The organism is Limnohabitans sp., assembly GCF_031539175.1.
In the GTDB taxonomy this organism is placed as follows: Bacteria; Pseudomonadota; Gammaproteobacteria; order Burkholderiales; family Burkholderiaceae_C; genus Limnohabitans.
The window spans coordinates 1-93,823 of record NZ_JAVKLQ010000002.1 but is presented as its reverse complement, the minus strand read 5'-3'; the positions used below and the strand labels follow the sequence as shown (position 1 = coordinate 93,823).

At 57.8% G+C, this 93,823-nt stretch carries 90 protein-coding genes and 1 pseudogene; 52 read left to right on the top strand and 39 right to left on the bottom strand.

Features of this window, described 5'->3' with window-relative positions; all coding sequences use genetic code 11:
* Positions 1–208: 208 nt before the first annotated feature.
* From maiA to RMS95_RS00715, 7 genes are all read right to left on the bottom strand, one after another.
* Positions 209–850, bottom strand: coding sequence for a maleylacetoacetate isomerase (gene maiA, locus RMS95_RS00745; protein ID WP_310642773.1), 642 nt, complete (start codon positions 848–850; stop codon positions 209–211).
* Between the two features lie 7 nt (positions 851–857).
* Positions 858–1,571 (bottom strand): fumarylacetoacetate hydrolase family protein, encoded by a 714-nt coding sequence (locus RMS95_RS00740; RefSeq protein ID WP_310642772.1) that lies wholly within the window; start codon positions 1,569–1,571, stop codon positions 858–860.
* 77 nt (positions 1,572–1,648) lie between these two features.
* Positions 1,649–2,686, bottom strand: coding sequence for a cupin domain-containing protein (locus RMS95_RS00735; protein WP_310642771.1), 1,038 nt, complete (start codon positions 2,684–2,686; stop codon positions 1,649–1,651).
* A gap of 14 nt (positions 2,687–2,700) precedes the next feature.
* Entirely contained in the window at positions 2,701–3,909 is a 1,209-nt protein-coding gene (locus tag RMS95_RS00730; RefSeq protein ID WP_310642770.1) for a 3-hydroxybenzoate 6-monooxygenase, read from the bottom strand.
* A gap of 139 nt (positions 3,910–4,048) precedes the next feature.
* Positions 4,049–5,251 carry an MFS transporter gene (locus tag RMS95_RS00725; RefSeq protein ID WP_310642769.1) on the bottom strand — a complete coding sequence of 401 codons (1,203 nt, stop codon included), beginning with the start codon at positions 5,249–5,251 and terminating at the stop codon, positions 4,049–4,051.
* A gap of 12 nt (positions 5,252–5,263) precedes the next feature.
* Positions 5,264–6,364, bottom strand: coding sequence for a chorismate synthase (gene aroC, locus RMS95_RS00720; RefSeq protein ID WP_310642768.1), 1,101 nt, complete (start codon positions 6,362–6,364; stop codon positions 5,264–5,266).
* Positions 6,365–6,408: 44 nt separating this feature from the next.
* Complete coding sequence (locus tag RMS95_RS00715) at positions 6,409–6,867, bottom strand: CBS domain-containing protein (protein WP_310642767.1); 459 nt, start codon at positions 6,865–6,867, stop codon at positions 6,409–6,411.
* 77 nt (positions 6,868–6,944) lie between these two features.
* Between RMS95_RS00715 and RMS95_RS00710 the strand changes: the two genes are divergently transcribed.
* Both RMS95_RS00710 and RMS95_RS00705 read left to right on the top strand, forming a co-directional pair.
* Positions 6,945–8,282, top strand: coding sequence for an O-acetylhomoserine aminocarboxypropyltransferase (locus RMS95_RS00710; RefSeq protein WP_310642766.1), 1,338 nt, complete (start codon positions 6,945–6,947; stop codon positions 8,280–8,282).
* 12 nt (positions 8,283–8,294) lie between these two features.
* On the top strand, positions 8,295–9,134 hold the full coding sequence (locus RMS95_RS00705) for an alpha/beta hydrolase (protein ID WP_310642765.1): 840 nt from the start codon (positions 8,295–8,297) through the stop codon (positions 9,132–9,134).
* A gap of 3 nt (positions 9,135–9,137) precedes the next feature.
* Here the strand turns inward: RMS95_RS00705 and RMS95_RS00700 are convergent, their stop codons facing one another.
* Entirely contained in the window at positions 9,138–10,358 is a 1,221-nt protein-coding gene (locus tag RMS95_RS00700; protein WP_310642764.1) for a YihY family inner membrane protein, read from the bottom strand.
* A 22-nt stretch (positions 10,359–10,380) separates the two neighbouring features.
* Here RMS95_RS00700 and RMS95_RS00695 point away from each other — a divergent pair, with 22 nt between their 5' ends.
* Positions 10,381–10,812 (top strand): DUF2069 domain-containing protein, encoded by a 432-nt coding sequence (locus RMS95_RS00695; RefSeq protein WP_310642763.1) that lies wholly within the window; start codon positions 10,381–10,383, stop codon positions 10,810–10,812.
* Positions 10,813–10,824: 12 nt separating this feature from the next.
* On the top strand, positions 10,825–12,258 hold the full coding sequence (locus RMS95_RS00690) for an FAD-binding oxidoreductase (protein ID WP_310642762.1): 1,434 nt from the start codon (positions 10,825–10,827) through the stop codon (positions 12,256–12,258).
* Here RMS95_RS00690 and RMS95_RS00685 read toward each other — a convergent pair.
* On the bottom strand, positions 12,233–12,910 hold the full coding sequence (locus RMS95_RS00685) for a response regulator (protein ID WP_310642761.1): 678 nt from the start codon (positions 12,908–12,910) through the stop codon (positions 12,233–12,235). The genes RMS95_RS00690 and RMS95_RS00685 overlap by 26 nt on opposite strands.
* Positions 12,911–12,930: 20 nt before the next feature.
* Complete coding sequence (locus RMS95_RS00680) at positions 12,931–13,869, bottom strand: helix-turn-helix transcriptional regulator (protein WP_310642760.1); 939 nt, start codon at positions 13,867–13,869, stop codon at positions 12,931–12,933.
* 175 nt (positions 13,870–14,044) lie between these two features.
* Between RMS95_RS00680 and RMS95_RS00675 the strand changes: the two genes are divergently transcribed.
* The 4 genes from RMS95_RS00675 to xth are packed head-to-tail and all read left to right on the top strand — an operon-like array spanning position 14,045 to position 16,754.
* Entirely contained in the window at positions 14,045–14,872 is an 828-nt protein-coding gene (locus RMS95_RS00675) for a thymidylate synthase (RefSeq protein ID WP_310642759.1), read from the top strand.
* A gap of 14 nt (positions 14,873–14,886) precedes the next feature.
* Positions 14,887–15,387 carry a dihydrofolate reductase gene (locus RMS95_RS00670; protein ID WP_310642758.1) on the top strand — a complete coding sequence of 167 codons (501 nt, stop codon included), beginning with the start codon at positions 14,887–14,889 and terminating at the stop codon, positions 15,385–15,387.
* Between the two features lie 9 nt (positions 15,388–15,396).
* A complete protein-coding gene (locus RMS95_RS00665; protein ID WP_310642757.1) occupies positions 15,397–15,972 on the top strand; it encodes a DUF4337 domain-containing protein in 576 nt (191 codons plus the stop codon).
* Positions 15,973–15,989: 17 nt separating this feature from the next.
* On the top strand, positions 15,990–16,754 hold the full coding sequence (xth, locus tag RMS95_RS00660; RefSeq protein ID WP_310642756.1) for an exodeoxyribonuclease III: 765 nt from the start codon (positions 15,990–15,992) through the stop codon (positions 16,752–16,754).
* A 36-nt stretch (positions 16,755–16,790) separates the two neighbouring features.
* Here the strand turns inward: xth and ntrC are convergent, their stop codons facing one another.
* The 9 genes from ntrC to RMS95_RS00615 form a co-directional block, all read right to left on the bottom strand.
* Positions 16,791–18,338: a nitrogen regulation protein NR(I) gene (gene ntrC / locus RMS95_RS00655; protein ID WP_310642755.1), complete on the bottom strand. Its 1,548-nt coding sequence runs from the start codon at positions 18,336–18,338 to the stop codon at positions 16,791–16,793.
* A 48-nt stretch (positions 18,339–18,386) separates the two neighbouring features.
* On the bottom strand, positions 18,387–19,439 hold the full coding sequence (gene glnL / locus RMS95_RS00650; protein WP_310642754.1) for a nitrogen regulation protein NR(II): 1,053 nt from the start codon (positions 19,437–19,439) through the stop codon (positions 18,387–18,389).
* On the bottom strand, positions 19,436–19,996 hold the full coding sequence (locus tag RMS95_RS00645) for a hypothetical protein (RefSeq protein WP_310642753.1): 561 nt from the start codon (positions 19,994–19,996) through the stop codon (positions 19,436–19,438). The genes glnL and RMS95_RS00645 overlap by 4 nt, the downstream gene beginning before the upstream one ends.
* A gap of 86 nt (positions 19,997–20,082) precedes the next feature.
* On the bottom strand, positions 20,083–21,498 hold the full coding sequence (gene glnA, locus RMS95_RS00640; protein WP_310642752.1) for a type I glutamate--ammonia ligase: 1,416 nt from the start codon (positions 21,496–21,498) through the stop codon (positions 20,083–20,085).
* A 237-nt stretch (positions 21,499–21,735) separates the two neighbouring features.
* Positions 21,736–22,587 (bottom strand): molybdopterin-binding protein, encoded by an 852-nt coding sequence (locus RMS95_RS00635; RefSeq protein WP_310642751.1) that lies wholly within the window; start codon positions 22,585–22,587, stop codon positions 21,736–21,738.
* Positions 22,556–23,434 carry an EI24 domain-containing protein gene (locus RMS95_RS00630; protein WP_310642750.1) on the bottom strand — a complete coding sequence of 293 codons (879 nt, stop codon included), beginning with the start codon at positions 23,432–23,434 and terminating at the stop codon, positions 22,556–22,558. Before RMS95_RS00630 ends, RMS95_RS00635 begins: the two co-directional genes overlap by 32 nt.
* 22 nt (positions 23,435–23,456) lie before the next feature.
* Complete coding sequence (locus tag RMS95_RS00625) at positions 23,457–24,437, bottom strand: sterol desaturase family protein (RefSeq protein ID WP_310642749.1); 981 nt, start codon at positions 24,435–24,437, stop codon at positions 23,457–23,459.
* Complete coding sequence (locus RMS95_RS00620) at positions 24,425–25,210, bottom strand: polysaccharide deacetylase family protein (protein WP_310642775.1); 786 nt, start codon at positions 25,208–25,210, stop codon at positions 24,425–24,427. The genes RMS95_RS00625 and RMS95_RS00620 overlap by 13 nt, the downstream gene beginning before the upstream one ends.
* Before the next feature lie 35 nt (positions 25,211–25,245).
* Positions 25,246–26,220 (bottom strand): YncE family protein, encoded by a 975-nt coding sequence (locus tag RMS95_RS00615; RefSeq protein WP_405023343.1) that lies wholly within the window; start codon positions 26,218–26,220, stop codon positions 25,246–25,248.
* An 88-nt stretch (positions 26,221–26,308) separates the two neighbouring features.
* Between RMS95_RS00615 and RMS95_RS00610 the strand changes: the two genes are divergently transcribed.
* Positions 26,309–27,106 carry an alpha/beta hydrolase gene (locus RMS95_RS00610; protein ID WP_310642748.1) on the top strand — a complete coding sequence of 266 codons (798 nt, stop codon included), beginning with the start codon at positions 26,309–26,311 and terminating at the stop codon, positions 27,104–27,106.
* 8 nt (positions 27,107–27,114) lie between these two features.
* Here the strand turns inward: RMS95_RS00610 and RMS95_RS00605 are convergent, their stop codons facing one another.
* Positions 27,115–27,870 carry a 16S rRNA pseudouridine(516) synthase gene (locus RMS95_RS00605; RefSeq protein WP_310642747.1) on the bottom strand — a complete coding sequence of 252 codons (756 nt, stop codon included), beginning with the start codon at positions 27,868–27,870 and terminating at the stop codon, positions 27,115–27,117.
* A 112-nt stretch (positions 27,871–27,982) separates the two neighbouring features.
* Between RMS95_RS00605 and RMS95_RS00600 the strand changes: the two genes are divergently transcribed.
* From RMS95_RS00600 to RMS95_RS00575, 6 genes are read left to right on the top strand one after another with little or no spacing between them, the layout of a single operon-like run.
* Positions 27,983–29,179, top strand: a complete 1,197-nt coding sequence (locus RMS95_RS00600) for a substrate-binding domain-containing protein (RefSeq protein WP_310642746.1) — start codon at positions 27,983–27,985, stop codon at positions 29,177–29,179.
* Positions 29,179–29,949, top strand: a complete 771-nt coding sequence (locus tag RMS95_RS00595) for an ABC transporter ATP-binding protein (protein WP_310642745.1) — start codon at positions 29,179–29,181, stop codon at positions 29,947–29,949. The genes RMS95_RS00600 and RMS95_RS00595 overlap by 1 nt, the downstream gene beginning before the upstream one ends.
* Before the next feature lie 8 nt (positions 29,950–29,957).
* On the top strand, positions 29,958–30,689 hold the full coding sequence (locus RMS95_RS00590; protein WP_310642744.1) for an ABC transporter ATP-binding protein: 732 nt from the start codon (positions 29,958–29,960) through the stop codon (positions 30,687–30,689).
* The gene (locus tag RMS95_RS00585; RefSeq protein ID WP_310642743.1) at positions 30,686–31,669 is read left to right on the top strand and encodes a branched-chain amino acid ABC transporter permease; all 984 of its coding nucleotides are present in this window, start codon (positions 30,686–30,688) and stop codon (positions 31,667–31,669) included. Before RMS95_RS00590 ends, RMS95_RS00585 begins: the two co-directional genes overlap by 4 nt.
* Before the next feature lie 12 nt (positions 31,670–31,681).
* Complete coding sequence (locus RMS95_RS00580) at positions 31,682–32,755, top strand: branched-chain amino acid ABC transporter permease (protein ID WP_310642742.1); 1,074 nt, start codon at positions 31,682–31,684, stop codon at positions 32,753–32,755.
* Positions 32,756–32,757: 2 nt separating this feature from the next.
* Positions 32,758–33,627, top strand: coding sequence for an alpha/beta hydrolase (locus RMS95_RS00575; RefSeq protein WP_310642741.1), 870 nt, complete (start codon positions 32,758–32,760; stop codon positions 33,625–33,627).
* A gap of 70 nt (positions 33,628–33,697) precedes the next feature.
* On the opposite strand, the gene RMS95_RS00570 is transcribed toward RMS95_RS00575, so the two are convergent.
* Positions 33,698–35,359, bottom strand: a complete 1,662-nt coding sequence (locus tag RMS95_RS00570) for an L-lactate permease (protein WP_310642740.1) — start codon at positions 35,357–35,359, stop codon at positions 33,698–33,700.
* Positions 35,360–35,523: 164 nt separating this feature from the next.
* On the opposite strand from RMS95_RS00570, the gene RMS95_RS00565 reads away from it, so the two are divergent.
* Positions 35,524–36,288, top strand: coding sequence for an FCD domain-containing protein (locus tag RMS95_RS00565; protein WP_310642739.1), 765 nt, complete (start codon positions 35,524–35,526; stop codon positions 36,286–36,288).
* Here RMS95_RS00565 and RMS95_RS00560 read toward each other — a convergent pair.
* Positions 36,285–36,941 (bottom strand): glutathione S-transferase, encoded by a 657-nt coding sequence (locus tag RMS95_RS00560; RefSeq protein ID WP_310642738.1) that lies wholly within the window; start codon positions 36,939–36,941, stop codon positions 36,285–36,287. The two genes, RMS95_RS00565 and RMS95_RS00560, sit on opposite strands and share 4 nt — an antisense overlap.
* Positions 36,934–37,401: a MarR family transcriptional regulator gene (locus RMS95_RS00555; RefSeq protein WP_310642737.1), complete on the bottom strand. Its 468-nt coding sequence runs from the start codon at positions 37,399–37,401 to the stop codon at positions 36,934–36,936. The genes RMS95_RS00560 and RMS95_RS00555 overlap by 8 nt, the downstream gene beginning before the upstream one ends.
* A 95-nt stretch (positions 37,402–37,496) precedes the next feature.
* Here RMS95_RS00555 and RMS95_RS00550 point away from each other — a divergent pair, with 95 nt between their 5' ends.
* From RMS95_RS00550 to RMS95_RS00535, 4 genes are read left to right on the top strand one after another with little or no spacing between them, the layout of a single operon-like run.
* Positions 37,497–38,723 carry a flavin-dependent oxidoreductase gene (locus RMS95_RS00550; RefSeq protein ID WP_310642736.1) on the top strand — a complete coding sequence of 409 codons (1,227 nt, stop codon included), beginning with the start codon at positions 37,497–37,499 and terminating at the stop codon, positions 38,721–38,723.
* Between the two features lie 22 nt (positions 38,724–38,745).
* Positions 38,746–39,531: a fumarylacetoacetate hydrolase family protein gene (locus RMS95_RS00545; RefSeq protein WP_310642735.1), complete on the top strand. Its 786-nt coding sequence runs from the start codon at positions 38,746–38,748 to the stop codon at positions 39,529–39,531.
* A gap of 4 nt (positions 39,532–39,535) precedes the next feature.
* The gene (locus RMS95_RS00540) at positions 39,536–40,606 is read left to right on the top strand and encodes an amidohydrolase family protein (protein WP_310642734.1); all 1,071 of its coding nucleotides are present in this window, start codon (positions 39,536–39,538) and stop codon (positions 40,604–40,606) included.
* Complete coding sequence (locus tag RMS95_RS00535) at positions 40,606–41,589, top strand: tripartite tricarboxylate transporter substrate binding protein (RefSeq protein WP_310642733.1); 984 nt, start codon at positions 40,606–40,608, stop codon at positions 41,587–41,589. Before RMS95_RS00540 ends, RMS95_RS00535 begins: the two co-directional genes overlap by 1 nt.
* 2 nt (positions 41,590–41,591) lie before the next feature.
* Here the strand turns inward: RMS95_RS00535 and RMS95_RS00530 are convergent, their stop codons facing one another.
* Both RMS95_RS00530 and RMS95_RS00525 read right to left on the bottom strand, forming a co-directional pair.
* Positions 41,592–42,245, bottom strand: coding sequence for a trimeric intracellular cation channel family protein (locus RMS95_RS00530; protein ID WP_310642732.1), 654 nt, complete (start codon positions 42,243–42,245; stop codon positions 41,592–41,594).
* A 9-nt stretch (positions 42,246–42,254) separates the two neighbouring features.
* A complete protein-coding gene (locus RMS95_RS00525; RefSeq protein WP_310642731.1) occupies positions 42,255–43,019 on the bottom strand; it encodes an ABC transporter substrate-binding protein in 765 nt (254 codons plus the stop codon).
* A gap of 197 nt (positions 43,020–43,216) precedes the next feature.
* On the opposite strand from RMS95_RS00525, the gene queE reads away from it, so the two are divergent.
* From queE to RMS95_RS00510, 3 genes are all read left to right on the top strand, one after another.
* Positions 43,217–43,852 (top strand): 7-carboxy-7-deazaguanine synthase, encoded by a 636-nt coding sequence (gene queE / locus RMS95_RS00520; RefSeq protein WP_310642730.1) that lies wholly within the window; start codon positions 43,217–43,219, stop codon positions 43,850–43,852.
* The gene (locus RMS95_RS00515; protein ID WP_310642729.1) at positions 43,849–44,217 is read left to right on the top strand and encodes a 6-carboxytetrahydropterin synthase; all 369 of its coding nucleotides are present in this window, start codon (positions 43,849–43,851) and stop codon (positions 44,215–44,217) included. Before queE ends, RMS95_RS00515 begins: the two co-directional genes overlap by 4 nt.
* Positions 44,218–44,318: 101 nt before the next feature.
* Complete coding sequence (locus tag RMS95_RS00510) at positions 44,319–45,572, top strand: Hsp70 family protein (RefSeq protein ID WP_310642728.1); 1,254 nt, start codon at positions 44,319–44,321, stop codon at positions 45,570–45,572.
* Between the two features lie 15 nt (positions 45,573–45,587).
* On the opposite strand, the gene RMS95_RS00505 is transcribed toward RMS95_RS00510, so the two are convergent.
* From RMS95_RS00505 to RMS95_RS00495, 3 genes are read right to left on the bottom strand one after another with little or no spacing between them, the layout of a single operon-like run.
* The gene (locus tag RMS95_RS00505) at positions 45,588–46,898 is read right to left on the bottom strand and encodes a TRAP transporter large permease subunit (protein WP_310642727.1); all 1,311 of its coding nucleotides are present in this window, start codon (positions 46,896–46,898) and stop codon (positions 45,588–45,590) included.
* A 23-nt stretch (positions 46,899–46,921) separates the two neighbouring features.
* The gene (locus tag RMS95_RS00500; protein ID WP_310642726.1) at positions 46,922–47,455 is read right to left on the bottom strand and encodes a TRAP transporter small permease; all 534 of its coding nucleotides are present in this window, start codon (positions 47,453–47,455) and stop codon (positions 46,922–46,924) included.
* Positions 47,455–48,456, bottom strand: coding sequence for a TRAP transporter substrate-binding protein (locus tag RMS95_RS00495; RefSeq protein ID WP_310642725.1), 1,002 nt, complete (start codon positions 48,454–48,456; stop codon positions 47,455–47,457). Before RMS95_RS00495 ends, RMS95_RS00500 begins: the two co-directional genes overlap by 1 nt.
* Before the next feature lie 144 nt (positions 48,457–48,600).
* On the opposite strand from RMS95_RS00495, the gene RMS95_RS00490 reads away from it, so the two are divergent.
* From RMS95_RS00490 to RMS95_RS00470, 5 genes are all read left to right on the top strand, one after another.
* Positions 48,601–49,134 carry a winged helix DNA-binding protein gene (locus tag RMS95_RS00490; RefSeq protein WP_310642724.1) on the top strand — a complete coding sequence of 178 codons (534 nt, stop codon included), beginning with the start codon at positions 48,601–48,603 and terminating at the stop codon, positions 49,132–49,134.
* A 13-nt stretch (positions 49,135–49,147) separates the two neighbouring features.
* Positions 49,148–52,792 carry a hydantoinase B/oxoprolinase family protein gene (locus RMS95_RS00485; protein WP_310642723.1) on the top strand — a complete coding sequence of 1,215 codons (3,645 nt, stop codon included), beginning with the start codon at positions 49,148–49,150 and terminating at the stop codon, positions 52,790–52,792.
* A gap of 52 nt (positions 52,793–52,844) precedes the next feature.
* Entirely contained in the window at positions 52,845–53,933 is a 1,089-nt protein-coding gene (locus RMS95_RS00480) for an alkene reductase (protein ID WP_310642722.1), read from the top strand.
* Positions 53,934–53,995: 62 nt separating this feature from the next.
* A complete protein-coding gene (locus tag RMS95_RS00475; protein WP_310642721.1) occupies positions 53,996–54,265 on the top strand; it encodes a type II toxin-antitoxin system RelE/ParE family toxin in 270 nt (89 codons plus the stop codon).
* A 35-nt stretch (positions 54,266–54,300) separates the two neighbouring features.
* Positions 54,301–54,606 (top strand): HigA family addiction module antitoxin, encoded by a 306-nt coding sequence (locus RMS95_RS00470; protein WP_310642720.1) that lies wholly within the window; start codon positions 54,301–54,303, stop codon positions 54,604–54,606.
* 134 nt (positions 54,607–54,740) lie between these two features.
* Here the strand turns inward: RMS95_RS00470 and RMS95_RS00465 are convergent, their stop codons facing one another.
* The gene (locus RMS95_RS00465) at positions 54,741–55,145 is read right to left on the bottom strand and encodes a transcriptional regulator (protein ID WP_310642719.1); all 405 of its coding nucleotides are present in this window, start codon (positions 55,143–55,145) and stop codon (positions 54,741–54,743) included.
* A gap of 102 nt (positions 55,146–55,247) precedes the next feature.
* On the opposite strand from RMS95_RS00465, the gene RMS95_RS00460 reads away from it, so the two are divergent.
* Positions 55,248–57,248, top strand: a complete 2,001-nt coding sequence (locus RMS95_RS00460) for a site-specific DNA-methyltransferase (protein ID WP_310642718.1) — start codon at positions 55,248–55,250, stop codon at positions 57,246–57,248.
* Entirely contained in the window at positions 57,245–60,214 is a 2,970-nt protein-coding gene (locus tag RMS95_RS00455) for a DEAD/DEAH box helicase family protein (protein ID WP_310642717.1), read from the top strand. Before RMS95_RS00460 ends, RMS95_RS00455 begins: the two co-directional genes overlap by 4 nt.
* Positions 60,215–60,224: 10 nt before the next feature.
* Here the strand turns inward: RMS95_RS00455 and RMS95_RS00450 are convergent, their stop codons facing one another.
* The 5 genes from RMS95_RS00450 to RMS95_RS00430 all read right to left on the bottom strand — a co-directional run bounded on the left by RMS95_RS00450 (position 60,225) and on the right by RMS95_RS00430 (position 64,466).
* The gene (locus tag RMS95_RS00450; protein ID WP_310642716.1) at positions 60,225–60,506 is read right to left on the bottom strand and encodes a type II toxin-antitoxin system RelE/ParE family toxin; all 282 of its coding nucleotides are present in this window, start codon (positions 60,504–60,506) and stop codon (positions 60,225–60,227) included.
* Positions 60,503–60,745, bottom strand: coding sequence for a ParD-like family protein (locus RMS95_RS00445; protein ID WP_310642715.1), 243 nt, complete (start codon positions 60,743–60,745; stop codon positions 60,503–60,505). Before RMS95_RS00445 ends, RMS95_RS00450 begins: the two co-directional genes overlap by 4 nt.
* 133 nt (positions 60,746–60,878) lie before the next feature.
* A complete protein-coding gene (gene plsY / locus RMS95_RS00440; RefSeq protein WP_310642714.1) occupies positions 60,879–61,541 on the bottom strand; it encodes a glycerol-3-phosphate 1-O-acyltransferase PlsY in 663 nt (220 codons plus the stop codon).
* Positions 61,542–61,553: 12 nt separating this feature from the next.
* The gene (locus tag RMS95_RS00435) at positions 61,554–62,630 is read right to left on the bottom strand and encodes an aldo/keto reductase (protein ID WP_310642713.1); all 1,077 of its coding nucleotides are present in this window, start codon (positions 62,628–62,630) and stop codon (positions 61,554–61,556) included.
* Between the two features lie 42 nt (positions 62,631–62,672).
* Entirely contained in the window at positions 62,673–64,466 is a 1,794-nt protein-coding gene (locus RMS95_RS00430) for an AMP-binding protein (protein WP_310642712.1), read from the bottom strand.
* A 25-nt stretch (positions 64,467–64,491) separates the two neighbouring features.
* Between RMS95_RS00430 and RMS95_RS00425 the strand changes: the two genes are divergently transcribed.
* The 7 genes from RMS95_RS00425 to RMS95_RS00395 all read left to right on the top strand — a co-directional run bounded on the left by RMS95_RS00425 (position 64,492) and on the right by RMS95_RS00395 (position 72,294).
* Positions 64,492–65,394 (top strand): alpha/beta hydrolase, encoded by a 903-nt coding sequence (locus tag RMS95_RS00425; protein WP_310642711.1) that lies wholly within the window; start codon positions 64,492–64,494, stop codon positions 65,392–65,394.
* A 92-nt stretch (positions 65,395–65,486) separates the two neighbouring features.
* Complete coding sequence (locus tag RMS95_RS00420; RefSeq protein ID WP_310642710.1) at positions 65,487–66,014, top strand: outer membrane beta-barrel protein; 528 nt, start codon at positions 65,487–65,489, stop codon at positions 66,012–66,014.
* A gap of 52 nt (positions 66,015–66,066) precedes the next feature.
* Positions 66,067–66,654, top strand: coding sequence for a hypothetical protein (locus RMS95_RS00415; protein ID WP_310642709.1), 588 nt, complete (start codon positions 66,067–66,069; stop codon positions 66,652–66,654).
* A gap of 126 nt (positions 66,655–66,780) precedes the next feature.
* Positions 66,781–67,308, top strand: a complete 528-nt coding sequence (locus RMS95_RS00410) for an ABC transporter ATP-binding protein (RefSeq protein ID WP_310642708.1) — start codon at positions 66,781–66,783, stop codon at positions 67,306–67,308.
* Between the two features lie 48 nt (positions 67,309–67,356).
* Positions 67,357–68,461, top strand: a protein-coding gene (gene prfB / locus RMS95_RS00405) for a peptide chain release factor 2 (protein ID WP_310642707.1) whose coding sequence is annotated in 2 segments (ribosomal slippage) — positions 67,357–67,437 and positions 67,439–68,461 — 1,104 coding nt in all. Because the reading frame shifts where the segments join, the coding sequence is not laid out codon by codon here.
* A 46-nt stretch (positions 68,462–68,507) separates the two neighbouring features.
* Positions 68,508–71,270, top strand: a complete 2,763-nt coding sequence (gene pepN / locus RMS95_RS00400) for an aminopeptidase N (RefSeq protein WP_310642706.1) — start codon at positions 68,508–68,510, stop codon at positions 71,268–71,270.
* A 10-nt stretch (positions 71,271–71,280) separates the two neighbouring features.
* Positions 71,281–72,294 carry a class 1 fructose-bisphosphatase gene (locus RMS95_RS00395; RefSeq protein ID WP_310642705.1) on the top strand — a complete coding sequence of 338 codons (1,014 nt, stop codon included), beginning with the start codon at positions 71,281–71,283 and terminating at the stop codon, positions 72,292–72,294.
* Between the two features lie 63 nt (positions 72,295–72,357).
* On the opposite strand, the gene RMS95_RS00390 is transcribed toward RMS95_RS00395, so the two are convergent.
* The gene (locus RMS95_RS00390; protein WP_310642704.1) at positions 72,358–73,278 is read right to left on the bottom strand and encodes a LysR family transcriptional regulator; all 921 of its coding nucleotides are present in this window, start codon (positions 73,276–73,278) and stop codon (positions 72,358–72,360) included.
* A gap of 109 nt (positions 73,279–73,387) precedes the next feature.
* On the opposite strand from RMS95_RS00390, the gene RMS95_RS00385 reads away from it, so the two are divergent.
* The 11 genes and pseudogenes from RMS95_RS00385 to RMS95_RS00340 all read left to right on the top strand — a co-directional run bounded on the left by RMS95_RS00385 (position 73,388) and on the right by RMS95_RS00340 (position 83,657).
* Positions 73,388–75,535 carry a xanthine dehydrogenase family protein molybdopterin-binding subunit gene (locus tag RMS95_RS00385; RefSeq protein ID WP_310642703.1) on the top strand — a complete coding sequence of 716 codons (2,148 nt, stop codon included), beginning with the start codon at positions 73,388–73,390 and terminating at the stop codon, positions 75,533–75,535.
* Complete coding sequence (locus tag RMS95_RS00380) at positions 75,532–76,512, top strand: dihydrodipicolinate synthase family protein (RefSeq protein WP_310642702.1); 981 nt, start codon at positions 75,532–75,534, stop codon at positions 76,510–76,512. Before RMS95_RS00385 ends, RMS95_RS00380 begins: the two co-directional genes overlap by 4 nt.
* Positions 76,513–76,536: 24 nt before the next feature.
* Positions 76,537–77,025, top strand: coding sequence for a 2Fe-2S iron-sulfur cluster-binding protein (locus tag RMS95_RS00375; protein ID WP_310642701.1), 489 nt, complete (start codon positions 76,537–76,539; stop codon positions 77,023–77,025).
* Positions 77,022–77,810: pseudogene (locus tag RMS95_RS15800) on the top strand (FAD binding domain-containing protein); the annotation flags it as partial. The gene RMS95_RS00375 and the pseudogene RMS95_RS15800, both read left to right, overlap by 4 nt.
* Before the next feature lie 21 nt (positions 77,811–77,831).
* A complete protein-coding gene (locus RMS95_RS15795) occupies positions 77,832–78,446 on the top strand; it encodes a CoxG family protein (RefSeq protein ID WP_405023342.1) in 615 nt (204 codons plus the stop codon).
* 5 nt (positions 78,447–78,451) lie between these two features.
* Complete coding sequence (locus tag RMS95_RS00365; protein WP_310642699.1) at positions 78,452–79,054, top strand: 3-hydroxyanthranilate 3,4-dioxygenase; 603 nt, start codon at positions 78,452–78,454, stop codon at positions 79,052–79,054.
* 28 nt (positions 79,055–79,082) lie between these two features.
* A complete protein-coding gene (locus RMS95_RS00360; RefSeq protein ID WP_310642698.1) occupies positions 79,083–80,258 on the top strand; it encodes an ABC transporter substrate-binding protein in 1,176 nt (391 codons plus the stop codon).
* A 67-nt stretch (positions 80,259–80,325) separates the two neighbouring features.
* Positions 80,326–81,252, top strand: a complete 927-nt coding sequence (locus RMS95_RS00355) for a branched-chain amino acid ABC transporter permease (RefSeq protein ID WP_310642697.1) — start codon at positions 80,326–80,328, stop codon at positions 81,250–81,252.
* On the top strand, positions 81,249–82,190 hold the full coding sequence (locus tag RMS95_RS00350; RefSeq protein WP_310642696.1) for a branched-chain amino acid ABC transporter permease: 942 nt from the start codon (positions 81,249–81,251) through the stop codon (positions 82,188–82,190). Before RMS95_RS00355 ends, RMS95_RS00350 begins: the two co-directional genes overlap by 4 nt.
* A gap of 1 nt (position 82,191) precedes the next feature.
* Positions 82,192–82,947 carry an ABC transporter ATP-binding protein gene (locus tag RMS95_RS00345; RefSeq protein ID WP_310642695.1) on the top strand — a complete coding sequence of 252 codons (756 nt, stop codon included), beginning with the start codon at positions 82,192–82,194 and terminating at the stop codon, positions 82,945–82,947.
* On the top strand, positions 82,944–83,657 hold the full coding sequence (locus tag RMS95_RS00340; RefSeq protein WP_310642694.1) for an ABC transporter ATP-binding protein: 714 nt from the start codon (positions 82,944–82,946) through the stop codon (positions 83,655–83,657). Before RMS95_RS00345 ends, RMS95_RS00340 begins: the two co-directional genes overlap by 4 nt.
* A 44-nt stretch (positions 83,658–83,701) precedes the next feature.
* Here RMS95_RS00340 and RMS95_RS00335 read toward each other — a convergent pair whose 3' ends face one another.
* Genes RMS95_RS00335 through RMS95_RS00325 form a run of 3 tightly spaced genes read right to left on the bottom strand, consistent with a single transcriptional unit; the run spans position 83,702 to position 89,136 of the window.
* Positions 83,702–84,502: an aspartate dehydrogenase gene (locus tag RMS95_RS00335; protein WP_310642693.1), complete on the bottom strand. Its 801-nt coding sequence runs from the start codon at positions 84,500–84,502 to the stop codon at positions 83,702–83,704.
* Positions 84,503–84,516: 14 nt separating this feature from the next.
* Entirely contained in the window at positions 84,517–87,411 is a 2,895-nt protein-coding gene (gene fdhF / locus RMS95_RS00330; RefSeq protein ID WP_310642692.1) for a formate dehydrogenase subunit alpha, read from the bottom strand.
* Positions 87,412–89,136 (bottom strand): NADH-ubiquinone oxidoreductase-F iron-sulfur binding region domain-containing protein, encoded by a 1,725-nt coding sequence (locus RMS95_RS00325; protein ID WP_310642691.1) that lies wholly within the window; start codon positions 89,134–89,136, stop codon positions 87,412–87,414.
* Positions 89,137–89,232: 96 nt separating this feature from the next.
* Here RMS95_RS00325 and RMS95_RS00320 point away from each other — a divergent pair, with 96 nt between their 5' ends.
* Complete coding sequence (locus tag RMS95_RS00320; protein ID WP_310642690.1) at positions 89,233–89,964, top strand: class I SAM-dependent methyltransferase; 732 nt, start codon at positions 89,233–89,235, stop codon at positions 89,962–89,964.
* On the opposite strand, the gene RMS95_RS00315 is transcribed toward RMS95_RS00320, so the two are convergent.
* Positions 89,948–91,249: a hemolysin family protein gene (locus RMS95_RS00315; protein WP_310642689.1), complete on the bottom strand. Its 1,302-nt coding sequence runs from the start codon at positions 91,247–91,249 to the stop codon at positions 89,948–89,950. The two genes, RMS95_RS00320 and RMS95_RS00315, sit on opposite strands and share 17 nt — an antisense overlap.
* 41 nt (positions 91,250–91,290) lie before the next feature.
* Between RMS95_RS00315 and RMS95_RS00310 the strand changes: the two genes are divergently transcribed.
* From RMS95_RS00310 to RMS95_RS00300, 3 genes are all read left to right on the top strand, one after another.
* Complete coding sequence (locus RMS95_RS00310; protein ID WP_310642688.1) at positions 91,291–92,148, top strand: symmetrical bis(5'-nucleosyl)-tetraphosphatase; 858 nt, start codon at positions 91,291–91,293, stop codon at positions 92,146–92,148.
* 120 nt (positions 92,149–92,268) lie between these two features.
* Entirely contained in the window at positions 92,269–92,640 is a 372-nt protein-coding gene (locus RMS95_RS00305) for a type IIL restriction-modification enzyme MmeI (protein WP_310642687.1), read from the top strand.
* 156 nt (positions 92,641–92,796) lie between these two features.
* Positions 92,797–93,294 carry a super-infection exclusion protein B gene (locus RMS95_RS00300; protein WP_310642686.1) on the top strand — a complete coding sequence of 166 codons (498 nt, stop codon included), beginning with the start codon at positions 92,797–92,799 and terminating at the stop codon, positions 93,292–93,294.
* The last annotated feature ends 529 nt before the right edge of the window (positions 93,295–93,823 follow it).

Genomic DNA, 93,823 nt, shown 5'->3' with positions numbered 1-93,823 from the left:
TTGGTATCGTTCTTCTCGGCTGAGGTGCTTGTACATTGGGCAATTTCGATTTGGCGGTTAAAGCGGCCATGATGCTCTCGCATCCTCAGCCACCTATAACCAGTTCATCTTTGTTGCACTTCGTCCTTGAATCCGCCTTTCAAAAGTTAGGTGAAAGTCGGGGGGAAGAAACGTAGAAAAATCGCGTCAGCCTTGCCTGCTGCAGCGATCAAGCCGCGTCGGGTTGCTGCATAGGCGCAGCTTTTTGGAAGGCTTCCAGTTGCATGCACGCGGCCTCTACAGCCGCGATGCAGGGCCATTGGCTCAGGTCGACCTTGAAGCGGCGCGAGCTCTCGATTTGGGGAATCAAGTACACGTCGGCCAAGGTGGGCGTGTTGCCAAAGCAAAAGGCTCCGCGTCGGGTGTCTGCGGCCAACAAGGCTTCGATGGCATTGAAGCCGTCGGTGATCCAGGTGGCGCACCATGCGTTGATGGCGTCTTCGTTGGCGCCGAACTGCTTGCGCAGAGTTTCCAAAATGCGACGGTTGTTGATCGGGTGAATGTCGCAGCCGACGATGGCGGCCAAAGCGCGCACATGGGCGCGCTCGTCCGCCCCTGCAGGCAAAAGTGCGGGCGTGGGGTACTTCTCTTCCAGCCATTCGATGATGGCGGGTGACTGAATCAGCACTTGCTGATCGCTCACCTCCAAGGCAGGCACCAAGCCTTGCGGGTTCAACGATTTGAAGGCTTCTTTCAAATGCTCTTCCACACGCAAATCAACGGCGATGTAGTCGGTGCTCAGCCCTTTGAGGTTGAGCGCGATGCGCAAACGGTGCGAGGTACCGCTGCGGAAAAAGTTGTAGAGCTTCATGGTCGTATCACTCCGCAGCGCCGATGGTCAAGGCCACTTCAGCCACGCCTTCCACACGGCCGGTGATTTTGTCGCCGGGCAACACGGCGCCCACGCCTTCAGGTGTGCCGGTGTAGATCAGGTCACCCGGCTGCAGGTGGTAGTAAGTCGACAGGTCAGCGATGATTTCGCGGATGTTCCAGATCAGCTTGTCTACATCGGACGACTGTTTGGTGGCACCGTTGACCTCGAGAGCAATGGTGCCGTGCTCAATCACCACGCCAGGCATGGGCACGATCTCTGTGCACACAGAACCTTGCTCGATGTCCTTGCCGGTATCCCAAGGGCGACCTTTGTCGCGGGCCACCAATTGCAGGTCGCGGCGGGTCATGTCCAGGCCTGCGGCATAGCCGTAAACCAGCTCATGGGCTTGGTCTTCGCTCACGCGAAAACCTTCTTTGCCAATGGCCAGCACCAGTTCCATCTCGAAGTGGTAGTTGCTGGTGCGGGGCGGGTAGGCCACCACGGCAACATGGTCCACGCCGCTGTCCACCAGCGTCTGAGGTGACTTGGTGAAATAGAAGGCTTGCTCCACGCTTTTGTCGACGGGGCGACCCATTTCAACGGCGTGCGCATGGTAGTTGCGGCCCACGCAAAAGATGCGGTTGATGGGGAAGCGCTCGGTCTTGCCACGGATGGCAAGGGACTGAACGGCGGGAGGTGTGAAGAGGTAAGAAGTCATGGGGGGGTCCAGATTACAAAAACAGGTTCACGCAGAGGCCTTGGGGCCACTGCGTGAAAGAAACAAGGTCAAAAAAATCAGCCGCGGTTCTCGTACACACCCAGCTTGCGGTGCAGTGGCGATTCGTCAGCGATGAATACGAAGGCGGGCTGGCTGGCGTTCAGGTTGGTCAGCGTCACGACCTCGTAGCCCGGCGCGCAACAGGTGTCGGCCTCGGCCAGCGTGAAGGTGCTGGCCACGATGTTCGCTTGCACAGCGCCTTCGATGACATGGAACACCTGCGCGGGCGAGCGTGCAGGCAAGCGCAGCGTCTGGCCGGGGCGCAACATCAGGGCGTAAAAGCCCAAAATGTTTTCTGCATCGCCACCGGTTTCGGGGTTGGTGTAAGTGACTTGCACTTGCTCCAAAGCTGCGTTGTCAGCCGCCAGCGATTCGAGCGCGGCTTTGGCGTCTTTCCAAGCGTAGCGCAGCATGGGGTAAGCCTTCTTGCTACGCTCGAACACATGGCTGGGCACCACGCCGCCACGGGCGTATTGCTTGTCGCCCTGACCGGGCACCACGGTCTGGCGGTCGCCGTTGATGTGGTAGCTGGCCTCCATGTAATAGACCAGCGGCAAGTCCAGTACATCCAGCCAGATGACGGGTTCGGTCCCGTCGTGGCCATGCTCGTGCCACAGACCGGTGGGCGTGAGGATCAAATCGCCGCGGCTCATGGGGCATTTTTCGCCGTCCACCGTGGTCCAGGCACCTTCGCCCTCGACCACCATGCGCACGGCGTTGGGGGTGTGGCGGTGGCTGGGCGCCCACTCGCCGGGCATGAGCAGTTGCATGCCCAAATACATGGCCGCGCTGGCCTGCATTTTTTCGAGGCCATGCCCGGGGTTGGCCAACACCAGCACGCGGCGCTCGGCTTTTTCAATCGGGGTCAGCTCGCCCGCTTTGAGCAGCAGGGGCTTGATGTCTTTGTAAGCCCAGCAGGTGGGTTGGGTTTGGCGCGTGGGCACCTTGGGGGGCAGCACGCCGCGCAGGCTGGGCCACAGGGGCACCAGGTTCAGGTTGCGCAGGTCCTGCACATAGTCTTTGGGCAGGTCTTCGAGTCGTCCGAGTTCTTGCATGGGGTCTCCTTTGTTTAATGGCCTGCCGCTGACAAGCAATTGCTGACATTCCAACCGTAGAGCCATTCCATCGCATCGTAAAAACGCTCTGGACTGCGGCCGCGCCACAAGTCGTTGCGCACCAAACGCTCCACACCTTTGGCATGGTACAGGCGGCCCATCTCACGGCCCGACAACACGATGCGCGCAGTGCGCGACACGCGGGCGCGTTGGTACAAATCGAACGCTTTGACAAAATCGTTGTTCGTCACGCGCAGCGCTTCGCCCAAGGTGACTGCGTCTTCAATGGCCATGCAAGCGCCTTGCGCCATGTATTGCGTGGTGGGGTGAGCGGCGTCGCCCAACAAGGTGGCGCGACCAAACGACCACTGACCAATCGGCTCGCGGTCAGCGGTGGCCCAGCGTTTCCATGTTTTGGGCAAATCAATGAGCTGACGTGCCTTGGGGCAAATGCCTTGAAAGTAGCTTTGCACTTCTTCTTTGCTGCCGTCCGTCACGCCCCACTCTTCTTGCTGGCGGCTGTGGAAGGTAACCACCACGTTGTATTGCTCACCGCCACGCAAGGGGTAATGCACCAAGTGGCAATTGGGGCCGACCCAAATACTGGCCGCGTTCCATTGCAGGTTTTCTGGAAAATCTTTTTTCTCGACCACGGCTCGGTACACCACATGGCCTGTGATGCGCGCAGGGTCGTTCACGTACTTGGCACGCACCACCGACTTCACGCCATCCGCGCCAATCAAGGCGATGCCTTGGTGGGTGTTGCCGTGCTGGTCGGTCACGGTGACGGTGGTGTCGGTTTGCTCAATCTGCGCCACGCGGGTGGATGTGACAAATTCGACCTTGCCTGTTTCTTGCGCTCCTTCGAGCAACGACTTGTGCACATCCACACGGTGAATCACCGCATAAGGGTTGCCAAAGCGCTTGATGAATGCCTCGCCCGTGGGAATCTTGCCCACTTGGTACTCGTCAATTGCATCGTGCATCACCATGTAATCGGTGTAGACCGCGCGGCTGCGGGCCTTCTCGCCCACGCCCAAAGCGTCAAATGCGTGAAACGCATTGGGGCCCAGTTGAATGCCTGCGCCAATTTCACCAATCTCCGGCGCCTGCTCCAACACCTTGACGTGAAAGCCCTGACGCGTCAGCGCCAACGCTGCAGCCAAGCCGCCAATACCGCCGCCGGCAATCAACACCGGCAGGTTTTGTGTGTTCTCACTCATGGTCTACCTTTTGAAAAGTATGGATATATTCAGTATGCTGATGTTTATTTTAAACACAGACTCTGAATTAACGTCTAGGGAGAACCCTAGGTACCCAAAAAGAACATTAACGGCGGGGAAATCACAGACGTCCTGTCGCTCAACCACGCGCATTCAAACGCATGCACCGCCAAGCACACAAACAAGCCAGCACAGACGTCACGATGGACAGGCCATAAACCGCTGACAGCCCAAACGCATCACTGAGCGCACCGCCACCCAGCGCGCCCAACACCCCAGGCACGCCGTACCCAATAGAGGCATACAGCGCTTGGCCCCTACCGCGCAAACGCCCTGGGAAATGGTGCGACAACAAGGCAATGCACACGGTGTGCTGAGTGGCAAAGGTCAACGCGTGCAGAACTTGCGCCAACAACAAAGCCAGCAACCAACCCGCCGCCCAAGTCGTCAACCCCATGCGCAACACCATGGCTGCAGCGCAGACCAAAAGCCATGTCGACAAACTCAGCCGCGGCAACCAACGGCTTTGGGTAAAGAACCACACAATCTCTGCCGCCACGGACACGGCCCAGAGCACGCCAATCATGGTTTTGCTATAACCCAATTCATCCAGGTACAGCGAGAAAAACACGTAAATACCAATGTGCGACAACACATGGAAAAACACGGTGGCAAAAAACCACTGCACCTTGGGCTGCAACAAAACATCCCAGACCGGTGGACGTGCCTCATCCTGATGCATAGCTTCGCGGTGATTGGGCAGCCACCACACGCTCGCATTGAGCAACAACAATGAGCCCACCGCCCAAAGGGGAAAACTCTGCATGCCCACACGCTCAAACCAAGCGCCCGCGACAAACACGGTGACCAAAAAACCAAGGGAGCCCCACAGCCGAACGCGCCCGTAGCGACGTGCGTCAAAGCCCTCGCCACTGCTGACCAAATGGGCCAAAGCCGCTTCGCTCATGGGCATCATGGCGCTGGTGTGAACAAACATCAGCAACAACACAAAAGCCAACCAGCCCACGCCCCCCTTGACCAACAGGCCACACGAACACAGCAGCGCCGCCCCTGCACAAAAGCGCAGCAACTTCACACGCTCCCCCGTGTGGTCGCTCAGCCAGCCCCAGCCATAAGGCGCTAACACACGGGTGGCGGCCTGCACCGCCGTGAGCAAACCAATGACCGTGATGGAAAAACCCAGCTCTTTGAGCCAAAGCGGCAGATACGGGTTGAAAAACCCGATGTGCGCAAAGTAGCTGGCAGACAGCGCAGCGAAAGGGAAAAGCTGAAAACGAGAAAGCGCGTTGCTAGAACGCGCTTGAGAGGCAGAAGTGCTCAAAACGGACCGTGGTTAGGCGCCAACATGGCCAGGAATAGCAGGCATCGCCACCTGCACATCGCCGCATTGGGCACGGTGACGCAAGGCGTGGTCCATCACCACCAAAGCCAGCAAAGCTTCGGCAATGGGCGTTGCACGAATGCCCACGCAAGGGTCGTGACGGCCCTTGGTCACCACCTCCGTGGGTTGGCTGTTTTGGTCAATTGACTCACGGGGGCTCAAGATCGAGCTGGTGGGCTTGATGGCAATGCTCACCTCCAAATCTTGACCGGTGCTGATACCGCCCAACACGCCGCCGGCGTTGTTGGTCAGAAAGCCTTGTGCGGTCAACGAGTCCCCGTGCGTGGTGCCACGCTGGGCCACGCTGGCAAAACCCGCACCAATCTCCACGCCTTTGACCGCATTCAGGCCCATCATCGCGTAGGCAATGTCGGCGTCGAGCTTGTCGTACAAAGGCTGACCCAATCCCACAGGCATGCCCGAAGCAACCACGCGAATGCGCGCACCACACGAGTCGCCCGCTTTGCGCAGGCTGTCCATGTAATCTTCAAACGCTTGCACATCGGCGCAAGGGGCGTAGAACGGGTTGTGGCCCACATGGTCCCAGCTCTCAAAGGGAATGGGCATTTCGCCGAGCTGCGTCATGCAACCGTAGAACGTGGTGCCGAACTTTTCTTTCAGCCACTTCTTCGCCACAGCGCCAGCAGCCACTGTGGGCGCGGTCAAACGAGCGGAAGAGCGGCCACCACCGCGTGGATCGCGGATGCCGAATTTTTGAAAATAGGTGTAGTCCGCATGACCGGGGCGGAACGTTTGCAAAATGTTGCCGTAATCTTTGCTGCGCTGGTCGGTGTTTTGGATGAGCAGCGCTATCGGGGTACCGGTGGTTTTGCCCTCGTACACGCCCGACAAGATTTGCACTTGATCGGGTTCGTTGCGTTGCGTCACGTGTCGGCTGGTGCCGGGGCGACGGCGATCAAGTTCGACCTGAATGTCAGCCTCGCACAGCGACATGCCCGGAGGGCAGCCGTCAATCACGCAGCCAATGGCTGGGCCGTGGGATTCACCAAAGTTGGTGACGGTGAAAAGGGTTCCGAAGGTATTGCCGCTCATGGGGTGAGATTATCCCTGAGCGGCGCGTCGTTCTTTCGCCCGACTCAGGCTTTCTCTTCTTCTGTCCCGCTTGGCCAGTCTTTGATGTAGGCCTTGAGCATTTGGTTTTCGAAGTTTTGGCTGTCCACCACCGACTTGGCCACGTCGTAAAAACTGATCACGCCCTGCAATTGGCGGTTACCAATGACGGGCATGTAGCGGGCGTGGCTCTCAAGCATCATGCGGCGCACTTCGTCGAGTTCGGTGTCGGGAGAGCACGTCAAGGGGTGGTCGTCCATCGCGCTGCGCACGGTGGAGTCACCAATGACGCCGCCACGGCGGTGCAAAGCCTGAATCACTTCGCGGAAGGTCAGCAAACCGACCAAGTCACCGTGCTCCATCACCAAAAGCGAACCCATGTCTTTCTCGGCCATGGTGGCCACCGCACTGGCTAGGGGCTCCATCGGGTCGATGGTGAACAAAGTTCCGCCGCCTTTGACGCGCAGGATATCGCTGACTTTCATGGTTTATCTCCTCGGGTGGGGATTGAAATATAGCCCACAATGGCTGTGCAAAAACTGACAAATCCCCCGAGGAAACCATGCCTGGCTACACCGATCCAAGTTTTGACACGCTCGCCCTGCATGCAGGCGCCGCGCCCGACCCCACCACCGGCGCACGCGCGGTGCCGATTCACTTGACCACCTCATTCGTGTTTGAGTCCAGCGACCACGCCGCCGCGTTGTTCAACTTGGAGCGTGCAGGCCATGTGTACAGCCGCATCAGCAACCCCACCAACGCGGTGCTGGAGCAACGCGTGGCCGCACTCGAGGGTGGCATTGGCGCGATCAGCACGGCCAGCGGCCAAGCCGCCTTGCACCTCACCATTGCCACGCTGATGGGCGCAGGCTCACACATTGTGGCTAGCACCGCCTTGTATGGCGGCTCGCACAATTTGCTGCACTACACGCTGAGCCGCTTTGGAATTGAAACCACCTTTGTCAAACCCGACGACATCGACGGTTGGCGTGCGGCTGTGCGACCCAACACCAAACTGTTCTTTGGCGAAACCGTGGGCAACCCCGGCTTGGACGTGCTCGACATTCCGACCATTTCGGCCATCGCCCACGACGCAGGTGTGCCGCTGCTGGTCGACTCCACCCTGACCTCGCCCTACTTGATCAAACCTTTCGAGTTGGGCGCCGATTTGGTTTACCACTCGGCCACCAAGTTCTTGAGCGGCCACGGCACAGTCATTGGCGGTATCGTGGTGGACGGTGGCAGCTTCGATTGGGAAAAGAGCGGCAAATTCCCTGAGCTCACCCAACACTACGAAGGCTTTCACAACATGGTGTTCAGTGAAGAAAGCACCATCGGCGCCTTCTTGCTGCGCGCCCGCCGCGAGGGCCTGCGCGACTTTGGCGCCTGCCTGAGCCCGCACAGCGCATGGCTGATTTTGCAAGGCATCGAAACCCTGCCCCTGCGCATGGAGCGCCACATGGCGAACACCGAAAAAGTGGTGCAGTTCTTAGCCAGCCATCCGATGGTCAGTCGCGTGGGCCACCCGCTGATGGAGGGCCACCCCAGCCACGCCTTGGCTGAAAAGCTGCTGCGCTTTGGCGCACGCGGCGCCGGTTCGGTCTTCAGCTTTGACTTGAAAGGCAGCCGCGCGCAAGGCGTGGCCTTCATCGAAGCCTTGAAACTGTTCAGCCACCTCGCCAACGTGGGCGACTGCCGCAGCTTGGTCATTCACCCCGCCAGCACCACCCACTTCCGCATGAGCGACGAGGCCTTGGCGGGCGCAGGCATTGGCCCTGGCACCATCCGTTTGTCCATTGGCTTGGAAGACCCCGCCGATTTGATCGACGATCTCAAACGTGCACTCAAGGCCGCCGAAAAAGCGGGCGATGCAGCCACGCGTCAAGCCCCCCAAGCCTAAGGAGACACGCGCATGAAATTCACCCTTCAAACGTCCACAGGCCAACCCTACGAAGCCTATGCCTACACCGGTGGCAAAGCCTTTGATGCCACCAAACCCACCCTCGTGTTCATCCACGGCGTGCTGAACGACCACAGCGTGTGGATTTTGCAAAGCCGCTACCTCGCCCACCATGGCTTCAACGTCTTGGCGGTCGATCTGCCCGGCCATTGCCGCAGCGGTGGCGACGCGCCATCGACAGTCGAAGAGGCCTCGCAATTCATCGAAGACTTGCTCGACGCTGCGGGCGTTGAAAAAGCGGCGTTGGTGGGCCACAGCTGGGGCTCGTTGATCGCACTGGAAACGGCCGCGCGCTTGAAAGACCGCATCACCCACTTGGCATTGGTGGGCACAGCCTTCCCGATGAAGGTGTCCCCGGCCCTGATTGACGCCTCGCTCAACGCGCCCATGAAAGCGCTGCACATGGTGAATGTGTTTTCGCGCTCGACCTTGGCCGCGCCGCCCTCAGCGCTGGGCCCCGGCACATGGGTGTACGGTGCATCGATGGCGCTGGGCCGTCGCGTGCTGGCCAGCAACACGTCGGTCAATGTGTTTCACCGCGGCTTTGTGGCCTGCGACAGCTACGCCAACGGCTTAGCGGCGATGGATGCCGTGACGTGCCCCATTCTGTTTTTACTGGGCGCTACCGACCAGATGACCACGCCCAAAGCGGCGAAGCCATTGATCGAGCAAGCCAAGGCAGGCGGCAAAACATACAGCGTGGTCAATGTGCCCATGGGGCACCACCAAATGAGCGAGTCGCCCGAGGAAACGTTGCAGGCACTGACAGCGTTTTTGGGCGTGACGGTTTAAACCTCAGAGCACATCCCGCAAACGTAAATCTTGCCAACGCATCCACAGCCCCTCGGACTCGGGGCTGCGCACCAACAGCAACCGCTCCATCAAGGGCGATAGCAAGGTTTGGTGCGGGTCAGCCAGCATGACGTAGCGGGCTTCTTTGAGGTGGGTTTGTTGGGCATCGACTTGTTCGCTCAAGCGGGCAATCCAATCCAGATGGACCAAGGTGGCCAGCACTTCTTCGAGTTGCAAAGGATCCAAATGCAAGTCCGCACACAGGGTGCTGAGGCTGGCACCATGCTCGTCGCGGTTGCGGGCCAGTTGCAAGCGTTGCAACACCTCCAGCGCCAGCTGAAACCGCCAACCCACGCTGCGTCCATCGCGAGAAATACCGTCTAACAAACTCGGTAAATTGGCGACCAGCACCGCGCCCAACAAGACAATGGTCCACGCCAAATACATCCAGACCAACAAAATCGGCACCGTTGCAAACGCGCCGTACACCACCGAATAGGTGGGCATTTGGCCAAAGTAGTAGGCCAGCACTTTGCGTGCAATTTCAGTCGCAGCGGCCACCCACACACCACCCACCAGCGCATGACGCCAATGCACTTGGGTATAGGGCACATAGCGATACATCGCGCTCACGCTCCACGCCAACAACAAAAACTCCAGCGTACTCAGCAACCAGCGCATATTGCCCGTCATATCGGGTGCAAAGCCCCGAGAAATCGCCACAAACTGAGACATGAGCACCAAACTCACCCCCATCAACAGCGGCCCCAGCGTGATGGCGGTCCAGTACAACAACAAGCTTTGCGCAAACGGGCGACGTTTGCGCACACGCCAAATCGCATTGAGCGTGCGGTCGATGGTCAACACCAAGGTGACGGCAGACAAAAACAGCGCGGTCACACCCGCGACGCCTAAGCGGCTGGCCTTGCTGGCAAATTGGCTCAAATAGCCCAATACTTGACGCGAAATGTTGTCGGGCACAAAGCTCTCAACCAAGCGTTTTTGCAACACCGTTTGAAAGTCGCTGAAGATCGGAAATGCCGTGAACACCGCCAACGTCACCGCCAACAAAGGCACCAGCGCAATGGTGGTGGTGAAGGTCAAGCTGCCTGCGGTTTGCCCCAAGCGGTCCTCACGAAAGCGCTGGCGCAGCACGCGTGCGGTATTACGCCAAGGGAATCGGGCCAGTCGGTCAAGGAAGCTTTGCAGTTGCGGGACAATCATGGGCTGAATCATGCCATCGTCTATGCACACCTATACCCAACCCTCTGCAGAAATTACCCCGCGTCACGTCACGCTCACCCGAGGGCTGGCCGTGGGCAGCTTGTTGGGGCTGATCGTGCTCGGTTTGGCTTGGGAGCTCTGGCTCGCACCGCTTCGCCCCGGCGGCACCCTGTTGGCGCTCAAAGTGTTGCCACTGTGCTTCCCCCTGACTGGCTTGCTGAAAAACCGCATGTACACCTACCGTTGGCTCAGCCTGATGATTTGGTTGTATTTCACCGAAGGCGTGGTCCGCGCTTGGGGCGATACCGCGCCCAGCAACTATTGCGCCCTGCTTGAAGTGCTGCTCTGCGTGGTGCTGTTTGTGGCTTGCGCCATGCATGTGCGCTTGCGCATTCGCCACGCCAAAAACAACCCAGCGCCAGAGGACACCGCTAGCGTGTCAGCCACTGTCTAATCCCGAGGTTTTATGACTCACACTGCCCCCACCGCCCTCCCTGATTTGCTCATCGCTTTGTGCTCCGCATTAGGCGATGCCCATGTGTTGACGGAAGGCGATTTGTCCTCTTACGAGCAAGACTGGCGCAAACGGGTGCGTGGCAAAGCCTTGGCCGTGGTTCGCCCTGGCAACACGCAAGAGGTCGCCGCGGTGGTCAAAGCCTGCGCCAAAGCGGGCGTGAGCGTGGTGCCGCAAGGGGGCAACACAGGCTTGGTGGTGGGCTCGATCCCCGATACATCGGGCACACAGGTGCTCCTGAGTTTGCAGCGCATGAATGCCGTGCGCGCCATCGACGCCGACAACCTCACCCTCACGGTCGAAGCCGGTTGTGTGTTGCAAAACGTGCAACAAGCCGCTGAGCAAGCGGGCTTTTTGTTCCCCTTGAGCCTGGGCTCTGAAGGCAGTTGCACCATTGGCGGCAACTTGGCTACCAACGCGGGCGGCACACAGGTGGTGCGTTATGGCAACACGCGTGAGCTGTGCTTGGGCCTCGAGGTGGTCACCGCCCAAGGCGACATCATGCACACCTTGAGTGGCCTGCGCAAAGACAACACGGGCTATGACCTGCGTAATTTGATGATCGGCAGCGAGGGCACGCTGGGTATCATCACCTCCGCCACCATGAAGCTTTATCCGCTGCCAGCGGTCAGCCTGACGGCGTGGGCGGCTGTGCCATCGGTCGAACACGCCGTCAAATTGCTGGGGCTGGCCCATCAACACCTAGGCGCCGGTCTGACCGGTTTCGAAATGATGGGCCAATTCGCCCTCAGCTTGGTCGACAAACATTACCCACAACTGCGCGTGCCTTTGTGGCAAGACACGCCCTATTGCGTGTTGCTGGAAAACTCAGATACCGAGTCGGAAGAACACGCTCGCAGCCGTTTTGAGCATTTGCTCGAGCTGGCTTTTGAAGACGGCTGCGTCACCGACGCTGTCGTCGCCGAGAGTTTGTCGCAAGCCCGCAATTTGTGGCACATCCGCGAAAGCATCACCTTGGCACAGGCGGAGGAAGGCTTGAACATCAAGCACGATATTTCGCTGCCCGTGTCTGCCATCCCTTCTTTTGTGGCGAATACCGATGCGCTGCTGAAGCGAGAGATTGAAGGCGTTCGCATCGTGAATTTTGGCCATTTGGGCGATGGCAATTTGCACTACAACGTGCAGTCACCCCAAGGCAGCGACAACAAACTGTTCTTGCAAACCCAAGAAGACCGCGTGAACACGCTGGTGTACGACGCCGTCAAAGCCTTAGGGGGCTCCATCTCTGCCGAGCATGGCGTGGGCAGTTTGAAAGTGGACACGCTGCCCGATTACAAAGACCCCGTGGCACTGACGCTGATGCGCCAAGTCAAGCAGGCCTTAGACCCACAGGGTTTGCTCAATCCGGGTCGTGTGGTGCGTTGATTTCGGTATACAGCTCGGACGTCAACTCAACGCCTTCGAGCAGCTTGATCAAATCGGGTAGCGTTTCAACGCCTAATTTGTTCATCACACGTGCACGATGCAGCTTCACAGTAGCCGCAGCACCACCATCTAACTCCGCAATGTGTTGGTTGGTGTAGCCACGCACGATCCAGCTGCACACTTCAAACTCGCGGGCCGTCAAGCACTTGAGCAACGCCTTCACTTTGTCTACGTGGTGGTCTTGTTTGTGGGTGTTCACCGCCTGCTGCATGGCACTTTGCAAGGTATCTAGCAAAACCTGTGGGGTGAAAGGTTTGAGCAAAAATTCCACCGCACCTTGCTTCATGGCACGAATGATTTCTTCCGAACGGCTGTCACCACTGGCAAACACAATCGGCACCGATGGCGCGATCTGCTGAAGGTGTGCTTGCAAATCGACGCCCAAAGTGCCGGGCATGCGCATGTCCAGCAAAATCACGCAGGGCTTGGGCAACTCAGGGGCCTGCAAGAAAAGATCAGCACTCTCATACACGCTCACGTGGTAACCAGCACGCGTCAGCAGCGTAGACAGACTGCGGCGAATCGAAGCATCGTCATCAATGACGACGACATGGCCAAGAAATGAGGAAGCTTGAAAAGACAAATGAGGCATGGCCTAGATCATGCCAAAAATCAAGGGGTGAGCGATTTTTCAACCAACACTATTTTTTGAACGACACCCTCAGGCAAGCTCGCGCGCCAACCTTGAAAGTAAATTTGAACCTGCGCCAAACTGGTACCCGATATCTGCCAAGGTGATGTGCCATAAACACTACGCCCTTCTCCCGCCTTCAGCTGCACGGTGTTGGCTTGTTTGTTGCCATCGACCACGCACAACGTCGTGTCGGCTGGACTGACCAAATAAACAAATTTACCCTCTTTTTTGGGCGTCGCTGGTGATACTTCAGGACCGGGATCGCTAGAAAACGCACAAGCGCCAAAAGCGCGAGTCGCAACAACGGTTGCGTCGGATGCGTTTTTCATCACGTCGGAGGCAACAGCCAAATTCGCAGATGCCACCGTCACATGGGAAGCAACCACCGCTGGCTTGGCAAGCGATGCGCGAACCGGTTCATTCTTCATCAGTGGCGACGCAGCTGAGGCCAAAGCCATTGAGGCATCACCTTCGCTGGGATAGACCATCAGCAAACCGCCTAATGTCACCAGAAAAGCCAAAGTCGCCAGCACGACCTGTTTGCGAATCACCCAACCGCCGCCGCTTGCCGGCCCTTTCCAATCGTCCACAGATTGGGTGCTCAGATCGGCAATGTGGTTCAAACTCTCATTCACAGGCGCAAGCACCGCAGACGTCATGACGTCATTTGCTTCAGACGCAGGGAACGCAACTGGCGGCGGCGCACCCAAAATCATCAATGCCCGTTTGTAAGCTTGACGCTTAATCGCTGGGGAGTAAAACAAGTCATGGCTTCCCAGCTCCAAAGACTTGACTTGTGCAACAGACAAACAAGCAATGCGTGCCAGCTGAACAACGTCCATGCCCACCTGACCACGTAATTGCTGCAAGTACGTGGGGTCACACGTTTCATAAACATTCGGCTGTGTTTCAGGCATGGCTTGAAATATGTTGAGAATTAGGAGCAGATTGATTTGTTTGCGCAACTTCAAATGTCTGATAAGCGTCACTCACAGTCAATACGCCAACTAGCTTATAGTACTTTAATATTAACTTCAAGTTAATTAAAGCGCTTAAACTTAAACAGCTTTTTTTTCAGTGATTACCCCCCCTATGCGCCCCATTCGCCGCCAATACGAAGACTTCATGCAACACGTCGATACGCACGGCGTGGCCAAGACAGACCGCACCGGCACAGGCACGAAAAGCGTCTTTGGCTACCAAATGCGTTTCGACTTGAATGAGGGATTCCCGCTGGTGACCACCAAAAAAGTTCACCTCCGCTCGATCATTCAAGAATTGCTCTGGTTTTTAACGGGCTCGAGCAACAACAACTGGCTCAAGGAACGCGGCGTCAGCATTTGGGACGAATGGGCGCGTGAAAACGGCGACTTAGGCCCCGTCTACGGCGTGCAATGGCGCAGCTGGCCGACCCCTGATGGTGGCCATATCGACCAAATTGCAGACGTTATCCAAACGCTCAAAACCAACCCCGACTCGCGTCGAATCATCGTCAGCGCGTGGAACGTGGCCGAACTCAACCAAATGGCGCTGATGCCTTGCCATGCTTTTTTCCAGTTCTATGTCGCTCCCGCCCAAAACCGAGGCGAACGCGGCCGCTTAAGCTGCCAGCTGTACCAGCGCAGCGCCGACATTTTCTTGGGCGTACCCTTCAACATTGCCAGCTACGCTTTACTCACTCACATGGTGGCCCAGCAATGTGACTTGGATGTAGGCGACTTCATTTGGACAGGCGGTGATTGCCACATTTACAGCAATCACCACGAACAAGTGGCCCTGCAACTCAGCCGCGCCCCCTTCGCCTACCCCACACTGAACATCAAGCGCAAACCCGACTCCATCTTTGGCTATGAATACGAAGACTTCGAAGTCCTCGACTACCAATGCCACGGTGCCATCAAAGCGCCTGTGGCCGTTTAAACCCAAGGCCATCCATGCGTTTGAACTTGATATTTGCGTGCGCACGCAAGGGCGTCATTGGACTGAACAACACACTGCCGTGGCATTTGCCTGAAGACTTGGCGCATTTCAAAAAGACCACTTTAGGACAGCCCGTCATCATGGGGCGTAAAACTTGGGAATCATTGCCCCCAAAATTTCGGCCATTACCGGGCCGCACCAACATCGTTGTGACACGCCAAACCGATTGGCAAGCGCCGGGTGCACATGTCGCCCATAGCATGGCGCAAGCCTTGGCGGTATGCAGCACCGAAGCCGAGGTGTGGGTGATAGGTGGTGCCGAGGTGTACGCCCAAGCGCTGCCGTTGGCCCAACGCGCAGTCATCACGGAAATTGATGCCCATTTTGAAGGGGATGCCTTCGCGCCCACCTTTGATGCCAGTTGGCAAGAAACTGCACGCGAGTCACACACCGCAGCCAATGGCTTGGCCTACAGCTTCGTCACTCTCGCGCGCACGAACCCAAACACCCCCTAGGAGATTTAAATGTCTGATCACGGCTTCCACGTCCACGGCCCCCACGACCACGAACTCGAGCACGCTGCCCAAGGGCATGGCGATGGCTTCACCAACAAAATCGCCATGTTCACCGCCATCATCGCCACCGTTGGGGCCATTTCTGGCTACATGGGCGGTGCGACCCAAGCCAACGCGGGTTTGTACAAAAACAATGCGGCCATCAAAAAGACCGAAGCGTCTAACCAGTGGAACTACTACCAAGCCAAAAGCAGCAAGCAAAACTTGAGTGAATTGGCGATCGACCTAGCCCCCGCCGCCAAGCAAGACTTCTACGCGGAAGAAATCAAGCGCTACAAAGCTGAAAAGGCAGACATCAAAGCCAAGGCCGAAGCGCTAGAAACCGAATCCAGCGACTGGGACCACGCCTCTGACGAACAAATGCACCAGCACCACCGCTGGGCCCAAGCTACCACCTTGCTGCAAGTCGCCATTGCCTTGGCCGCCATTGCTTTGCTCACCCGCAAACGCTGGTTGCAATTCGCCATGTTTGGGGCGGGCGCCGTGGGCGTGAGCGTTGGCGTGTTGGCCTTCATGCACATTTGATGACCTGCGCTTCCTCTATGCAACTCGCCACCTGGAACGTCAACTCCCTCACTGTGCGCTTGCCCCAAGTGCTCGACTGGCTCGCAGCCAACCCTGTCGACGCCTTGGTGCTGCAAGAAACCAAAACCACCGACGACAAGTTCCCCAAAGAAGCCATCGAAGCTGCTGGCTACAAAGTGGCCTTTTTCGGACAAAAAACCTACAACGGGGTGGCCCTGCTCTCGCGCAGCGACGCCACGGAGGTGGTGAAGAACATCCCCGGTTTTGACGACGACATGGCCCGCGTTATCGCAGGAACAGTCGACGGAGTGCGCGTGATCGGTGCCTATTTTCCGAACGGACAAGCCCCCGACAGCGACAAATTTGTTTACAAAATGCGCTGGCTAGAAGCCTTGAACGATTGGGTCCGCGAAGAGCTCAAACAACACCCCAAACTCGTATTAATGGGCGACTTCAACATCACCGTGGACGACCGCGATGTGTGGGACCCCATTGGTTTGAAAGACACCATCCATTGCACCGTGGCTGAGCGCGAGCACTTTCAAGCACTGATTACGTCGGGCATGCACGATGCCTACCGTTTGTTTGACCAACCCGAAAAAACCTACAGCTGGTGGGATTACCGCGAGTTCGCCTTCCGACGCAACCGCGGCCTGCGCATTGACCACATCTTGGTCAGCGAAGCCCTGAAGCCCGCCGTACAAGCCTGCGTGATCGACAAAGCCCCACGCAAAAATGAGCGTCCCAGCGACCACGCGCCGGTCATCGTGACACTCAGCTAAATCCCCAAGCGAGCCGCGACTCGCTTGAGGACCTAGTCAATCATCGAGACCTAATTCTTGAATTTTTCGGGTGATGGTGTTGCGGCCAATGCCCAATTTCTGGGCAGCCTCTATACGACGTCCACGCGTGTTCACCAACGCAGTTTGAATCAACCGCGCCTCGAACCGATTCACCAACACATCCCACACATCCGTACGCCCTGCCACGAGCAAGCTCATGGCTTCAGCTTCCAAGCCTTGCTCCCAATCGGCACCCGGCATGTTCAACACCACAGGGGCGGTAGATCCGCTGTCCGATGCACTTGAAACAGGCGCCAAAGGCTTGGGCAACTCGGCTGTTGCGGGACTGTTGTGGCTCATCGCGACCGCTGCCGTGTCCTGTCCCACATGCACCGCGACGTCAACCCCCTCACCTTGCACTTCAGGCGGCAAATCTTTGGGCTCGATCACCTGCGCGGGCGCCATCACGGTCAACCAGTGGCAAATGTTCTCTAACTGACGCACGTTGCCGGGAAAGTTGAACTGGTTCAACACGTTCTGCGCCAAATCGGAGATACGTTTGGACTCCACGCCCAATTGTTGTGCACTCTGCTGCAAAAAGTGGCGCGTCAGCGCTGGGATGTCTTCACGGCGCTCACGCAAAGCGGGCAATCGCAAGCGAATGACGTTCAGGCGGTGAAACAAATCTTCACGAAACACGCCATCTTTGACGCGTTTTTCCAAATCTTGATGGGTCGCGGCAATCACACGTACATTGGCTTTGATGGCGCTGTGGCCGCCGACACGGTAGTAATTGCCATCGCTCAAAACGCGCAACAAACGGGTTTGCAAGTCAAACGGCATGTCGCCGATTTCATCCAAAAACAAGGTGCCGCCTTCGGCTTGTTCGAAGCGGCCACGGCGTGTGGTTTGGGCGCCGGTGAATGCACCACGTTCGTGCCCAAACAATTCGCTTTCCAGCAAATCTTTCGGAATGGCTGCCGTGTTGATAGCGACAAACGGACCTTTGTTGCCCGCATCGCCGCGTGGCGAGTGCTTGTGCAGGGCACGGGCAACCAGTTCTTTGCCGGAGCCGCTTTCGCCCGTGATCATCACCGTGACATTGCTCTGGCTCAATCGGCCAATGGCGCGAAACACATCTTGCATCGCGGGCGCTTGGCCCAGCATTTCAGGGGTGGCGTCTTGCAACTCAATTTGGGCTTGCTCGCGTTGACTTTCGTCCACCGCACGGCGGATCAACTCCACGGCTTTGGGCAGGTCAAAGGGCTTGGGCAAATACTCAAAGGCACCGCCTTGAAAGGCAGAAACAGCACTGTCTAAGTCTGAAAACGCCGTCATGATGATGACGGGCAAAGCAGGCAAACGCTCTTTGACTTTGCCCAACAAATCTAGCCCCGACCCGCCCGGCATGCGGATGTCGCTGACCAAGACTTGCGGGCCTTCGTCGGGCCCTGCAGCATCGAGTGCTTGCAACACTTCGCGTGGGTTGGTGAAGCTGCGCGTGGGCATGTTCTCGCGCAGCAGCGCCTTCTCCAGCACGAAGCGAATTGACTGGTCGTCATCCACAATCCAAATCGGTTTCATGTCAGCGCTACTTTCTCAAAATTCATCAATGGGCCGTGGGTCTGGCGTTCAGGGTAGCGGGATCAAGATTTTGAAATCTGTACGTCCCACCACGCTGTCGCACTCAATCAGACCGTGGTGCTGTTGCACAAAAGTTTGTGCCAAATTCAGCCCCAAGCCTGATCCGCCATCTCGTCCAGAAACCAAGGGAAAGAACAACCTGTCCTTGATTTCTTCCGGAATGCCGGGCCCGTTGTCTATCACATGCAATTCCAGTGCCAACCGGTAGCGTTGTTTGCTGAAAGTGACTTGTCGGTTGATGCGGGTGCGCAAAACGATCTCAGCATCGCCGGTGGCAACACGCTCCACCAAGGCTTGGGCTGCGTTGTGAACGATGTTGAGCACCGCTTGAATCAGCTGTTCGCGGTCCCCACGCAACTCGGGGATGGACGTGTCATAGTCGCGAACCACCCGCAAGCCTTTGGGGAACTCGGCCAAGATCAAACTGCGCACACGCTCGCACACCTCGTGGATGTTGACATCACCCACCACGTGCGGGCGACGGTGCGGTGCCAGCAAACGGTCGACCAACACCTGCAAGCGGTCGGCTTCGTGAATGATGACTTGGGTGTATTCAATCAAATCGCGGCTTTCGACTTCCATTTGCAGCAACTGCGCCGCGCCACGAATGCCGCCCAAAGGATTTTTGATTTCGTGGGCGAGGTTGCGAATCAGCTCTTTGTTGGCTTGGGCTTGGTCGATCAGGCGTTCTTCACGGTCTTGGCGAGTTTGTTGCTCCAAAGGCAACAACTCCACGAGCACTTCATCGGCACGATCACTGGGCGCCACGATGACGTGCACGGGCAGTGGGTCTTGGTTCGGACGGCGCAAATGCGCGTCGTAACGCAAGGCGGCAAAGGCGTTGGTTTGCGCGCCCTGCAATGCGTTCTCTAAGGCCTGTGTTTCGGTGAAGTAAGACGACAGCGGCGTGCCTTCGATGTTGCGACGTGACAGCCCCATCACGTCTTCGAGTGCGGCGTTGGCGAACACCACCACGCCATCAATTCGCACAATGGCGACGAGGGTGGCGAGCAGATCAAACATGTGTGAAGTAGGTGTCATGGTGGGGTGGTTCCAACTGGGGTAACAGGCAAGCGCGCCAGTTCACGCTGCAGACCAGCCACATCGGCTTCGCTGCGTTGCAAGGCGATGCGCAACTGGGTCACACGCTCTTGGTATTTTTGGGGTTGTCGCTGTTCATCGGCCTGACGCTCAGGCTCACCGTTGTTCCACAAACGAAGCAGTTCGGCATGACGCGCTTGGGCTTTTTGCAGCTCCGTTTGCAACAGCACGCTGGCTTGGACATCGCGCTGGCGTTGCGCTTGAGATTCGACTTTATAGGCGCTTGCGGTTGCGGTAGTCGATGGGGCGACGGTTGAGCCGATGGCGGTGGGTGTCACAGAGGTCTGCACTTGCGTGCCTTCAATCACGGTGACATTGCCACCCGTCAAAGGTTTGCAATTTTGATGGGGGATCGGTTGATTGGTATACACATTGCCGCAACGAAACACGCGCGGCGACTCGGCCAGCGCGACTTGGACCGCGCACAGGGCCACCACAAAGCCCAAACGCAGACTCACACATCTGAGCAACCAACGGCGCAATGCAATACAGGTCATGTCAGCCCAAATTGAAAAACAGTCACGATTGAAACAAAAAAGGACGGCTCGCGCCGTCCTTTTCGTGTGTCTACCGTTGTAACGAATTACAGCGAGTAGTACATGTCGTATTCGACAGGAGACACTTCCACGCGGCTGCGGGTCACTTCTTGCATCTTCAATTCGATGTAAGAGTCGATCCACGAGTCGGTGAACACGCCGCCTTTGGTCAAGAAGGCGCGGTCTGCGTTCAATGCGTCCAAAGCTTGGTCCAAGCTAGAACACACGGTTGGCACCAACTTGTCTTCCTCTGGAGGGAGGTGGTACAAGTCTTTGGTCGCTGCTTCGCCTGGGTGGATCTTGTTCTCGATACCGTCCAAACCAGCCATCAACAAGGCTGCGAAGCCGAGGTAAGGGTTGCACAATGGATCTGGGAAACGAGCTTCCACACGGCGGCCCTTGTCGCTGGCGACGTTAGGGATACGGATCGAAGCAGAGCGGTTCTTGGCCGAGTAAGCCAATTTCACAGGAGCTTCGAAGTGAGGCACCAAACGCTTGTAGCTGTTGGTACCTGGGTTGGTGATGGCGTTCAAAGCACGGGCGTGCTTGATGATGCCGCCGATGTAGTACAGGGCCAGGTCAGACAAACCAGCGTAGCCAGTGCCTGCGAACAAGTTCTTGCCGTCTTTCCAGATGGACTGGTGAACGTGCATGCCAGAACCGTTGTCGCCAGCGTAAGGCTTGGGCATGAATGTGGCAGTTTTGCCATAAGCGTTGGCCACGTTGTGGATCACGTACTTTTGCAGCAATGTCCAGTCAGCACGCTCAACCAAGGTTGAGAAGCGTGTACCGATTTCACATTGACCCGCGCCAGCCACTTCGTGGTGGTGCACTTCGACAGGGATACCCACGGACTCGAGCAACAACGACATTTCGCTGCGCATGTCGTGTGTGCTGTCGACGGGAGGCACTGGGAAATAGCCGCCTTTGACGCGGTTACGGTGACCACGGTTGCCACCTTCGATTTTCTCGCCGCTGTTCCAAGGGGCTTCGTATTCGTTGATGGCGTAGAACGTGTTGTTCGGCTCCGTGCTCCAACGCACTTCGTCGAACAAGAAGAACTCTGGCTCTGGACCGAAGTAGGCGGTATCGCCGATGCCAGACTGCTTGAGGAAAGACTCAGCGCGCTTGGCGATCGAACGTGGATCACGCTCGTAGGCTTTGCCGTCTGTGGGTTCGATCACGTCGCAGATCAAGACCAAGGTAACTTCTTCAAAGAAAGGGTCGATGATGGCGCTGTTGGGATCAGGCATCAACAACATGTCAGAGGCTTCAATGCCTTTCCAACCTGCGATAGAAGAACCGTCAAACGCTTGACCTTCTTCGAACTTGCTTTCGTCAAACTGCGACACGGGCGCAGTGATGTGCTGCCACTTGCCACGGGTGTCGGTGAAACGGAAGTCCACGAATTTAACTTCGTTCTCTTTCACCATTTTGATTACGTCTGCGACGGTCTTGGCCATCAAGTTCTCCTGCTAGGGTAGGTTGGGTTAAAAAGTGTTTCGAGGTTTGGGAATGCAGTTTCTGTGCCAAGTTATAGATAACTCGACCGACACATGCACGCCCCCATGAAGTCGCTTATTTTGCACTGAGTTCGCGCAGACTCAGGCACAAGTCAACAGTTTGGCGCACAAAAAGCAGCAAACAAAATGCACCTTACTGGTGCAAATCGAAAAATAATGCACCAAAACAAAGCAACCTCAGGGGCGCACCAATTCTGGGCCTAATTGAACGCCAAAGGGTTGCAAGCCTGCCAACAAGGCTGGATAAGCCAGCGCCACTTGCGCCGGTGCCCCCTTAACGCCCAATTCAATGTGGCGGCCATGCACAGGGTGATCCACGCTCGGCAAACTGAACACCTTGATGCCCGCATGCTCGCGCTCCAAGGTTTCCATCAATGGCGTCAACGTAGCTTCCATAGAGCCGTACACGACCACTGATTTTTCAATCCACGCTTCATGTTGGAACAAATGGGCGTAATAAGTGTCCAACACCCACGCCATCATGGGCCAAGCCATGACCGGAAAGCCCGGTACAAAGTGCACCGTGCCGCCACCTTGGCCATGGCAGGTGAACCCCGGAATCTTGTTGTACGGATTGGGAATGATGCTCGCCCCTTTGGGGAACACACCCATGTTCAGGCGATGCACGTTGTCCGCGCGATCAGGCTCGTAAGGGATGCCCTGCTCTTTGGCCGTGTCTTGCATGCGCTCGCGAATCAAGGCTTCGGCTTGGGGGTGCAACTCAAGGTCCACGCCCAAAGCACGGGCCGCACATTGGCGGGTGTGGTCGTCCGGCGTGGCGCCAATGCCACCGCACGAAAACACGATGCTGTGACTCTCAAACGCTCTGGCCAAGGTGCGGGTGATGCGTTCGGGCGAGTCGCCCACGTAATCGGCCCACTCGAGCGTGAGGCCGCGTGCAGACAACAACTCAATGGCTTTGGGCATGTGCTTGTCGGCACGCTTGCCAGACAAGATTTCATCACCGACGATGATCAGACCAAATTCGGGGCGCGTGTCAGACGACAGGGGGTATGGCGTGTGGTTCATCCTGCAATGCTAGCGCGGGCAGCGGTTCGGAGGCGCCGACCACCACAAAGTCCGACTCCGCCCTCAGACTTTCCAACGCCGCCAAGCTGTAGTGGGTGAACCACAAGGATGTGAAAGCGAAGACCAAGGCATAAATCCAAATGGCCAAAGGCACCAGCACCACAAAAGCGGCCGCAAAAAAAGCCCCCGACGCCCACACCATGCTGGGCAAAGCCCCCATGTAGCCCGTCAGCACCCCCATCAACAGCAACCATCCACGATGGCGGCGGCCAATCGTGAGGCGCTCTTCACGGCTGGCGTGCGCCAGCAATGCGTCGTACACCATGACGCGATAACTCAACCAGCCCCAAATCAAGGGAGGCACCACAAACATCAGAGGTGGCACAACCCACAAAGGCAAGGAAATCAGCATAGCCAGCATCGCGGCCAAGGTGTAGCCAAGGGTCCACATCAAGCTGCTGAGCATCGTGCCGCCTTGTTTGCGTGACAGATGCTGAAAGCGGCGATCCACCACCAGATTCACCAAGGCCGGCGACATCATCAAAGACACGGCCAACAACGAGACGATCACCAGCACAGGCGTGATGGCAAAAATAATCACCAACTGAACCATCACACTCTGCAAGCCGCCTGCGCCACGCGCTTGCAGCCAATCCATCATGCTTTGCAGCATTTGCCATGAGTCCAACATGCCGCGCACCCAGTCTTGGGTGGGCTGCCAGTAAAAGTACCCCAAGCTCAACGTCAGCGCCAACAACATGACCAAGGGCAGCAAAGACAGCAGCATCACGCGCGGCATCAGGCAATAAGCCAGAGCGCGCCAGAAAGAATCTAAAAACAATCGCATTGGAAAAGCATAACCGAGGCGGTCAGTTTCCGGTGTTGCCTTTCAAAACAGCCAGCAACCGTGACAACCCTAGGCGCTGCTGAGCCCAAAAGCCATCACCGTAATCCACGCCTTGTTCCACTTGATCACGAATGCCCGTCGCCTCAAAACGCTCTGAGAAATCGGCGGTGCCAAACAACATATCCCACCATGGCAAGAGCACGCCAAAGTTGTGCCCTCCCAAAACCACCTTCGCGTTTTGCTGGGTTTCATGCCCCAAACCAATGGCGTGGTGAAGCCTGTGAAAGCGCGGGCTGACCCACAAACGCTCGCCCCATTTGCCAAAGCTCACGCGCAAGTTGGCGTGCTGGAAGTTCTCGCTCAGCTGCGTGAGGGCCACCACCGCCACAAACTGACTGGGCGCAATGCCCACCACCTGCGCCACCAGCACCCACACCACAGCACTGATGAGGTCGTCCAACAAGTGGTTGCGGTTGTCGGTCCACTGCGTCATGTGGCGCTGCGAGTGATGTACGGCATGCAGCGCCCACCACCAATGCCACTGGTGCTGAGCGCGGTGCAGCCAGTAATTCAAAAAGTCAAAAGCCAGCCAATAGATCAAAAAGCTGGCCCACGGGCCATCGGTCACGCCGGGCCACAGGCTGTCTAAATGGAAAGAGCCCACGCCTTGGGTGCGCAGCAAGCCCATCCAGTCGTCCAACACGGGCTCGACGGTGAAAAACAAGGCGATGCGAAACAGCCCCAAACGATGAATCATGGTGTAAATCACATCGGTGCGCACCGCACTGGCTGGGGCTTCAGCCTCTGCAGGACGCCAGCGTTGCAGGGGGCCGATCACCGCCACCATGACGGCGATTTGCAACAAGCCCACCAGCAACCAACCCGTGCCATCGAACAAATCTTCTAAGCGGTTGCCCAGCCCCAGTGCAAATGCCAAGGGCTGCATCACACCTTCGTACAAAGCGGCTTGTGCGGCGGCGAAAAGATCGGTCAGCGTGTCCATGTCTTGAATTGTGGATGCGAAGGCAAGGTCGCAAAACAAAACCCTTTGGCTTTGAGGCCTTCAATCAGCGGCTCCAACACCGCAGGCGCCCATGGGTCTTGGCGTGACCAAATGCCCAAATGCGCCATCAAAATATCGCCAGATCGCACCTTGTTCAGCGCGCGCTGCAACAACATCGCATTGGGGTACTTGTCGCTGGGCAACTCATCGCCCAAGAAGCCTGCATCCGCCCAGCCCACATGCGCGAAGCCGCATTGCTTGGCTGCGGCCAGCAACGAAGGGGATGTTTTACCGCCAGGCGCACGGAACAAAGGCAACGGGGTTTGGCCCGTCAACTGTTGCAAACGGGTGTTGGCGCGTTGCAATTCAGCGCAATAGCGCTGGCTGTTCCAAATCTCTGTTTTGCCCTTGTTGGGGCCCGCGCTGGGACGCATCTGCCAAGTGCCATGCCCAGCATCCGCGCGCCAATACACATGGTCAAAAGTGTGCGAGGCAAACGCATGGCCTTCAGCGCCACGCGCACGCCACCAGCTGGCCCAATGCTCGCCCAAAGTACCGTCGCCCTCTTGTGTGGGCTCGTTGGCCGCAAAAAAAGTGACTTTGACATTCTGGCGCTGCAACACCTCAGCAATCAAAGGCGCCACGCCCATGTGACCGGTGTCAAACGTGAGGTAAAGCGGTTTGTTGCAAGGCGCGGCGGCGTGGGCGGTCGCACTGGCCGAGATCAAAACGGCCCAAAACCCCGACAGCCCATGGCGCACACAACTGGGCATGCCATGGCGCGAGGCTTGGTTAAAAAACATGCGGTTTAAAAGCGTTTGGCGTGGTCCAAGGTCCAAATGCCGTGGGGCGATTTGCCCACGTTCACTTGGCGCAACAACTGGCCGTTGCTCAGGTCAATCACGCTGACTTTTTTGATCCAACGCGAGGACACCAGCAGCAGCTTGCCGTCTGCCGTCACTTCCATGCAGTCTGGACCGCCTGGTGCTTTGAACTGCGCCACCGAGGTCAGCGTGGTGTAGTCGATCTTGTTGATGGTGTTGGCGACACGGTTGCCCACGAACACATGGCGGCCATCGCCCAAAGCGCGGAAGGCATGAGCACCTTGGCCGGTTGGAATGGTTTTGACCAACTTCGCTTGTGGGCCGGTGACGTCATACACCTCCACATGGTCGTCGCCTGTCAGCCCCACCAGCAGGTGTTTGTCATCGGGCGTGCCAAACACGTCGGCGGGCATTTGGCCGGTTTTGACGCGCCATTTGAGGGTTTGGGTGGCCAAATCCACCGCGACCAACTCATTGCTGTCTTGCATGGTGGCGTAGGCCGTGGTGCTTTTGGTGTCAATCCAAATGTGGCTGGGCGTTTTGCCCGACGGGATGCGCTTGGCCAAGGTCAGTTCTTTGCCGTCCCAGCGGTAAATATCGATGTGGTTGAGGCGGTTGGCCACCGTCACAAACCACTTCATATCCGGCGAAAAACGCAGCTGATACGGGTCCAAAGTGCCGCGAATCATGTGCTGAACTTGCGCAGTACGGGGGTCGATGAAGGTGAGCGAGTCGCTGCCCGCATTGGCCACGATGACCGATTTTTCGTCCGGCGTGAGGTAGAGGTGATGCGGCTCTTTGCCCGTGGCGATGCGTTGGGTTTCTTTCCAAGTGGTGGGGTCAATCACGCTGACGTTCGCGTCTTGTGAATTGAGCACAAAAATTGGGTTGGCTGCCTGTGCTGAAAAGCAAGCCAAAACCAGTGCGGCCGCGAGGGCCTGCGTCACGCGTTGAAACAAAATCACGGGGGAAACACCTTTGAAAAACGTGTCTCAAGTGTAACGAGCGCGCCTGCAGCAATCGCCGACACCGCCTTAATATGTCCGCATGAATTTGATGCAACTCAAAGATTCACGCCTCGAAGTGGTGCGTATCCCTGCGCCGCCAGAGGCCAAGACCCGCCCAGATCGCGCCCCATTGGTGTTTTTGCACGAAGGCTTGGGCTCGGTCGCCATGTGGCACACCCGTGATGGTTTTTGGCCTGAACAGGTCTGCCAAGCCACAGGACGTGCGGGCGTGGTGTTTTCAAGACGCGGCTATGGCCAATCGGAAGACATGGCCGATGTGCGCGGCGCCAACGCACTGACGCCCGACTACATGCACCACGAAGCTTGGCATGTGCTGCCTGAACTGTTAGCAGCACTGCACATTCAAGCGCCCGTCTTGCTGGGCCACTCTGACGGCGGCACCATCGCTTTGCTGCACGCCGCACGCCACGCCTTGAGCGCCTGCATCGTCATGGCGCCGCATGTGAAGGTGGAAGCGGTGTCCATCACCGCCATTGAAGCCGCGCGCGACGCGTATGTGAACGGCAACCTGCGCGAACGCTTGGCCAAATTTCACAAGCATGTGGAGACGGCGTTTTGGCAATGGAACGACGTGTGGCTGTCGCCAGCGTTTCAAAGTTTTGACATTCGGGCTGAATGCCAAGGCATCCGCTGCCCCGTGTTGGCCCTGCAAGGCGTGGACGATGCTTACGGCACCTTGGCGCAAATTGAAGACATCGCGCCACAGTTCGCCTCTGTGAGCAGACACGCCCTGCCCGCCTGTGGCCATTCACCGCACCGCGATCAGCCAGCGCAGACGCTGGCCTTGATCACCGATTTTTTACGCGACCTGGCCTGAAGGCGAGATCAAGCGGACGTCAAACTGTTGGTCGCCAACAGCTTCAGCTCATCCTCAGAAATCCAACGCCACTTGCCCGGTGCCAAATCAGCCGGCAAAGGCATAGCACCGATTTGCGAGCGATGCAAACCCACCACCTTGTTGCCCACCGCCGCCAACATGCGTTTGACTTGGTGGTACTTGCCCTCGGTCAACGTCAAGCGCATGTGGTGTTCGGCCACGGCTTCGCAGGCGGCGGCTTTGACGGGCTTGGGCGAATCGTCCAACACCACGCCCTCGAGCAAACGCTGCACTTGCTTGGCGTCCACCGGATCATCGGTGGTCACTTCGTACACCTTGGGCACGTGGTGACGGGGTGAACTCATGCGGTGAATCAAGGGGCCGTCGTCGGTCAGCACCAGCATGCCCGTGGTGTCTTGGTCCAAGCGGCCCACTGCTTGGACGCCCTGCACCGCGCTTTTTTGTGGCCGTTGACGCAAGGCTGGCGGCAGCAAGGTGTAGAGGCTGGGCCAAGCCGAGGGCTTGTGCGAGCACTCGTAGCCCGCAGGCTTGTGTAGCAGCACATATGCCTTCTCGTGATAGGGCCAAACGATGCCCTGCACCACGTACATGAGGCCCTCTTTCACGGCCACGTCTTCGAGGTGGTTGTCGCAGTCAACGAGGCCTTGGCCTAAATCGACCTGCACATGGCCCTGCTGAATCAAACCCGCGCAAATACGGCGCGTACCAAAGCCTTGGGAGTACAAAATTTCTTGCAATTGCATCCTGTAATCGTAAACGCTGTCGTTTGCGTGAACATCGCGTCACAGAACCGCCCCAATCGATCCCTACAATGAATTTCGAGTTTGCCTTACCCATGCCCCAAGGAGTCACACCATGAAACGCCGCCCATTGCTTGCTTTCACCGCCTTCACCTCACTGGCCGCTGCCTTGTGCGCGCCGACGGCATGGGCACAAAATCAAGAAATTCGTATTGCCCACGTCTACAGCAAAACCGGCCCGCTAGAGGCCTATGGCAAACAAACGGCCACCGGCTTCATGATGGGCTTGGACTACGCCACAGGCGGCAGCATGACCATCGCAGGCAAAAAACTGGTGGTGATTGAAAAGGATGACCAAGGCAAACCCGATTTGGGCAAATCGCTCTTGGCCACCGCGTATTCCGACGACAAGGCCGATTTGGCCGTGGGACCTACCTCTTCTGGCGTGGCATTGGCCATGTTGCCGGTGGCTGAAGAGTACAAAAAAATCCTGATCGTTGAACCCGCTGTCGCCGACTCCATCACCGGCGAAAAATGGAACAAATACATCTTCCGCACAGGCCGCAACTCCAGCCAAGATGCCATTGCCAACGCGGTGGCGATGGACAAAACTGGCGTCACCATCGCCACCCTCGCCCAAGACTATGCGTTTGGCCGTGACGGGGTGAAGGCGTTCAAAGACGCCATCAAAAAAGCCAAAGTCGTGCACGAGGAGTATTTGCCCACCAACACCACCGACTTCACCGCAGGCGCTCAGCGTTTGATTGATCGACTGAAAGATCAACCGGGCCGCAAAGTCATCTTCATCATCTGGGCGGGCGCTGGCAACCCCTTCAAAATTGCTGACCTCGACTTGAAGCGCTACGGCATCGAAATCGCCACGGGTGGCAACATCCTGCCCGCCATGGCCAGCTACAAAAACTTCCCTGGCATGGAGGGGGCGACGTATTACTACTTCGGCATCCCCAAAAATGCCACCAACGACGCCATGGTGGCGCGCCATTACAACCAGTTCAAAACACCGCCTGATTTCTTCACGGCAGGCGGGTTTTCTGCCGCCATGGCCGTGGTCACCGCTCTGAAAAACAGCAATGGCGATGCACGCGCCAACACCTTGATCAAAACCATGGAAGGCATGAACTTTGAAACCCCCAAGGGAAAAATGACCTTCCGCGCCGCCGACCACCAAGCCATGCAGAGCATGTACCACTTCAAAATCAAAGTGGACCCTGCGTTCAACTGGGGCGTGCCTGAGTTGGTGCACGAAATCCGCGCCGAAGAAATGCAAGTGCCTGTTCGCAACAAGCGCTGATGCTGCAAACCCACGGTCTGACCATTCGCTTTGGCGGCCATACGGCCGTCAACGCGGTCTCGTGCAGCTTTGCACCGGGCACGCTCACCGCCATCGTGGGGCCCAACGGCGCAGGCAAAACCACCTACTTCAACCTGATCTCCGGTCAACTCAAGGCCAACGAAGGCCGTGTGGTGCTGAACGGCCAAGATCTCTCGGGCTTGAGCGCTTCGGCCCGCACCCATGCGGGCTTGGGCCGTGCTTTTCAACTGACCAACCTGTTCCCCAACCTGAGTGTGCTGGAAAACGTGCGTTTGGCCGTGCAGGCCACCCGCGCTGGCCCGCACCGCCAGGGCTTAAACCTGTGGAGCATCTGGAGCGACCACACCGCGCTGACCGAGCGCGCCCAAGCCCTGCTGCACGAGGTGTCGCTGAACGACAAAGCCCACGCCCCTGTGGCCAGCTTGCCGCATGGCGACCAACGCAAGTTAGAAGTGGCGCTGTTGATGGCGTTGGAACCCCAAGTCTTCATGTTTGACGAACCCACAGCAGGCATGAGCGCCGATGAAGCGCCCGTCATCTTGAACTTGATTCGCCGTTTGAAAGCGGACAAAACCAAAACCATCCTGTTGGTCGAGCACAAGATGGACGTGGTGCGCGAACTGGCCGACCGCATCATCGTGCTGCACAACGGCCAGTTGGTCGCCGATGGCGAGCCCGCCGACGTGATCGCCTCGCCCATCGTGCAAGAAGCCTATTTGGGCTCACGTGCACCCAACACCACGGTCTAAAACACCTCATGCCCCACACCACGCCAATGCTCACGCTCACCGACGTGCACACCCACATCGGGGCATATCACATCTTGCATGGCGTGAATTTGACGGTGCCGCGTGGCCAACTCACCATGCTGCTAGGCCGCAACGGCGCGGGCAAAACAACCACACTGCGCACCATCATGGGCCTGTGGCACGCGTCGCAGGGCCGCATCACGCTGGATGGCCAAGACATCAGCGCCAGCCACACCCCCGACATCGCTCAACAAGGCGTGGCGTATGTGCCCGAAAACATGGGCATTTTCGCGGACCTCACGGTGCAAGAAAACATGCTGCTGGCAGCGCGTCAAGCGCGACGGGCGCAAGACTTGGATGCCCAGCGCTTGGCGTGGATTTACAAACTCTTCCCCGCGGTGGAGAAGTTTTGGCATCACCCCGCGGGCAAACTCTCGGGCGGACAAAAACAAATGCTGGCGGTGGCGCGCGCCATCGTCGAGCCCCGCCAGTTGCTGATCGTGGACGAGCCCAGCAAGGGCTTGGCACCCGCCATCATTGACAACATGATTGACGCGTTTGCGCAACTTAAGGCCAGCGGTGTGACCTTGCTGCTGGTCGAGCAAAACCTGAGCTTTGCCCAACGCTTGGGCGACCAAGTCGCGGTGATGGACAACGGCCGTGTGGTGCACGCCGGCACCATGCAAGCGCTGAGCGACAACACCGACTTACAACACCAACTCCTAGGCTTGGCCCTATGAAGCAGCCCGAACTCGACCTGAAACCCTTGCTGCTGGTGCCACTGCTGGCCTTGATCGCGCTGCCCTTGATCGGTTCCCCGTCGAGCTGGCTGACCCTGACCGTGGCGGGCTTGGCCATGGGCATGATCATTTTTGTGATCGCCTCAGGCTTGACACTGGTGTTTGGTTTGATGGACGTGCTCAACTTTGGTCATGGGGTGTTCATCGCACTGGGCGCGTTTGTCGCCACCAGCGTGATGGGCGCCATGAGCAACTGGACGCAGTCGGCCAATGTGTGGCTCAACCTCGCCGCCGTGCTACCCGCCATGCTGGTCGCGATGGCCGTCGCAGCCGCCGTGGGTTTGGCTTTTGAACGCTTCATCGTGCAGCCGGTGTACGGCCAGCACTTGAAACAAATCTTGATCACCATGGGCGGCATGATCATGGGGGAAGAGCTGATCAAGGTGATCTGGGGACCGCAGCAAATTCCGCTGCCGCTGCCTGAAGGTTTTCGCGGCGCATGGGTGATCGGTGACGCCGCCATTGAAAAGTACCGCATGTTTGCCGTCGTCATTGGCTTGATGGTGTTTGCAGGCTTGGCATGGTTGCTCAACCGCACCAAGGTGGGCTTGCTGATTCGAGCTGGGGTGCAAGACCGCGAGATGGTGGAATCATTGGGCTATCGCATTCAGCGTCTGTTTGTGGGCGTGTTCGTGATGGGCAGCGCACTCGCGGGCTTAGGCGGTGTGTTGTGGGGGATGTACCAGCAAAGCGTGGTGCCGCAAATGGGCGCGCAAGTGAATGTGCTGATCTTCATCGTCATCATCATGGGTGGCTTGGGCTCCACTTTGGGCGCTTTGATTGGTGCCTTGTTGGTGGGCTTGATGGCCAACTACACCGGTTTTTTGTTTCCCAAGTTGGCCTTGTTCTCCAACATCGCCTTGATGGTGGCCGTGCTGCTGTGGCGCCCACAAGGCGTGTACCCCATCACCAACCGCTAACGAAAGTTCCTCATGTTGACCCGATGGCTGTCTGCTGACTTTCCCCGAAGCCGTGTGCTGGCGGCGCTGTTGATCGGCTTGCTGTTGGCCTTGGCCTTCTCACCCTTTTTATTTCCAGGCGTCAAAGCCCTGAACGTAGCGGCCAAGGTGCTGGTGTTTGTGGTGCTGGTGGCCAGCTTTGATTTGCTGTTGGGCTACACCGGCATTGTGAGCTTTGCCCACACCCTATTTTTTGGCATTGGCGCCTATGGGCTGGCCATCTCGCTCACCCACTTCGGGCCCACATGGACCGGTTTGTGGGCAGGCTTGGCCTGCGCCTTGGCCTTGAGTGCACTGCTGGCCTTGGCCATTGGGTTGTTCTCGCTCAGGGTTCGGGCCATCTTCTTTGCCATGATCACGTTGGCTGTCGCGGCAGCTTTTCAAACCTTGGCCTCACAACTGTCCGACTTCACAGGCGGCGAAGACGGCTTGACCTTCAATGTCCCAGCGTTGCTGTCGCCCAGCACTGAGTTTTTAGAAGACCCATTTTTAGGGGTGAGCATCGATGGGCGTTTGCTCTGCTACTACGTGCTGTTTGTGGTGGCGCTGTTGGCCTTGCTGTCGCTGCTGCGCATCGTCAACTCACCCTTTGGTCGCGTGCTGCAAGCCATCCGAGAAAACGAATTTCGCGCTGAAGCCATTGGCTACCGCGTGGTGGTGTACCGCACGCTCTCCAGCGTGATCTCGGCTTTGTATGCGTGTGTGGCAGGCGCCATGCTGGCACTTTGGCTGCGCTACAACGGCCCCGACACGTCGCTGTCTTTCGAAGTCATGATGGACGTGCTGCTGATCGTGGTGATCGGCGGCATGGGCAGCATGTACGGCGCGGCCATTGGCTCCGCCTTGTTCATGGTGGCGCAAAGTTATTTGCAAGACCTGCTGCGCGTGGCCCACGATGCCGCCAGCCAATGGCCGCTGGCACAAGACATGAGCTACGTGGTCGCCCTGCTCTCACCCGACCGCTGGCTGCTGTGGCTGGGCTTGTTGTTTGTGCTGGCTGTGTACCACTTCCCGACCGGCATCACGGGCCGTTTAAGAAAGTCTTGACCATGAAACCCTCCTCGCATTACCTCAACTGCGGCGGCTTTAACCTGCACTACACCGCATGGGGCGACCCATCGCTGCCTGCGGTCATCGCTTGGCACGGCTTGGCCCGCACAGGACGCGACTTTGATGCCTTGGCCGAACAGCTCTGCGGTCGATACCATGTGATCTGCCCAGACACGATTGGCCGTGGTTTGAGTCAATGGAGCCGAGCCCCTCAAGACGATTACAGTTTTGCCACCTATGCCCGCACGGCGCTGGGTTTGATGGATGGCTTGGGCCTCGACCAAGCCCATTGGATCGGCACATCCATGGGCGGCGCCCTGGGTTTGGTCTGCGCGGCAGCGTTTGAACTGCCGGCCTTCCAAGGCCGCATTCGCAGCCTGCTGCTCAACGACATGGCGCCTGAAATTTCAAGCTTGGCGGTCGAGCGGATCAAAGCCTACGCAGGCAATCCACCGGCTTTTGACACCGTGCCTGAACTCGAAGCATTTTTCCGCCAAGCCTATGCGCCGTTTGGCTTTCACACCGACGCGCAGTGGACGCATTTGGCTGAAACCTCGACCCGCCGCTTGCCCGATGGTCGCGTGACGCCCCATTACGACCCAGCCATTACCCAGCAGTTTTTTCGCGAAAAACCCGAGTACCCACTGTGGAACGAATACGACGCCCTGACCATCCCCGTGATGGTCATGCGCGGCGCCAACTCCGACTTGGTACTGCCCCCCACACTCGAAGCCATGCACACACGCGGCCCTGGCGCCAAAGGTTTGCTGCGTCTTGAGGAGATTGAGGGTTGCGGCCATGCGCCTGCTTTGAACATGCCAGCGCAATGGCAATTGGTACAAGGCTTTTTGCAAGGCGTTGGCGCATAAAAAAACCGCTGCTCTGAGAACAGCGGTTTGTCGTTGGAGGCTGGGGCAGTTGCCCCAACCATCAGGGTGATCAGCCCACCACCATCAAGTGGAACGGCCACACGTACGCTTGCAGCGTCACGTACAAGCCCACCAAGCAAGCCAGTGCGATCGAGTGGAAGAACACGTAGCGCAAGATGTCGCCTTCGTGGTTGAACCAACGTGTCGCGGTAGACGCCACCACGATGGACTGCGCGTCAATCATCTTGCCCATCACACCACCCGAGCTGTTGGCGGCGCCCATCAAGTTGGCGCTGAGGCCCAATTGCTCAGCGGCCACTTTTTGCATGCCACCAAACAACACGTTCGATGCGGTGTCAGACCCCGTCATAGCCACACCAATCCAGCCCATCAAAGTGCCGAAGAAGGGATAGAACACGCCGGTGTTGGCAAACGCCAAACCGAGGGTCGTGTCAGTGCCAGAAAAGCGTGTCAGCGTGCCCAAGCCCAACATCAACACAATGGTCAACAACGAATAACGCACCAACCAAAACGTGCGCACATAAGAGCGCACGATTTCTGCGGGCTTGTACTTCATCACCAAAGCGCCAACGATGGCCGCGACAAAAATACCTGTGCCTGTGGCAGACAACAAGCCCAACGTGTACACCGCACCTTCTTTGGTGGGGTTAGGCACCACCGGTGGCATCTTCTCCACCAAATTGTGCAGACCTTCGATCGGGAACGCAGGTGCCCAAATGCTGTTGAAGTAAGACTTCACGGCTGGCAAACCCCAGATGAACACGAACACAGACAAGATCACCCAAGGCGTCCAAGCACGCACCAGCTCGGCACGCGAATGCTTCACCACAGCCACAGCGGGTTTAGCGTCACCACCGTCGGTTTCGTGGCCTTTGAGCGAAGGCGAGGTCCAAATGGTTTTAGGCTGCCATACGCGCAAGAACGACACCAACGACACCATCGACACAATGGCAGCAATGATGTCCACCAGCTCTGGGCCAATGAAGTTAGACACCAGGTACTGAGGAATCGCGAACGACAAACCGGTCACCAAAATGGCGGGCCAAATTTCCATCATCGCTTTGCGACCGGCAAACGCCCAGATCAACCAGAACGGCACGAGCAGCGAGAAAAATGGCAATTGACGGCCGATCATGGCGGTCACTTCCATCAGGTCGTAACCGTGGACTTTGGCCAGCGTGATCACGGGCGTGCCCAAAGCGCCAAACGCCACAGGCGCGGTGTTGGCGATCAAGCTCAAACCCGAAGCGGCCAACGGCGAGAAGCCCAAGCCAATCAAGATGCCTGCGGTCACAGCCACGGGCGTGCCAAAACCAGCCGCACCTTCAAAGAACGCGCCAAAACAAAACGCGATCAGCAACAACTGCAAACGGCGGTCATCGGTGATGCCCGACAACGAGTCTTGCAACACTTTGAAGCTGCCGTTTTGTTCCGCCAACTGTTGCAAAAAGATGATGTTCAGCACAATCCAGCCGATGGGCAACAAACCCGTGAAACCGCCGTACATCGCAGCCTTGCTGGCCATCTCGACGGGCATGCCGTAAGCCACGATGGCCACCAGCAAAGCCGCCACCAAACCCATGCCTGCAGCAATGTGCGCTTTGATGTGCATGAATCCAAGCGCCACCAACATCACAACGACAGGAATCGCGGCCAACAAAGTGGACAACACCATGTTGTTAAACGGGTCATAGACCTGTTGCCAAACCATATTTTTCTCCTTCAAAAATTAAACCAAATTGGACCTACCAGTTGACCATAAAGCCATAAACACGACCTTGCATTGAGGTAGGTATTTACCCTAATAAATGCGCCATATAGGACGCAACAGCACGCATTTGCATCAATAATTGGTCAGACCACTTTGATCCACACATGAACCGCATTCAACCCTCGGCCATACGATTGGTCGACTCCGTCGTCACCGAACTCGAAAATCAGATCCTGGATGGCGCGCTACGGCCAGGCGACCGCATCCCCTCCGAACGCAAGCTTGCAGAAGATTTCGGCATCTCTCGTCAGTCCATCCGTGAAGCCATTCAAAAGTTGGTCGCGAAAGGCATGCTGGTCACGCGCCATGGCGGCGGCACGACCGTGACCGATCGACTCGATGCGCCGTTTGTCGATCCTTGGTATGACTTGGTCAAAGACCATCCCATGCTGCCGCGAGACGTTTTGGAATTTCGGGAGATGTTGGACGGTCAGGCCGTTCAATTGGCGGCAGAACGGGCCACCGATCTAGACATAGAACGCCTCAATCAAGCCTTCACGAGGCTAGATACAGCTTTTGGCACCAACGATCTCGATGAATGCATTGAGGCGGACGTTGCCTTTCATCAAACCATTGCCGAAGCATCGCACAATGTGCTGATCGGCCACTTGACATCGAGCCTGTTGCGCGTGATTCACGACCACGTTTCCAACAACCTCAAACACTTGCAATCAACCCCCAAAGAATGGGCGCGCTTGCGCAAGCAACACCGCACCATATGGATGGCGATCAAGGACAAAAAACCGACGCAAGCCAACATCGCGGTCAAAGCACACAGCGAATTTGTACGAGAAATTTTGGTCAACAGCGCGCTGGACGAATCTCGGCGTTTGAGTGCGTTGCGTCGCGTCAACAGCAACGCGCCTTAAGCCTCACGCGGCAGCCACAGTGGCAGCTTGAGCATCACCTCCGCAAAGGCCTCTGAATTCTCAAATGCTGTGAGCCATTGCGACAGCTGCGACCATGGCTGCGCATCAAACCACGCACGATCGGTACGTGCAAACTGGCGCACAAAGGGGGCCACGCAGGCATCGAGCAAACCCCAGTGCGCGCCCGACAAATAGGCATGCGATTGCGCATGGGTATGCAAGTTTGCGCGCAGCTGAGCCTCCCAACACATCAAGATCTCGGCACCTGAAGCGCGGTGCTGCAAGCCGTTCTCCAGATCAAAACGCTGCGGGTACTTGTAACGATCCAAATGAGCTTTGAACTCGCCATCGTTCAAAGCAATGCCCACATCGGCCAACGTTTTCGCCTCGGGCGACATGGGCAGCCAACCCTGTGGGTCGTGTTGCTTCAAAGCCCAATGCATGATGTCCAAGCTTTGCGCCAACACCTCACCCGAGGGCAAGCACAACACCGGCACCGTGCCTTTGGGTGACGCCGCCAGCATGGCGGCAGGTTTGGCTTTCAGCGCCACCTCGCGGTGCTCGTAGACCAGCCCGCTGATGCGCAAGGCCAAGCGTGCGCGCATGGCGTAAGGGCAACGGCGAAACGAATAAAGAACAGGCAGATCAGCCATGCTGCAAAGGCACAAAGGTGGCCCGCGCTTGCTCCCCCAAACTGTCGGTCAAGGTTTGCAACAGTCCGATCAACTGCTTGCGTTGCGCCTCATTCAAAGGCGCCATCAATTGCTCATAGGCGGCATGCACAGGCGCCTCTGCCTTTTTGAGCAAGCGCTTGCCGGCTGCGGTGAGCTGAACCGCCATCTGACGACGGCTGCTCGCCGACACCTCACGCGCGACAAGGCCGCGCTCTTCTAAGCCACGCAAGACGCGCAACACCGTCACCTTGTCAAACGCCAAGGCACGGGCCAAACGGCTTTGGTCAATTCCGGGCTCGCTGGCCAACACGGTCATGGCACCGTATTGCGCTTGCGTCAAACCCACACCGGCACAGGCATTTTCAAACACCGCGGCAGAAATTTGGTGGGTCCGCCTGAGCAAGAAGCCAGGGCGTTGGTACATGTTGGTCAAGTTCATGAATTCGGGTTTCTATGGGTACGCAGCGATGAGGCCGCCAACAATAATCGTTTGCATGCTAACAAACCAAATCACCCCATGAATCGGGATAAACGATGACAGCCAAAAAAGTAGCCATTATTGGCGGAGGCATTGCAGGCTTAGGTCTCGCCTTGGGTTTGCACGAACGCGGCATTGCGTGTGATGTGTACGAGAGCGTACCCGAGGTCAAAGAAATGGGCGTGGGCATCACCCTGCTGCCCCACGCCACCAAAGAGCTGGCCGCCTTGGGCGTGTTGCCCCAGCTCGAAGCGGTGGCCATCGAAAACTTGGAGAGCGTGTTTTACAACCGCTATGGCCAATACATTTACAAAGAATTGCGAGGCCGTCACGACGGCTACGCCACGCCAGAGCTCGGCATTCACCGGGGCAAATTGCACCGCATCTTGTTTGAAGAAGTGGTCAAGCGCTTGGGCACTGCACATGTGCACACCGGCCACCGCTGCATGCGTGTGGACCAAACCGAACAACTCGCCACCGTGACGTTTGAACTGGCCGAGGGCGGCACACGCCAAGTGCAAGCCGATGTGGCTGTGGCGTGTGATGGCGTGAACTCCACGGTGCGCAAGCAATTCTTCCCCGACGACAAGGTGTGCTTTGCGGGCATCAACACCTGGCGCGGTGTGACCGTGCACAAGCCCATCTTGACGGGCAAGAGCTACATGCGCGTGGGCTCCATCGACACCGGCAAGATGGTGATTTACCCCATCGTCGACAACGTCGACGGGCAAGGCAACCAGCTCATCAATTGGATGGCCGAAATTCAGCGTCCAGACACCAAGATGAATGACTGGAACAAACCTGGCAACGCCAACGATTGCATCGACATCTTCAAGGACTGGAAATTTCCGTGGCTGGATGTCCCCAACTTGATCTTGTCCGCCGAACGTGTGTTCGAGTACCCCATGGTCGACAAAGACGCGCTGCCGCAATGGAGCTTTGGTCGCGTCACGCTGATGGGCGACGCCGCTCACCCCATGTACCCGCGCGGCTCCAATGGCTCCGCACAAGGCCTCATCGATGCACGCACCTTGGCCGACTTGTTGAGCAAACACACCGACGTGGTGGCGGCCTTGCAGCAGTACCAAGACTTGCGCCTGCCCACCACCGCCAAGATTGTGCAAACCAACCGCACCGTGCCGCCCGACGCCATCATCATGAAGGCCGATGCACTCAGCGGTGGTCAGCCGTTTGGCCACATCGACGATCTGATCAGCCAAGCTGAGCTGCGCCAAATTTCTGACAACTACAAACAAGTGGCGGGCTTCGCCGCCAAGTCTTAACACATCGCAAGGAGACAACCCCATGGACCGTCGTCACTTTTTCCAAAACTCCGCCTTGGTCACCACCGGTGCCTTGGTGGGCTGCGCCACACCTGGCTTTGCAGCAGGCGCCCCCAAAACACCGTTTGCCGTGCCTGCCACCTACATTCCCATCGTGGGTTCGGACGAGATGTTTCCCATCCGTCGCATTTACTGCATTGGCCGCAACTACGCCGCGCACGCCCGCGAGATGGGTTCTGACCCCACACGCGAGCCGCCGTTCTTTTTCCAAAAGCCCACCGACGCCATTCAGTACGTCGCGGCAGGCACTGTGGCCAACCACCCCTACCCCACGTTGACCAAAAACTACCACTACGAAGCCGAGTTGGTGGCGGTTCTGGGCAAGGGCGGACGCAACATCTCTGTCGACAAAGCTTTGGACTTGGTTTACGGCTACACGCTGGGCCTCGACATGACACGCCGCGATTTACAACGCGGCATGGGCGACCAAAAGAAGCCTTGGGAAATTGGCAAAAGTTTTGACCAATCTGCCCCCATCGGCGCGGTGCACAAAGTGGCGCAGACCGGCCACTTCACCCAAGGTGACATTTGGCTCAAGGTCAATGGTCAAGTGAAGCAAAAGGCAGATCTGAAACAAATGATTTGGTCAGTGGCTGAACAAATTGCCCAACTCTCCGAAGCCTTTGAGTTGTTCCCCGGCGACATCATTTACTCGGGCACACCTGAAAACGTGGGCCCCGTGGTGCGTGGCGATGTGATTGAAATGCACATCGATGGTCTGCCTAATTTGAGCGTGAAGATTGTTTAAACCTATGTCACTTCCCAACACCCAACGCCCAGGCCAAGCGCCATATTTGCGCATCGCCACCGAAGAGGCGTTTTGTCCCAGCGAGATGCTGGACATTTACCGCAACATCTTGGCGCAACCCCATGTCGACCCCGGCTTCAAAAGCCTGATGGGGTTTTACATGAGCAGCCCCAGTGAACGCGCCCAACACATCATGCGCTGCTTGACCGACCTTGACCAAGTGCGCCTCGGTCACATGGACGATGCAGGCATCGACATGCAAATCATTGCGCTCACCTCCCCCGGCGTGCAATGCATGGACACGGCCACAGCCGTGTCGTTCGCCAAGTTTGCCAACGACGAATTGGCCGAGGGCGTACGACGCCATCCGACGCGCTTTGCCGGCATGATCGCCATCGCGCCACAAGACCCAGCGGCAGCTGCCCAAGAGATTGAGCGCGGTGTGAACAAGTTGGGCATGAACTCGGTCATCATCAACTCGCACACCCACGGCGAGTATTTGTCAGACCCCAAGTTTTGGGAAATCTTTGAAGCGGCACAGGCGCACGACACGCCCATTTACCTGCACCCCAACACGCCGCCCGCCAACATGATCCAGCCGTTCTTGGAATCGGGTTTGGATGGCGCCGTTTACGGCTTCGGGGTGGAAACCAGCTTGCACGCTTTGAAGCTCATCACCTCTGGTGTGTTTGACCGCTTTCCGAAGTTGCAAGTGATCTTGGGCCACATGGGTGAAGCGCTGCCCTTCTGGGCCTACCGCTTGGACTACATGCACGCCGCCACCGTGCGATCCAACCGCTACGAGAGTGTCAAACCCTTGAAGCGCAAGCCCAGCGACTACTTGCGTGACAACTTTCACATCACCTGCAGCGGCATGGCTTGGCACAAGGCCATTGCCTTCACGCAAGACGTGGTGGGCGAAGACCGCGTGCTTTATGCGATGGACTACCCCTACCAATACGCCATCGACGAAGTCCATGCGCTGGACGGCATGGACATGAACCCCACCGCCAAGAAAAAGTTTTACCAAAGCAATGCCGAAGCGTTGTTCAAAATCCCAACAAGGAACGCCTGATGCAAGCCTTGATTCAACGCATGCCGCTTCACCGCCGTTTAGCCCTGTGCTGCGCCAGTCTCGTGCTGGCCTGCAGTGCCATGGCGCAAACCAACAACAGCCCCATCAAAATCATCGTGCCCTTCACGCCCGGCACCGGCATGGACACCATCGCTCGTACGGTGCAAGCGCAATTGGCTGAAAAAATGGGGCAAACCGTGGTGGTGCAAAACATGCCCGGCGCCAGCGGCAACATTGGCGCAGACTTTGTAGCCAAGGCTGCACCGGACGGCAACACCATTTTGATGGGCGCCAACACCATGTTGATTGCCTCGCAGCTCTACAAAAACGCGTCGTTCAACCCCACCAAAGACTTCGCCCCTGTGTCGATGTCGGCCTATGGCACATTGATGATGGTGGCCAACCCCAAGACGGGCATCAAGTCGGTGAAAGACTTGGTGGCCTTGTCGCAGGCCAAGCCCGGCTTTGTGTCGTTTGGTTCGCCGGGTGTGGGCACACCACACCACATGGCGATGGAGTTGTTCAAGCTCGAAACCAAGGCGTTCATGCTGCATGTGCCCTACCGTGGCACGGCCGGTTACACGCAAGACCTCTTGGCCGGTGAATTGATGGTCGGTTTTTTGCCTGTGCATGTGGCGCAAGGCTTTGTGAAGTCGGGCAAGCTCAACGCGCTGGCGGTGGGCAGTACCAAGCGTCACCCAGTGGCGGCTGATGTGCCCACCTTTCAAGAGCTGGGCTACAAAGAAATTGACGTCGACCTTTGGTACGCCTTTTTCGTCCCCGCCAAAACACCTGCAGCAACGGTGAACAAGCTCAACACCGAGTTCGCCAGCATCTTGCAGCAGCCGCAAGTGAAAGAAATTTTGGGTAAAGCAGGCTTAGATGCCAGCTCTTCTACACCCGAAGAATTGGGCGCCATCGTGGCCAGAGACTACCCGCGCTGGGGCCGTGTGATTCAGCTCAAAGGCATCGTGGCTGAATAAACTCAATCGTCCCCGTCCAACTTCCAACTCGGCAAACGCCATTCAAAGTGCAGCGCGGCCAAACGTAACAGTGTGGCAGTGGCCGCGCCCAAGGTGACCACCCAATCGGGATCAAACCCCAACCACTGCAACACCACCACGATCCAGCCGCCAGCAAACGCGCAGACGGCGTAAGGGTGGTGGTCGTGAAAAGCGGTGGGGATTTCGTTGCACACAATGTCGCGCAGCACACCACCAAAGGTGGCGGTGATCACGCCCATCAGCACCGAGATCAACGCTGGCATGTGCAGCCCCAAGGCAATTTGGGTGCCTGTCGCAGCAAACAAACCTAGACCCAAAGCGTCCGGCCATTGCATGGATCGTTGCGTGGGCCGGAAGTGTTTGGCCCGCATCAGCCACATAGCGGCCATGCAAAGCAAAAGAATCGACCACACATACCAAGACTGCTCAATCCAAAACAGCGGCCGTCGATCGAGCAGCACATCACGCAAGGTGCCGCCACCAAACGCGGCAACACCAGCCACCACACACACGCCCACAGCATCGAGTTTTTTACGTGCGGCCTCCATCACGCCCGACAAGGCAAACGCCACCGTTGCCACGAATTCGATGCTGGTGTGCACCCCCGTCGCGGCAGGCAAGATCAATCCCTCCATGTCACAGCCTTAAAAATGAGGCGATGCAGGCGCCACGGCCGCACCCTCGATGTGGTGGTTTTTCAGTGCTTGTGCGACGAACCCGCTGGCCTTCATCTCTTCCACGTACTGACTCAAATACCGTGCGGCATCGTCGCCACGGCTTTTAGGCAAGCCCATGGCTTGCGAAATAACCATGAAGCGACCGGGCAACAAACGCACATTCGGCACGCGCTGGGCATCGGCTTCGAGCTGCTGCTTGACGCCTGCTGCGACATCGGCACCTTGGGCCACAAAAAAATCTACCACCGTGGGCGACGTGGGGCTGCGCAACAGCTGCGCGTGCTTGAGTTCACGGCTCAAATACAAGTCGTAAGCACTGCCTTTGCCCACCACCACGGTGTGCTTCGCTTGATCCACCTCGTCGTTGTGCGTCAGGGGTGAGCTTTGTTTCACCAAATAACTGCCCTCGATCAGCACATAAGGCGGGGTGAAGGCAATGGCGTGTCCACGCAAGGGGTCGATGGCAAAAAAGCCAATATCGGCCTGCTCGGTGCTCACCGCATCGACCGACTTGCCCGCGGCATCAAACACCACCAGCTGCAAAGGCACACCCAGCCGTTGGGCCAAGCCCGTGGCCAAGTCAACAGACACCCCCACGGGCAAACCGGTGGTGGCATCTTTTCGCGCCAAGATGGGATTGCCTAAGTTGATGGCCGCACGCAGCACCCCCGTGGGGGCAAAGTGCTGAATCATTTGGGCTGGGGCGCTCGCCGCGCCCAACACGCTCAACATGAGTATGCAAGCTTGGCGCTTGCAGCCTTGAAGAAATGAGAGACGGGCGAGGCTTCGCATGAGGGCGACCTTTGACTTGGGAGGTAGGGGTACGAATTGAATGTCATAACGCCCAATCGTGCCCCAAAAACCTGTCTGCCAACGTACACGGGCGACATCTTTCAAGCCCGCCCCTCACTTGCTGCGAAAATAGCGGTATGACATACAGCGTGAAAGAAATCTTCTACACCTTGCAAGGCGAAGGGGCGAACGCGGGGCAACCTGCTGTGTTTTGCCGTTTTGCGGGCTGCAATTTGTGGACCGGCCGTGAAGAAGACCGAGCCAGCGCCGTTTGCCAGTTCTGCGACACCGACTTTGTGGGCACTGACGGCACCGCCGGCGGCAAGTTTGAAACGGCCCAAGCCTTAGCCAACACCATCCTCAGCTTTTGGCCTGCCCACGACAGCCAACACCGCTTTGTGGTGCTCACGGGTGGCGAGCCCTTGCTGCAAGTGGACGCCGCCTTGGTCGAAGCCTTGCACGCCTTGCACTTCACCATTGCGGTGGAAACCAACGGCACCGTGCTACCGCCTGCAGGCATTGACTGGTTGTGCGTCAGCCCCAAAGCAGGCAGCAAACAAGTGGTGACCTCGGGCCAAGAACTCAAGCTGGTCTACCCACAAGCCACCGCACGGCCAGAGCAGTTCGCCGCGCTGGATTTTGAAAACTTTTACCTCCAACCCATGGACGGCCCGCTGGCGTCATCCAACACCGCTGACGCCGTCGCCTATTGCCAAAACCACCCGCAATGGCGCTTGAGCGTGCAAACCCATAAGTTGATCGGCATCCGATGAAATTTGAACTCAGCCAACGCTTTTACTTTGAAGCTGCCCACACCCTGCGTCGCAAGATCGATGCCGAAGGCAGCTTGCGCATCCATGGCCACACCTACCACGTCGAAGTGACGATTGCGGGCATGCCCGACCCCGAGTCCGGCATGATGATGGACCTCGTCTTCTTGCGCCAAGAAGTCGAAAAAGCCCGCCTCACGCTAGACCACCGCTTCCTCGACGAAGTTGAGGGCATTGGCCCCGCCACCTTAGAAAACCTGTGTCTTTTCTTGCACAAGCAACTCAAAGACAGCCTGCCCAACTTGGCCTGCATCACCATTGAGCGCCCCGCCAGTGGCGACAAATGCAGCCTCAAACTCAGCGACTGACGGGCAGCGGCGAGTCCGCGCCTTCTTCTCTTTTTTCACACCTCTGACGTCACCCCGCTCACCTTGAAGCGGGATGGCTCCATGCTTTTTCTTTTCCAGTTATGACCACTTCCCGCCAAGGCACCCTCGGCATTGACTTTGGCACGTCCAACTCGGCCGTGTCGTGGGCCAGCCCCCAAGGCACTGCGCGCCTCATCCCCTTAGAGGGGGACGCTTTGGCCATGCCCACCGCCGTGTTCTACAACGCCGAAGACGGCACCACCCACTTTGGCCGTGAAGCCATTGGCCTGTACCTCGAAGGCACAGAGGGCCGATTGATGCGCTCGCTCAAAAGTTTGCTGGGCAGCCCGTTGTTGATGGAAACCACCCTCATCCACAACACCCAAGTGAGCTTTCAAGACATCGTGGCCACCTTTCTCGCCACGCTGCGCGACCGCGCTACACGCACGCTGGGCTTTGCCCCCCAACGCGTGGTCATGGGCCGCCCCGTGCACTTTGTCGACGACGATGCCGCGCGCGACGCACAAGCCGAACAATCGCTGCGCGAAGCCGCGCAAGCCGTGGGCTTTGACGAGGTCTCGTTTCAACTCGAACCCATCGCCGCAGCGCTGGACTACGAGCGTCGCCTGACCCGCGAAAGCACGGTGCTGGTGGTTGACTTGGGCGGCGGCACCTCGGACTTCACGGTGGTGCGTTTAGGGCCAGACCGCATCGCGCGCCCCGACCGCGCCCAAGACATCTTGGCCACCACCGGCGTGCACATTGGCGGTACCGACTTCGACCAAAAGCTCAGCTTAGAGAACGTGATGCCGCTGTTGGGCTACCGCCACCTCGGCCCACAAGACCGCATGGTGCCGAGCAACTTGTTTTTTGATTTGTCCACGTGGCACTTGATCAACTGGCTGTACCAGCCACGCGCCATCAACCAAGCCAAAGCGTTGCGCACCAACTACAACGACCCGCGCTTGCACGAACGCTTGATGTGCGTGCTCACCGAACGCCATGGGCACCACATCGCTCACGAGGTCGAGCAGGCGAAGATTCGCTGCTCCATGTTCGATGCCAACACGTCTGTCGATCTGTCTTGTTTAGAAGCACATTTGAGCGCCCCGCTCGACGCCGCTCACATGCAAAACAACTTAGACGCCTTGCTGCAAAGCACCGTGGCGTGTGCGCAAGACTGCGTCAAAGCGGCGGGCTTGGCCAACAGCGACATCGGTGCGATGTACCTGACAGGCGGCTCATCCGCGCTGCGCCCATTCCAACGCACATTGCAAAACGCCTTCCCGCATGTGGCGATGGTCGAAGGCGACTTGTTTGGCGGTGTGGCCTCTGGCTTGGCTTACAGCGCGTAAACCCAGCCACGCGTCCTATTGATCAGCGCCCATCACCATGTCGGGCAAGATGGTGACGATTTGTGGAAACACCGTGATCAACACGATGCACACCACCAGACAAGCAAAGAACGGCAGCGCTGCACGGGCAATGGTGTTGCTGTCTTTGCCCGTCATGTTTTGCAACACAAACAAGTTGAACCCAACGGGTGGCGTGACCTCGGCAATCTCGACCAACAACACGATGAAGATGCCAAACCAAATCAAGTCGAACCCAGCTTTTTGAATCATGGGCAACACCACGGCGCTGGTCAGCACAATCATGCTGATGCCATCGAGTGCGGTACCCAAAATCAAATACACCACGGTCAACACCCCAATCAAGGCCAAGGGCGACAAGTGCATGGCATTGACCCACTCGGCCAGCTCGCGTGGAATTCCGGTGAATGCCATGGTTTTGGTCAAAAAGGCAGCGCCCGCCAAGATGAACATGATCATGCAGCTCGAGCGCGTGGTGCCCATCAACCCTTCCCAGAAGTTAGACCACGTCAAGCTGCGGCTCCAAGCGGCCAAGGCCAAAGAGCCCACCACACCATACGCCGCACATTCGGTGGCCGTGGCATAGCCCGCAATCAGCACCCAACACACAAACACAATCAAGGCGGCACAAGGAATGAGGCTGCGCGAGAGTTTGATTTTTTCAATGAACGTCGTGGGCGGATCAGCCGCAGGCACTTGTTCTGGGTGACGCAAACTCCACCACATGATGTAGCCACTGAAGAGCATCATCAACAAAATGCCAGGTAAAAAACCTGCCAAAAAAATGCGAATGATCGAAGCATCGGCTGCCACCGCATACACCACCATGGTGATGGAGGGTGGAATCAAAATGCCCAATGTGCCAGCCGTAGCCAAGGAGCCCAAGGCGAGTTTTTCGCTGTAGCCGCGCTTGAGCAATTCAGGTAACGCCACTTTGCTGATGGTGGCGCAGGTCGCAGCGGAAGAGCCAGACACTGAGCCAAAAATGCCACACCCAAGAATGGTGGTGTGCATCAGACGGCCCGGCACACGATTCAGCCACGGGCGCAAACCCTCGAACATTTCTTCGCTGAGTTTGGTACGAAACAAAATCTCGCCCATCCAAATGAACAGTGGCAAAGCTGCAAGTTCCCAGCTGGCATTGCTTTCCCAGAAAGCGCTGAACAGGTTTTTACCGGGTTGTGTGTCGGTAAAAAACGCTTGCCCAACCCAGCCGCAAATGGCCAGCGTCATCGCAATCCACACGCCGCCAGACAGCAGCACCATCATGATGGCCAGCAGCAAGCCACCTACGAGAAGAATATCCATGGGAACCTGTTCAATCAGTGGACTCAAACGTCCGAAGAAAAATCGCCGCGTGCGTGTCGCTCTTGCACCAAGCGCACATACGTCGGCGTTTGGCCTTGCAACACCAAGATCAACTCATCGACGACAGCCACCCACAGCAACACCGAGCCAATCGCAAAGCTCAACTGAGGAATCCACATGGGCATGGGCAACAAACCCTGAGCGACATCGTTGAACTCCCAGCTCTCATAGGTGAACTTGCAGGCCCACCAAGCCAAGTAGCCCACCGCACAAGCGCCCATCGACAGCGCCCCAATTTCAAGCCGTCGTCGCCAAGCCGGCGAGACAGCATCCAGCAACAAGGTGACGCGCACAAAGTCGCCGTGTTTGAAGGCATGCGACATGCTGAAAAACGCAGCCGCCGCACAGCACCAAGACACCACATCGTTCACCGCGCCCGTCCGCACGCCCAGCTCACGCAACACGCTTTGGCCCACCATCAGCACGCAAATCGCCAGAATGAACAGGGCGCCGACAGCACCCGCAGCCAGATACAGCCGATCTAAAAAGCGACGCATCACTTCTTAGCTTTGCTGGCAGATTTTTCTGACTGGTTGTAGGCCGCGATGATGGCTTCGCCGTCAGGGCCTGCGCGTTTTTGCCAATCCGACAACATGATGCCGCCGACCTGCTTCATGTCTTGCATCAACTTAGGCGAAGGCGTGACCACTTTCATGCCTTTGTCGGCCAGCGCTTTTTTGTAATACACATCTTTTTCTGCACTGACCTTCCAGCCACGCGCTTCGGCTTCTGAGGCTGACTTGGTCAGCGCCGCTTGTGTGGTGGGGTCGAGTGCATCAAACGCTTTTTTGTTGACGATCACCGCGTTCTTGGGCAACCAAGCTTGGGTGTCGTAGAAGTATTTCAAGCTTTCATAAGTCTTGGTGTCGTAGCCTGTTGAGCCTGAGCTCATGTAGCTTTCGATCACGCCAGTGGCCAACGCTTGTGAGAGCTCCGCCGCTTGAATGGTGACGGGTTGCGCACCAATGAGCTCCGCAATCTTGCCTGTGGCAGGGCTGTAAGCACGCCACTTGATGCCACGCAAATCGGCCACCGAGTTGATCTCTTTCTTGGCAAAAATGCCCTGCGAAGGCCAAGCCACGGCATACAGCAGCTTCATGCCTTGACCTGCCAACAATTTATCGAGCACAGGTTTTTGCGCGTCATACAAACGCTTGGAATCGGCGTAGCTGGTGGCCAAGAAAGGGATGCCATCGGTGCCAAAAATTGGGTTTTCGTTTTCGAAGTTGACCAGCAGCACCTCGCCAATTTGTGCCTGCCCGCCTTGCACCGCACGTTTGATTTCGTTCGCTTTGAAAAGCGAGGCATTGGCGTGCACCGAGATTTTCAGTTTGCCAGCGGTCGCCGCCTCCACGTCTTTGGCAAATTGAATCAAGTTTTCTGAATGAAAGTTGGTTGCAGGATAAGCCGCAGGCAAGTCCCATTTGGTTTGCGCAAATGCCGTACCGGCACAGAGGCTAAGGGCGATGGCAGCAAAAGAGACATGACGACGTTGCATGAAAAACTCCTGATCAATGACGAAATACAAGCACGGTGTAGATGAGCAGACTATAGCCAGTGGCACAGCTGCCTCACGCTTAGGACTTTCCCTTTATATGCACAAATTGTCAACAATTTGTTGATTAAATTTCTACAATGAACCATGACCAAAAAATCTACCGCCTCACCCAGCAAAGCACCGCCCATCGTGTCATCGGCACATTTGGTGTCTCCGCAGAGCGCGGAAATGAGTGAGTTTGAATTTGGTTTGATCGTGGCAGGCAATGCGTTTGAGCGCTGGATCGTGCACTGTATGAGTGCAGCGGGTTTGAAAGATTTAACGCCATTGGACGTGCTCATCCTGCACCACGTCACCCACCGCGCACGCGACAAACGTCTGTCTGACATTTGTTTCATCATGAACGTCGAAGACACCCACTTGATCAACTACGCCCTGAAAAAACTCGTGGCACTCGGCGTGGTCGCGGCCCAGAAAAAGGGCAAAGAAGTGACCTATGCCGCCACCCCACTCGGCAAAGACTATGTTCAACGCTACCGCGCCGTTCGTGAGAACTGTTTGATTCAAGTGCTCAAAGCCGACGATGCCTTGAACAAAGACATTGGTGATTTAGGGCGCTTGTTGCGCGTTTTATCTGGCATGTATGACCAAGCCGCCCGTGCTGCGGCATCCCTTTGAGATTGTTTTGACGATGAACACCTCCAACACACCCCTCTCCCGCTGGCAATTTTGGATAGACCGAGGCGGCACCTTCACCGACATCGTGGCCAAGCGCCCTGATGGCAGCTTGGTCACCCACAAACTGTTGTCAGACAACCCCGAGCAATACAACGATGCGGCCGTGGCAGGCATGCGCCACTTGCTAGGTCTTGCCAAAGATGCCCCTCTCACGCCCAACATTGTGTCGTGCGTGAAGATGGGCACCACCGTGGCCACCAACGCACTGTTGGAGCGCAAGGGTGAACCCACCTTGCTGGTCACCACACGCGGCTTTCGCGATGCCTTGCGCATTGCCTACCAAAACCGTCCACGTTTGTTTGACCGACACATTGTGTTGCCCGAGCTGCTGTACCAAGACGTCATCGAAGCCCAAGAGCGCATGGGCGCACATGGCGAAGAAGTGCAAGCCTTGGACCAAGCCCATTTGCGCACCGCACTGAGCGCGGCCTATGCGCGCGGCTTGCGCAGCGTGGCGATTGTGTTCATGCATGGCTACCGTTACACAGCCCATGAGCAACTGGCCCAGCAACTGGCCCAAGACATCGGATTCACACAAATCAGCACCTCGCACGGCACCAGCCCGTTGATGAAGTTTGTCAGCCGTGGCGACACCACGGTGGTCGATGCGTATTTGTCGCCCATCCTCAGGCGCTATGTCGATCAGGTGTCCAGCCAAATGCCTGGCGTGCCCTTGTTCTTCATGCAATCCTCGGGCGGGTTGACCGATGCACACGCCTTCCAAGGCAAAGACGCCATCTTGTCTGGCCCTGCAGGCGGCATTGTGGGCATGGCCCGTACCGCTCAACTGGCCTTTGCGCACGAGGCCGGTCACAACCCCAAAGCGACCACAGACGTGAAGGTGATTGGCTTTGACATGGGCGGCACCTCCACCGACGTGTCGCATTTCGCAGGTGAGTTTGAGCGAGAGTTTGAGACCCAAGTGGCGGGTGTGCGCATGCGTGCGCCCATGATGAGCATTCACACCGTCGCAGCAGGCGGTGGGTCGGTCTTGGCGTTTGATGGTGCGCGCCTGCGCGTTGGCCCACAAAGCGCCGGGGCCAACCCAGGCCCTGCCAGCTACCGTCGCGGCGGCCCACTGACCGTGACCGACGCCAACGTGATGCTGGGCAAAATTCAGCCCGCCTATTTTCCGAGCGTCTTTGGCCCACACGCCAACGAGCCCTTGAACCACCAAGTGGTGGCAGACCAGTTTCAAGCGCTGTCGCAAAGCATGCAGCGCCCCTCTGAAGAAATTGCCGAAGGCTTTGTGCAAATTGCTGTGCAGCAAATGGCCAACGCCATCAAGAAAATTTCCGTCGCACGGGGCTATGACGTGACGCGCTACACCCTGCAATGCTTTGGCGGCGCAGGTGGCCAACACGCGTGCTTGGTGGCCGATGCTTTGGGCATGACGCGTGTGCTGGTGCATCCCTTGGCGGGCGTGCTGTCGGCCTATGGCATGGGCCTGGCCGATCAAAACGTGATTCGCGAACAAGCCATTGAACTGCCGCTGTCGTCGCAGGCCATGCCCACCGTGCAGCAAGTCATGCACACCCTCACGCAGGCCGCGCAAGATGAGCTCACGCGCCAACAGGTCAGCGCCAACGCCCTCATCACCCACCAACGCGTGCACGTGCGCTACCAAGGCAGCGATGCGTCGCTGGTGGTCCCCATGGGGGACATGCACAGCATCACCGCAGCCTTTGAACAAGCCTACCGCCAACGCTTTGCCTTCTTGATGACCGGCAAACCCTTGATCGTCGAAGCCGTGTCGGTGGAGGTCTTGCTGCCCGGCGAAGCGGCTAACGAGACCATCTTGGCTGTACACCCCGCACGCGAGGTGCCGGTGCGTGACACCGTGAAGTTCTTTGCCGAAGGGCAATGGCACGCGGCATCGTTGGTGGTGCGCGAAGATCTGCGTGCTGGCGATGTCATCACCGGCCCGGCCATCGTGGCTGAAAAAAATGCCACCACCGTGATCGAACCAGGGTGGCAAGCCACGCTGACCGCCTTGGACCACTTGGTGCTAGAACGACGCGAAGCCCGCCAAGTGCGCTATGCCGCAGGCACACACGCCGACCCCGTGTTGCTGGAGGTGTTCAACAACCTCTTCATGAACATTGCGGAACAAATGGGTTTGCAATTGCAAAACACCGCCCACTCCGTGAACATCAAAGAGCGCTTGGACTTTTCGTGCGCCTTGTTTGATGCACAGGGCAACCTGATCGCCAATGCGCCGCACATGCCCGTGCACTTGGGCTCCATGGGCGAAAGCATCAAAACCGTGATTCAAGAAAACGCGGGCCGCATGCAACCCGGTCAGGTCTACGTCTTGAACGACCCGTACCACGGCGGGACACACTTGCCAGACATCACGGTCATCACACCCGTGTATTTAGAGGGCTCCACGCAGCCCGATTTCTTTGTCGGTTCACGCGGCCATCACGCGGACATTGGCGGCATCACCCCAGGGTCGATGCCCCCCTTCTCGACCACCATCGAGGAAGAAGGCGTGCAAATTCACAACGTGCTGCTGGTCGAACACGGCGTGCTGCGCGAAGCCGAGATGCTGGCATTGCTGCAAAGCGGCGCGCACCCCAGCCGCAATCCCGCGCAAAACATGGCCGATTTGAAGGCGCAAATCGCAGCCAACGAACGCGGCGTGCAAGAGTTGCGCAAGATGGTGGCGCAGTTTGGTTTGAACGTCGTGCAGGCCTACATGCAGCACGTACAAGACAACGCTGAAGAGTCCGTGCGCCGGGTGATCACGCGCTTGAAAGACGGCGCCTTCACACTCAACTTGGACAACGGTGCGCACATCAACGTCGCCATTCGTGTCAATGCACAAGCGCGCAGTGCGGTGATTGATTTCACGGGCACCTCAGAGCAACAGACCAACAACTTCAACGCCCCCAAAGCGGTGTGCATGGCGGCTGTGTTGTATGTGTTCCGCACCTTGGTGGATGACGACATTCCTTTGAATGCGGGTTGCTTGAAGCCCTTGCACGTCATCATTCCAGCGGGCTCTATGCTCAACCCCAACGCCCCTGCCTCTGTGGTGGCGGGCAACGTCGAAACATCCAGCTGCATCACCAATGCGCTGTACGGTGCTTTGGGTGTGATGGCGGGCAGTCAGCCCACCATGAACAACTTCACCTTTGGCAACGCCACCTACCAGTACTACGAAACCATTTCGGGTGGCAGTGGCGCAGGCCCAGGGTTTGCGGGTACCAGCGTGGTGCAAACGCACATGACCAACTCGCGCTTGACCGATCCTGAAATATTGGAATTCCGCTTTCCCGTGCGACTGCAAAGCTACGAAATTCGCGCCCACTCAGGGGGCGAAGGAGAGTGGCGCGGTGGCGATGGCGGTGTGCGGCGCATCGAATTTTTAACGCCCATGACCGCCAGCATTTTGTCGAATGGGCGCATCTATCCTGCCTTCGGCATGGCGGGGGGGCAAGACGGTGGCGTGGGTATCAACCGCGTGTACCGACGCGATGGCCGCATGGAAGAACTCACACACATTGCCCAAGCCGAGATGAACGAAGGCGATGTGTTTGAAATTCAAACCCCAGGCGGTGGCGGTTATGGCGCATCCAGCAGCACCACGTAACGCGCACAATTCAGCCTATCTTTTTTTGACTTGTACTTAGGAATCTCAACCCATGACCGCTGACGCTTTGCAACTCTTCCAACCCACCCGCATCGGTGACATTGAGGTGGCCAACCGCGTGGTCATGGCGCCTTTGACACGCTGCCGCGCAGACGAACCCGCAGGCGACGTCCCCGGCAGCGCGATCAACATTGAGTACTACCGCCAGCGCAGCAATGCGGGCTTGATCATCAGCGAGGGCACACAGGTGTCGCCACAAGGCAAGGGCTACATGGCCACGCCTGGCATTTACTCAGACGCACAGGTAGAGGGCTGGAAGCCCATCACCCAAGCTGTGCACGATGCGGGCTCCAAAATCGTGGCGCAAATTTGGCATGTGGGCCGCATCACCCACCCCGACTTGACTGGCGGCGCACAGCCCATCGCGCCATCGGCCGTACAACCCAAAATTGCCGCCTACACCCGCAACGGAAAAGTAGACGCGCCCGTGCCCCATGCCTTGAGCGTGGCAGAAATTCAAGAGGTGGTGAACCAATACCGCCGCGGCGCAGCCAACGCCATGCGTGCCGGTTTTGACGGCGTAGAAATTCACGGGGCCAATGGCTATTTGGTTGATCAATTTCTGCGTGATGGGGCCAACCACCGCACCGACCTGTACGGCGTTTCGGTTGAAAACCGCTGCCGCTTTGCACTCGAAGTGGTCGATGCCTGTGTGGCCGAAATCGGCGCAGGCCGCGTGGGCATTCGCCTCTCGCCTGTCAGTCCTGCCAACGACTCGTCCGACAGCCACCCCCAAGCCGTGTTTGGCCATTTGGTGGAAGAACTCAACAAACGCGGCATTGCCTTCATTCACTTTGTCGAAGGCTCCACCGGTGGCCCACGCGACGTGCCGGGCTTTGACTACGCAGGCGCACGCCAAGCGTTCAAAGGCACCTACATCGCCAACAACGGCTACACCCGCGACATGGCCATCGACGCCGTCGCCTCTGGCCGTGCCGACGCCATCGCCTTTGGCCGCCCCTACATCGCCAACCCCGACTTGGTGCAACGCCTGAAACTCAACGCACCGTTGAATGCACCCGTGCCTAAAACGTTTTATGCACCTGGGGCTGTGGGGTATACGGATTACCCGACGCTTTGAAAATGACCCAAGCACTCACCTCAAAAAATTGACTGTTAGCCGTTTAACAGCTAAAATTTTGCATGGCCATTCAGAGTTTCTCATGTGTTGACACTCAAGCGTTGTTTGAAACGGGCAAGTGCGCACGGTTTGCCAACATCAAAAAGGTCGCTGAGCGAAAGTTGGCCCAACTCGATGCGGCACCTTCTTTGAACTTCATGAAAGCTCCGCCAGGAAATGATCTCAAAGAGTACGACGGTGCTTGGCATGTGCGAATCAATGGCCAGTGGCGATTGACATTCAAGTGGGGCGACAGCGGCCCATTTGATGTGTTGATTGAAGACCCGCACTGAGGCAAGTTCTTTTATTTGAAAGATAGGTGTGCATCATGTTTAAAAATGGCATGCGTCCTGTCCATCCTGGAGAAATTCTCTTGGAGGACTACATCAAACCCATGGGCATCAGTGTCAACGCGCTGTCGTTGGCATTGCACGTTCCGTATTCGCGACTACGTGAAATCGTGGATGGAAAGCGCGGTGTGTCAGCAGATACCGCCCTACGCCTTGAACGCTATTTCGGCAGCGAGGCGCAAGGGTGGCTGAATCTACAGGCTGCATACGACCTGCGCGTTGCTGAAAAGCTGAGCGCTAAAGCCATTTTTAAAGAGATTGAACCACTGGCGATGGCGGCCTAAGCAGGTGAATTTTGAACGCCCCGCTGAATGAGCCCAGGGCTAGGGGCACCTAGGCTACCCAGCCTTGTGAATCAGCAAAAATTGATCAAACAAAAGGACCTCATATGTGGGGCCCTTTTGCATTTTGCAAAACGCTATGTCTTCGCTGCTGCGGAATGCACTTTGGCAAACGTCAAGATCACTTCGCGAATGATCTTGCGCTGCGCAGCAGGAAGTTTCAGAAATGCGTCGAAGGTTTCGCGCTCTAGATAGCCAGCCCCTTCGTCCCAGCGCTTTTTGTGCTCTTGCACGGACAAGCGTACGGCCGTGCCAAACCGCAAAACATCCGGTGGGATCTTGAGTAACTCAGCTAAAACCTGCATTTTGTCTTGCGTTGGGATAGAACGGTTGTTCAACCAACCCCAAGCGGCTTGGTTGCTGATTGACTTGCCAGGCCAACGTAAATTGAATTCATGCTCTAAAACCGAAGGACTAACCGTGTAGCCCGCCTGAGTCATGGCGGCGCGTAAACGCTGGGTGAATTCAATTTTTTCATTCATGCCAGCAAGTTACAAATCGCTTGAGATTTTTTTCAAAAAGCTGTTGAGTATCATCACAACAATCAGTTGAAAACTGAATCAACAGCTTATTGAACCCATCGCATGGCCAAATCTCTCCTCGAACAACTCCCCGAAATCGTGGCCAATGGCCGCAAGCAAGCCGAAAAAATCCTGGAGGGCATCGAAAGTCGTCACCGCGTGGGCCTGCAAACCCGTGAGGTCGTGCTGCCTGCCCGCGACACCAAGGCGCAAGACTGGATCGCCCAGCAAAGCAAGGCCAACCAGCGCGAAGTGTTTGCACCGGGACAAGCCAGCTTGCTAGACAACCCGCAAGCCACGCTGGGCGCGGAGCACGAAGCGCCTTGGACCAACCGTTTGATTTATGGCGACAACCTGCTGGCCATGGCCGCCTTGCTGGCGGGGGACGAGAATACGCCGAGCCTTCGCGGCAAAGTCGATTTGATTTACATCGACCCACCCTTTGACTCCAAAGCCGATTACCGCACCAAGGTCACGTTGCCGGGTGTGGAAATCGAACAAAAGCCCACCGTCATCGAGCAGTTCGCCTACTCAGACACCTGGAGCGATGGCACCGCGTCTTACCTGGCCATGATCACGCCGCGCCTGATCCTGATGCGTGAGCTGTTGGCCGATACCGGGTCCATCTACGTGCATCTGGATTGGCATGTGGGGCATTACGTGAAGATCGTGCTTGATGAAATATTTGGTAAGTCAAACATGCTGAATGAAGTCATTTGGTATTACCGAAGATGGAATATTGCAGGAACCACTTTTGCTCGAAATCACGACACAATTTTTGTGTACACAAAACAAAAAGGTAATCACTATTTCAACCAGCTTTACATTCCAAAATCCGAGAAATCAAGCGGTAATGGCAAAGCATGGATTAGCGTAATTGGAGAGGACGGCATTCGTAGATCCACATTGACAGCGGATGAGTCAAAAGGAGTTCCCATGCCTGATGTTTGGGATATTTCAATGATTAATCCAGTTGGGCTTGAACGCGTGGACTATGCGACTCAAAAGCCAGAAAAATTGCTAGAACGAATCATCCAAGCGTCATGTCCCAAAGATGGGTTAGTTGTTGATTTGAATGGCGGATCGGGAACCACAGCTTCAGTGGCTGAAAGATTGGGATATCGATGGATAACAACTGATATTGGCAAACCCGCTTGCATGATCATGCGAAAACGCCTGATCGACCAAGAGGCAAAGCCCTTCCTCTACCAAGCCATCGGCGACTACCAAGTCGAGGCAGCCAAGGCACATTTGGGTCGCGATTTCCGCATTGGTGATTTGTCGCAAATCGTCCTCTCGCTCTACGGAGCCCTGCCCTTGCCGCCCGACGTGAACCCGCAGCGCAACCTCGGGCAAATTGCGGGCATGGCTCTCGGCGCTGGCCGGGGCAGCAAAACCCTGGTGCTGGCCGACTCGCCCAACAAGCTCACCGGCATGGCCACCCTCAAAAAGGCCATTGCGCAGCGCGACAACCTCATGGGCGGCTGGGACCGCGTGGTGGTGCTAGGTTGGAACTTTGAGCCTTCGATTGGCGAGACCATCACCGCGCTCAACGACAGCCGACTCGAAGTGCTGGTGATCCCGCCCGATTTGATGGACCGCCTCAAGAAGAAAGGCGGCATCGACAAGTTGCGCGGGCAAGTGCGTTTCTCGTCGCTGCAATACCTGACCATCGAGCCGATCACGCGCCAAGCGCCAGCCAGCGCAGACGATGCCCCACCGACCGAAACATTCACCGTCAAGCTCAAAAACTACGTGCTTCTCTCGCCCGAGGCGATCAATCTGGACGACGCCAACCGACAAGCCTTGCAGCAAGTGGCCAACAAGGAGCCGCTGGCCTTGATCGAATATTGGGCGGTGGACCCGGACTACGACGGCAAGGTGTTCCGCTCGGTCTGGCAAGACTACCGGGGTAACACGGCCAACGATGCCGATGTGCTGCGCGTCGTCACGCAGGCGCAGGTGACAGTGCCTGCCAAGGCGGGTCCACGCAAGGTGTGCGTGCGCGTGGTCGATGTGTTTGGCTTTGAAGCCGAAGTGGTCTCCACCGTGGAGGCCGCATGAGCACCGCTGCCGCAAAAGCCGACGATCAACTGGCCCTGGCCGCAGGCCTGACCGCTAAGACGAATCAACTTTGTCTGGGGCTTGAATCGGGCGCGGCAGACATTCTGGAACTGGTCACGCCCACCACAGCCGATTTGCTGGCCTGGTGGTTTGGCGAAGACATGGTGATGGCCCGAGGCAGCCTGAACTTTCACGCCGGTCAAAAGCAGGCCATCTTGAACGCCATCGTGGCGCACGAGGTGCTGGGCGCTGGCCTTGACAGCTGGACGCTGCTGGACCTGTACCGCGCCGCCGCGCCCGATGCGCTGCTGACGGGCGCACGCCTAAATGAAGTGTCTGCGGACAAGCATGGGCACCCCAAGTATTGCCTGAAGATGGCCACGGGCACGGGCAAGACATGGGTGCTGCAAGCGCTGATGATCTGGCAGCTGCTGAACAAAACCGCCGCGCTGGCCGAAGGCATTGACGACCCGCGCTTTACCCGCCAGTTCATGGTGGTGGCCCCGGGACTGATCGTTTACGAACGCCTGCTCGATGCGTTTTGCGGCAAGCTCGTTCCAGGTGGCAACGGCTCGCGCAACTTCGCCAGCTCCGACATGGCCAAGTTTGCCGACCTGTTCATCCCCGAGGCGCACCGCGAATCGGTGTTTGCCTTTGTGCGCGGCAACGTGTGCAGCAAAAACGAGATCGGCCTCAAAGCCACGGGCAACGGCATGATCGCCATCACCAACTGGCATCTGTTGGCCGAAGGCGATGTGGCCGAGGACATTGAAGAAGTCGAAACGCTTGGCGCGCCCATGGACCCGCAAGATGTGGTGGCCCAAGTGCTGCCACTCACACCGGGCCGCGCCACAGGCAACAGCCTGGATGTATTGGATCGCCGCTATGCACGCGGCAATGTGCTGGAGTTTTTGGCGCAGCTGCCCGAGTTGATGGTGTTCAACGACGAGGCCCACCATATCCACGAGTTCAAACGTGAAGGAGAAACGACCGAGGTGGAATGGCAAAAAAGCCTGAGCCGCATTGCCCAAACCAAGGGCCGCCGCTTTGTGCAGGTGGACTTTTCGGCCACGCCTTACAACGATGTGGGCTCGGGCAAGAACAAGCGCAAGGTGTACTTCCCACACATCGTGACCGACTTTGACCTGAAAAGCGCCATGCGCGCAGGGTTGGTCAAGTCGCTGGTGCTAGACCGCCGCAAGGAAATCGGCGCATTGCCGCTGGAGTTCAAGGCTGAGCGGGACGAATCGGGCAACCCGGCGCTGAGTGAAGGCCAGCGGGTCATGCTGCGGGCGGGCCTGGCCAAACTGCGCAAGCTGGAAAAAGACTTTGCCACCATCGACCCACACCGCCACCCCAAGATGCTGGTGGTTTGCGAAGACACCACCGTGTCGCCGTTGGTGGCCGAATTTTTACGAGATCAGGAAGGCTTGAACGATGACGAGGTGATGACCATCGACTCGGGCAAGAAAGCCGAGCTGGGCCCCAAGGATTGGGAGCCTGTGCGCGAACGCCTGTTCAGCGTGGATCACCACGCCACGCCGCGTGTGATCGTGAGCGTGCTCATGCTGCGCGAGGGCTTCGACGTGAACAACATTTGCGTCATCGTGCCGCTACGCTCCAGCCAAGCGCAAATTCTGTTGGAGCAAACCATCGGGCGCGGCTTGCGCCTGATGTGGCGCGACGCGGAATACAACGACATCAAACGCGAAAACCGCGAACTGATCGAGGCCAGCAAAGAACCAGGCAGCTTGCTGGATGTGTTGTCCATCGTGGAGCACCCGGCGTTTCAGTCGTTCTATGACGAGCTGATCAACGAAGGTCTCGCTGTCGCGACAGGCGATGACGATGGGGACGATGGCTCTGCCACGGGAGACGTGATCCCAGCCGAACTGCGTGAAGACTTTGCACAGTTTGACTTCGGTATCCCGTTCATCCTGCAAGAAGCCGATGAACTGCGCGACCACAACCAAATTGATGTGACCACCCTGCCCGCCTTCACGGCCATGACGGCGGACCAGCTCAAGGGCATGCTGGGCAAAGGCGACACCTTTGTCTCGCAAGACCTGCAAAGTGCCACGCTGTTTGGCGACTACCGGGTGGACGGCGCGGTGATGAACGTGAGCGGCTACAACGATTACCTGTCGCGCCTGACGCGGCGCATCAGCCAGGCGCTGAGTTCAGATCTTCCGAAAAATAACAAAATCGCAACGCATCTGGCAAAGCCTTATTTACAAGTCAACACCGCCGAGCTGACGGGCTGGATTGATGACTACGTCTGGACGCAACTGTTTGCAGGCACCTTCAACCCTCTGGAAGATGAGAACTGGCGCTTGCTGCTGTTGCAGCCCGTGGTGGATCACATCACCAAGGTGTTTGCAGTCGGCCTGCTCGAATCGGAAGAAAAGCACACCACGGGCCAGACCGAAGTGCATCTGCGCTATTTGAGCGAAGTGCCCAAGCTCATGGTCCGTGAGAGCGCATCGCTGGAGGTGTCCAAATCCATCTACACCCGCCTGGGCTGGCCCAGCCGCAGCGGCGGACTAGAAAAGTCGTTCATCCATTGGGCACAAGCTGACACGCAGGTGCTGGCGTTTTGCAGGATCAGCGAAAACCGCCACACCTTTGCCCGCCTACGCTACGTGAAAGACGACGGCCTGCCCGCTTTCTATTCACCCGACTTTCTGGTGCGCTCCGAAGGCGCGGTCTACTTGGTCGAAACCAAAGGCCAAGCACAAACCATCCACCCCAACGTGCAACGCAAACGCAAAGCCGCGCTGGCTTGGTGTGAGCGGATCAATAACTTGACCGAAGAACAACGGGGTGGTCCGCCTTGGCATTACGTACTGCTCGGCGAGTCGGTGGTTTATGAATGGCAAGGCAAAGGTGCCCGCTTGGCGGAGCTGCTGGACTATGCGCGGTTAAGACCCATGGCCAACGCATCGTTACAACAAGCGCTCATCTAAAAATCAAATCTCAGCGCTTCAAATCCCTGTAGAAATTTTCATGCGGTCCCATGGCTTCCAGGTAAATCAGGCGCACGGTGTCTTCTCGGGTGTAGCCCAGCAGGTACAGCTGACCTTGGCTGCGAAACTTGTAGACCCACAGTTGCGCTAAGTCACCTTTTTTGCGCTCGCCCACATCGGGGTTGTCGGCCACGGCCCCCACGGCGGCATCGGTGTCGGCAATGAATGTGGCTTGCGTGAGCTTTTTGTAAACGCGGGCAAAGCGCCGCGTTTGCAGCACTTGCCAGCTCATGCTGGCAGGGTGTTGGCGGTACTGCGGGGAACGAAGGGCGTGCTGTCCTCTCGCGGCTCGGCCAGACTCATGAGGCTTTCGGCAATGAACGATGCAGGCAAATCGGGGTTATCGAGCGCAGCTCGGCCCACTTTGGCCCAGAACTCGACCTGCCCCTGCACGGTGCGAAATTCTGCCTTGGCAGCCACACGGGCTGCACCGACCAAAGACTCATCAATGCGCATGGAAACGGTGGACATGGTGTGCCTTTCAGGATTTACCACAATTGTAGACAACCACACCAACTCCCACAAGCAAACGCTGATCTAAAAATACAAAGGCCTCACGCGTGAGGCCCTTTGTACTTGCGATGCAACAGCAGATGCCGTTGACTTAAGACGCGTCCGACCCGCTTTCAGCAACTTCCTTCTTCGCCCCAATCCGCGTCTCCTGCCCCGCTACCAAACGGGCGATGTTGTCTTTGTGACGCATCAGCAGCAAAGCACTCATGACCACGACAGCCAACAACTCCGCGTCGCTGGTGGCCCAAGCCACTTTGTCCCCCAGCCAGTAGTACGCAGGGGCAAACACCGAAGCGGCCAAGGCGGCGAGCGAGGAGTAGCGAAAGAAGAACGCGACGATCAGCCACGTGCCCATGGTCGCAGCGCCCAAGATGGGCTCCACACCAAACAACACACCCGCTGCTGTGGCCACGCCTTTGCCGCCTTTGAAGCCAAAGAACACGGGCCACAAATGGCCAATGAAGGCAGAGATAGCCACCAAAGCCACAGCGCGGTCATCGAGCCCAAAGTCGGGGCCGTAGAGTTTGACCAGCCACACAGGGAAGTAGCCTTTAAGGGCGTCAAACAGCAAGGTGGCGATGGCGGCTTGTTTGTTGCCCGAGCGCAGCACGTTGGTGGCGCCTGGGTTTTGGCTGCCGTAGGTGCGCGGATCGTCCAAGCCCATCACACGGCTGACGATGACGGCGAACGACAAAGAGCCCACCAAGTACGCGCCCACAACGAGCAGCATGACGGTTGAAGAATCAGAAAACATAAACAACCTCCATCACAGCGCAGGGTCGCGCACGTCCCAACGGATGGCGTCAATGGCGGCCAAGACGTCGGGCGACAGGGTGGTGCCCCACGTGTCCAAGTCGGCATCCAATTGCGCCACCGAGGTGACGCCAATGATGGTGCTGGCCACTTGCCACTTGGTGTAACAAAACGCCAAGGCCATTTGCGTCGGCGTCATGCCGTTGTCGCGGGCCAAGGTGTTGTAGCGGCGTGCGGCAGCCAAGGCTTCGGGGCGGCCCCAGCGTTGTTTGCGCATGCTCTCGTAAGCGGACATGCGGCCACCTTGTGCGCCTTGTGGTGCGGTGGGGCCGTCAATGCCGCCTTCGTCGTATTTGCCGGTCAACAGGCCAAACGCCAAGGGCGAATAGGCCAGCAAGGCCACGCTCAAGCGGTGGCAAGTTTCGTCGAGCGCGTTTTCATACGTGCGGTTAAGCAAGCAGTAGGGGTTTTGCACGGTCTGCACGCGGGGCAAGCCGTGTTGCTCGGCCAAACGCACAAACTCATGCACGCCGTAAGGCGTCTCGTTGGACAAGCCCACATAACGCACCTTGCCCGCTTTGACCAACTGAGCCAAAGCGTCGAGTTGCTCGTGAATCGGGGTCACCGATTTCTCTTTGCTGGGGTCGTAATAGGCCATGCCAAAGGCGGGCACATGGCGCTCGGGCCAGTGAATTTGGTAGAGGTCGATGACGTCGGTTTGCAAGCGGCGCAGGCTGGCATCGCAGGCGGCCAAGATGTCTTGCCCGTTCATGCCGCTGTTTTCACGAATCCAAGGCATGCCGCGAGACGGGCCTGCCACTTTGGTGGCCAACACCAGTTGCTGGCGAGCGCCTGGGTTTTTGGCGAACCAATTGCCAATGATGGTCTCGGTGGCGCCACAGGTCTCGGCTTTGGCGGGCACGGCGTACATCTCGGCGGTGTCGATGAAGTTCACACCACGCGCCAACGAACGGTCGAGGATGGCGTGGGCATCGGCTTCCTTCACTTGTTCACCAAAAGTCATGGTGCCCAAGCAAATGGGGGTCACGCGCAAGTCGCTGGTGCCCAGCTGGACAAGGGGGAAAGTCATGGGAACAACTCCAACAAAGGGGGTTTTCAAAAGCTGACAAGTCTAAAGCTTGGCGCGGGCCTCTTCTTGCAGGCGCAAAACACGGCGCTGCACTTTGCCGGTGGTCGTCATGGGCAACTCAGGCGTGAACTCAATCTCTTTGGGGTACTCATAGGGCGCCAGCTGGCCACGCACATGGGTTTGCAACTCGCGCACCAAGGCATCCGAGGCGACAAAGCCCGGCGCCAAGACCACATAGGCTTTGACCAAAGCGCCCCGTTCACGGTCAGGTTTGGGCACCACGGCGGCGTTGGCGACAGCGGGGTGTTTGACCAAGCAGTTTTCAATCTCGCTCGGGCCAATGCGGTAGCCCGCTGACTTGAAGACATCGTCCGCTCGGCCTTGGTACCACAGGTAACCGTCGGCATCGCGCGTGGCCATATCACCCGTTCGGCACCAATCACCGGTGAACTTGCCTTCGGTGGAGGCCGCATTTTTCCAATAGCCCAAGAAGAAGATCGGGTCGGGCTGACCGTGCAGGTTGAAGCGGTGCAGCGCCACATCACCAGGCACGCCAACGGGGCATTCGTCACCGTGGTCATCGATCACGGCCACGCGGTGGCCGGGGTAGCCTTTGCCCATGCTGCCGGGCTTGGCTGGCCAGCCAATGCCGTCGCGTGGTTGGCCATTCATGGCGCAGTTGCCCACGATGTAGTTGATCTCGGTCTGCCCAAACATCTCATTCACCGTGACGCCCAGCTGCGCTTGGCAATAACCAAACACCGCGTCACCCACGGCCTCTCCCGCGCTCATGATGGCTTGCAACTTGAGCTTGAACTGAGCGCTAGGCGCAGGAAACGCCTTCATCATGGCTTTGAGTGCCGTGGGGAACAAAAAGGTGTGCGTCACACCGTGCTGTTGCATGAGGGTGAAGGCCAGCTCAGGGCTGAAGCGTCCGTTCCACGCCACGATGGGGCGTCCAAAGTAGAGGGTGGGCAGCAAGGCGTCCATCAAACCACCCGTCCACGCCCAGTCGGCGGGTGACCAAAACACGGCTTGGCTCTCGCCGGCTGACTGAGTGCCTGAATCGCGGCGTGAGTCGGTTGGAAAACCAAACCAGTTTTGGCTACACACAAACCCCGTGAGGTTGCCAATCAAGGCACGATGCGGAATGAGCGCGCCCTTGGGTGGCCCCGTGGTGCCACTGGTGTAGATCAACACCGCCGCATCGTCGGCTTTGGTTTGCACAGCGGTGAATTCGCGTTGTTGATCGGCGATGGCGCTGGCGTAGTCCACCTCCACGCGCAACATGTCGTCGGCATTTTCTAAGTCGATGCCAATCACATCACGCAAAGCGGGGCACTGCTCGCGCACCGCCCAGAGATTGCCCACCGACGAGGCGTCGACGACGGCGGCCACCGCCTCGCTGTCTTGCAAGCGGTACTCCAAAGCATCTGGACCAAACAACAGCGACAGGGGCATGGCCACAGCGCCCATTTGCAGCACCGCCATGTAGGCCACGGCCGTCTCAAAGCGTTGGGGCAAGACGATGGCCACACGGTCACCGCGCTGCACCCCCTGCGCGACCAACACATGGCTCAGCGCATCGGCGGCCTGCTGCAACTCGGCATAGCTAAAGGTCACCGGGGGCTGCGATGCGGCACTGCCCTGCCCTGCAGGCGCGGCTTGGTGCGCCACGATGGCCACGCGCTGCGACGCATCGGGCAACGCCGCCCAGCGGCGACTGCACAACGCGGCGATGTTGACGTGCTCGGGCACAGCCCAGCCAAAGCCTTGCTGCATGGCGTTGTAAAAGTCGAGAGGGGCTGGAGTGTCATGTGCTTGACGCTGTCTCATCGGGTGCTTCCTTATGATGCAAAGAATGTACCCAATCCAAAAAGCCTCCCGCACCGAATTTGTACCTATACGACACCTGAATTACCACGTACGCCAATGGGGCACGCCAAGCCCCGAGCGCACGCCGCTGGTGATGGTGCATGGGTGGATGGATGTGTCGGCCTCGTTTCAGTTCGTCATCGACGCCATGGCCCACGACCACTGGGTGATTGCCCCCGACTGGCGCGGCTTTGGCTTGACCGAAACGCCAGGCGTCGACAACTACTGGTTCCCCGACTACATGGCCGACCTCGACCAGTTGCTCGACCACTATGTGGGCGACCGCCCCGTCAATTTGGTGGGCCACAGCATGGGTGGACACATTGCCACCCTGTACAGCGGCATTCGGCCCGAGCGCATTGCACGCTTGGTCAACCTCGAAGGCTTTGGCATGCCTGTCTCACACCCTTCGCAAGCACCCGGGCGATATGCCAAATGGATGGATGAACTCAAAGCCGTGCAGCGCGGCGAGATGGACCTCAAGCCCTATGCCAACCTAGAAGGCGTGGCCCAACGTTTGATGAAGACCAACCCACGTTTGGGCTCAGACAAAGCGCATTGGTTGGCACAGCACTGGTCACAAGCCAACGCACAAGGCGAATGGCGCATTCTGGGCCATGCTGCTCATAAAGTGATCAATGCACAACTGTTCAAAGTGGACGAAACACAGGCCATCTACGAGCGCATCACCGCGCCCACCTTGTGCGTGGTGGCGGGTACCGACAGCCTCACACAGTGGTGGAAAGACAAGTACACGCTGGCCGAGTTCATGACCCGGATTGCCTCGGTGCCCCAGTTGCAACACGCCGTCATCCAAGATGCGGGCCACATGCTGCACCACGACCAGCCCGAAGAACTGGCGCAATTGATTGAAACGTTTCTGGCTTAACGTCGAAAGCTTTTTTTCGCGGCACGTGCGATAACAAACAAACCCTGCGCGACACACGAACGCACCATAGAGGCCCACTTAAAGGACCTCCTATGAAAACCACTTATTTTGTTGCACTCACTCTTTTAGCGACGTTGATGGGCACTGGCGTGCAAGCGCAAAGTCGCGTCATGTCAGATGCTGGGTACTACGGCGAAATTGCCTACACCCCCATTGATGTGAATGACGGCTTGGCGGGCACATCCACGCCTCAAGCTGCGCGCTTCATCATTGGTAAAGACTTGGACGCCAACTGGGCTGTCGAAGGCATGTACACCGCGACCGCCTCGAAGGACCACCGTGACGGTTTTAACGCGTCCATCAATAACTATGGCATTCACATCAAGCCCAAAGTCGCCTTGACCCCAGACACGTTGGTCTTTGCGCGTGTGGGCGTGACGCGATCGGACATTACCGCGTCCACGGGCGGCGCACGAACAGGCACCGATTTGTCATATGGCATTGGCTTGCAAACCAACTTCACCAAAAGTGTGTACGGGCAGCTGGACTACATGACCTACTTTGACAAAGACAACACCACGGCCAAAGGTTTTGCTTTATCTGTGGGCACGCGCTTCTAAACTGCGCACGTCGTCGCAATAATGGCGCATTGCATTGCAATGCGCTTTTTTTATGCCAAAGCTATTTCAACTGCCTCGCTCATTCGCTCGCTTCACCTTGTTTGCGGCGTGTAGCAGCCTCGCTGCGTGCACCAGCTTGTTGCCCGAGGCGCGCACGGAATCGCCAACGTTTCAAACTTTTGAAGAAGCGCGCTCGGCCATTGAAAGCTTGACCCCGATGGAGAGCCACATCGCCGATGTCTCGGCCTTGAGGCTCGGTCCGACCTACCAACCCAACACCATCATCTTGTCTTACCCCGACATCGTGCGGCGCGTGCTGAATGGCAGCGTGCTGACCAAAGACGACTTGGGCCCTGGCATCTTGCGGTGCATCAACGCACGTGACGCTTGCCGTGGTTGGGAAGTGAACATTGCAAAAATCAACAAAGCCCGTACGGGCGGCTTCTTGGCTGACTTCACCAACTTTCGCCGCCGCTCGGAAACCACCGGCTGGCGGTTCAATGCTTTGATTTTGTTGGTCGACGACACCGTGGTGTACCGCTCCTGGGGCGGTCAGCCAGAAATCCACGAAGTGGACATACAGCACAATCCGCTTGGACCATTGCAAGAGATTGGGCCTGCCGTGATCACTGGACGTTAAAGACGCTTAAATGGCTTGATCAATGACGTAGACGTCCTCTTTGTGAACTTCACCTAAAATTGACTACTTTTGAACACACCTAGGTTTTGAATGCGATTGAAATTAACAAGCCATCTCGTTGTTTGGATGGCTTTTTTATGCGCCAACCCGTTGGCCCATTCACAACAATCTAGCGACATTCTCAGCGCGGCGCATGGCTTGCAGCCTTGCCCCACTGCGCTGAAAGCGGACGACACACCCGACACCCCGCACGACAAGCCTTGGCAATTGATGCTTTCGCCTTATGCCGAGCACTGGCACTACAACCCCGAGCACCGCCCCGTTCGCCTCATCAGTCTGGAACGTCAAGACATCCGTGGCCGTTTTTGCGGCCTCGCCTTTTTCACCAACTCATTCGGGCAACCCTCGTTGTACGGCTTTGTGGGCCAGCGCTGGACAGGCGTGATGGGCAACCCCCACGTGTTTTTCAAACTCTCGGGTGGCCTGATCTATGGTTACAAAGGGGCTTACAAAGACAAGATCCCATTCAACAACTATGGCATTGCGCCTGCTGTCATCCCGTCTTTGGGCTATCACTTTTCGGGTGACCATTCGGTGCAAGCCTCGCTGCTGGGAACCGCAGGCTTTTTATTGGCATACAGCCACGACTTCTGAACGTGAGAAAATCTGCGGTTTCCCCAGACACCTAAAGAAGACACCATCATGGAAGCTGAACGCACCAACCTCATTGGCACCACCCTCGCAGACTTGAGCGTGCGCACGGTCGACCTCCGGAGGTATCTTTGACTACGATGCCAAAGCTGAACGCCTGCGCACCGTCAACGCCTCGCTAGAAGACCCCACGGTCTGGAACGACCCTAAGAAAGCCCAAGAACTGGGCCGTGAAAAGAAGTCGCTCGACAGCGTGGTCGTCACCCTCACCCGCCTGACCCAAGAGCTGGCAGACAACACCGAGTTGTTTGAAATGAGCAAAGCCGACAACGACGAAGACGGCTTGCTCACCATCGAGGCCGACACCCAAGGCTTGGTCAAAACCATCGAAGAGTTGGAATTCCGCCGCATGTTCAGCAACGAAGCGGACCCGCTCAATTGCTTCTTGGACATCCAAGCCGGTGCCGGTGGCACCGAAGCCTGCGATTGGGCCAGCATGTTGCTGCGCCAGTACCTCAAGTACGCCGAGCGCAAGGGTTTCAAAACCACCGTCGAAGACGAATCTGCGGGCGACGTGGCGGGCATCAAAGGCGCGACCATCAAGATCGAAGGCGAATACGCGTTTGGTTTGCTGCGCACCGAAACCGGCGTGCACCGGTTGGTGCGCAAATCGCCCTTTGACAGCTCAGGTGGTCGCCACACCTCGTTCGCCTCGGTGTTTGTGTACCCCGAGATTGATGACTCGATCGAGATCGACATCAACCCCTCCGACGTGCGCACCGACACCTACCGCGCGTCTGGCGCGGGTGGCCAGCACATCAACAAAACCGACTCTGCCGTGCGTTTGACCCACATCCCCACCGGCATCGTGGTGCAGTGTCAAGACGGCCGAAGCCAGCACAGCAACCGTGACGTGGCGTGGAAACGCCTGCGCTCGCGCTTGTATGACTTCGAGATGCGCAAGCGCCAAGAAGAGCAACAAAAGCTCGAAGACACCAAGACCGATGTGGGCTGGGGTCATCAAATTCGCAGCTATGTGCTGGACAACAGCCGCATCAAGGACTTGCGTACCAACGTCGAAATTTCAGCCACCCAAAAAGTGCTGGACGGCGACTTGGACGCATTCATCGAAGCTTCGCTCAAACAAGGCGTTTAACGGCTGGTCCGTTTTTCGCCCATTTCCCTCTCTCTAGGACACCAACATGCTGCGTGAAGGCACTGCCCCACTGGTTCAACGTGCGGATTACACCGCACCCGCGTTTTGGATCGACACCGTCGACCTGACGTTCGACTTGGACCCCGCCAAGACCCGCGTGCTCAACAAAATGACGGTGCGCCGCAACCCCGACGTGGCAGCACAGCCTCTGCGTTTGGATGGCGACGAGCTGAACTTGGCGCGTGTGCTGGTCAACGGTCAAGGCACCTCGTTCAAGATGGACGGCAGCCAATTGGTGCTGGAGAACTTGCCGGAGGGCCACGCGCCTTTCGCGCTGGAAATCTTCACCACCTGCTTGCCCGCCAAGAACACCAAGCTCATGGGCTTGTACGTCAGCAACGACTCGTTCTTCACGCAGTGCGAGGCGGAAGGCTTTCGCCGCATCACTTATTTCTTGGACCGCCCCGATGTGATGTCGAACTACAGCGTCACACTGCGCGCTGACAAAGCGGCCTTCCCCGTGCTGCTGAGCAATGGCAACTTGGTGGAAGAAGGCCCGCTCGAAGACGGTCGTCACTTTGCGCGCTGGGTGGACCCGCACAAAAAACCTTGCTATTTGTTTGCCTTGGTCGCAGGTCAATTTGTGTGCCGCGAACAACGCGTCAAAACCCGCTCGGGCAAAGACCACGTGCTGCAAGTGTTCGTGCGTTCGGGCGACTTGGACAAGACCGAACACGCCATGAACTCGCTGATGGCCAGCATCGCTTGGGACGAAAAACGCTTCGGCCTAGAACTCGATTTGGAACGCTTCATGATCGTCGCCACCAGCGACTTCAACATGGGCGCCATGGAGAACAAGGGCCTCAACATTTTCAACACCAAGTTTGTGTTGGCCAACGCATCCACCGCCACCGACACCGACTACGGCAACATCGAAAGCGTGGTGGGCCACGAGTACTTCCACAACTGGACGGGCAACCGCGTGACCTGCCGCGACTGGTTCCAACTCTCGCTCAAAGAAGGCCTCACCGTTTTCCGCGACCAAGAGTTCAGCCAAGATTTGGCCGCTGACGCCCTGACACACAGCGCCACAGACCCTGTGCAAGGTCGCGCCGCTGCAGCCTCGGCCAAAGCCGTCAAGCGGATTGAAGACGTGCGCTTGTTGCGCACGGCCCAGTTCCCCGAGGATGCAGGCCCGATGGCCCACCCGGTGCGTCCTGACAGCTATGTGGAAATCAACAACTTCTACACCGTCACGATTTACGAAAAAGGCTCAGAAGTCGTCCGCATGATGCAAACCTTGGCGGCCCCCGCCATCACGGCATCAGGCAGCGAAGGCGGCTTGGCCCACACCGGTCGTGAGGGCTTCGCCAAAGGCATGAAGCTGTATTTCGAGCGCCACGACGGCCAAGCCGTCACGTGCGACGACTTCGCCCAAGCCATCGCAGACGCCAACCCCCACGCCGCCTTGGCCCAGCATTTGTCGCAATTCAAACGTTGGTACGCCCAAGCGGGCACGCCCCGCGTGCAAGCGACAGGCGCCTACGACGCCACCACGCGTCGCTACACCCTGACCTTGAGCCAAAGCTGCCCACCCAGTCCTGGCCAAGAGATCAAAGCCCCCTTTGTCATCCCCGTGCAAATGGGCTTGATTGGCACCGATGGCCGCGAAGTGCTGCCCAGCCAATTGCTGGTGCTGACCGAAGCTACACAAACCTTTGAGTTTCACGACTTGCCCGTCACCAGCGACGAAGCCCCTGTGCCCTCGCTGTTGCGTGACTTCAGCGCCCCCGTGGTGTTGGAGATGGACTTCACAGCCGCCCAGTTGCTCACGCTCTTGGCGCACGACACCGACCCGTTCAACCAATGGGAAGCGGCACAACGCCTGTGTCTGAGCGCAGCACTCGCGGCCGTGAAAGCCGAAGGCGAACCCACGCAAGTGCTAGACGCTGCCTTGGTGCAAGCCCTGCGCACCGTGCTGCGCAACCCCGCGTTGGATGCCGCGTTCAAAGAGTTGGTACTCACCTTGCCTGCAGAAACTTACATCGCCGAACAACTCGATGTGGTGGACCCTCAGCGCATTCACGCCATGCGTGAAGCCATGCGCACCCAACTCGCACGCGAATTGCACGACGATTGGGCGTGGGCCTTCAACACCCACCGCGACAACGGCAACTATCGCCCCGACCCCGTGTCCAGCGGACGCCGAGCCTTGAGCGGCTTGTCATTGACCATGTTGTGTTTAGATGCACGCCATACCGGCGATGTGGTGTGGCCAGAACGCACCCTGCAGTGCTTCAAAGACGCACACAACATGACCGACCGCTTCAACGCCTTGAACGCCTTGGTCAGCAGTGGCCATGCCTTGGCAGCCGATGCGCTGCAGCGCTTTTACAACCTCTTCTCGAACGAAGCCTTGGTGATGGACAAATGGTTTGCCCTGCAAGCAGGCAGCCCTGACCGCGGCGGCAACGTGCTGCCCGTGGTGCGTCACTTGATGCTGCACCCCGATTTCCACATCAAAAACCCCAACCGCGCCCGCAGCCTGATCTTCAGTTTCTGCAGTGCCAACCCCGGCGCTTTCCACCGCAGCGATGCGGCAGGCTACGTGTTTTGGAGTGAACGCGTGTTGGAACTCGACGCCATCAACCCCCAAGTCGCCGCCCGTTTGGCGCGCGCCTTGGACCGTTGGAGCAAACTGGCAGAGCCCTACCGCACCGCTGCGCACGAAGCCATCAAACGCGTCGCCGCCAAAGCCGATTTAAGCAACGATGTGCGTGAGGTTGTCTCACGCGCTCTTTCAAACTAAGGACTGAGTCATGAGCATTTCTTTAACCCGCTACCTCGTTGAACAACAACGCGCCAAAGGCCGCATTCCCTCCGAGCTGCGCTTGTTGCTCGAAGTGGTGGCCCGTGCTTGCAAAAGCATCAGCCACGCCGTCAACAAAGGCGCGTTGGGCAGTGAGCTGGGTGACGTCATGGGCTCGGCGGGCAGCGAAAACGTGCAAGGCGAAGTGCAGAAGAAACTCGACATCATCGCCAACGATGTGTTGATCGAAGCCAACGAATGGGGTGGCCACTTGGCGGCCATGGCCTCCGAAGAAATGGACAGCATCCACGTGGTGCCCAACCGCTACCCACAAGGCGAATACCTGTTGATGTTTGACCCCCTCGACGGTTCCAGCAACATCGAAGTCAACGTGAGCATCGGCACCATCTTCAGCGTGCTCAAAAAAGTGGACCCCAGCAAAGGCGTGAGCGAAGACGACTTTTTGCAGCCCGGCACCCAACAAGTGGCCGCAGGCTACTGCGTGTACGGCCCACAAACCACCTTGGTATTGACCGTGGGTGATGGCGTGGCGATGTTCACCTTGGACCGTGAGCAAGGCTCGTTTGTCTTGACCCAAGAGAACGTGCGCATCCCCGCCGACACCAAAGAGTTCGCCATCAACATGAGCAACATGCGCCACTGGGACGAGCCCGTGAAGCGCTACATCGACGAATGCTTGCAAGGCGAAGAAGGCCCACGCGGCAAGAACTTCAACATGCGTTGGATTGCCTCCATGGTGGCCGACGTGCACCGCATCTTGACCCGTGGTGGCGTGTTCATGTACCCCTGGGACAAGCGCGAACCCGGCAAAGCGGGCAAGCTGCGTTTGATGTACGAAGCCAACCCCATGAGCTGGTTGGTCGAACAAGCGGGTGGCGCCTCCACCAACGGTCACCAACGCATCATGGAAATTCAACCCACCCAATTGCACCAGCGTGTGAGCGTGATCTTGGGCTCCAAGAATGAAGTGGAACGTGTGACCCGCTACCACGCCAAAGGCTAAATTAGCTCTGACTGCTCAAAAGCCCAGCTTCAACACCTGGGCTTTTTTTGGGTCCCAACAAATCTATACCGCGTGGTTTTTGAATTGTTCAACAAACCTCAAGGCGGCCGATGTCATTTCAGAGCCCTCTTTGGTCAGGGCCACGATTTCGCGCGACACAATGGGCGACACCAAATCCACCGTGGCAACAGCTGAAACTTGCGACAGATTTTGCGCGCGTGAAATGGCATAAGACGGCAACACCGACACGCCCTCGCCCTCACTCACCAAGCCCAAGGCCGTGGCCACCTGCGACACCTCATAAGCAGGCTGGAGGTGTTTGTTCCATTTTGCAAAGGCCTTGTCCACCAAGGTGCGCAAGCCACTGCCTTGGCGCATCAAAATCAAAGGCTCGCTGAGCAAATCTTGCCACTCCACCTCACGACGCAGGGCCAACCTGTGTGAACTGGGGCAGATCAACATCAGCTTATCGGTATAAACCGGCGTGGCCAACAGGTCTGCCGTATCGCTGCTGGCCGTACAGACCGCCATGTCGACGTCACCACGTCGCACCAAATCCGGCAAAGACTCCACAGAGGCATCCATCAACGTCACTTTGATGTGCGGGTTTTGCAAGCGAAAACTGGCGATCACCTTGGGAAACAAAGCGCTGGCGAGCAAGGGAGATGCCGCCACACGCAGACGTCCAGCCTTCACATGCTGGGTGTCTTGCAACAACGCGATGCCAGCCTCCAGCTGTGCAAACACCTGCTCAACCGTCGGTAAAAACTGTTGCCCAGCCTCGGTCAACACCAAGCGCCGCGTCGTGCGATCAAACAAACGCACGCCCAAATCATCTTCCATCCCACGCACCAACATGGACAAAGCCGAAGGTGTGAGGTGCAGTTTGTCCGCTGCACGGGTCATGCTCGACTCTTGAGCCACTGCCAAAAAGGCACGCAGTTGTCTCAAACTCAAATTGGAGGCAGCGATCTTGAAACTCATGGCCTAAGTTTATGCCGCCAATCGATGCGGCCAAGATTCAACAAAATGGCTGCACGATTGTTCAATTTATATCGCCCAAGGCAGGGCTCATCTTTGATCAAATCTTTCCGTGCCTCATTCATCCAACACACCACATGCCGCCAACACGATGCAGCCGCCCCTGCTGCGTCGCGAAGACAACGCCTTGCTGCGCGGTATGGGCCGCTTTGGTCAAGATGTGGCACTCCCCAACGTCTGCCACATCGCGTTTGTGCGCAGCCCCCAAGCACACGCCCAAGTGCTAAGCATCGACACCGAGGCGGCACAACAGATGGACGGCGTGCTGGCCGTCTTGACCAGCGCCGAACTCGGGCCACACACCTTGCCCAGCCACAACCCCTTGCTGCCGGTGCAGCAAGACACCGCGTTTCCTTTGCTGGCCCAAGACCACGTGTCCTATGTGGGCCAACCCGTGGCCGTGGTGGTGGCCCGCAGCCGCGACGTGGCGCGTGAAGCAGCCAGTGCAGTCAATGTGTCGCTGCAAGCCTTGCCCCCCAGCCACGACTTTGCGTCTGAAGAGGCCACCACACGCACCCAGCACCACCGAGGTGAACTGCCCGCGCATAGCACGCATGTCGTGCACACCTGCATTCGCTCGCCGCGGGTCAGCACGATGCCGATGGAGCCCCGCGCCTGCAGCGCCCAAGTGCATGAGGCACCCGCAGACGGCCCACACCGCATCACCGTGTGGGTGGGCACGCAAACCCCATCGCGGGCACAGGCCGATGTGGCACGTGTGTTGCAAATCCCGACAGAGCAAGTGCGGCTGATCAGCCCTGATGTGGGCGGTGCCTTTGGCGCCAAAGCGTCAGTCAGCCCAGAAGACTTGCTGACCGCTCTGACGGCACAGCACCTGCAACGCAACGTCCAGTGGCTGGCCAGCCGCTCGGATGACTTTGTGGCGGGCATGCAAGGCCGTGGCTCGGTCTTGGAAGGTCGCTTGCACGTCAACGCGCAGGGGGTGTTAGAAGGTTTGTGGGCACGGCTGCATTTCACGCTGGGCGCTTGGTTGCCATTTTCTGCCGTGGTGCCACTGCGCAATGCCGCTCGCATCTTGCCCGGGCCTTATACGCTGCAACACATCGACATTGAAGGCCTGGCCACCCGCTCCCACGCAGCGCCTGTCAACATTTACCGCGGCGCGGGCCGTCCTGAAGCGGCATTGCTGATGGAAACCTTGATCGAGCAAGCCGCCCGTCTGTGTGACATCGACCCAGTGGCTTTGCGCTTGCGCAACCTCATCCCTGAAGAAGCCATGCCCTACACCACGCCCACCGGCGAGGTGCTGGACTCGGGCAACTACGCCGTGGCACTGCACAAAGCCTGCGAAGAATTTGACTACAAACGCGCGCGCTTTGAGCAAACCGAACGTCGCCGCGCAGGCGAAATGGTGGGCATCGGCATGGCCTTGTATGTGGAGCCTTGCGGTCAAGGCTGGGAATCTGCGCGCGTCACCCTGCATGAAGACGGACGCGTCACCGTGGCCAGCGGAACGCCAGCACAAGGCCAAGGCCACGTCACCACGTTTGCGCAATTGGCCGCCGACACCTTGGGCTGTGCGCCCTCCCACGTCGAGGTCCACTTGGGCAACACCGAGCTCTGTCCTGCAGGCACCGGCGCCTTGGCCAGCCGCAGCACGGCCATTGGGGGCAGCGCCATTGTGCAAGCCTGTCGCACCGTGCTGGCACGCCAAGCACAGGGCGAAAGCTTGCCCATCACCGCAGAAGAACGGTTCACCGCCAACGAAGCCTGGAGCTACGGCTGCGTGATCGCGCAAATGCGCATCGACGTGGACACCGGCACGCCCACCATCGAGCGCATCTCGTGGGTGGATGACGCAGGCCATGTGCTGCAACCGCAGTTGGTGCACGGTCAGTTGATAGGCGGTGCGGCCCAAGGTTTGGGGCAAGCCATGATGGAACGCTTGGTCTACGACGACCAAGGTCAACTCATCACCGGCTCATTGATGGACTACGCCATCCCGCGCGCCGACAACATGCCCCCCATCCACATCAGCAGCCTGCACACACACAGCCCCAACAACTTGCTAGGCGCCAAAGGCGTGGGCGAAGCGGGGTGTATCGGCGTGCCCGCTGCGTTGATGAACGCCGCACGCGATGCGCTGTCGCCCTTGGGCGAATTCGATTTGCAACTCCCTCTCACGTCAGAACAACTCTGGCGTGTCCTGTCGACCCGTTTTGAAAAGGAAACCCCATGAAGTACAAAAAATCTGAAGCCAAAGAATACGCACGCGAACACATGGTGGGCGTCTGGGCGGCCAACCTCTCCCCCTTCAACGACGCCTTGCAATTGGATGAAAAGGCCTACCGCGACAACCTGAACCACTGGATCAACGACTTGAAGCTCGGTGGCCTGTTCATCGCGGGCAAGCAAGCCGAGTTTTTCTCCATGTCCATCGCGGAGCGCAAACGCTTGATGGACTTGTCGGTGGAAGTGGCCAGCGACGCCGGCAACCGCAACGGTGCAGGCGCTTGCGGCATCGTGACCTCATGCTCTGACACCAACCTCGACGTGGTGCTGGAGTTGGCCGAGCATTCGAAAAACATCGGTGCCGACTACGTGATCGTGCACAGCCCCGTGCTGCACTTTGGCGCCGACACCGACGAAACGATTTACGAGTACTACCGCTACCTGTCCGAAAAAATCGATCTCGGCTTGGCCATGTGGAACCACCCTGACTGCGGCTACGTCATGAGCCCTGAGCTGTGCGCCCGCATTGCCGAATTGCCCAACGTGGTGGCCATCAAGTACAGCACCGACCGCGCCAAATACGCACGTCTGACCGAGATGGTGGGCGACAAAATTCACGTCAGCAACCCAGACGAAACCGATTGGTTAGAAAACATCATCGAACTCGGTTGGAAGCTCTACCTGTGCTCCACCCCGCCCTTCTTGTTGCAGTCCAAAGTGGACCAACGCATGAACGAGTACACCCAACTCGCGTTTGCAGGCAAGTACGAAGAAGCCCGCAAAGTGCGCGACAGCTTGAACCCTGTGCGCGATGCCATCAAACACAGCAAGCCCAAAGGCAAGCCTCAAGCCCATGGCAAATACTGGCAAGAGTTGCTGGGTCAGCATGGCGGCCCCGTGCGTCGTCCGCTGCTGCAATTGACCGAAGCCGAACGCGAGGCCACACGCCAAGCGTTTGCGCAATGTGGCTTGCGCACAGCGTGAGCCCCCTGCAAGCCACGCACTGACATGCCCACGCCACTGCAACTCCACGTCAACGGTCAAGCCCTGCGCTTAGACGTGGCCCCCGCGAGCTTGTTGCTGACCGTGTTGCGTGAGCAATGCCAGCTGACAGGCACACACCAAGGCTGCGACACCGCGCAATGCGGGGCTTGCACCGTGCTGGTGGATGGCGCCGCCGTGAAGTCGTGCAACCGCTTGGCGCTGCAATGCAGCGGGCAGCACGTCACCACCATCGAAGGTGTGGCGCCCAACGCATCAGACCTGCATGTGATGCAGCAATGTTTCAGCAAACACCATGCCCTGCAATGCGGTTTTTGCACGCCGGGTTTGGTCATGCGCGCCTTGGCCATGGTGCAAGAAGACGTGCCAGCCGAAGACCAAGCGGTGCGTCATGCCTTGTCGGGTAACTTGTGTCGCTGCACGGGGTATGAAGGCATTGTCAAAGCGGTGTGCGAAGGCCTCACCTTGCTGCGTGCGACGCCCTCCTCGGTATGAAGGACACGCGCTACCTTCGCCCCCAGAGCTTGCGCGAAGCGCAAGCCTTGCTGCGCACGCACCCCGAAGCGCAAGCCTTGGCTGGAGGTCAAAGCTTGCTCGCAGCCATGAAGCTGGGCTTGTGCCAACCCACGCATTGGGTGGACTTGCAAGACCTGCAGGAGCTGCAACACATCACGTCACACAGCGACCACCTGTGGATAGGCGCCATGGTGACCCACGAGGCCGTGGCCCGCAGCGCAGAGGTCAAGGCTTGGTGCCCCATGCTCGCGCAGTTGGCGGGCGGCATTGCTGATCCGCAAATTCGTCATGTGGGCACGCTGGGCGGCTCCTTGGCCAACAACGACCCTGCTGCTTGTTGGCCTGCGGGTGTGTTGGCCTGTGGTGCCACCGTGGTCACCACGCAACGTGAGCTGTCAGCCGATGATTTTTTTCAAGGCTTATTCACCACAGCGCTACAGCCGGGTGAGTTAATCGTGGGTGTGAAGTTTCCACGCATCGCATCCGCCCATTACCTCAAGTACGAGCAGCCGGCATCGCGTTTCGCGTTGGTGGGCGTGGCCGTCGCACGCGACATCCAACACCAGGTGCGTGTGGCGGTGACGGGACTGGGGCACGGCATCGTGCGTTGGTCAGAAGCCGAGCAGGCGCTGAACGGCCAGTGGGGCGTGTGTGCACTCGATGAGGTGGACACCGTCGAGGCAGAGGCTTTGAGCGATGTGCACGCCAGCGCGGCCTACCGCACCCATCTGAGGACGGTGTTGTGCCGACGTGCCGTGGCGCAGCAAACCGGCGAGTCGCCCGCTATGCCGCGCATGAAGCCGCGCGTCAAACGCAGCAGCGCCTCACAACCGGCCACCACAAACCACGATGCGGCGCACACCCTCTCAGGCGAACACCTGTTGAATGCCACGCTGCCCCAAGTGTGGCAAGCCCTGCTGGACCCTGCGATCTTGCAAGCCAGCATCCCTGGGTGTTCTTCCATGCGTTTGTTGGCCACGCATCACTACCAAGCCACCGTCAAAGTGGGCTTGGGTCCGGTGTCGGCGAAATTTGAAACCACGGTGCAACTCACGCCCGAGGTGGAACCCCGCGATGACGCACGCCATGCGCAATGCAGTTTGCACGTCTCGGGTAAAGCCGGAGCCTTGGGCAGCGGCCAAGCGCAGGTGCACGTGCATTTGCAACACGTCGGGTCGCAAACGCGTCTGCGTTGGACCGCACAACCCCAACTCCAAGGTACCTTGGCACAACTCGGCAACCGCTTGGTACAAGCCAGCGCACAGCGGCTGAGCGAACAGTTTTTTGAGCGCTTTTCACACGCCTTATCGGGTGAAGCCCCGAGGGGTGGCGCTTGGTTTTTCTTTTATGCTTTGTCTCAACCGCTGCGCCGCTGGTGGCAGCACTTTTTCAGGAAATAACGCTTATGTCTTCCGCCCATGACGTCCCACGTGTGGACCACTACAGCGCCCCGTTGAACTTTCAGCATTGGATCGATGAACGCGCCCATTTGCTCAAGCCGCCGGTGGGTAACCAGCAAATCTGGAAAAACTCCGATTTGATTTGCACGGTGGTGGGCGGCCCCAACCAACGCACTGACTTTCACGTCGATCCGTTTGAAGAGTATTTCCACCAATTCAAAGGCAACGCCTCTTTGCTGATTGCAGACCGCGGCAAATTTGAACGCGTGCATTTGCGTGAAGGCGATGTGTTTTTATTACCCGCCTTTGTGCGCCACTCCCCACAACGCCCCGAAGCGGGGAACTTGTGCACCGTGATTGAACGCACCCGCCCTGTAGGCGAGTTAGATGCCTTCGAGTGGTATTGCGCCGACTGCGGCCATTTGGTGGCCCGACGCGAGCTGCAATTGCAAAGCATCGTGGAAGACTTGCCCAAAGCCTTTGCCTCGTTTTACGACACCACAGACACCCAACGCACTTGCCCACATTGCGGCACGGTTCATGCTGGCAGAGACTGGCAAACTTGGCACCAACGTTGCGCACATAATTTCCCCAACACCGCCTTTTGATTTTTTGAACAACTCTGGAGACTCACACATGCAACAGCTGACCCTCAAAGCACTTTGCGCCGCCGCCATCGCCACCTGCGCGCTGGCCACCACCTCGGCCTCGGCACAAGTGAAGATTGGTTTCATGTCGACCTTGTCAGGCCCTGCTGCCTCGCTGGGCCAAGACATGTACGACGGGTTCATGTTGGGGGTCGAACAATCGGGAGGCAAGCTCGGGGGGGCCACGATTGAAGTCCTCAAAGAAGACGACCAACTCAAGCCTGAATTGGGTGTGCAAATCGTCAGCAAGTTCATCGAGCGCGACAAGGTCGACATCGTCACCGGCGTGACCTTCTCTAACGTGATGATGGCGGTGGCCAAGCCCTTGGCCGATGGCAAAGCAGTGTTCGTCGGCTCCAACGCGGGCCCTGCCCCCTTGGCCGGTGCGCAGTGCAATGCCAATTTCTTCTTCACCTCTTGGCAAAACGACATGCAAGCCGAAGTGGTGGGCAAATACGCCACCGACAAAGGCTACAAAAACGTCTACATCATGGCGCCCAACTACCAGTCGGGCAAAGACAACGTGGCCGGCTTCAAGCGCTACTTCAAGGGGGGTGTGGCGGGCGAGGTGTACACCACCGTCAACCAACCCGACTACTCGGCCGAGATCGCACAAATGCAAGCCGCCAAGCCTGACGCCTTGTTTGTGTTTTACCCTGGCGGCATGGGTGTGAACTTTGTCAAACAAATGCGTCAAGCTGGTTTGCTGGGTCAAATTCCATTGCTGTCCGTCTCCACCACCGACGGCTCCACCATTCCCGCGTTGAAAGAAACCGCATTGGGCGTGATCTCTGGCACCTTCTGGGGGCCTGACTTCAACAACCCAGCGAGCAAAAAGTTCGTGACGGACTTCGAAAAGAAATACAACCGCATTCCTTCGCAGTACGCTGCACAGTCCTACGACTCGGCGCTCTTGATCGACAGCGCCTTGAAGAAAACGGGCGGCAAAGCCAGCGACAAAGCGGCGCTAACAGCTGCCTTGCGTGCGGCCGACTTCAAGTCGGTGCGCGGCAATTTCCGTTTCAACAAAAACGGTTTCCCCATCCAAGACATGCACGTGTTTGAAGTGGCGAAAGACGCGCAAGGCCGTGTGTCACTCAAAACAGCCTCCACACCCCTCAAAGACTTGGCTGATCCGTATGTGAAAGATTGCCCGCTCAAGTAAGCGCTGCCTTGTCACACCACACCGGGGTTGGCTTTGAAGCAAACCCCGGTTCTTTTTTAAAGATCGCATGAGTTTCAATTTGCTGTTGGCACAGGCCCTCAACGGGCTGCAGTTTGGCGTGCTGTTGTTTTTGATGGCCGCAGGGCTGACCTTGGTCTTTGGCATCATGAGTTTCATCAACTTGGCCCATGGTGCGCTCTATATGTTTGGCGCGTACTTTGCCGCCTTGGTCTTTGCCGCGTCGGGGTCGTTCGGCTTGGCCTTGTTGGCCGCGGCAGGGGGCGTTTTTATCTTGGCGGCATTGCTGGATGCAGGCGGCTTGGCCGTGTTGCACAAGCGTGACCACCTCGACCAAGTGCTGGCCACCTTTGGCATTGTGTTGTTCAGCAACGAGTTTGTGCGTTGGGCCTGGGGCAACTCACCACTGTTCATGGACACGCCAGAAGCGCTGTCGAACTCGGTTCAAATTTTGGGATTCAACTACCCCGCTTACCGCTTCGCCATCATTGGCGTTGGGTTGGCGGTGGCCTTGGGTCTGTATGCATTGATTGAACGCACCCGCATTGGCATGCTGATTCGTGCGGGTGCCAGCAACCGTGAGATGGTGTCTGCGCTGGGTGTGAACATTGGGTGGCTCAATCGTTTTGTGTTTGCCTTGGGCGCAGGTTTGGCCGGATTGGCCGGTGCCATGGTGGGGCCGATTTTGTCTATCCAGCCCGGCATGGGCGAACCTATTTTGGTGTTGACCTTGGTGGTCATCGTGATCGGTGGCATTGGCTCCATCCGCGGCGCCTTTTTGGGCGCCTTGGTGGTCGGCGTGGTCGATACCTTGGGTCGTGTGCTACTGCCAATTTGGCTGCGCGAATTGTTTGACGCTTCGGTGGCGAATGCTGCGGGCCCAGCCTTGGCCTCGATGCTGGTGTATTTGTTGATGGTCTTGGTGCTGGCGTTCAAACCCGATGGTCTGTTTCCTGTGAAGGCGCGCCAACAATGAGTACCCTTCACACACACGCTGGCTGGCGTCACGCGTTGGCGTCGCTGCTCATCGCAGCCTTGGTCGCCGTGCCCATGTATGCCTGGTACACGCAAGACATGTACGCCCTCACCTTGGTGGGGCGCATCTTGGCATTTGGCTTAGCGGCCTTGGGTTTGAACTTGGCCCTCGGCTTTGGCGGCATGGTGAGCTTGGGCCATGCCATGTACATGGGCTTAGGTGCTTACGCGGTGGGCATTTTGTCCAGCTTGGGCCTTCACTCCGGTTGGTTGCACTTGGCGACAGCGGTGATCGTGACTGTGCTGATTGCGGCTCCCTTGGGTTGGGTGGCTCTGCGCACGCAAGGCATTGCCTTCATCATGATCACCTTGGCTTTTGCGCAGCTGTTTTATTACGTCTTCGTCAGCCTCAAAGCATTTGGTGGCGACGACGGCATCAGCCTGCAGCAGCTCAGTGATTTCGGATTTTTAACAGGCAACAAATTTGCCATCTATGTATCGCTGCTCATCACGGTGTTGTTGGCGCTTTGGATCTTGCAACACGTGGTGGCCTCGCGGTTCGGGCTGGTGCTGCGCGCCGCCAAGGTGAATGACCGACGTGTGCAAGCCTTGGGGGCACGCAGCCTGCCCTATCGCATCACGGCCTATGTGATCTCAGCCGTGCTGTGTGCCTTGGCAGGCTTCTTCTTGGCCAACCTCACCGGTTTTGTATCGCCCGCCATGATGACATGGGCGGTGTCGGGTGAGCTGATTGTGATGGTGCTCTTGGGCGGTATGGGCAGCGTGTTTGGACCTGTCGTCGGTGCCTTTGCGCTGCTGCTGACCGAAGAAGGTTTGAAGCTGATGACCGAGCGCTGGCCCATGACTTTGGGCCCCCTGATTGTGTTGATCGTGATTTACCTCAAGCGCGGGCTCTGGGGCCTGCTGGAGGAGCGTTGAGATGAGCCCCTTGTTAGAAGTACGCGGCTTGGTCAAAAACTACGGCGGTCTGCGCGTGACCGACCATGTGAACATCCAACTGCAAGCAGGACAAATCCATGCCTTGATTGGCCCGAATGGCGCAGGAAAAACCACCTTGGTGAACCAAATCGTGGGGGAAGTGCGCAGCGATGCCGGACAGGTGTTTCTCAAAGGCCAAGACATCACGCATTGGGCGGTGGCCAAGCGTGCGCGCGCGGGTTTGGGGCGTTCGTACCAAATCAACTCAGTCATCCCTGAGTTCACGGCTTTGGAAAACGTGTTGCTCGCGGTCCAAACAGCACAGGGACACAACTTTCATTTCTGGCAAGCCGCCACGTCGCAACGTGAATTGGTCGACCGCAGCGACGCGGTGCTCGACCTGCTGGGCCTGCTGGCGTTGCGCCAACAACGCGTGCGCGATTTGTCCTACGGCCAGCAACGCCAAATTGAGTTGGCCATGGCCGTGGCGTCACAACCCGATGTGCTCTTGCTCGACGAACCCATGGCGGGCTTGGGCCCCACGGAGACACAACACATGATTGACGTGCTGCAAAGCCTGCGCCAACAGTTTGCGATTTTGTTGATCGAGCACGACATGCATGCCGTGTTCTCGCTGGCCGATCAGGTCAGCGTGCTGGTCTACGGCCAAGTGGTGCTGTGCGACACACCCGACGCCGTGCGCACCAGCGACATCGTGCGTGAAGCCTATTTGGGCGATGAGGAGCTGAGCGCATGAGCACCCCCTTGTTAGAAATGCGCCAAGCCACCAATGGCTACGGCGCCAGCCAAGTGTTGTTTGACATGGCTTTGTCGGTACAACCCGGCCAGTGCGTGAGCCTGCAAGGTCGCAATGGCATGGGCAAAACCACCACCATCAAAAGCATGATGGGCTTGCTGCCCCTGTGGCAAGGCGAGGTGCTGTGGCAAGGTCAAGCGATTCAGCACTTGCCCGCGCATCGGGTGGCCCAGTTGGGCATTGGCTTGGTGCCCGAAGGGCGACATATTTTCCCCAACCTGTCGGTGTGGGAAAACTTGGTGGCCACGGCACGCCCTGCGCGTGCGGGCAGCAAGGCTTGGGACTTGAAGCGTGTGTATGCGTTTTTTCCGCGCTTAGCCGAACGCCAAAACAACTTTGGCAACCAACTCTCGGGCGGCGAACAACAAATGCTGGCCATTGGACGCGCCTTGATGACGAACCCCAAATTGCTGATCTTGGACGAAGCCACCGAAGGTTTGTCGCCCTTGATTCGCGAAGAAATTTGGTCAGCCTTGAATGCGCTGCGCAGCGAAGGTTTGTCGATTTTGGTGACCGACAAAAACCTGCAACAACTGATCACCTTGTGCGACCAACACTATGTGATGGAAAAAGGCCGCTGCGTGTGGTCAGGCGATTCAGACGCCTTCCGCGCCGATGCCAGTGTGCGCGCGCGTTATCTGGCGATATGAGGCTGGCTTAACGCAACAGCGTGCCAGTCTTGGCTGTGCACGTGTCAGCCAAACACCACCGGCGCAAAGTAGCGCTCCACCGTCGCCAACAAACTCAAGCCCACCACCCAAGACGTTTTGGGGTTGTCCGGTGACGGCCGATTGACGATGTCAGCATGCATCTCACCGAACGCACCTGTGGCGTGCACACGGTGGGTGTTGCCCTTGGCGTGAGGGTCGACCACGATGCGTACCTGCGTGCGCTCAAACCCGTTGCCTGCCAACGCCAAGCTGGCCGCCACGTTCAAGTTCTGCGGATAACGCAGCGCCGCTTCGCGTGCATGGCCGTCAAACAACACCACGTCCTCGGTCAGTGGCTGAGCCACGCCCAAGCGCTGCAATTCATCGGCCCATGCCGAGGGGGGTTTGCGAGACTCGTAGACCACCTGCGTGTCAGGCAAATCGCGGACGGCTCCGATGTAATCGAGCGCGCCGATCGCACCACTGGGGAAGATCAACTTGGCGCCGCTCTGCGTTGCGGTTTGGCTGAGTTGCTTGAAAAAGGCGTCGTCGGCCATGGCCCCCACCGACACCGCCACAAACGACAAGCCTGCGGCCAAACAGCCTTGGGCATAGTTGTGCACAGCGTGGTGGCCTGCGGCTTCGATGACCAAGTCGGGTTTGAAATGCAACACCTCATCCAAACTCGTCAAACATGACACACCGGCAGGCAGCTTGCTGCACGACGTTGAATCAGCGCGCAAGAGCACCGCCAACACACAATCAGGTCCGTGCTTGTCACGCAAACGGCCGATCAACTCTGCCGCAATCGCGCCGTAACCGATGATGACTAAACGAGCTTTCATGGTGTGTCCGTGTGTCAGGCACGGTTGAGGCCAAAGCCAACGTTCAGCGGCAAATGTCCCCCCGCATGAATGGCAACCGCGCAATATTTGAATTCGGGTATTTTGCCAAATGGATCAAGCGCTGCATTGGTCATCAAATTGGCCGCAGCTTCGTAATAGGCAAACGGCACAAACACGGCCCCTTGTGGTGTGCCGTCATCGCGGCGCACATGCAAGGTGACCTGACCTCGGCGTGAGGCGATGGTGATCACATCGCCTGCCGCCACCTTGAGACGCTGCATGTCTGAGCCACACATAGACGCGGTGGCGATGGGCTCAATCGCGTCCAACACAGTGGCGCGGCGTGTCATGCTGCCGGTGTGCCAGTGCTCCAATTGGCGGCCCGTGATCAGCACATAGGGATAGTCGGCATCTGGTCGCTCGTTGGCAGGAATGATGTCGGCTGGCACCAAATGCACGCGTCCATCATCGGTGGCGAAGTGGTCCATGAACACGGTGGGAGAACCCGGGTCGTCTTCACTCAAGCAGGGATAGGTCACGCTGGACTCACGCTGCAAACGCTCCCAAGTGATGCCATTGATCGCCGCATGCATGGCTTGGCGCATTTCGTCGTATACCTCGGCCACGCCGCTGTGCTCACCTTGGTAATGCCAATCCAAGCCCACGCCTTTGGCAATTTGTTGAATGATCCACAAATCGGGTTTGGCTTGCCCCGGTGGGTCAATGGCTTGCTTGCCCAACTGCACCATGCGGTCGGTGTTGCTGACCGTGCCTGTTTTCTCTGGCCACGCAGTGGCAGGTAGCACCACGTCGGCCAGCCAAGCGGTTTCGGTCATGAAGATGTCTTGCACCACCAAGTGCTCCAGCGTGGCCAGCGAGTGGCGGGCATGGTTCAAGTCGGGGTCACTCATCGCAGGGTTCTCACCCATGATGTACATGCCGCGAATTTTGTGTGGGTCGTTGTCATCGGCCAAGATCTTGCCCATGATTTCGACCACGGTATAGCCGGGCTTGTCGTCCAGAGGGGTGTCCCAAAACTTTTCAAACCAATGGTGTGCGGCCTTGTCAGTGACGTGTTGGTAGTTGGGATACATCATGGGAATGAGGCCCGCATCACTCGCGCCCTGCACGTTGTTTTGGCCGCGCAGTGGGTGCAGTCCAGAGCCAGGCTTGCCAATTTGGCCCGTCACCGTCACCAGTGCAATCAAACAACGCGCGTTGTCTGTGCCGTGCACGTGCTGGCTCACGCCCATGCCCCACAAAATCATGGCGCCTTTTGATTTAGCAAACTCACGCGCCACTTCGCGCAAGGTCTCTGCAGGAATTCCGCAAATGGGTGCCATCGCCTCAGGGCTGTAGCCTTTGACGTTGTCTTTCAAGGCTTCGTAATTGCTGGCACGATTGCGGATGAAATCTTCATCCACCAAGCCCTCGTCAATCACGGTGTGAATGAGTGCATTGAGCATCGCCACATCGGTGTCGGGTTTGAACTGCAAGGTGCGCCACGCGTGCTTGCCAATGTCCGTCACGCGCGGGTCGGCCAACACAATCTTGGCGCCGCGTTTGGCTACATTTTTCATCCACGTGGCAGCAACGGGATGGTTGGCCGTGGGGTTGGAACCAATGACGAAAATCAGGCCCGCATGCTCCACATCATTCACTTGGTTGCTCACGGCCCCGGAGCCCACGCCCTCTAGAAGAGCCGCCACACTTGACGCGTGACACAAGCGTGTGCAGTGGTCCACGTTGTTAGACCCAAAACCTGTGCGCACCAACTTCTGAAACAAATACGCTTCTTCGTTGCTGCCCTTGGCCGAACCAAAACCCGCCAAGGTTTTTTTGCCATGGGTGTCGCGCAACTGCTTGAGCGAGCCAGAAGCCAACGCCAAGGCTTCGTCCCAAGTGGCTTCACGAAACACCTGCGACCAATCGACCGCATGGGCATTGAGCTGACGCAAGACTTCAGGGTCTTTGGGCACACCCGCCTTGCGAATCAGCGGTACTGTCAAGCGCTGGGGGTTGTGGATGTAATCAAACCCAAAGCGGCCCTTGACGCACAAACGGTTGTGGTTGGCGGGGCCATCGCGGCCGTCCACGCTGACAATTTTGTTGTCCTTCACGTTGTAGGTCAGCAAGCAACCTACACCGCAGAACGGACACACCGAGTCCACTTTTTTGTCGACTGCTTGCGAGCCCACTTGGGTTTTAGGCATCAAGGCACCCGTCGGGCAAGCTTGCACACATTCGCCGCAAGCGACGCATGAACTGTGGCCCATGCTGTCGTCTAAATCAAACACGATCTGGCTGTGCGCACCACGATGGGCATAGCCAATCACATCGTTCACTTGTTCTTCACGACACGCACGCACACAACGGTTGCACTGAATGCACGCATCCAAGTTCACCGCCATCGCGGGGTGTGACACATCGCAGGCGGGTTGCTCGCGGCGCAGTGCACGCAACTCAGGACGCACCGACACATGTAAGCGAGAAGCCCAGTCGCTCAGTTCACCGTGCTGCCCCGTCGCAGCAGCGGATGAAGTCTCAGACGACGTGCTCAACGAATCATTCCATTTATGCCCCACATCTGGCATGTCCGACAGCAACATCTCCAACACCATCTTCTGGCTCTTGACGGCTCGGTCACTGACCAAAACTTCAAGACCTGCTGTCGCCGTGCGACAGCAGCTAGGTGCCAAGGTGCGCTCGCCTTTGATCTCCACCACACACGCGCGGCAGTTGCCATCGGGGCGCAGGCCGTCTTTGTAGCAAAGGTGGGGAATGTCCACGCCGTGGCGCTGTGCGGCTTTCAGAATGGTCTCACCTTCGTAGGCTTGCAAACGTTGGTCGTTGAGCTTGAACTCAACCGTTTGCGGCATCAAGTCCGTGGGTTTGAGCGGGGCGTTCATTTAAACGATCTCCTCTGGGAAATACTTTTGCACGCAACGCACAGGGTTGGGCGCTGCTTGGCCCAAACCACAAATCGAGGCATCGGTCATGACTTGGTTCAAGTCTTCCAAGGTCGTGTTGTCCCACACCTTGGCCTGCATGAGTTGCGATGCTTTGGCTGTGCCCACACGGCACGGTGTGCATTGGCCGCAGCTTTCATGTGCAAAGAAGTTCATCATGTTGATGGCCGCATCGCGCGCTGAATCGTGCTGGCTCAACACGATGACAGCCGCTGAACCGATGAAGCAACCATAGGGCTGCAAAGTGTCAAAGTCCAAGGGAATGTCGTTCATGCGTGCGGGCAAGATGCCGCCCGATGCACCGCCTGGCAAATAGGCATAGAGCTGATGGCCGTCGAGCATGCCGCCGCAATACTCGTCAATCAACTCTTGAATGGTGATACCCGCAGGGGCCAGCTTCACGCCCGGCTGCTTGACACGGCCGCTCACGCTGAAACTGCGCAAACCTTTGCGGCCATGCCGACCAAAACCACTGAACCAGTCTGCGCCTTTTTGCACAATGTCGCGTACCCAGTACAACGTTTCAAAGTTGTGTTCAAGGGTGGGCCTGCCAAACAAACCCACTTGCGCAATGTAGGGCGGGCGCATGCGTGGTTCGCCACGTTTGCCTTCGATGCTTTCAATCATGGCGGACTCTTCGCCACAGATGTAAGCACCAGCACCGCGTCGCAGCTCGATGGTGGGCAACGGGCAAGGGGGATGGGCCCGCAAGGCGGCTAGTTCTTGCGTCAACAATTCACGGCAACCGTGGTACTCGTCGCGCAAGTAGATGTACACCGCATCAATACCCACCACATGCGCGGCAACCAACAAGCCTTCTAAAAAGCGATGCGGGTCACGCTCTAAATAGGTGCGGTCTTTGAAGGTGCCGGGCTCGCCTTCGTCGATGTTGACAGCCATCAAACGTGGTGTGGGCTGCTCGCGCACGATGCGCCATTTGCGTCCTGCTGGGAAACCTGCGCCCCCCAAACCGCGCAAACCCGAAGCCTCCATGGCTTGCAACACCTGCTCAGACGTGATGCGCGACAAACCGCCATTGGCATCGCCCTGAACCAACGCCGTCAACAAGTCGTAGCCGCCTTGTGCGCGGTACTCGGCCAAGCGCAAAGCCTCGGGCAGTGCAGCTTGTGTGTGTTCAGCGTGCACAGCATTTGCCACAGACTCTGGCGTGGCATGCACCACCGCATGTTGATGGACCACGGCCACAGGGGCTTGTTCACAACGGCCCACACACGGTGCGGCCACCACGCGCACATCGGAACGCCCCAGCAAAATTGGCAATTTTTCCAACAACGGCTGCGCGCCTGCCAATTCACAACTCAGGCCATCACACACCCGCACGGTCAAACTGGGGACGGCTTCATCCCCGCGAACAACCTCAAAGTGGTGGTAGAACGTTGCCACTTCAAACACCTCGGCCTGCGGAAGGGTCATCTCTTTGGCCAACGCCACCACATGACGATCATGCAAACAGCGGTAAGCGTCGTTGAGCTTGTGCAAATGTTCAATCAACAAATCGCGACGATGTGGGGCGACCCCGATCAGCGCCCGCACCTCTTGGACCGACGCCTCGTCGGCTTGACGCCCCTTGAGGTGACTGATGCGGCGAAGGGTATCGCGCATCTGATCGGCAGAGGCCAAGGGCTGTGTGTGAGAGGAAGTCATCGTAGGTTTGCGTTGTCTGAGTTCTAACAACTATTTTCGGGGCAAACGAAACATTCACGTGTCGCGATGGCTCTATCATTCTGACCTATGAAATTCATGACTTGGCCCGTCCCCGCCCTGCTCGCTTGGAGCTCATCGTGGCTCATCTTCAAAGCCTTGCAATCAACAGGCTTGAGCGAGACCCTCGCCTTGGTCGTCGCCGCATTTTGGGGTGGTTTTTTGAGCAAATTTGGCAGCACGCCCATGCGCAAAGCCTTGATCGTGCTCGGGTTTCCGTTGTCGATGTTGGTGTCCTCGAGCAGCTTGCACATGCCCCCTTTGGCTTGGCTGATGTTGCTGGGGCTGATTGTGTTGGTCTACCCCCGCAAAGCTTGGCGCGACGCGCCCTTGTTCCCCACGCCCAAAAAGGCGCTCAAGCATTTGCCTGATCACATCACCTTGTTGAGTGGCGCACGCATTTTGGATGCGGGCAGCGGCATGGGCGATGGCCTGATTGCCCTGCGTGACGCCTACCCACGTGCCGATTTGAATGGGTTAGAAATGAGCTGGCCGCTGCGCATTTTGAGCGCCCTGCGTTGTGGTTTTGCACGCATTCGCCAAGGCGATATTTGGCTGGCTGATTGGCGCAGCTACGACATGGTGTATTTGTTTCAACGCCCAGAAAGCATGCCCAGAGCTGTTGAAAAAGCCGAGGCCGAACTGCGCCGTGGGGCATGGCTGGTCAGCTTAGAGTTTGAAGCCCGTGAATTGGTGCCTCATGCCATGGTGGACAGCCGAGATAGCCGTCCTGTCTGGATCTACCAAGTGCCGTTCAAACGACGCGGGTAACCAACAATTTGTCGATGCGGCGGCCATCCAAATCGACCACCTCCAGCATCCAATCTCCACACGCGACGCGCTCTGCCACTGTCGGCAAATGTCCCGAGATGGCCATCACCAAACCCGCCACCGTGTTGTAAATCCCCCGGTCCTCATCGGGTAACTCGCGAATTTGCAGCCGTGCTTTGAATTCACTCACAGGCATCAGGCCATCGATCAACCAACTGCCATCGGGCCGCGGCGTGGCCCATGCCTCGTCGGCAGAAGCGGCGTGCAACAACTCACCCGTGATGGCCTCGAGCAAATCACGTGGCGTCAACAGGCCCTGCACCACACCGTATTCGTCCACCACCAACACCATGCGCCCGTGCGCAGTGGCCCGCTCAGCGGGGCGACGAAATTGCTCCAACAAATCCAAACCACTCAGCGTTTCAGGCACAAACGACACGGGCTGCGCCAAACGGTCCACCGTCATGTCCGTGTTGGGTGGCAAGCGCAGCAACTGCGACACACTGACCGCACCCACCACGTCATCCAAGCCGCCACGACAGACGGGGTACCACGAATGCGCGCCTTCTGCCCCCACCTGTGCCAGCGCTTGGGGCACTGAGGTTTTGGCGTCCAGCCACTCGATGTCCGAGCGGTGCACCATGATGGACGTGAGCGTGCGTTCGTCGAGGTTGAACACGTTTTGCACCATTTGGTGCTCGTGCTGCTCAATCACCCCCGCATCCACGCCCTCGACCAAACTGGCGGTGATTTCTTCTTCTGTCACCGTGCGGGCGCCATCCACGTCAATGCGCAAGAGCTTCAAAATTCCACCGGTGCTGGCCGACAAAAAATACACAAAGGGCTTGGCCACCGTGGCCAGCGCCAACATCAACGGCGCGGCCACACGAGCCACGGCTTCTGGGAACAATTGACCAATGCGCTTGGGCACCAGTTCGCCAAACAAAATGGTGCTGAACGTGATCAAGGTGACCACCAAGGCGGTCGCCAACCCTTCGGCAAAGCGTTCTGCCACGCCGTGGTGCGCCAGCCAAACCGACAGGCCATCGCTGAAAGCAGCCTCGCCCACGATGCCGTTGAACACGCCAATGGAAGTGATGCCGATTTGAACGGTCGATAAAAACTGGGTGGGCTGCGCCATCAAGGCCAACGCAGCGCGTGCGCCGCTGTCGCCCGCCTCGTCCAATGCGGCCAAGCGCGCCTTGCGGCTCGAAGACAGCGCCATCTCCGACATGGCAAACACGCCGTTGAGCAGCGTCAGAAAAACGATGAGAAGAACATCCATGCGAGGCAATAACAGTCAAAAAGATTAGACACAATCGACACATGGCACTTTACTTGATTGGCGACGTGCAAGGCTGCGATTCAGCCCTGGAACGATTGCTACAACACATTGACTTCTCTCCCAGCCGCGACACGCTCTATTTGCTGGGCGACTTGGTCAACCGCGGCCCCGACAACGTGGGCGTGCTGCGACGTTTGATGGCACTGGGTAGCAGTGCGCAATGCCTGCTCGGCAACCATGACTTGCATTTGCTGGCCGTGTCGTGCGGCGTGCGCCAGCCCAACAAGCAAGACACCATCCAAGACATCTTGACCGCGCCCGACAGCCACGATCTGTTGCACTGGCTGCGCCACCAAAACATGGCCATGCATGTGGGCAACGTGTTGATGGTGCATGCGGGCGTGCTGCCGCCATGGACAGCGGCGCAAACCCTAGCGCTGGCGAGCGAAGTCGAAGCCGTGCTGCGCAGCGACGACTGGGTGCACTTCATGCCGCAGATGTATGGCGGCATGCCCAATGTGTGGCGTGATGACTTGGCAGGTGCAGACCGCTTACGCGTGATCGTCAACGCCCTCACCCGCTTGCGCTTTTGTGATGCACATGGTGCGATGGATTTCAGTGTGAAAGAAAGCGCAGACAAAGCCCCTGCGCACCTGATGCCTTGGTTTGATGTGCCGGGCCGGTTGACGGCAGATACGCGCATCGCGTTTGGCCATTGGTCTACCGTGCACATTGCAGACCGCGCAGATGTGATGTGCCTAGACGATGGGTGTGTGTGGGGTGGTTGCCTGAGTGCGGCCAAGCTAGAAGCATCGGACACGCTGTTGACCGTGAACGAGGCCCCTGCGTGGGAACGCCTCAGCGTGACGTGTCCACAAACCATGGACCCGCTGGCCTAGGCAAGCGGACTGGCCGCCTTTGCCCGACGCAAATGCAATTTAATTACTTTTATAGATCCATCAAATTCAAAAAAGTGAGAACTTTCCATTAGCATTCAGGCTCAATTTCTTGAGCACTAAATGGGTCTTAATTGGAACGAAATTAAATCTAGGGCATTGCTTTTCAGCAAAACCTGGGCCGACGCCTTCATCAAAGGCACTAACAAACACCGCACGTCCATTGAACAAGCCGCCCAATGCGTGCTCGACGCCCGCGCCCAATTTGCAGGCGCTTCCTTGGCCGACCTGTATGACCCGCTCACCATGCCCCCAGCCTTGCTCAAGGCCCACCAAAAGCTAGACGCCGCCTACCAACCCAGCGGCGGCAAAAATTCTTACGTCTCCGACGCCGAACGCGTGGCCTTCTTATTCGAGTTGTACCAACGCATCACCAGTTTGCTGCCGGCAACAGCAAGCGAGAAAACGCGCAAATACAAAGCCACAGAAATCTAATGAATATGACCGCATTGACCCATCACCGAATGTCGACACATTTACGCGACCGCCCCTATTACAACGAAACCAGTCGTTCAACCCCGGCTACTTCCAAGCGACATAGTCCAGATTACCCCGCAAGTTCTACGGAAAAAATTACATTGGTCTTTTATCATGTTCGCTGAAATCGCAAAGACTTTTCTTGAGTTTTTGAAGCTCGCTCCACGCTATCTGATTGCACTTGGTGTCATGGCCGCCATTCTCCTTTTTGCCAGCGAAGAATTTCTAAGGCTCATCGGGGTATTTGAACTTGCGCAAGACAACCGCTCGGTGCTAGGGCTCACCTTGCTTGTCAGCGTATCCCTGTTCACTATTTCGATTGGAGCTGACGGGGTTTCCATCGTCAAAAGTTGGTGGCGTACGCGGAGCTTCTATCAGCGCGTAACCGATCGCCTGAATTGTCTGACCGAAGATGAAAAGCAAATTCTCCGGTTCTACATTGCGAAGCAAACTCGCGCTAATGTCCTCCGCTACGACGATGGTGTCGTGCAAAGTCTGGTATCCGATGGAAGCCGACCTTCTGGCGCGTCGATAAACACATCGATGCCGCCCTGCTTCTGGCCCCGACGCCCGTTCGTCTGCGGCAATGGGTCATTGAAGACGGTTCCGTAGATTCGGGCACACATGTCTTCGAATGCCACATCGTCGGTGGGTTTCGAAATCTCGAACTGCACGTTGTGCATCTTCCTCCCAAGGGGTGTGAAAAGGATCCATCCAGGCCCGATCAGCCAGCGGCTAATGGGAATCATACGTATGCAAGTCGCCCGGCCCCTTGAGTTGCTCGAGGCTGCCGCGTCCTTAAGGTCACTCGTCGGGAGCCCGCAAATACAGGGCCTTAGAGCAAAGAAAAAGGGCTCGGAGAGTATCCGAGCCCTTATGTATGGTGGTGGATGGTTGACCACTTTCGAACTTTCTATTTCGACTACTTAGTAATCGAAAGCAAATGAGCGGTAATGTGCGGTAAGAACTTAACGTCAAAAATACACCGATATTATGCACATTGTGACCTGCCCCCACTAGCCGTACCACTGAATTAGAAGTTAGTCCGATGTGTCAAGGTTATTCCAAAACTTGATGGTTTGTATTTGCAGCAGCATTTGAATTAATCCTATGCTGCTGCGCGAATTGAGCCGGTGGTATC

Coding starts and splice junctions, on each gene's coding strand:
- maiA (WP_310642773.1), bottom strand. CDS start 850: ATGAAGCTCTACAACTTTTTCCGCAGCGGTACCTCGCACCGTTTGCGC.
- RMS95_RS00740 (WP_310642772.1), bottom strand. CDS start 1,571: ATGACTTCTTACCTCTTCACACCTCCCGCCGTTCAGTCCCTTGCCATC.
- RMS95_RS00735 (WP_310642771.1), bottom strand. CDS start 2,686: ATGCAAGAACTCGGACGACTCGAAGACCTGCCCAAAGACTATGTGCAG.
- RMS95_RS00730 (WP_310642770.1), bottom strand. CDS start 3,909: ATGAGTGAGAACACACAAAACCTGCCGGTGTTGATTGCCGGCGGCGGT.
- aroC (WP_310642768.1), bottom strand. CDS start 6,364: ATGAGCGGCAATACCTTCGGAACCCTTTTCACCGTCACCAACTTTGGT.
- RMS95_RS00715 (WP_310642767.1), bottom strand. CDS start 6,867: ATGAAAGTCAGCGATATCCTGCGCGTCAAAGGCGGCGGAACTTTGTTC.
- RMS95_RS00710 (WP_310642766.1), top strand. CDS start 6,945: ATGCCTGGCTACACCGATCCAAGTTTTGACACGCTCGCCCTGCATGCA.
- RMS95_RS00705 (WP_310642765.1), top strand. CDS start 8,295: ATGAAATTCACCCTTCAAACGTCCACAGGCCAACCCTACGAAGCCTAT.
- RMS95_RS00700 (WP_310642764.1), bottom strand. CDS start 10,358: ATGATTGTCCCGCAACTGCAAAGCTTCCTTGACCGACTGGCCCGATTC.
- RMS95_RS00695 (WP_310642763.1), top strand. CDS start 10,381: ATGCACACCTATACCCAACCCTCTGCAGAAATTACCCCGCGTCACGTC.
- RMS95_RS00690 (WP_310642762.1), top strand. CDS start 10,825: ATGACTCACACTGCCCCCACCGCCCTCCCTGATTTGCTCATCGCTTTG.
- RMS95_RS00685 (WP_310642761.1), bottom strand. CDS start 12,910: ATGCCTCATTTGTCTTTTCAAGCTTCCTCATTTCTTGGCCATGTCGTC.
- RMS95_RS00680 (WP_310642760.1), bottom strand. CDS start 13,869: ATGCCTGAAACACAGCCGAATGTTTATGAAACGTGTGACCCCACGTAC.
- RMS95_RS00675 (WP_310642759.1), top strand. CDS start 14,045: ATGCGCCCCATTCGCCGCCAATACGAAGACTTCATGCAACACGTCGAT.
- RMS95_RS00670 (WP_310642758.1), top strand. CDS start 14,887: ATGCGTTTGAACTTGATATTTGCGTGCGCACGCAAGGGCGTCATTGGA.
- RMS95_RS00665 (WP_310642757.1), top strand. CDS start 15,397: ATGTCTGATCACGGCTTCCACGTCCACGGCCCCCACGACCACGAACTC.
- xth (WP_310642756.1), top strand. CDS start 15,990: ATGCAACTCGCCACCTGGAACGTCAACTCCCTCACTGTGCGCTTGCCC.
- ntrC (WP_310642755.1), bottom strand. CDS start 18,338: ATGAAACCGATTTGGATTGTGGATGACGACCAGTCAATTCGCTTCGTG.
- glnL (WP_310642754.1), bottom strand. CDS start 19,439: ATGACACCTACTTCACACATGTTTGATCTGCTCGCCACCCTCGTCGCC.
- RMS95_RS00645 (WP_310642753.1), bottom strand. CDS start 19,996: ATGACCTGTATTGCATTGCGCCGTTGGTTGCTCAGATGTGTGAGTCTG.
- glnA (WP_310642752.1), bottom strand. CDS start 21,498: ATGGCCAAGACCGTCGCAGACGTAATCAAAATGGTGAAAGAGAACGAA.
- RMS95_RS00635 (WP_310642751.1), bottom strand. CDS start 22,587: ATGAACCACACGCCATACCCCCTGTCGTCTGACACGCGCCCCGAATTT.
- RMS95_RS00630 (WP_310642750.1), bottom strand. CDS start 23,434: ATGCGATTGTTTTTAGATTCTTTCTGGCGCGCTCTGGCTTATTGCCTG.
- RMS95_RS00625 (WP_310642749.1), bottom strand. CDS start 24,437: ATGGACACGCTGACCGATCTTTTCGCCGCCGCACAAGCCGCTTTGTAC.
- RMS95_RS00620 (WP_310642775.1), bottom strand. CDS start 25,210: ATGCCCAGTTGTGTGCGCCATGGGCTGTCGGGGTTTTGGGCCGTTTTG.
- RMS95_RS00610 (WP_310642748.1), top strand. CDS start 26,309: ATGAATTTGATGCAACTCAAAGATTCACGCCTCGAAGTGGTGCGTATC.
- RMS95_RS00605 (WP_310642747.1), bottom strand. CDS start 27,870: ATGCAATTGCAAGAAATTTTGTACTCCCAAGGCTTTGGTACGCGCCGT.
- RMS95_RS00600 (WP_310642746.1), top strand. CDS start 27,983: ATGAAACGCCGCCCATTGCTTGCTTTCACCGCCTTCACCTCACTGGCC.
- RMS95_RS00595 (WP_310642745.1), top strand. CDS start 29,179: ATGCTGCAAACCCACGGTCTGACCATTCGCTTTGGCGGCCATACGGCC.
- RMS95_RS00590 (WP_310642744.1), top strand. CDS start 29,958: ATGCCCCACACCACGCCAATGCTCACGCTCACCGACGTGCACACCCAC.
- RMS95_RS00585 (WP_310642743.1), top strand. CDS start 30,686: ATGAAGCAGCCCGAACTCGACCTGAAACCCTTGCTGCTGGTGCCACTG.
- RMS95_RS00580 (WP_310642742.1), top strand. CDS start 31,682: ATGTTGACCCGATGGCTGTCTGCTGACTTTCCCCGAAGCCGTGTGCTG.
- RMS95_RS00575 (WP_310642741.1), top strand. CDS start 32,758: ATGAAACCCTCCTCGCATTACCTCAACTGCGGCGGCTTTAACCTGCAC.
- RMS95_RS00570 (WP_310642740.1), bottom strand. CDS start 35,359: ATGGTTTGGCAACAGGTCTATGACCCGTTTAACAACATGGTGTTGTCC.
- RMS95_RS00565 (WP_310642739.1), top strand. CDS start 35,524: ATGAACCGCATTCAACCCTCGGCCATACGATTGGTCGACTCCGTCGTC.
- RMS95_RS00560 (WP_310642738.1), bottom strand. CDS start 36,941: ATGGCTGATCTGCCTGTTCTTTATTCGTTTCGCCGTTGCCCTTACGCC.
- RMS95_RS00555 (WP_310642737.1), bottom strand. CDS start 37,401: ATGAACTTGACCAACATGTACCAACGCCCTGGCTTCTTGCTCAGGCGG.
- RMS95_RS00550 (WP_310642736.1), top strand. CDS start 37,497: ATGACAGCCAAAAAAGTAGCCATTATTGGCGGAGGCATTGCAGGCTTA.
- RMS95_RS00545 (WP_310642735.1), top strand. CDS start 38,746: ATGGACCGTCGTCACTTTTTCCAAAACTCCGCCTTGGTCACCACCGGT.
- RMS95_RS00540 (WP_310642734.1), top strand. CDS start 39,536: ATGTCACTTCCCAACACCCAACGCCCAGGCCAAGCGCCATATTTGCGC.
- RMS95_RS00535 (WP_310642733.1), top strand. CDS start 40,606: ATGCAAGCCTTGATTCAACGCATGCCGCTTCACCGCCGTTTAGCCCTG.
- RMS95_RS00530 (WP_310642732.1), bottom strand. CDS start 42,245: ATGGAGGGATTGATCTTGCCTGCCGCGACGGGGGTGCACACCAGCATC.
- RMS95_RS00525 (WP_310642731.1), bottom strand. CDS start 43,019: ATGTTGAGCGTGTTGGGCGCGGCGAGCGCCCCAGCCCAAATGATTCAG.
- queE (WP_310642730.1), top strand. CDS start 43,217: ATGACATACAGCGTGAAAGAAATCTTCTACACCTTGCAAGGCGAAGGG.
- RMS95_RS00515 (WP_310642729.1), top strand. CDS start 43,849: ATGAAATTTGAACTCAGCCAACGCTTTTACTTTGAAGCTGCCCACACC.
- RMS95_RS00510 (WP_310642728.1), top strand. CDS start 44,319: ATGACCACTTCCCGCCAAGGCACCCTCGGCATTGACTTTGGCACGTCC.
- RMS95_RS00505 (WP_310642727.1), bottom strand. CDS start 46,898: ATGGATATTCTTCTCGTAGGTGGCTTGCTGCTGGCCATCATGATGGTG.
- RMS95_RS00500 (WP_310642726.1), bottom strand. CDS start 47,455: ATGCGTCGCTTTTTAGATCGGCTGTATCTGGCTGCGGGTGCTGTCGGC.
- RMS95_RS00495 (WP_310642725.1), bottom strand. CDS start 48,456: ATGCAACGTCGTCATGTCTCTTTTGCTGCCATCGCCCTTAGCCTCTGT.
- RMS95_RS00490 (WP_310642724.1), top strand. CDS start 48,601: ATGACCAAAAAATCTACCGCCTCACCCAGCAAAGCACCGCCCATCGTG.
- RMS95_RS00485 (WP_310642723.1), top strand. CDS start 49,148: ATGAACACCTCCAACACACCCCTCTCCCGCTGGCAATTTTGGATAGAC.
- RMS95_RS00480 (WP_310642722.1), top strand. CDS start 52,845: ATGACCGCTGACGCTTTGCAACTCTTCCAACCCACCCGCATCGGTGAC.
- RMS95_RS00475 (WP_310642721.1), top strand. CDS start 53,996: ATGGCCATTCAGAGTTTCTCATGTGTTGACACTCAAGCGTTGTTTGAA.
- RMS95_RS00470 (WP_310642720.1), top strand. CDS start 54,301: ATGTTTAAAAATGGCATGCGTCCTGTCCATCCTGGAGAAATTCTCTTG.
- RMS95_RS00465 (WP_310642719.1), bottom strand. CDS start 55,145: ATGAATGAAAAAATTGAATTCACCCAGCGTTTACGCGCCGCCATGACT.
- RMS95_RS00460 (WP_310642718.1), top strand. CDS start 55,248: ATGGCCAAATCTCTCCTCGAACAACTCCCCGAAATCGTGGCCAATGGC.
- RMS95_RS00455 (WP_310642717.1), top strand. CDS start 57,245: ATGAGCACCGCTGCCGCAAAAGCCGACGATCAACTGGCCCTGGCCGCA.
- RMS95_RS00450 (WP_310642716.1), bottom strand. CDS start 60,506: ATGAGCTGGCAAGTGCTGCAAACGCGGCGCTTTGCCCGCGTTTACAAA.
- RMS95_RS00445 (WP_310642715.1), bottom strand. CDS start 60,745: ATGTCCACCGTTTCCATGCGCATTGATGAGTCTTTGGTCGGTGCAGCC.
- plsY (WP_310642714.1), bottom strand. CDS start 61,541: ATGTTTTCTGATTCTTCAACCGTCATGCTGCTCGTTGTGGGCGCGTAC.
- RMS95_RS00435 (WP_310642713.1), bottom strand. CDS start 62,630: ATGACTTTCCCCCTTGTCCAGCTGGGCACCAGCGACTTGCGCGTGACC.
- RMS95_RS00430 (WP_310642712.1), bottom strand. CDS start 64,466: ATGAGACAGCGTCAAGCACATGACACTCCAGCCCCTCTCGACTTTTAC.
- RMS95_RS00425 (WP_310642711.1), top strand. CDS start 64,492: ATGTACCCAATCCAAAAAGCCTCCCGCACCGAATTTGTACCTATACGA.
- RMS95_RS00420 (WP_310642710.1), top strand. CDS start 65,487: ATGAAAACCACTTATTTTGTTGCACTCACTCTTTTAGCGACGTTGATG.
- RMS95_RS00415 (WP_310642709.1), top strand. CDS start 66,067: ATGCCAAAGCTATTTCAACTGCCTCGCTCATTCGCTCGCTTCACCTTG.
- RMS95_RS00410 (WP_310642708.1), top strand. CDS start 66,781: ATGGCTTTTTTATGCGCCAACCCGTTGGCCCATTCACAACAATCTAGC.
- pepN (WP_310642706.1), top strand. CDS start 68,508: ATGCTGCGTGAAGGCACTGCCCCACTGGTTCAACGTGCGGATTACACC.
- RMS95_RS00395 (WP_310642705.1), top strand. CDS start 71,281: ATGAGCATTTCTTTAACCCGCTACCTCGTTGAACAACAACGCGCCAAA.
- RMS95_RS00390 (WP_310642704.1), bottom strand. CDS start 73,278: ATGAGTTTCAAGATCGCTGCCTCCAATTTGAGTTTGAGACAACTGCGT.
- RMS95_RS00380 (WP_310642702.1), top strand. CDS start 75,532: ATGAAGTACAAAAAATCTGAAGCCAAAGAATACGCACGCGAACACATG.
- RMS95_RS00375 (WP_310642701.1), top strand. CDS start 76,537: ATGCCCACGCCACTGCAACTCCACGTCAACGGTCAAGCCCTGCGCTTA.
- RMS95_RS15795 (WP_405023342.1), top strand. CDS start 77,832: ATGCCGCGCATGAAGCCGCGCGTCAAACGCAGCAGCGCCTCACAACCG.
- RMS95_RS00365 (WP_310642699.1), top strand. CDS start 78,452: ATGTCTTCCGCCCATGACGTCCCACGTGTGGACCACTACAGCGCCCCG.
- RMS95_RS00360 (WP_310642698.1), top strand. CDS start 79,083: ATGCAACAGCTGACCCTCAAAGCACTTTGCGCCGCCGCCATCGCCACC.
- RMS95_RS00355 (WP_310642697.1), top strand. CDS start 80,326: ATGAGTTTCAATTTGCTGTTGGCACAGGCCCTCAACGGGCTGCAGTTT.
- RMS95_RS00350 (WP_310642696.1), top strand. CDS start 81,249: ATGAGTACCCTTCACACACACGCTGGCTGGCGTCACGCGTTGGCGTCG.
- RMS95_RS00345 (WP_310642695.1), top strand. CDS start 82,192: ATGAGCCCCTTGTTAGAAGTACGCGGCTTGGTCAAAAACTACGGCGGT.
- RMS95_RS00340 (WP_310642694.1), top strand. CDS start 82,944: ATGAGCACCCCCTTGTTAGAAATGCGCCAAGCCACCAATGGCTACGGC.
- RMS95_RS00335 (WP_310642693.1), bottom strand. CDS start 84,502: ATGAAAGCTCGTTTAGTCATCATCGGTTACGGCGCGATTGCGGCAGAG.
- fdhF (WP_310642692.1), bottom strand. CDS start 87,411: ATGAACGCCCCGCTCAAACCCACGGACTTGATGCCGCAAACGGTTGAG.
- RMS95_RS00325 (WP_310642691.1), bottom strand. CDS start 89,136: ATGACTTCCTCTCACACACAGCCCTTGGCCTCTGCCGATCAGATGCGC.
- RMS95_RS00320 (WP_310642690.1), top strand. CDS start 89,233: ATGACTTGGCCCGTCCCCGCCCTGCTCGCTTGGAGCTCATCGTGGCTC.
- RMS95_RS00315 (WP_310642689.1), bottom strand. CDS start 91,249: ATGGATGTTCTTCTCATCGTTTTTCTGACGCTGCTCAACGGCGTGTTT.
- RMS95_RS00310 (WP_310642688.1), top strand. CDS start 91,291: ATGGCACTTTACTTGATTGGCGACGTGCAAGGCTGCGATTCAGCCCTG.
- RMS95_RS00305 (WP_310642687.1), top strand. CDS start 92,269: ATGGGTCTTAATTGGAACGAAATTAAATCTAGGGCATTGCTTTTCAGC.
- RMS95_RS00300 (WP_310642686.1), top strand. CDS start 92,797: ATGTTCGCTGAAATCGCAAAGACTTTTCTTGAGTTTTTGAAGCTCGCT.